This window comes from Nocardia glycosmidis (assembly GCF_052545115.1).
Window position 1 is genome coordinate 171,997 of record NZ_JBQWRH010000002.1, and the last position, 113,270, is coordinate 285,266.

Here is a 113,270-nt window from a genome sequence, read left to right on the forward strand (position 1 = left end):
TTCGGCGAGCACGGACGCGCGGGTGGCCGCGTCGTCCAGGCCGGTGAGGATCTCCACGACGGCGGCATCAGCGCTGCGGCACTCCACGGCCAGCGCGCCCTGGGCGGGTGCGGGCAGCATCTGCACCGGCTCCAGCGCCTCGGTGACCACGTCCAGCCGCTCGATGCGGGCCAGCCCGGCTCTGGCCACCACGACGGCGTCCAGTTCACCCTCGCTGACCTTGCGCAGGCGGGTGTCCAGGTTGCCGCGCAACGGGACGATGTCCAGACCGAGACCGAGCGCCCGCAGCTGCGCGGCGCGGCGCGGCGCGGAGGTGCCGACCTTGGCTCCCGCCGGCAGCTCGCCCAGCACCAGTCCATCGCGCGCGACCAGGGCATCACGCGGATCCTCCCTGGGCGGGATGGCGGCGATGGTGAAGCGCGGGTCCTGCGCGGTCGGCAGATCCTTATAGGAATGCACCGCGATGTCGATCGCGCCTGCGGCCAGTTCGTCGCGCAGCGCGGAGGTGAACACGCCGACGCCGATCTTCTGCACCGGATCGGCGGACAGGTCTCCGGCGGTCTTGATCACAACCAGTTCTGCCGGGTGCCCGGCGGCGATCAGCGCGTCGCGCACCGTGCCCGCCTGGGTGAGCGCGAGCAGGCTCCCCCGGGTGCCGATCCGCCACGGCGCGCGGGTGCCGTCCGTGGTCGAGTTGCCTTGGTGATGCACCATGGTCATGTCGTCTGCCCCTGTTCCTCGCCGCGATGCCCGGCGGTGAAGTCGTCGGCCAGCGCGATCTCTCCGTCGGCCAGTGTGATCTCGCCGCGATCGCCGGCCAGCGCGGTGATCTCCATCGGCGCCGCGACTGCCTGCGCCGCACCCGGCTTCAGTTCGAACAGTTCGCGCAACGCCTCGGCGTAGCTGTCGCCGCCCGGCGTGGATGCCAACTGCTTGACCCGTACGGTCGGTGCGTGCAGCAGCTTGTCGACCACCCGGCGGACGGTGCGCGCGACCTCGTTGCGCTCCGGGTCGGCCAGGCCGGGCAGCCGCGAATCCAGCCGCAGCAGTTCGGCTTCGACCACCTCCGCCGCGCGCTGGCGCAGCGCGGCAACGGTCGGGGTGACTTCGGCCATCCGCTGTCCGGCAAGGTATCTGGCGAGTTCGCCTGCGACGATCGAGCGGGCGGCCGCGGTGTCGGCGGCGGCGGCGCCCGCGGCGGGATCGCGCTGCAACGTCTCGATATCGATGAGCGTGACGCCCGGCAGCCCGGCCACGGCGTGCTCCACATCGCGGGGCAGGCCGAGATCACAGAACACCAGCGGGCGCTCCACCGTCGCGAAGTCCTCGCCGCGCTCGCGGTCGGTCAGTGCGCGGTGCGTGTCGGCGAGCGTCACGACCACGCCGACCGCGCCGGTACAGGTGACCACCACGTCGGCCGCGGCCATCGCCTCGGGAAGCCGGAACAGCTCTTTCGCGTCGGCCACGACACCGTGCGTGCGCGCCGTCTCGGCGAGCCTGCGCGCCCGTCCGATCGTGCGGTTCACCACGATGATCCGGCCGATTCCCGCACGCGAAAGGTGCGCTACCGCGAGACCGCCCATCGCGCCCGCTCCGACGACCGCGGCCGTCCGGCCGGCCAGCGGCCCGAGCACATGCTGGGCACGGTCCAGTGCCACCGACACCACCGACGCGCCCGCGCGGTCGATCCCGGTCTCGGCGTGCACCCGCTTGCCCACCCGCAATGCGTGCTGGGCCAGCTCGTGCAGGGTCCGCCCGACAGCCTGCTGCGCGTCGGCTGAGGCATAGGCTCCGCGAATCTGGCTGAGTACCTGCTGCTCGCCGACCACCATCGAGTCAAGGCCACTGGCCACCGCGAACAAATGCTCGACGGCAGCCTCCGAATAGCGGACGTAGGCATGCTTGGTCAGATCGGGCATCGGCAGACCGGAGTGCTCGGCGAGCAGGTCGCCGATCTCGGCCAGGCCGCCGTGGAAGGCGTCCACCACCGCGTAGACCTCCACGCGGTTGCAGGTGGAGACGATCATCACCTCGGACACGTGGCTGGAGGCGATCAGGCGGGCGATCAGTTTCGGCCGGTCGGCATCGGTGATGGCCACTTTCTCCAGCACCGATACCGGCGCACTGCGATGCGAGATGCCGACGACGAGAACGCTCATGCCGCGACCCTCCAGGCTTGACCGCTCATGCCGTGTCTCATCTGGGCATGAGCGGAGCCCTCCGTGGCCACGCTGCGCTGCCGCCTCCAGGCTTGACCGCTCATGCCCGGGCCTCGCTATTGCTCGGCATCGCCGTGCCGCGCTGATAGATCCGCTCGCTGCGCTCACTCATGGTGTGACCACCGATCCCTTGCTGCTTGGCTCCGTTGCCTTATGCGGGGTTGTCGAGTGCTGAAGGACCGGGTGCGCGGATCCCGCGTGCGGTGTCGGCAGGCGATGGCCGATACGGCCCGACCCGCCGTGCGCGACCTCGGGTAGCGAGGTCTGCTCCGCATTGCGCACCTGTTCGAAGGAAAGCATTTGCATCTCGACGGCCAGATCGACGCGGCGCACCTCGACCGACGCCGGCGCGACCAGCTCGCACGGGGCGAAACTCAGGATCGACGGCAGACCGGCCGCGACGAGCCGGTCACACACGTCTTGGGCCGCGTCATCGGGAACGGTGATGACCGCGATGGTGGGCTCCAGCTCGGCGACCGCTTCGGCCAGTTCGGCGACATCACGCACCACCAGACCGGCGACCGTCATGCCGATCACCTCGGGGTGGCTGTCGAACATGCCGACCACGCTGAAGCCGCGCCGCCGGAAGCCGCCGTACCCGACCAGTGCCCGGCCCAGATTGCCCGCCCCCACCAGCACCACGCGGTGCCCCTTCGACAGGCCGAGCACATCCTCGATCCGGGACCGCAGCTTGGCCACGTCGTACCCGACACCACGAACTCCGTTGGGGCCGAGGAAGGATAGGTCCTTACGTAATTTGGCCGAATTGACACCCGCCGCGACAGCCAGTTCCTCACTCGATACGATGGCCACACTGTCGTCGGCCAATAGGGCGAGGACCCGGAGATAGGTAGCCAGCCGCGCGACAGTGGCCTGCGGGATGTCTTTCTGCAGAGCCCTGCCGGAGACGCCACCTGGCGCCTCATGCTGCTCTGTCACGTCGTCGGCTCCTCGTCCCGGCGCACCTCTGGCACCGGTTCGTCGCTCGACCCGCTGGCCCGGAAACGGTCCGGTGCCATGGTGTCGAAGTTTCGCATTTCGGGGGGGCGGCTCCGCAGCCTCGGCATGCGGGTCGCGTGCCACCACCGTATCTGCTTGTGAAGCCCTGCACAAAGTCGGTGAAATTGGCCTCATTTTCCGCCTCGACCAGCATAACGGCCGAAACGGGCCGGAAATGCCATCGTTCAGCGCGCCAGGTCCGCCCGTAGCCGGTTCTCGTCGACATCGAAATAGCTGTGCTCGCGGCCGTCGAGTAGCACGACGGGAAGCCGGTCACCGTACTCCGCGCGCAGGCCAGGGTCGGTTGCGGCGGCTTCATCGACGTCGATGGTTCGCGGTTCGATACCGAATTCGGCGCAGATCGCACGCAACTGTTCCCACGCCGTCGCACACAGGCCGCAGCCGACTCGGGTAAGCAATGTCACCGAATGTGTGGGATTGGTCATGACGGATATTTAATCGGGGGCCTGCGCGCCCCGCGGGCCCGGTAGGTGCCACTCGTTTGTGTCGCACGCCGCCTTCCGCCGTGACTGTCACCCGCTCCGGTTACTGTTGACATGGTTCGCGCGACGGGCGGAGGTACTGGTGCCGGAACGATCGAAGGTGGCAAGGGCCGGATTCATCGCGGGACGGTTCGGTGAGTTTCCGGCGCGGTGGAGCCAGATGGGCCAGGGGCTGCACGACCAGCTCGCCCGCATCTCGCGCAGCCCCTTCGGACCGAGCGAAGAGGAATTGCGCGCCAACCTGGCCGGTGAGGCGAGCGCGGACGCCGCACTCACGTTGCACGACGCCGAGCTGGCCGCGGGCGAGGCGGAAGCGGCCGGACCGGAGGCGCCGCGGGATCTGACCGCGGCGGCGTTCTTCGATGTCGACAACACGATGGTGCAGGGCGCGTCGATCATCCATTTCGCCCGCGGGCTCGCCGCGCGCAAGTACTTCAAGACCTCCGACCTGGTAGACGTCGCGTGGAAGCAGGTGAAATTCCGGGTCACGGGTAAGGAAAGCAGCACCGATATGGCCAGCGGCAAGGAAAAGGCGCTGGCGTTCATCGCCGGTCGCTCCACCGCCGAACTGGCCGCGCTCGGTGAGGAGATCTACGACGAGATCATCGCCGACAAGATCTGGCCCGGCACCCGCGCGCTCGCGCAGATGCACCTGGACGCGGGCCAGCAGGTGTGGCTGGTGACCGCGACGCCCGTCGAGCTGGCCCAGGTGATCGCGAAACGGCTCGGGCTGACCGGTGCGCTGGGCACCGTCGCCGAAAGCGTGGACGGCACGTTCACCGGACGCCTGGTCGGTGACATCCTGCACGGACTCGGCAAGGCGCACGCGGTGCGCACGCTGGCGATCCGCGAGGGCCTGAATCTCAAGCGGTGTACGGCCTACTCCGACAGCCACAACGACGTGCCGATGCTTTCGCTGGTCGGAACGGCGGTGGCGATCAACCCGGATTCGGATCTGCGCGAGGTGGCCAAGAATCGGGGCTGGGAGATCCGCGATTTCCGGACCGGGCGCAAGGCCGCCAAGATCGGCGTCCCGACCGCGCTCGCCCTCGGCGCCGCCGGCGGCGCCGTCGCCGCGGCGGTGACCCGTCGGCGCGACGGCGGCTAGCCGATTACCCCGTGAACAATTACCCCGTGAAAACGTTGCGGCGCTTGGTGAGCAGCTTGTAGAGCGTCTGCTGGATGGTCTCGCGCACCTGATCGGTGATCTCGAACATGGTCATCGGATCGTCGGCCGCCTCCGGCTCGTAAACGGTGGTCGCGACGGGGGTGCCGAACTCGATGTACCACTTCGATGGCAGCGGCACCGCGCCGAGCACACCCAGGTGCGGGAACAGCGGCGTCACCGGGAAATAGGGCAGCCCGAGCAACCGCGCCAGCGGCTTGAGATCAGCCAGCTTGGGATAGATCTCCTCGGAACCGACGATGGAGCACGGGATGATCGGCACTCCGGTGCGCACCGCCGCGGCGACGAAACCGCCACGGCCGAAACGCTGCAACTTGTAGCGGTCGGTGTACTGCTTGCCGACGCCTTTGAAGCCTTCGGGAAACACGCCGGTCAGTTCGCCGGCGCGCAGCAGGCGCTCGGCGTCCTCGCGGCAGGCGAGCGTGTGCCCGGCCTTGCGAGCCAGGACGCCGAGGACCGGCAGCTCGAAGATCAGGTCGGCGGCCAGCAGGCGCAGCGCACGCTGCTTGGGGTGGCGATCGTGCACGGCCAGCTGCAGCATCAGCCCGTCCAGTGGCACGGTACCGGCGTGGTTGGCCACGATCAGCGCGCCACCGGCCTCGGGGATGTTGTCCATTCCGCTGACCTCCACCCGGAACCACAGATCCGACAGCGGGCGCAGCGCGGGCAGGATCAGCGATTCGAGCAGGTGTTCGTCGAAGCCGAACTCGTCGACCTGATAGTCGCCGGTGAGCCTGCGGCGGGCGAAATCGGCGGTCTTGGCGACCTGTTTGCCGAGCGCGCCGCGCAGCATGTCGGTCACCGACCGCGGCGGGGGCGGTGCCACCGCGGCGCGCCGCTCGATCAGCGACGTCACCGGGCTGGGAGCGGACATACGTCGCGGCGCGAGCCGCTGACGCGCTTCGACCTGGAGGTCGTGCAGTTGGATGACCTTCGCTACGTCACTCATTCGTGTGCTCCCGTACCGGCCCCGAACAGGCCGAGCAGTTTTTGTTCTGCGGCGTCGATCCATGTTGGATCGACCACGGGCCGCAACGCTGCGCCCCCGATGAAGTCGTCGAACGCCTGTACCGTTGTCCAGCGCGGTTCGAACCCGAGTTCGGTGCGCATCCGCGTGGTGTCCAGGCCACAGCCGAAATGGAAATAGTCGAGCTGTTCGGTGGAGAACTCCCGCATCACCGTTCCCATCACCAGGCGCCCCGCGGTGCGGAACACCGTGAACGGCACCGGCAACTCGACCCGGCCCGCCCGCCGAACCGCTTGCGACAGCGACAGCGCACCGTCACCCGCGATGTTGTAGGTGCCGCTCGCCATGGTGCGCGCCGCGAGGGTCAGCGCGGCCACCGCGTCCTCCTCGTGCAACAGCTGCATCCTGGCGTCCCGGCCGAATACGGTGGGCGTCACCGGCGACCGCAGATATTGCACGCCCCGGGCGGCCAGCCGCGGCCCGACAATCGGGGCGAAGCGCAGAATTGATGTGGCGATATCCGGACGTCGACGCGCGAGCCCGCGAACGTAACCCTCGATATCGATCAGATCGCGCGCAAACCCTCCCCTCGGCGGCGTGCGCGCACTCATTTCCTCGCTGAATTTCGCGGGATCTTTCGCGCTGCATCCGTACACCGCCGACGAGGAGCGCAACACCACCCGACGCACCGACGGCGCCTTCTGGCACACCGCAAACAGTTGCATCGCGCCGAGGACGTTCAAATCCTTCATCACCGCGCGACCGCCGCCCGCCGGTGGGCGGGCCAGTACCGCGGCGTGCACCACGGTGTCCACCCGGCCACCATCGATCACCTTACGGATCAAGGGGTTTCGAATGTCGGCGCGCACGAATTCCGCGCGGCCCATGCGCCGCTGCAACTCTCGGCCGGGTGTCATCGTGTCGACGGCGAGAATGCGTTCGATACTGTGATCCTGAGCCAGTCGTGCGACAACAGTGCCGCCGAAGAACCGGCTGGCCCCGGTGACCAGCACGACCTTCGGTGTGTGCCCTTCCCGACCCTCAGAACCCACCGGCACCCGCTTCCCATCGGCCAGCCGCCATGTGATTAATTCCCGGTCCTAGCGTAGCGGGTGGCTACCCGCTCACCGAGAGTATTAACCAGGATCTAACGATGACTTCAGCCACGCGATACAAATGGTGATATTCAAAATTTCAACTTTCAAACGAAAGGCCCGTCACCTATTGGTGACGGGCCCGACGCAGCTACCACACAGCGACGCTTACTTGCCGAGTTTGCGACGCTGAACACGCGTGCGGCGAAGCAGCTTACGGTGCTTCTTCTTCGACATGCGCTTGCGGCGCTTCTTGATCACAGAACCCATAGGGTTGTCCTCGCGTTCTCTCTACTCGGCGCGCACGCTCGCCGTGCGCGATTACCGGACGTCCGTCCGCCGAGCCCCCGGCCGACGAGCCGGGGTCGCTCGGCAAGCTCACGCCCCGTGTTCGCGCCGCCGGAAACCACGAGGCAACCGACATCGATGCCACCGGCGGGCGAACACGAACCGAAGAGCTATCGTACCGGCCCGGCGCGGTGGTCCCGAAACCGCCTCATCCAGCGTCGAAATAGGAGGTTTCCAGATAGTCGTGCACTGCCTTGGCGTGCACTCGGAACGATCTGCCGACGCGCACGGCGGGCAGCTCGCCCGAGTGCACGAGCCGGTACACCGTCATCTTGGACACCCGCATAAGATTCGCCACTTCCGCGACGGTGAGAAACTGGGTGCCGCCACCGAGCACTGATTGCCCCGGTGTCGCGGCGTCACGTTGAGTGTGGGAATTCCCCCGAGCGCCTGCGGGACCGGAGCCGCCGGACGCTCCGGAACTCGCAGACATCTTATTCGAAGACATCATTGCACCATTGACCTCCGGCACGTCCGCGCCGCCGGCTTCCCCACCGGCGGAACAGACACGCACGTGCTCCTTGAAGCTTAGCGGGACCAGTGGTGTTACTGCGACGGGAGTGAGAAATCGGGTTTTCCGATCGGCAACAGACCGGTCAATCCGTTGACGTGCCCTGTTCGACTGACCGTTGTTTGGCCGCGCAGAGCGCCTCCAGGAACGACGAGCGCAGACCGCCGCGCTCCAACTCGCGCATCGCGGCGGCGGTGGTGCCCGCCGGCGAGGTCACCGCGGCACGCAGTTCCGCGGCGGACTGGCCGGATTCATCCAGCAAGGCAGCAGAGCCGACCATGGTCTGCACCACGAGGGCAGTGGCGACGTCCCGGCTCAGTCCGAGCCCCACGCCCGCGTCCACCATGGCCTCGACGACCAGGAAGAAGTAGGCGGGCCCCGAGCCGGACACGGCGGTGACCGCGTCCATCTGGCTCTCCGCGACCGTCACCACCTTGCCGACCGCGGCGAGTATCTCGGTCACCAGCTCCAGATGCTGTTCGCGTGCGTAGCGCCCCGGCGCGATCACGCTCATGCCCTGCCCCACCAGCATCGGCGTATTCGGCATCACCCGCACTACCGGGAATCCGGCAGGCAACTTGCCCTCCAACCGGGCGGTCGGCACACCAGCAGCCAACGAGGCCAGCACCTGATCGCGGTCGCTGCCCAGTTCGGCCTTCCCCAGCGGGGCGAGCACCGCGTCCACATCGCCCGGCTTCACCGCGATCACCAGCAGATCCGCGCCGATGGCCGCATCGGCCACGTCGTCGGTGACCCGGATACCGAGCCGATCGGCGAGCAGATCCGCTCGTTCCCGATGCGTCTCCACCACAACCAAATCCTTGGCCGGTCGCCCGGACTCCAGCAACCCGGCGACCAGCGCCTCTCCGATGCGGCCGCCGCCGATCACCGCAATTCTCGTCATGGGTGTCAAGGCTAGACGGGGCGGACTCGGGCTCAGCGTTGGGGAACGAGCGCCAGCTGACGACTCTGCACGACCACGGCCCCGGTCGAATCGAGCACCAAATGGTCCTCATCGAACAACCGCCCGCCGATCTCGTGTGTGGTCGCGATGATCCGCAACCAGCCCGGCGCGGGCCTGCGGCGCAGGTAGGTGGTCAACTGCACGGTCGGCGCCCAGCCGAAGTGACCGAGGTTCATCGGCACCGGCGGGCTCAGATCGGCGGTCATCATCGCGAAGAACATCGCGATGTCGGGGTCCCGCTCGTCGCCCGGTCGCGGACGTATCCACAGTCGCAGGTGTGGTGGCCCCTGCTCGCCGTCCAGAAAGCGGGCACCGGCACGGTCCAGGTAGATGTCGGCACCCTGGCCGATGTGCACCACCTCGCCCAGCAGGGTGCCGGGCTCGTACCGGATCGCGTCGGCGGGCGGGCGCACCGGCATGTCGGTGTGCTGCCGCACGTAGATCGGGTTCTCGTCGTCCAAGTGACCGAAGGTCAACGCGGTACGCACCAGGACGCGACCGCCCTGCACAAGGTCGGTGCCGGCCAGGCAGATCTGGCGGCCGATCTTGCGGACGCGCACCTCGTACTCGACCTCGCCGGGTTCGGGCGCACCGAGAAAGTCGGAGCTGGCGGCGATCGGCGCCATGCCGACCAGGGCCGGATCGGTCGCACGCAGCCAGTTGGTCGCGGCCGCCGCGCTCGCCGCGACCATCGTCCCGCCGTGCACCTTGGGTCCGATAGTCCAGATGTCATCGATGACGCCCAGGTAGCGGCCGGTATCCGAGGCGGAAGACGGCAGTTCGGTCAGCGCACACACCTGGCTGAACGGCGCGTCGGTCGCGGCGGCCGGGCCGAAATCGGCCGTCAGCTCCGAAGTCATCCTCACTCCTGTCGTCCATCGGCGGCGGACTGTCCCGCAAGCTTCGTACAGCGTAGAACGCAAGGTGCGACAGGGAATTGCGCTATGCCCGAGGTTGGGACGACCGTCACATCGGCGGCTCGGCCGAGGCACGGTGCGCCCCGGTCGGCTCGGGCGCGGCGGCGGCCACGTTCAGGTGCCTGCGCGCGAACGCGAGCGTGCGGTGCAGCATGGCGGCCCGGTCCTGGGTTGTGCGGGCGTTCTGCGTGTTGATCTCGGCTACTACCTGGCCGGTGAAACCGGCGCGGACCAGACTCTCGCACACCTCGGCACACGGCTGGGTGCCCTCGCCGGGAACCAGATGCTCGTCGTGGGCGGCGCCGCGGCCGTCGGCCAGGTGCAGGTGGGCCAGGCCCGGCCCCATGCGGGCGGCCAGTGCCAGCGCGTCGGTGCCCGCGATCGCGGTATGCGACAGGTCGAGGGTGTAGTGCCGGAAACCGGTATCGGTGGGGTCGTACGACGGGCTGAACGCGGTCAGCGCGGGACCCGGGCCACCGCGGCGCTCCAGCCGTCTGACCGCGCCTTCCCGCCGACCGAACAAGGTGTCCGCCCGCATCGGGAACATGTTCTCCACCGCGACGATGACCTGGCTGTTGTCCTCCAGCTCGGCCACCTGCGCGGCGAACCCCGCCGCGTAGCGGCGCTGCCAGCGGAACGGCGGGTGCACCACCACGGTGCGCGCGCCGAGCTCCTCCGCGGTGCGCACACTGCGCTCGAGCTTCGCGATCGGGTCCGAGCCCCACACTCGCTGCGAGATCAGCAGGCAGGGCGCGTGCAGGGCGATCACCGGGACACCGTATCTGCGGGAGTAGGTCTGCACAGTGCTGATGCTCTGACTGGCCGGTTCGGCCCAGACCATCAATTCGACACCGTCATAACCGACTTCGGCCGCGTAGCGGAACGCGTCCTCGGCATTCTGCGGGTACACCGCCGCCGTCGAAAGGCCGACCTGGATAGGCGTGGGTCGCGGCGCGCCGCCGGGCTCATCCGGCGAGACGGCTCCGGTCCACGATCGCGTCCCGGGTGCCTGCCGCACCCCGGTCTCGCCCGCTTGCCCGATATTCCGCACAGCCCGCTCCCTGCTCAGTTCGTATTGAGGAGAAAAGCTAGCGGCCCCAGCGTGACGAAGATGCCCACGACGACGGCGATCACAGTGCTGAGAATATCGTCGGTCCGGCGCAGAATTCGCACGAGGGCCACCAACCCGAGAATCGCGATCATCGCCAAGGCCAGCGCTACCCAGGGCAGCATCTCCCACATGCGCTCGAAACCCTTGAACAGCAACATTCCCGCGATCACCGCGCCGGCACTCTGGCCGCCCAGGATCATCCACTGGCGCCGGTTGGCCTCGTACTCCGAATTCCGGCCGGCCCGCGACCGGCGCGAGATAGCCCTCGGCCGCTCGGCGGCCTCGTCCTCGTCGTCCTCGTCGTCCAGCTCGATCGGCTCGTAGACATCGGTGGCACCGTCCAGCTCGCCGGCATCGACCACGGAACGTTCGCCACCGCGCCTGCCCCGCAGCGCTGCGGCGCGCTCGGCTCGCTCGACGCCATCGCGCAGGAGGTCACCCGCCACCGTCGGCCCGGATACCAGTTGCTGGTCCTGGCTGGCCAGCGACCACGCGGAGGTCGGGATCGCACCGGAGTCCAGGGCCGCGTCGCGCGCCGGGGCCTGACCCTTGTGCCGCCGGGCAGACCAGGCGGGAAGGCCGTTTTCACCGGCGGCGTTGCTCCGGGATCCGTTTCGGTGCGCCTGCGGGTGCGGGTCAGGAAGAGGTGGCCGTCCCGGTTTCGGGCGCGCGTCGGGTGGCGGCTCCGATTCCGCGGCGAAGCCGCCCGTGGCCGGTGACCACGCCGCGGTGGCGGGCCCGAGTTCCTCCGCCGCCTCGGCCGCCTCCGCCGCTCTGCGCCTGGCCGCGCGGCCGCCCTGGACACCGTTGCGCTCCGGGCGCCCGTGCGATCTGCCGGGCTCGGACCGACCGAGTCCGGGCTCATCGAATTCCGTGTGGTGGGTTCGGCCGAGGTCGGCGGCCCGGGAGTCGGGCGGCACCTCCCGGCCCTGCGACTCGTGCCAGCCGCGTTCCTCGGTGGCTTCCTCCTCCGGCTCGTCTTGTCTGCGTCTGCGGCGGGAGCGCGGCGGCGTCTCCGGCACGGCCGCACTGAACTGCGGGTCCGGCGCGGAAGCACCGGGCGCGGCCGAAAACAGTTCGGAGACCGGAGTATCCGAGGAGAGCGGATCGAGGGGCACACCGCGCCGCGTGTCGGAGGGCATCTCCCGACCCGGCATCACCCGGCTCGACCAACCGGGGCCGAGATTATCGACCCGGGGTGGATTGTCGGTCCGTGGCGGTTCGGGCTGGGCGTAACCCGCCAGCGGGTCGTAGATCGAAATCGGGCCCGACATGGGCGAATACACCGAAGGGTCGGGCGCCGGTTGCGGTGCGTAGGAAACCGGCGCCGGCGGATCGAACGAGGACGACGCGGCTGCGGGTTCTTCCGCCTCTGCGGGTTCTTCCGCGCCGGAATCAGGCGCCGCGTGCGCCGAATGTCCGCCGCCCTCCCGGATGACCGGCAGGTCTCCGGTCAGTTCGGCGACGGAGACGCTGCGGCTGCCGCGGCGGCGCCTGCCCCCACCGGACGAGGCGGCTCCCTGCTGGCCGTTGCGTGCCAGCAGTTCCGCGACCGACAGCTGTTTGGAATCCTCGGTCATGACGACACCGTCCCGATCGGTCCCGACAGCGGGGCGCCACCACCCGGCGCCGGCTTACCGTCCGAGGCTGCCGGGCCCGCTGCGTAGGTTGCTTCGAGTCCACCATTCATATCGGTATCCAGTTTGCGCAGGATGAGCCCTTCGCGCAGCGCCCACGGACAAATCTCTAATGTATCCAGCGACAGTGCCCGCATACTCGCCTCCGCGACCAGTGCGCCAGCCACCAATTGCTGTGACCGATCGGAACTTACGCCTTCCAATTCTGCACGGTCCGACGCCGTCATCCGCGAGATGAACGCAATCAGTTGGCGCAGACCCGAGCCGGTCAGTGCACGGCGCACCCGTGGCCCCGCGGTGGAGGGAGCCGCCCCGGTCAGTCTGGCCAGCGATCGAAACGTCTTCGACGTGCCGACGGCCAGGTCGGGTTTGCCCGGCTCGATCAGTTTCTTCGCCGGAACCACCAGTTCGGCGTCGAGCCAGTCCCGCAGCACGGCCACCCGGCGCTTGCCCGGCGGATCCTCGCGCAGCCATTCCCTGGTCAGGCGCCCCGCACCCAGCTGCAGCGATAACGCGACGTCCGGTTCTTCGTCGCCGCCGTTCGTCATCTCCAGCGACCCGCCACCGATGTCCAGATTGAGAATGCGGCCGGCGCTCCAGCCGTACCACCGCCGCACCGCGAGGAAGGTCAGCCGCGCCTCATCGACACCGGACAGCACCCGCAGGTCGACGCCGGTGGATGCGCGCACCTCGGCGAGGACCTCCTCGGAGTTGGTCGCCTCGCGCAGCGCCGAGGTCGCGAACGGCATCAGCTCGACGCATCGGGAGGTCTCGGCGATGCTGGCGAATTCGGCGACGGTGTCGATCAGCCGCCGCGCGCCCGCTTCGGTGATGCGGCCCGCGGCGTCGATGTTCTCCGACAGCCGCAGCGTCGCTTTCGTCGAGCTCATGGGCAGTGGGTGACCGCCACGATGCGCGTCCACCACCAGCAGGTGAACGGTATTGCTTCCGACATCCAGTACCCCAAGCCGCACATGAACACGGTACTGGGTACTGCGGCCCTTCAGCCCAGGCGATCGAGCTGTTAGCGTCTGGATGTGTGACGGTAGGCGCATCCGCGAGCAGCCAGACCCGGCCCCGACCAGCAGGAAAGATCGACCCGACCCCCGAAGTCGATCTCGACTTTCCCCGGGAATGGATCGAGTTCGTTGACCCGGCAAACGACGAGCATCTGATCGTCGCCGATTTGACCTGGCTGTTGTCGAGCTGGACGTGTGTCTTCGGCACACCGGCCTGTCAGGGGATTCTGGCCGATCGGCCGGACGACGGCTGCTGCTCGCACGGCGCCTTCCTCTCCGATGAGGACGACCGCAAACGGCTGCAACGTGCTGTGAAAATGCTCACACCAGAGGATTGGCAGTTGCGGGATGAAGCCGTCAACGCGGAAGGCAAGGTCACCAAGAAGGGCTATCTCGAGCTCGACGAGCTGGACGAGGAGCCCGCGCTGCGCACCCGCCGGTTCGACGGCGCGTGCATTTTCCTCAACCGCCCCGGCTTCGCCGGCGGCGTCGGTTGCGCACTGCACACCATGGCACTGCGCCGCGGCATCGAACCGCTGGAAGTGAAGCCCGACGTGTGCTGGCAGTTGCCCATCCGGCGCACCCAGGACTGGGTGGACCGCCCGGACGGCGTGCAGATCCTTCGAACCATGATCACCGAGTACGACCGCCGCGGTTGGGGCCCGGGCGGAACAGATCTGGACTGGTACTGCTCCGGCTCCCCCGACGCCCACGTCGGCAGCAAGCCGGTCTGGCAGACCTATGCGCCGGAACTGACCGAGTTGATCGGCGCACCCGCCTACGAGGAGCTGGCCAGGCACTGCAAGCGCCGGGAGGGCCTCGGACTGATCGCCGTACACCCGGCCACCGTGCACGCCGAGCGGATGCGCGATTGCGCCCACCCGCCGGCCTGATCGTTTGCGCACCGAGCGCTTGCGCAGCGCCACCGCCTCCGGTGCCGGGTTCACCCCCTCGCCATGCGAGCTTTACCCGAATGGGGTTTGATGTGCCGCTATGTCGAAGAAAGTTCTCACCACGGCGACCATCGCGCTGGGCGCCGTCCTCTCGCTGACCGGAGTAGCCCACGCGGAGCCGAATGGCGACCCGCACAAGTTCTACGACTTCACCTCGGAATTCGTCTCGGCCACCGATCCGGCCGCGGGCAACGCCAAGGCCGCGGGCAAGCTCCTGATCGCGAGCCCATACGGCACCTCGCACACCATCGCCTGCCGCGGCACCAACACCGCTGACCTCTACGACTGCATGCAGGAAGACGCCCTGGGCTGGATCACCCTGCAGAAGACCGAGACCCCGCTCGGCACCACCTGGATCTACTTGCCGTAGCCTTCCCACCTCCCCGTCTTCAGGCCGTACTGGTCGGTTCGGCGCCCCCCGGGGGGGTTCTGGGCGTGCCCGGCGAGTTACCCATGTGCTCACGAGATCAGTTGTGCTGTTTCGTGAGCACATGGGGTGTCGGGTGGGTTTTACGCCTCCAGCTTGTAGCCGAGGCCGCGCACCGTGACCAGGTGCTCCGGCTTGGCCGGATCGGCTTCGATCTTCGAGCGCAACCGTTTGACGTGCACGTCCAGCGTCTTGGTGTCGCCGACGTAGTCCGCGCCCCACACCCGGTCGATCAGCTGCCCGCGGGTGAGTACCCGCCCGGAATTGCGCAGCAGATATTCGAGCAGGTCGAATTCCTTGAGCGGCAACGTGACCTGCTTGCCGTTCACCAGGACGGTGTGCCGGTCGACGTCCATCCGGACCGGACCAGCCTCCAGCACGCCGCTCTCATTGGAACCGTCCAGGTCTTCGCCCGCGCCGCGGCGCAGCACCGCGCGGATGCGCGCGATGAGCTCGCGCGCGGAATACGGCTTGGTGACGTAGTCGTCGGCGCCGAGTTCCAGGCCGACCACCTTGTCGATTTCGCTGTCACGCGCGGTGACCATGATCACCGGGACGCCGCTGCGGATGCGCAACTGCTTGCACACGTCGGTGCCGCTCATGCCGGGCAGCATCAGATCGAGCAGCACGATGTCCGCCCCGGACCGGTCGAATTCGGCGAGCGCGGACGGTCCGTCACCGACCACAGTGACCTCGAAACCCTCCTTGCGCAGCAGGAACGCGAGCGGATCGGCCAGCGACTCCTCATCCTCGACGATCAGAACACTCGTCATCTGCGTGCCTCCACACCATTCGGTCGGCCCGGCCCTGACGGACGCGGGCTTGTTTCTATCGTGCTCACCACAGTGCCGTCGTGATCGTCGTCGGCGCCCGCTTCGTGGTGGGCGGGTATGCGCAAAGTGAACGTCGATCCGGTACCCAACTTGCTCCACAGGGTGATTTCCCCGTTGTGGTTGGCGGCCACGTGTTTGACGATAGCCAGACCGAGCCCGGTACCGCCGGTGGAGCGGGAACGTGCCTTGTCGGATCGGAAGAATCGTTCGAAAACTCGCTCTTGGTCTTCCTTGGCGATGCCGATGCCACGGTCGGTGACCGCCATCGCGACATGATCGCCGCGCAGCGAGCGGCTCACCGACACGTGCGAACCGGGCGGTGAATAGGCGATCGCGTTCTCCACCAGGTTGGACAGGGCGGTGACCAGCAAGGTTTCATCGCCGAGCACCTCCAGGCCGCTCGGCCGGTCGGTGCTGACCGTGATACCGGCGGCCTCGGCGGCGGTACGCGAGCGGTCCACCGCCTGCATCACCACGGTGTCCACGTCCACCACTTCGAGCTCGGGCAACTTCTCCGCACCTTGCAGACGCGAGAGCGCGATGAGTTCGGTCACCATCTTGCCGAGCCGCCGCGATTCGCCGAGCACGCGCTGACCGAAGTGCCGCACGGCCTCCGGGTCCTCCGCCGATTCCAGCAGTGCCTCGGCCAGCAGGCTCATCGCACCGACCGGGGTCTTGAGCTCATGGCTGACGTTGGCGACGAAATCGCGCCGGGTGGCCTCCATCCGCGCCTGCTCGGAATCGTCGTCGGCGAACAGCACGGTGAACGTGGTGTCTTCGCGCGACAGTTGCCTGGCGACGCCACGCACGGCGATGCGGCCGCGGCCGGGGACGGGGTTCTTGGCGGTGAGGTCGAACTCGGCGGACTCGCCGCTGCCGAGCACTTTCTCCACCGCGACCCAGGCGCGCTCGTCGAGCAGGCGGTTGCGCACCAGGCCGAGCTCCTCGGCGCGCGGATTGACCAGCACTACGTCGCGATACTCGTCGACCACCGCGATACCGCTTTCGGAAGCGAGCACGATCAGGTCGAGGACCTGCGACATGGTGAGCCCGGAGTCGGCCTGCCTACGGGCGGCTTGCCTGGCATTCACATACGGGATCAGTAGCCCGCCGACTGCCAGACCGACGACAGCCGCGAGGACTGCCAAGAGCACGGCCTGGGGAACACTCACCCTTGAATCGTACGGTCGCCGACGGATCGGCCAACGGCGGGTGCGCGAAGTTTCGCGCAGGTCATGGCACCTTATGGACACGTTAGCCGCATGTTTACGCGCCGTTCGCCCGTACTCCTCGCCGCTGCGTGTCTTCAGCCCATAGCAGGTTGCGGACGCGGTATTCGCCGTGCTTGTCCCGCGTTGAAAGCCGCTCGGCATCTGGACGTATTCACGCGCACGCACTCAGGTGTCGAAGTCAGTCGTCTCCACATGCAGCGCCTCCACGATGCGCAAAGGTGCACGGTCGGACCGCGCCGATTACCAGCCCGGATTCCCACGGACCGGGACATTGACGAAACTCGGCCGCTCGGGATCCAGTTGGACATGCTGTGGCCGCAGCCCCGTGTCGATGAGCATCGGCAGAATCGGCAGGCCCTTGGGGAAGTTGCCCGCGTAGACGTCGACCCGCAGGCGGTGGCCGGGCTGCAGGATCGCCTCGGTGGCGGGCAGCGCGATGTCCAGCGTGGTCGCCTCACCGGGGACGGTCGGCTGCCGCCGATCCAACGAGGTGAACGGGCGCGGGTCGGTGTAGTCACCATTGGCCGATTTCGTGCTGTTCGCATCGTCGATCGCGCGCAGCGAGGCCATGAGCTGCCCCGACGACAGCACGCCGGATCGGCCGTCCGGCGCGACGTCGTTCACCGTGACCACCCAGTAACCGTCGGCGGCATCCTGAACGGTATTGAGCCGCACCGCGATCCGACCGGAGACGGAGGTCGGCTCGAGGACCGGGGCGCTGGTGAAGGTCAGCCCGTTGCGCTCCTGGATCCTGGCGTCCTTCGCGCAGCCGTCGATCACCGACAGCACGCCCGCGCTGCCCTGCGCGGCATCGTTCGAGCACAGACCGGTCAAGCCGGGCGCGACGGTCAGGCGTGCGGTCTCGCCGGTTGCTTCCGGTGTGAGCGACCCGTCGTAGCGGCTGTTCGCCATGCCACTGGGCGCCGCCGACAGGTACATCCTGCGGTGCACCGGACCAGTTTCGTCGACGGGCGCGGCGAAGGAGTCGGTGCTGATCCAATCGCCGCCCTGCCGGCGCACCGTGACGGGGCCGTACTGCTCGATGCCGTTGTCGATGTCCTTGAGCCACTTGTCGAACCACGCGCGTTGCAGCACGTCCAGCCGCGGTGGCAAGCCCGGCTGACCGTACTCGTTGCCCGAGTTGAGGTGATAGGTATTGCCCACCAGTAGCTGCTTTCGGCCGGGCAGCAGCGGGATCTCGTTGTAGATCTTGGATTCCGAGTAGGTGAACAGATCGTGCCAGCCGCCGGTGACGAAGGTCGGCGCCTGGATCCGGCTCGGATCACCCAGCCAGTCCTGTCGCGACCCGGAGCTGTCGGTCAGCAGTTCCTTCGCGCGTGGGTCGAGATCGTCGATCCGGGCGGTGGTGTACACGTTGAGCAGGACGTCCATGAATGTCCATGGGTCACGGGCGCGGTCGGCCAGCCAGGTGGTGTCGAGCTGCCCGGCGAGCACGGACGCGAGGTCGGGAATCAGCTTCAGTCCATTGATCGCGGTGAGCCACAGCGGGATGAAGGTGAAGCCGAAGCCGCCGCCGGGCGCGAGTACGTCGTTCACCAGGTCGCTGCCCGGCACGACGGGGAAGATCGCCTGGAGGGCAGGTGGATTCCGCTCGGCGGCCTGCAGCTGATTGATCCCCGAGTAGGAGATGCCATTCATGCCGATGCGCCCGTTGGACCACGGCTGTCGCGCCGCCCAGTCGATCACCTCGACGGTGTCGCGCTGCTCGCGACCGCGCAGCATGTCCCAGGTGCCCTGGGAGAAGCCGGTACCTCGCACGTCGACGACCACCTGCGCGTAGCCGCTCTTGATCAGCTGGCGGTCGACGGTGAAATTGCGCAACTCGCCGCCGCCGAACGCCTTGGTCAAGTCGGTGACGCCGGACAACGGAGTGCCGCTCAGATCGATCTGCCGCAGCAGTTGGAGCAGCGCGCCGGACAGGCCGGGAATGGATTGCGCGTGATCGGCCAGATTCGACACCAGTTTGGTGTAGGGCGTCATGTTGACCACCGTCGGCGTCGGGGTGCCGATCGGAAGACCCGAGGCGTCCGCGGGCCGGTAGACATTGCCCTTCAGGACAGTGCCGTCACTCATCGTGATCGGGACGTCCCACTGAATGTGGATGTTCGGGTACCGCTGTGGGCCGTCTTGGGTCGCCGTCCACGCAGCCCCGGCCCGGCCGCCGTCCGGACCGGTCGGTGGCACAGCGGCGGCGCCATCGGCTGGGCACCGGACGAGTGCCGCGACAGCGAGCGCCGCCACTGCGGCCCGCAACACGTGCTTCACCGGACGCGGTCCACCTCTCGGCCAACCGAACGGACGTGATTACATCGACCGGCCTTTGCACTGGTCATGCCGGTCATAGCTCGATCTCGCCAGCAGAATCACGGCTCACCGCAGGAACCGTAGACCCCCCACTGCCAACTGGCGTTTACCCGGGCGGGCGTGTCGCACGACGCCCCAACCGGAAGCGGTCCCGAACGAGCCGTAAGACAACCGCACCGCCACCCATTCGGGTGGCGGCGGGTGGGAAATTCGCGTTCGCGGGTTACTTGGCGCCCTGCCCGGCGACGGCGGCGGCGCCCGCGGCGGCCGCCTCCGGGTCCAGGTACTCATGGGGACGCACCGGGCGCAGGTTCTCGTCGAGCTCGTAACGCAGCGGGATGCCGGTAGGGATGTTCAGGCCCGCGATGTCCTGATCGGAGATCTGGTCGAGGTGCTTGACCAGTGCGCGCAGCGAGTTGCCGTGCGCGGCGACCAGCACGGTCTTGCCGGCGAGCAGGTCCTTGGAGATGGTCGACTCCCAATACGGGACCATCCGGTTCACGACATCGAGTAGGCACTCCGTCTTCGGGACATCGATGCCCGCGTACCGCGGGTCACCTTCCTGGCTGTACTCGTTGGCCGGATCGATCGGCGGCGGAGGTGTGTCGTAGCTGCGGCGCCACAGCATGAACTGCTCGTCGCCGTACTTCTCCCGGACCTGTGCCTTGTTCTTGCCCTGCAGCTCGCCGTAGTGACGCTCGTTGAGCCGCCAGTCGCGGACCACCGGAATCCACTGCCGGTCGGCGGCGTCCAAGGCGATGTTCGCGGTGGAGATCGCGCGGCGCAGCAGCGAGGTGTAGACGATGTCCGGCAGGATGCCGTGCTCGGCCAGCAGCTCCCCGGCGCGCTTGCCCTCGGCGATGCCCTTGTCCGTCAGGTGCACGTCCACCCAGCCGGTGAACAGGTTCAGGGCGTTCCATTCGCTTTCGCCGTGGCGCAGCAGCACGAGGGTGTACGTCATGCCGCCATCCTCCCATGCGCGCTCGGCCGGGTCGCATCGGTTCCGCCACTGGCCCCGACCGGCCGGGCGGGACCAGTGCGAAGTCAGACCGTGTGGTCCGTGGCGAGTACACCCGCGCCCACCAGCGTGGCGCCGTGGGTGATTCGGGACGGCTCCACGCGCAGTTCCCGCAGGAAGTTCAGCCGGGCGTGCTCGCCCACCGCCGCCCGCAGCGGATCCCACAGCGGCGCACCGGATTGCGCGAAGCCGCCGCCGATCACCACCCGGTCGATGTCGAGCAGGGCGGCGGCGGAAGCGATGGCCGTCCCCAGCGCGGTGCCCGCCCGGTGCAGCGCGGCGCGGGCGATTCGGTCGCCCGCGTGCGCGTCCACGGCCAACTGGGCACCGGTGGCGCCGGGCCACCCCTGCTCGCGTGCCCAACGCACCGACGACATGCCACTGGCGACCGCCTCGACGCACCCCACGCCGCCGCACCCGCACGGCGTATCCCAACCCGGCACGACGATGTGCCCGACATGCCCGGCATTGCCGGTGCGCCCGAGCAGCACTGTGCCGCCCGCGATCAGCCCGCCGCCGATCCCAGATGACACGGTCATGGCCAGGGCATCGGACACTCCGCGCAGCGCGCCGACACGGTGCTCGGCCAACGCGAGGCAGGCACCGTCGATAGCGAATCGAATCGTGGCCGAGGCGAACAGCTCCTGCACGGCGGCGACGATCGGAAACCCCGCTTTCCACTCGGGAATGTTCAGCGGCCCGGTGACACCCGTTCGCACATCCACCGGCCCGGCCGAACCGATCCCCACGGCGCTGATCGACTCCGCTCCCGCCACCTCGAGCAGCAGTCCGCGACAGGCATCCCACACGCCCGCCCGCGGCACATCCACTCGGCGCACGTCCCCTACCGCGTAGCCGGGATGTACCACCCCGGCCGCGAACTTCGTCGCGCCGATATCCAGAGCGAGAACCGTCATACCTTTCCCCCTCACCGCCCTTCCCCTGCACCGATCCGAGCAAGCTGAGCTTGTCACCCGGACACTGACCGAAGCGCCGGATTCGCCGGACCGGCCGCTCAGGGCTGGTCGGCCGGGTCGACCAGATGCTCGAAGGCACGCAGATTCTGCACCGACTCGCCCCGCGAGACGCGCCATTGCCATTCCCGCCGAATGGATTCGGCGAATCCGAGTTCCAGCAGCACGTTGAAATCGGCGTCGACGGCCTCGAGCACCTGGCCGAACACCCGATCCAGCTCGTCCGGGGTGACCGCGTGGGTGGCCATCCGGCCGACCAGGTAGATGTCGCCGATCCGGTCCAGGGTGTAGGCCACGGCGTAGAGCCTGCGGTTGCGGCGCAGCAGGAATTTGTAAACGCCCTCGAAGTTCTCGTCCGGCTTGCGGCAGACAAAAGCTTCGACGCGGATCCCGTGCTTGCCCACCGTCAGCATCACGGTGGTCTTCAGCTTGCGCTCGCCGGGCAAGACGACGACGAAGGTCGCCTCGCCAGGGCGGGTGTACTCGATCTCCCGTTCCCGCAGCGTCGCGTCGATGACCTGCGCGGTTGCCTGGACCTCGGTCACCGGTGCACTCCGGCGCGGCGCTGCCACAGCGCCCGCGACCTGGCCTGGCTGTTCTCCCCGAGCAGAGCGGCCGTCCGTTCACCGGCCAGTGGGGTGCGCTCGCCGGAGACGAGGTCGTAGGCGTCGTCGCGCAACACACCGGGTGCGAGACCACCGCCGCCGGGCACGGCGCGGTCGCCGTGGAAACCGGCCAGGGCCGCGGAGTAGCTGGCGAGCAGGCCGTCGGCGGTGTGCGCCCAGGAGAAGTTCGCGGCGTGCGCGACGGCGCCCGCGCTCATCCGACGCAGCCGATCGGGGTCGTCGAGTAGGTGGCGCAGCGCATTCGCCCAGTCCGCGGTGCGGTGTCCCGCGACGAGCAGGCCGGAGACGTCGTGCCGCACAGCCGTGCCGAGACCGCCGACGTCGGCTGCGAGCACCGGGGTGCCGCTGGCCTGCGCCTCGATAGCGACCAGGCCGAAAGATTCGTTGTAGCTCGGCACCGCGACCAGATCGGCGGCGCGGTAGACCAGCACCAGCCGCTCCGGTGGCTGCGGCGGCAGAAAGCTGACCCGCTCGGCGATGCCCAACTCGGCGGCCAGCTCGATCAACGCGTCCGGTCGCTCGAGGCCACTGCCGGACGGCCCGCCGACGATCAGGACGCGCAACGCGCATTCCGGATCGGCGCGCAGCACCTCGGCGGCGGCGCGCACCAGCACGTCGGGCGCCTTCAGCGGCTGGATGCGACCGACGAACGCGACGATCTGCTCGTCCGCGGACAACCCGAGCGCCGCGCGGGCCGCGGCTCGGTCGCCAGGGTGGTAGCAGCTCAGGTCCGCCCCGGGTGGCACGACATCGATCCGCTCGGGGTCGGCGCCGTAGAGCTCGACCAGCTGACGGGCCTCCTCGACGGTGTTGGCGACCAGCCGATCGGACTCCGCGATCACCTGCTTCTCGCCGATCTCGCGGGTAGCCGGTTCGGGGCAGTCACCGTCGGCCAACGCGGCGTTCTTCACCGCCGCGAGCGTGTGCGCGGTGTGCACCAGCGGCACCCGCCACCGATCCCTGGTCAGCCAGCCGACCTGACCGGACAGCCAGTAGTGCGAGTGCACCAGGTCGTAGTAGCCGGGCAGGTTCCTGGCCTCCTGGCGCAGCACCTCCGCGGTGAACGGGCACAGCTGGGTGGGCAGATCGTGCTTGTCCAGTCCCTCGAACGGGCCGGCCACCACATTGCGCACGAGCACGCCGGGCGCGGCCTCCTGGACCGGCGGGACGTTCGACGAGGTGGCCCGGGTGAAAATCTCCACCTCGGTGCCGCGCCGAGCCAGCTCAACGGCGGTTTGCAGCACGTAGACGTTCATACCGCCCGCATCACCGGTTCCTGGCTGGGCGAGTGGTGAGGTATGCACCGATAGCACGGCAATACGGTTCGGCCGTAGGTCCTGGCGCTGACTCACGCTGTCCATACTTGCACGGAGCCTTCTCGCTCCCGGACGCCCGGACCGCTCCGAGTGAGACCTATCACACAGCGGATGCGTAGCTCACCGGCCCGCGACGAACGCGCTCGGCTCGGCGGCGAACCGGGAGCGATCCTCGATGAACAGGCTGTAACCACGTCGCTGATCGGCGACCACGTCCCGAATCGGCACGAGCTCAGGCCGACCCTCCTTCGGGCGACAGCTCGGCTCCGGCAAACACCGCGCACTTAGGATGACAGGCATGAGTACTCGCACCGCCGTCGTCACCGGAGCCAGCTCGGGAATCGGGGAGGCCACTGCCCGGGAGCTGGCGAAACAGGGCTACCACGTCTACGTCGGCGCCCGCAGAATCGACCGGCTGCGCGTACTCGCCGACGAAATCGGCGGCACCGCACTGGAACTCGACGTCACCTCGGAGGAGTCGGTGCGCTCGTTCGCCGACGCGGTCGAGCGGGTCGACGTGCTGGTCAACAACGCGGGCGGCGCCAAAGGCATGGCGTCGGTCGCCGAGGCCGATCTGGATGATTGGCGCTGGATGTGGGAGACGAACGTGCTCGGCACCCTGCGCGTCACGAAAGCCCTGCTGCCCAAGCTGATCGACTCCGGCGATGGATTGATCGTCACCATCACGTCGGTAGCCGCGTTCACCGCCTACGACAACGGCTCCGGCTACACCTCGGCCAAGCACGCGCAGGCCGTGTTGCACCGCACCTTGCGCGGCGAACTCCTCGGACAGCCGGTACGGCTGACCGAAATCGCCCCTGGCGCAGTGGACACCGAGTTCTCGCTCGTGCGCTTCGGTGGCGACGCCGAACGCGCCGCCAAGGTGTACCAGGGCATCGACCCGCTGGTCGCCCAGGACATCGCGGAGATCATCGGCTTCGTGGCGTCGCGGCCCCCGCACGTGAATCTGGATCAAATCATCGTGAAGCCACGCGACCAGGCCGACCCGGCCCGATTCGCCCGGCGCGGTTGAGTTGCTCGTGAGCCGTTAGCATCCGACAGACCGAACACAGGACATCGGATGGGAGTGGTTCGGCTCATGCTCAAAGGCTTCAAAGAGTTCCTGATGCGGGGGAACGTCATCGACCTCGCGGTCGCGGTCGTGATGGGCACCGCGTTCACCGCCGTAGTGACCTCGGTGACGAAAGGGATCGTCAACCCCTTGCTCGCCGTCTTCGGCAGCACCAACGAACTGGGTCTCGGCGTACAGCTGATCGCATCCAAGCCCGCCACGTTCATCGCGATCGGGCCGATCATCACGGCGACCATCGATTTCGTCATGGTCGCGGCCGTGCTGTATTTCGTGCTGATCCTGCCGATGAAGACGATCAAGAACCGCTTCGGCACCACCAAAGCGGCCGAGCCGACCGAGATCGAACTGCTGATCGAGATCCGCGACCTGCTCGCCGAGCGGCACGAGACGGTGCTCGCCGAAAGAACCGCCGACCGCCGAATCGAACAAGAGAGCAGGATATAGGGGCGCCGGAACCCTCGACTGGCCGAGCCGGGCGCTTGGCTACAGCCATGTCTTACGAGCGTGCGCCTGGGCCGCGCTTGCGCGGCCGATAGCACAGCTCAGCGCCGACCGACCGGCTGCGGCGGCACCGGCGTGGCCGACACCACCGCCGACGGTGCGCCCTGGGCCGCCGACATACTCTTCCAAGTGTTCCAGTCGATGGTCCAGTCGTAGAGGTCTCCATCGGCGGCGGAGAGCGGGATAGACGTCCCGGTTACCTCGACCGGATCACCATAGAGCGCGGTGGGGAAATAAGCCTGCGCGTCGCCGGGCGACAGGTTGATACAACCGTTGGTGACGTTCGCCGAGCCCTGCGCGGAAAGCGATGCCGGATTGGCGTGGATGAATTCGCCGTTGTTGGAGATGCGGACCGCCCAACGTTCGCGGACATTGGTGTAATACGGCGGATTCGACATCATGAAGTCGTCATATTTCTCGGTGACCACGTGAATCCCGGACCGTGTGACATTGCGTGGCTCGTTGCCCTCGCCATAGCTGACCGCGAAATCGAACACGGTCTGTCCGTCGCGGACCACCTGCATGCGGTGACTCGGCGCACTCGCCTTGACGATCTGGCTTCGGCCGATGCGGAAGTCCGACGTCAGATCGGAGTAGCCGTAGTTGCCGCCACCCAGGTCGAGTCCGTAGAGCCGCGCCGAGACGTGCACGGTGGTGCCGGGTGTCCAGTAATCCTTCGGCCGCCAGTGCGCCCGTGAACCGCCGTCGTCCGGAAACCAGGCCCACGCGCCCTCGGTGGGCGGGTCGGTGGTGACGGTGAGCGCCTTCTCCACCGCGGCCTTGTTCGACACGGCGGAAGTGAACTGCAGGATGATCGGTGCGGCGATGCCGACCTCCTGGTTGTCGCCGATATTGACGGTCGCGGGCACCGTGCTCTTCGGCGCGAGCGTGCGGAACGATCCCTCGATCGGGATCGGTTTGCCATCGGTCCCGATCGCGGTCCCCGACCAGGTGTAGGTGGCGCCGTAGCCGAGTGGCTCGGTAATGGCGTAGCCGCGCTTGTCCGGCGCGAATTCGCCGCGGACCTGCCTGCCCGCGGCATTTGTCAGCGCGATCTGGTCGATCGTGCCGTCGCTGATCGTCACCGAAACGGGCGCGGTCGGGTTGACGTCGGCGGCGTCGGCGCCGGGAACCAACGTCACCTTGGCGATCGGACCGGGACCTCGTCCGGCCGGTGCGCCGCGGTCCATCGCGCACCCTGCCACGAGCGCGATGACCATCAGCAGCACGGCCGACACCGCGGCCACCGGGCGGCGCATCATCGGACGGTTACTCACTTGTTCGAATTTACGCGGACCTCGCGGCCGGACCTGTCGTCACAGCACGGCGACGGCTTCAAGGCTCGCCGCGACGGCGACGATCACAGCGTGACACCGACGGTGACGGGTTCCGGTTCCAAGCGGATCCCGAAGCGGTCGGCGACGCCGTCGCGCACCGTTCTGGCCAGCGCCACCAGGTCGGCTGCGCTGGCGTTACCGCGATTGGTCAGCGCCAGGGTGTGTTTCGTCGACAGCCGGGCCCGCGCCTCGGCGCCAGGGAATCCTTTCCCGAAACCGGCCTGCTCGATCAGCCAGCCCGCGGAGAACTTGACTCCGCCCGCCGCCGGGTAGGTCGGCACCGTGACATCGCCCACATGCCGGGCGATCGCGGCCTGAACCCGCGCCACCCGAGCGGGGGCGACCACCGGGTTGGTGAAGAACGATCCCGCGCTCCAGGTGTCGTGGTCGGCCGGGTCGAGCACCATGCCCTTGCTCGCGCGCAGCCGTAGCACCGCGCCCCGGACGTCGGCCGCGGGCCGGGACTCGCCGACCTCGGCGCCCAGCGCGGTGGCCAGTTCGCCGTAGCGCAGGGGCACGCTGGAACCGTCGGCGCGGAGTGCGAAGTCGACCGCGAGCACTACGGCGTCATCTCGGTGCTTCAACACGCTCGTGCGGTAGCCGAAGCCCAGCTCGTCGGCTGTCACCCAGCGGATCTCGCCGCTGGCGCGGTCCAGCAGACGCGCCCGGCGTAGCAGGTTGGCCACCTCGGCGCCGTACGCGCCGACGTTCTGCACCGGCGTCGCGCCCGCCGAACCGGGAATACCGGACAGACATTCCAGCCCACCGAAGCCGGCGGCGACCGTGGCGCGTACAACATCCTCCCAGTTCGCGCCCGCTTCCGCGACCACGCCACCGGCACCGATCTCGACACCGGTGGTGGCGACCCGGACCACCACACCATCGAAACCGTCATCGCCGACGAGCAGATTCGAACCACCCGCCAGCAGCAGCAGCGGGACACCGGCGGCGTCCAGCGCGCGCACCGTCGCGACCAGCGCTCGAGTCGTCGCGCACTCGGCGACCAGGGCGGGTCCGCCCACCCGCAGCGTGGTCAGCTCCGCCAGCCGCACGTCGGTGCGCAGCCGCGCACCGGTGTCGGCGAGGAGATCCGACGGCACCACACGTGAAGTTCGCACGCCACACGGTAGCGTGCACTGCGCACTACGAGGAGGCCCGATGCACCGCTCGTATGCTCGGCGCGCCACACGGTAGCGTGTGCACCCATGGCTACACCGCTGGCGTATACGGCCCGCTACTCGCATTCCCCCACCGCCGTGCGCGCGGCCTTCGCGAACGAGTTGTACTGGAAAGACCGCATCACCGAGGTCGGCGGCGCCGGCGCCCGCCTGGAGTCGGTCACCATCAGCAGTGACCACGTGCGCGTCGAAATGGTGCAGGCCATCGCCGCCGACAAATTGCCCGCCGCGATCACCGCAGTGCGCCCGGGTGGCCTGATCATTCCGCGCGTCGAGCACTGGAGCGGCGACACGGCCGGCTTCGAAGCGCGCGTCGAGGGTGCGCCCGCCGAGGTACACGGCACCATCACGCTGTCCGCCGACGGCTCCGGCGCCACCGTAGTGGTCGAGGGCACGATCGAGGTGAAGATCCCACTGTTCGGCGGCAAGATCGAGAACGCGATCGACGAACACCTCACCGAGCTGCTGAAGAACGAGGCGGAGTTCACCGAGGCCTGGATCACGGCACACTGATTCGCGCCGGACAATCCCGCACCGGGTGCAACCGCATGTCCGGCACCAGCGTTTGTGTGGCCTCCGCACACCACCCGCCCGTCGCGGTAGGTGTTACCGGACCCAGTAATCTGTGAGCCCATGGCACGCCGACTCGACTACTCCGCCCGTTATCCGCTGCACACCACAAAAGAGCTGTACGCGGCGCTGTCGAGCCGTGACTTCTGGGAAGCGCGGATCGAGGAGATGCGGAAGTACACCCCCGGCAACGACGTGGCCGAGCTGGCGGCGGGCGACGGCGGCATCGACGTGGAACTGCGCCACGTCCTGCCCCGCGAGATGTTGCCGGAGATCGCGCAGACGGTCATGCGCAAGGACATGGTGATCACCCGCAAGGAGCGCTACGGCCCCTACGCTGCGGACGAGATCACCGGCAAGTACTCGGCGTCCATTCCGGCGGGACCGGGCAGCCTCGGCGGCACCATCCGTATCTTCCCCACCGAAACCGGCTGCACCATGCGCTTTTCCTCGGAGGCGAAGGTCTTCATCCCGATGGTCGGACCGCGCCTGGAGCAGCTGATGCTGGTGAACCTGGTCGACCTGTTCCGCGCCGAGGCCGAGTTCACGGTTCAGTGGTTGGCAGAACACCACCCCAGCCGCTGACCAAACCGGTCGGCACCATCACCCGTGGCACCACCGCCGTCAACCGTCTGCGCCGCAGCGATCGCTGGCTGATCAATGACGAGTTCGTCGCCGCCCGACTACGCGAGACGGCCGATCCGCTCGTGGTCGACCTCGGGTACGGCGCGAGCCCCTGGACCACGTTCGAGCTGGCCGCGCGGCTGCGCGCGGTGCGTGCCGATGTCCGGGTGGTCGGGCTGGAGATCGATCCGCAGCGCGTGGTGCCGGGCCGCGACGGCGTCGTCTTCGCCCGCGGCGGTTTCGAATTGGCGGGGCTGCGACCGGTTCTGGTGCGCGCGTTCAACGTCTTGCGGCAGTATCCGGAATCGGCGGTCCCGCACGCGTGGGCGACCATCCGGTCCGGGCTGGCGCCGGATGGTCTGCTGGTCGATGGCACCTGCGACGAAGTGGGCCGGCGCTGCGCGTGGGTGCTGCTCGACCGCACCGGCCCGCGCTCACTCACGCTGGCCTGGGATCCGTTCACCGTCGAGCGGCCCTCCGATCTCGCCGAGCGGCTGCCGAAATCGTTGATCCACCGGAATATTCCCGGCGAGCCGATCCACACGCTGCTCACCGCCGCGGATCGCGCGTGGGCCCGTGCGGCGCCGCTGGCGCCCTACGGTCCCCGCGTCCGCTGGCGGGCGGCCGCACGGTCGCTGCGCGAGGACGGTTTCCCGATCCGCCACTACCGTCGCCGCCTGCGCGACAACGTGCTCTCGGTGCCGTGGTCGGCTGTGGCGCCGCTCGGCATGCGTTGAAACGAACGCAGCGGTCCGGTCACGCTACGGCGAGCGCGCGGTACACCCTGCTCGCGGCGCGGGGCGACAACCGCGCGCCGGCGTCGGTGATCTCCTCGCCTACGCAGCGGTGGATCGCGACCGCGTCGGCGACCACTTCGTTCAGGGCGGCCTGACCGATACCGGCCTCGGCCAAGTCGAGCACGGTGCGCACCGGTGTCGTCACCAGGAACGGACCGGCTGATTCCACGTCGGCCTCGGTCAGGGAGCGGCGCAGGACCACCAATCCCGGTGGCGCCTGCGGGCTGCCCGCGCGCACCGACAGGTGCAGGAACCGCGGCGACAGCCGGCCGAAGCCGTGCAACTCCGCAGCGCTGTGATGGGAGACGACCGCGGCTCCGTCGAACCAGGCCGACCACATCGCGTATGCGTCGAGTGGCCCCTCCCGCCAGCCGGCCAATCGCAGCAGACCGCTCGTCCCCGTCCTGGTCACCGAACCGTCGCCGAGCCCGTCCCGCACCCGCTCCGCGCACGCGGTGCGCAGCACCTGCCGGGTGGTGAAGAAACCGGCGTGCCGACCGGCTAATCGGCGCAGAACACGCCATCCTTGTTCCGCGGGTCCGATCGTGCCGCGTACCGCATCGCCAGCCATGCGCCTCAGGCTACGCGCGGGATCTATGTCGCATGTCACATTCGATGTCCTCAATGCCGCCACAGAGACCGCACAGAAAGGTCGGGAAGAATCGCCAGCATGAGTACGAACGCTCCGTCCACCTCGAGGATCAACCGGCGTGCCCTGCTGATCGCCCTGACCGTGGTTGCGGTTCTGCTCGCGACAGTCCTGGTCGGCGGCGAGGCCTATGCCAGGCACTCGGTCTCGAGCTGCATCAGCAGTCAGTTCGAGAAGGAGATGGGATCGAAGATCAACGTGAGCTTCGGTCCCAAGCCGATGCTGGTCACCTGGATCGACGGCAAGGTGCCCTCGGTGCGGGTGAACAGCGACGACACCAAATTCGGCCCCGCTGTCGGCATGGTGGTCCATGCGGTCTTCCGCGACGTCGACGTCGCGGATCGCAACGGCAGCACGATCGGCAGTTCCTCCGCCGACGTCACCTGGAGTAACGAAGGTATCCGGGAGACGCTCGGCGGCATGGTCAGCAGCGTGCGCTCCTCGGCCGGCTCGGGCATGCTCACCCTGGCCGTGCTCGGTGGCCTCGCCGAGCTTCAGCTGAAGCCGCAGATCAAGAACGGGACAGTTGAAGTGGAGACGATGTCGGCGCAACTGCTCGGCATCGGCGTGCCCGCCGATCTGGTGCAGAGCATCGTCGACCTGTTCACCCGGAGCCTGCAGAGCTACCCGCTCGGCATGACCGCGACGAACCTGCAGGTCACCGATTCCGGCGTCGCCGTCAAGCTGGCCGGTGGACACACCCAGCTGGAGCCTGCGGGCAACAGCTCCGGGGCCGGCTGCTGAAACTCGGGCAGCCGCAGCGCATTTCGGTCGGCCGCCGACCCGCCCGAGGCCCGAACGCCCGCGCCACGAACAGCTTTCCGGCGGACGCGTCAGGCCGGAAAACCGTCGAGGACGTCGCGGGATTTCGACAGCCCCAGCCGGGTCGCACCCGCCGCGATCATCTCGGCCGCGGCCGCGGCGGTGCGGATCCCACCACTGGCCTTGACACCGAGCCGGCCCCCGACCGTCTCCGCCATCAGCCGCACCGCGTGGGCGCTGGCGCCACCGGAAGGGTGAAAGCCCGTGGAGGTCTTCACGAAATCGGCACCGGCGCGCTCGGCCACCCGGCAGACCTCCACGATCGCTTGATCCGGCAGGGCGGCGGATTCGAGGATCACTTTCAGCAGCGCCCGATCGCCGATCGCCTCGCGCACCGTGATGATGTCGGCGAGCACCGCCGTGTAGTCCCCGGTACGCGCCGCGCCGACGTCGATCACCATATCGATCTCGTCCGCTCCCTGGTCCACCGCAAGCCGCGCCTCGGTCCCCTTCACCAGCGAATGATGTTTCCCCGAAGGGAATCCGGCGACCGTCGCCACCCGGAGCCCGGGCGCGTGCACCGGCAACAGGGATGGCGATACACAGACCGCGAGCACGCCCAACCCGCGCGCGTCCTCGATCAGTGCGGCGACTTCGGCGGGGGTCGCCTCCGGAGCCAGCAGCGTATGGTCGATCATGGCGGCCACTTCGGACCTGGTCAGCGACGCGGAATCTGCCATGGGTCGAAAGTCTGACACACCGAACCCAGACCGCGTTCGCAGGGCGAATTCCGTTGCGCGCCCGCAAGCGCTTCACGCAAACTCGTAGCTGACGGCGCATCGAACAGCGTGCCGCTACGGTCAACTGACTAACGTGTGCGGATGGGCCCCATTTCGTTCGGGAGGAGACGATCGTGCTGATCCGTCGCGAATGCGCCGACGACGCCGCGGCGATCGCTGCGGTGCACCGCAGCGCATTCGCACCGCACTACGCCACCGCCATCGATTCTGCGACCGGCGACCGCGACCGCGCGGATCCGCCCGAAGTGGGTCTTGTCGCCCGGTTGCGCAGCGACGCTGGGTGGATCCCCACGCTCTCCCTGGTGGCGATCGAGCACGACCACGTGGTCGGCCACTTGTGCCTGACCAGGGCCACGGTCGGCCCGTTTCCGGTGCTGGCCCTCGGCCCGGTCGGCGTGCTCGCCGCGCGTCAAGGGGCAGGCGTCGGCTCGGCGCTCATGCACGCGGCCCTCGGCGCCGCCGATGCCCTTGACGAAACGCTGGTCGGCCTGCTCGGCAGCTTGGAGTTCTACCCCCGCTTCGGCTTCGTCCCCGCCGCCCGCATCGGCATCACCCCCGATGATCCCGCCTGGGTCAGTCATTTCCAGGTCCGCTCCCTGTCGGCCTACGACACCCACATAGTCGGCGAATTCCATTACGCCGACCCGTTTTACGATCTCTGATCCGCCTCGGTTTCGGCGCGGCCGTCCTCGACGCCCGGAAACCGTGGCAAATCCGGCGCAACCCATCTGGGAGGATGGCATCATGAGTTCCGTTCCGGACGACCACCGCTACGTGCTGACGCTGGGGTGCCTGGATCGCCCCGGCATCATCGCGGGGATCACCTCGTTCATTGCCGAGTTCGGCGGCTCGATCGTGGAGGCGGGCTACCATTCCGACCTGGAGACCGGCTGGTTCTTCACCCGTCAGGCGATCAAGGCCGCGACGGTGCCGTTCTCGCTCGCCCAATTACGGGACCGGTTCGCCGGGCTGGCGGCCGGTCTGGGTCCGGAAACCGAATGGCAACTGCTGGATTCGCACGAGCGCCGCCGAGCGGTCCTGCTGGTCAGCAAGGACGGTCACTGCCTGCACGACCTGCTCGGACGCGCCGCCAGCGGCGAGCTGCCCGCCACCATCGAGGCGGTGATCGGCAACCATCCGGATCTGGCCGCGATGACCGAGGCGCACGGAGTGACGTTCCATCACGTGCCGTTCCCGAAGGACCCGGCCGAGCGCGGGCCGGCGTTCGAGCAGGTCCGTGCCCTGGTGGACGCGCACAACCCGCACGCGGTGGTGCTCGCGCGGTTCATGCAGGTGTTGCCGACCGAGCTGTGCGAGCACTGGGCGGGCAAGGCCATCAACATTCACCACAGCTTCCTGCCGTCGTTCGTCGGCGCCCGCCCCTACCATCAGGCATTCGCCCGCGGTGTGAAGCTGATCGGGGCGACCTGCCATTACGTCACCGCGGAACTGGACGCGGGCCCGATCATCGAGCAGGACGTCATCCGTATCGACCACGCCGACGAAGTGCGCGACATGGTCCGCCAGGGCCGCGACATCGAACGGGTGGTGCTGGCGCGCGGCCTGCGCTGGCATCTGGAAGGGCGTGTCCTGGTGCACGGCCGCCGCACGGTCGTCTTTACCTGACCGCTCGCGGGAACCTTGGAATTCGCGGGTCAGCCCGCGAGGTCGGCGCGCCCGCGCGCGCATACCTCGGCGAGCACACGCGCGAGCTCCCCGTTGAACCGTTCATAGGCTTCGATATTGCCCAGGTGACCGGTGGGCAGCACGCCGTAGCGCACCAAGCTGCCGGTCTGCCGGAGCATCTGGGCGATCCGCTCGGAATGGACCGGTGGGGTCAGGTCGTCGAATTGCCCTGCGAGCACCGTCGTGGGCACCACCAGATTGCGCACCGACTGCCCGACATCCACTGTGGCGAGCAGAACACCGAACCTGGAACGCACCCACGCCGGACATGAGCGGACTATCGCCATGCTGAACGCCGGTACGTCGCCTTTCGCCGCGGTGCTGAGAACCTGCCGGGTGAACAGCCAGCGCACCGGCGCGATGGGCGGGAAGATCATCGGAGCCCCGAGTCCGAGCCGGCCGAACAGGAACGGCAGCGGCACCTTCAGTTGCAGCAGCCGCAGCGGCCGGTTCAGCAGCGGCACCAGGGTGGTCTCCAGGATCAGCCGGTCCGCGGCGGTGTTGACCAGCAGCGCCGCCAACGCCTGCCGCTGGACCCGCTCCGGGTATCGACCGGCCCATGCCTGCAGGGCCATGCCGCCGAGGCTGTGACCGACCAGCACGGCCCGCTGCCCGGGTGCGAGCGCGGCGTCCAGTACTGCGGCCAGATCGTCGGCCAGCAGGTCGATGCTCAGCTGGCCGGCCCCGTACTCGCTCTCGCCGTGGCCGCGCTGGTCGTAGGCGATCACGCGGTATTCCCCGGCGAAAGCGTTGATCTGCGGATGCCAATACTCCAGGCAGCAGGTCCAGCCATGGATCAGCACGATGACCGGCCGATCGGACGGGCCGTAGGCGTGCACCCGCAGCAGCGCGCCGTCCCGGCCGCGTACCGGGATCATCTCGGGGGCCGTCGTGGGGGGATTGAACGCCGCGGTCCGGTAGGTACGGGAACGCAGCTGCGCGCTGTGCGCGTCGCGCAAGCCCCGCAGCAGGGCCCGGAAACTCGTCAACGAGGTCGGCAACATAGCGCGCATCGAACACTCCTTTGTGTTACTGCTAGATACAGTAACACCGATGCGCGCTGCTTGCCAGAGCAAGCACCCTGAGCCGTCCGAGAAAACTAATCCCTCACCAGCGCGGACCCCGTTGAACCTCGTCCACCTTGGGCCGCACATCGGCGAGGTAGACACCGGTCGCGATGATCGCCGCGAAGGAAAGCAGGCCGAGCCCGGCGGGTGAGAGGAGCAGCGCAAGCACGGCGACCCCGAGGATCGCCAGCCAGATCGGCTTGGTCAATTTGTCGACCGCGGTGAACGCGTCCGAACGCTGACGCACCGCGTGGATCAGCGCGAAGATCGTCGCCCCGAGCGCCGCCAGCCACAGCACCAGCAGGATCATCCCGGTCAGTCCGTGCACCATAGTCACCACACCATGATAAGAGCAATGCCCCCGCGCACCAGAGATGCACGGGGGCTGGACGCGGGTTATCCGCAGGAGATTCAGTCGATCTTCGGGGCCGCCTTCTTGGCGGGGGCCTTCTTCGCCGCGGGGGCGGCCTTCTTGACCGGGGGCTTCGCCGACTCGTCGTTCGCCTCCGGAGCCGGGGTCGACTCGGTGGTCACATCGAGGACCTCGGCCTCGACGACCGAATCCTCGTCGGCCGCGCCCTCGGTCTTGGCCGGGCGGCCGAGCAGCCCGTTGACGCGGTCGAGCACGTCCTCGGCGCGGCTCACCGCATCGCCGTAGAGGTTTTCGACCTTGCCGATCCCCTCCTCGACGCGCTCATTGGTGCGCAGCCGCTCGATGGTCTCCTCCCCGCGGACGGCGAGGTCGGCATAAGCGTCGAGCAGCTGGCGGTAGTACTTCTCGGCCCGCGCCCGCAGCTCCTCGGAGGTGAACTTCTCGCGCAGCTCGGCGAGGTCGTCCGGCAGCTCCGAAGGCAGCCCGGACAGGCGCTCGCGCAACGACTCGAACTGGGTCTGCACGTCGGCGGGCACGTTCGCGAACCGCTCGCGCGCACCCTCCACCCGGGTCTGCACGTCGGTCGCGGCGGCACGCCCGCGAACCTGCGCGACGACGTCGTGGACGGCGGCATAGACGGCGTCGCCGGCACCGACGGTGGCGAATAGGGGTTTGGTTACTGTGGAATTCTTCTCGGTCATGATGTTTCGTTCTCCTGGCGTGGCGGAGTTTCGGTTGTCATGCGCGGAACGTCGCTGTCCCAAACGTTCCCCCCTGCCTCGTTTCCTCCGTTTTCCCGGCGAAACGATTCATAGATGTCCAGCAGCACCTGCTTTTGCCGCTCACTGATCGACGTGTCGGCAAGCAGGGCATCCCGAACCGGACTGTGCGGCCGCTGCTCGAGATAGCCGGCCCGGATGTACAAGACCTCCGAGGAGACCCGCAGCGCCTTGGCGATCTGCGTGAGCACTTCGGCGGACGGATTGCGCAGCCCGCGTTCGATCTGACTGAGATACGGATTGCTCACCCCCGCCAGCTGAGCGAGCTGACGCAGCGAGACTTGCGCGGCTTCTCGCTGTGCCCGGATGAAGCCTCCGATGTCGTGCGCCGCGCTGGCGACGCGACCCCCTCGTTCGCCGACACCGGACGAGGGCTCGTCCGATCTGTCGGTGCACTCGGCGGAAACCTCGGGCTGGTCTGCCATAACTCACCTTCTGGCGGTCGTACGGTTCGATTCTAGAGCAGGGTGCTAGCTATTGCAAGCGATCTGCTAGCAGAGTCGCGGCAACTGGTCCGCGCGCCCGCGGATCAGCCGCCGAACATCAGCTGGGAGATCGTGTAGATCGCCAGTCCGGCGAGCGAACCGACCACCGTGCCATTGATTCGGATGAACTGCAGGTCCCTGCCCACCTGCAATTCGATCTTCTTGCTCGCCTCGTCCGCGTCCCACCTGGCAACCGTGTCGGTGACCAGGGTGCTGATTTCACCGGCGTAGTTTTCCACCAGGTAGCGAGCGCCCCGGTCGATCCAGCCATCCACTTTCGCGCGCATATCGGCCTCGTCGCGCAAACGTTCGCCGAGCTGCTGGACGTTTTCGGCGACCTTGCGCCGCAGGGTGCTGTTCGGGTCGTCGGCGGACTCCAGGATCAGCCGCTTGGCCGCCCGCCACGTGGCCTCGGCCATACCGGTGATCTCTTCACGGCCCATGATCTGCGCTTTGATCCGCTCCGCCTTCTTGATCATGGCGTCGTCGTATTGCAGGTCTTCGGCGAATTCCTCCAGAAACCGATTCGCCGCCAGCCGCACCTCGTGCTCGGGGTTCGAGCGGACCTTCCAGGTGAACTCGACCAGTTCCCGGTAGATCCGTTCGGACAGCAAAATGTTGACGAATTTCGGCGCCCACTGCGGCGCGTCCCGCAGCACGATCCGGTCGATCGTCTCCTGCGAGCCGAGCGCCCATTGGTGGGCACGCTCGGCGAGCAGATCCAGCAGCGCCTGCTGCCGGTTGTCGGCGAGCAATTCCGCCAGCACCCGCCCGATCGGCGGACCCCACAGCGGCTCGGCGATCCGCTTGACGATGGTGTTGTCGATCACCTGCTGCACGTCCTCGTCACGCAGGACCCCGACGACGGCGCGCAGAATCGTCGAACTCTCCTGCGCGACGCGGGCGGCGTGGCCGGGATCGGCCATCCATCGGCCCACCCGCCAGGAGACCCGAGCGGAGTTCACCTTCGCCGAAACCACTTCCGGCGCAAGAAAGTTCGTGCCTACGAAGGTGCCGAGACTGGCACCCAACTGGTCTTTCTTGCGTCGAATGATCGCGGTGTGCGGGATGGGCAGACCGAGCGGATGCCGAAACAGCGCGGTCACCGCGAACCAGTCCGCCAGCGCGCCGACCATACCGGCTTCCGAGGCGGCTCGCAGGTAGCCGACCCAGTCGCCTCCCGCGCCGCGCGACTCGAGCCAGCGGCAGAACAGGTAGATCGCGGTGGCCAGCGCGAGCAGGCCGGTGGCGAGCGCCTTCATCCGCCACAGGTCGCGACGCTTAGCCGCCTCATCGAGCACGGCGGCGAAGCCGAGGCGTGCGGCGGCCGGCGCGGCGGGGGCGTCCAGCACCGCGGAATTGCCGGGAGCGTTCTCCATGCCTCCCATTCTGCTGTGCGGCCGGAACCGGGCGAGCGGGCGAGTGGGTCCCGACCACACCAGGCGCGCCGGAAGCTTCGGTTCCCACCGCATCCGAGCCCAAACCCGCATATCACCGGTATCCGGGACCTAAGCTGGTAGCCACCGAGCAATTCGAACGAGGGAGCCCACGCTGTCCACCGAAGACCTTGCCGACGTCGGCGAGCGGCCGGCGGCGGCGCGCGGCGGCCGGGTGGACGGCCGCAAGCGGCGGTGGCGGCAACACAAGATCGATCGCCGCGAGGAACTGGTCGATGGCACCCTCGCCGCGGTCCGCGCGCGGGGCAGCACTGCGGGCATGGACGAGATCGCCGCGGCGATCGGCGTCTCCAAGACCGTGCTGTACCGCTACTTCTCCGACAAGAACGACCTGGTCCGCGCGGCCATGCAGCGGTACATCGAGACCACCCTGATGCCGCGGGTGTACGGCGCGATCAAGGGGGACGCCGACGAGTACCAACTGATCCGCTCGGCGCTGGCCGAGTACGTCGGCACCGTCGACGAGGACCCGGAGGTCTACCGCTTCATCATGGGCAACGGAGCGGCCGATCAGTCCTCGCTGGCGGAGTTCGAGAACCTCTTCGCCGAACTGGTGTGCACCGTCATCACCGAGCGCGCGCAGCAGCGCGGCGTCCGGACCGAGGGCGCGGCGCTGGCATCGTATGTGCTGGTCGGCGGCATCCAACTGGCGACCCACTGGTGGTCGACGAACAAGTCGCTGTCGCGTGCGGACGTCATCGATTACCTCACCATGCTGGCCTGGAGCGCCATCGAGGGCATGGCCCGCGCGGGCGGTTCGCCCGCGGCGTTCCACGCGCAGCCGCACGTGCTGCCTGTTTCCGAATCGCCCGCGGGAGACTGATCGGGCCGCATGCCGAGAGTGCTAGCTGAACTGCTTGCTGGAGTTCCCCAGCCCAGCGGTGCGTCCCTACTCGCGGTGGACCCGATAGCGGCGAGTTCACCGGATGAAGCAGAATCCGCCGCCGGCGCACCCTTCCTCGCGCCGCGCCGACCTCCTGAGCTCGGCATGCTCGGTCGGCTCTGCCGCACCGCGAATGGCGATCGGTGGCGCCTGGTCACCGAGCTCGGTCGCGCGCGCCGCCCCTGGCTCGTCAACCATTCGCCGGTCGCAGCGCAGCGGCCGCGGGCACGGAAAGATCACCGAGTAGCCGCCGCCCGGCTACCCGACCACAGAACGGGAAAACCATGGCAGACACACGGGAATTCGACCTGGTCCTCTTCGGCGCGACGGGCTTCGTCGGCAAGCTGACCGCGCAGTACCTCGCCGGCGCGGCACCGGAATCCGCGCGCATCGGGCTGGCCGGACGGTCGCTGGACAAGCTCACCGCCGTGCGCGATGGACTCGGGCCGAAAGCCGCCGGTTGGGCCCTGGTGGTCGCCGACTCGACCGACCAGAACACGCTGGACGAGCTGGCCACCCGCACCAAGGTGGTCGTCACCACCGTCGGTCCGTACCTGCGCTACGGAATGCCGCTGGTGGCGGCGTGCGCGAAAGCCGGAACCCACTACGCCGACCTCACCGGTGAGCCGCTGTTCATCCGCGACGCCATCGACGCCTACTCCGACCAAGCCGCCGCGACGGGCGCGAAAATCGTGAATTCCTGCGGCTTCGACTCGATTCCGTCGGATCTGAACGTGTATCAGCTCTATCGCCGCTCGGTCGAGGACAACACCGGCGAGTTGGCCGACACCACGACGGTGGCCTCGCTCCGGGGCGGTTTCAGTGGCGGCACCATCGACACCGCGCGCGCCATGATGGAGGCGATCGCCACCGACCCGGCCAAGGGCTCGGTGCTGTCACATCCGTATTCGCTGAGCCCGGACAAGTCGCGGGACCCTGACGTCGGCCGCCAATCCGATCAGGCGCTGTCCCGGGCGAGCACGATCGACCCGAGCCTGGACGGCTGGGTGAGCACGTTCGTCATGGCCGTGCACAACACGAAGATCGTGCGCCGCACGAACGGGCTGCTCGGCTGGGTGTACGGCAAGAATTTCCGCTACCGCGAGGTGATGAACGCCGGGAAGTCGCGGATGGCGCCGCTGGTCGCGGCGAGCGTGGCGGGTGGCATCGTGGCGGGCGTGGCCGTAGGCGCAGTGCTGTCGCGGTCGTCTGCGGGCCGCAAGATACTGGACCGGGTGTTGCCCGAGCCGGGCACCGGGCCGAGCGAAGCGGCCCGCGCCAGCGGCTGGTTCACCATGAAGACGTTCGCGCACACGTCTTCCGGCACGAAGTACGTGGCGACCTTCGCCGGCACCGGTGACCCCGGATATCAGGCCACCGCGGTGCTGCTCGGCGAAAGCGGTCTGTGCCTGGCATTCGACACCGACAAGCAACCCGACCTCGCAGGCGTCCTCACACCCGCCGCGGCGATGGGCGACACACTCACCGATCGCCTGCGTGCGGCGGGCATCACCATCGAAGTCGATCGCGCCTGAGGCGGATCTCCGGTGCGTTCGTTCGCGAGACGATGAATGTCCCGGTCTTGGCCGCGGTGTACGAACGGGCCGGGCGCCCGCGGTGTGCTGTCTCGCCGACGGACACACGGCCGTCGGCGGACCCGCGCAACGCCGTCGCCGCGCCGCGCCGCGGCGGCGCACGAAAGGTGCTCGACATCGCCTGGGGGCCGGGCGATTTCACCAGGTGGCGATTTCACCGCGGATCGGAGCGCGAGGTACGGCTCGTCCTACCCAGGCCACCCGTCGCCAGAACCAACCGACGCCCCACCACCCCGGCTGGGTACGGAGCAGCCCTGTGCGGACGGGGCGGCGCCGAGATCAACCATGCGCTGGAGAATGGCCGGGGCGAGGGCGAGTTCGAATTCGGTTCCGCTGCTTTCGAAGACGAACGCGAGGTAGTTGTTGCGGCGTAGCGGGGCCAAGCGGACCGAGCAGTGGTCCCCCACGATCATCCAGCCGCCGATGGTCAACTGATCAGACATCGCAACTCCCACCCTTCGACACTTCCGATAAGTGGACTATGCCAGTTGCGGGCGAGCGGTGTCAACGGTGGAAATCGGCCGCTGAGCTGGCGGGATACTCGTGCTGGAAGATCCACTGGCCGCACGGGCGGACTACCGCGCAGAACTCGAGGACGCGGCCGTCCGCGTCGAGACAGAGGCGGTGCACGACCAGCACCACGGCCGGGGCCGGCAATGCCAGCTGCCGGCACTCGCCGGCGGTGGCCAGGCGGGCGCCGACGCGCTCGCGCACAACCGCCGCACCCCGCCCGGTGACGGACTCCAGGTAGCGCAGGGCCCCGCCGGCCAAGCGCTCGACGGCAAGCAGGCGGCTGGCGGATTCGGCGAACTCGCCGGGGTACCAGGACGTCATCAGCGTCCTGGAACCAGCGGAGCCGGCGCTCAACTCTTTTCGCATCACCGCACGTGCACACGGCGAACCGAGCGCCTCCGCGACCTCCGGCGGCGCCGCGACCACCGCCGCTTCGAGCACCGCGACCTCGTCGTCCTCGGCGACCGGCGATCCGTATCGTGGTGCGTTCTCCCGCATCAGGGTGGTGGGCCGATCGGTGACATAGGTACCCGACCCTTGGCGGGACCGGACGAGTCCCTCCTGGCGCAACGTGTTCAGCGCCTTCGCCGCGGTGGGTCGCGCGACCTTCCATCGAGCGGCGAGCTCGCGCTCGGAGGGGACCTCGGCACCGGGAGCCAGCTCGCCGCGCTCGATCAGATCGCGTAGCTGCGCCGAGATCTGCAGGTATTTCGGGAGTACGTTGTGCGGGGGTACGCAGTCGATTTCGGTCATTATTCGCCTCCCCTTGCCCGCGGACCGTCGGCCAGTCTAACAACGGGCTCGCGCACTCTCCGGAGTCCGCACCGAGGCGGTCCGCCCCGCGATATCGAGCGGTAGAGTGCGAGTCCAGCACAGCGCGGTACGGACAGGACCGAGCGGAAGGGAACTTCCTGATGGCAGTACCCGACACCGGACAGGGGATGGCGCGAAAGCTGTACGCGGCGGCCATCGGCGAGGGCGGGAGCGAACCATTCGAGCTGGACACCGCGGTCGCGGAAAATCTTGCCGCGGCATGCGACAAGCTGGTCGACGAGCTACGTCACGCCATGGACGGCGGACAACTCGCGACGGATGTGACGGGCTTCCCGGACCTGCCGACCGGACACGCTCTGACCCGCGGCTTCGCCGATAAGGGCCGGCAATACCTGGACACGCTGGCAGCGTTCCAGGAAACGGCGCTGCTGTTCAAAGCCGCGTATCTGGCGGCGGCCAACCGGCTGGCCGACGCCGAGGCGGCGAATCGGGCGGCGCTGCGGTTGATCACCGAGTACCTGGAACCCCGGTGAGCGCACGCCGGCGCGCCGGGACGGACTGAGGGGACGATCGTGGCAGATCCCGCAGCACGCGCGAGCGCCGACGACATCCGGCAGCAACTGTCCGAGTTCTCCAGCGGAGCAACCGATCCCGTATACGCGCCGGACCGGGAACTGTTCGGCGCCTACACCCACCAGCAGCTCTGGGATCTGGTACACGAGGCGCTCGACCCGGCGGCGCTGGGCCGGACGGCCGCGGCGTGGCAGGCCAACGCCCGAGCGGTAGCCGAGGCGTTCCAAGCCTTTTCCGATGCCACCAACCGGGAGTTCGCGCGCTGGACCGGCCGAACCGCCGCCGCCGCGGTGACCGCGACCAGGCAGTTCGTCGGCGTGGGCGAGGAAGCGCACGAGGTGTGCCGGGCAGTCGCGCACCTGATGGAGTTGAATAGTGACGCCGCGCAAACAGTCCGGGGCGCGATCGCGCCGCCCCTGCGGTACGAGCCGCTGGCGGATCCGGCCGCCGAAGCGGTTTACGGTGGAAAACGTAGGATGGAACACGATAGTGCGGCGGCAGACACCGAAGCGGACGTCCGGGATACGATGACGTACGTCTACACCCCGACGATGCCCGCTACCGGCGATCGCGTTCCGCAATTCCCTCAGCCACAGCAACCCCCGGCGGGCAATGGCCGCCGCGCCGATCCCAGCGCCGCTGGTGAAGGCGGCGTGCCGTGAAATGGGTGCTCAGCCCGGACGAATTCACGCATGTCTGGACAAACGAGACAAACCTGGACCGTAGGCCCTACCCGGTCAACATGGTTCCCGCCGCCACGGTTCGCACCGAATCCGAATATCGCGCATTGCGTTTGCCGCAGCGTTTCGCCCGACAAGCCGATCCCGACCTGGCTGCCGCGCTGATGCTGTGCGCGCGCAACGACGCCACCACCATCACCGTCTCCGGCGAACGCGGCGCCGGTGCGCGCGACGGAAACGCCGGGGAAGCCGAACGGATTCTCGCGTTCGCCGCGGTGGTGCACAACCACGCGGGCATCCTGGTCGCGGGCCCGGACAAGGTGACCGTGCTGATGTGCCATGCCCGCGCCGTGGGCGAGCGTCTGGTGCAGATCATCGGTTCCGCGGGCGCCGGGCGACTCGCCCCGCTGCGCGAACCCCAAGACGCGGTGCTGGGCCCTGATCGCGCGGAGCCATTCGGCACCAACGGTCATCGCGGCGCGGCGCGATTTCGCCAGACGCTGCGCAAACCGGTCGACGGACGCGGCTTCATCACGGTGACGGTGCAGCCCGACAATCCGATGTCTCCGCCGACCCGCCACCGCACCTGGCTGGACATCACCGGCGACGGCCGCTACCTGCTCACCACCGCACACGATCTCATCCTCACCCCGGTGTCGGATGCGGAATTCGCCGCACAATTGCTGCGCCTGGCACACGTCTGAAAGTCGAGGCCGAGCGGACAGCCGGTCCAGTTCTCGCCGGAACGCCCGAGACGGCGTGGTTAGCTGTAGACCATGGCCGAGCAGTGGACGGTGGCGGTTACCGAAGCACTGAAAGCCGATGGATTGCGGATAGCCGACCTCGACACGTCGGCGCGGCCGGGATTCACCGGCGACAAGCAGGCGGGCCTCGAGTTGCTCGCGCAACGAAGCCAGGTGCTGTCGGAGCTCCAGGAGAAGTTGTACGCGAACGGCCGATCCGGCTACCGGCGCAGCGTGCTGCTGGTGTTGCAGGGGATGGATACCGCGGGCAAAGGCGGCATCGTGCGGCACGTGATCGGTTCGGTGGACCCGCAGGGTGTCGACCACGCCGCATTCGGCGTGCCGACCCCGGAGGAGAAGCGTCATCACTTCCTGTGGCGCATCCGCAAAGCGCTGCCGCGTGCGGGTCAGCTCGGCGTGTTCGATCGCTCCCATTACGAGGACGTGCTCGTGGTGCGGGTGCACAATCTGGTGCCGCGTGCGGAATGGGAGCCGCGCTACGACGAGATCAACGCGTTCGAGCGGGAACTCGTGGACGAGGGCACCGTGCTGGTGAAGGTCGCGATGTTCGTGTCGCTGGACGAACAGAAGAGGCGGCTCGCCGAGCGGCTGGAACGCCCGGACAAATACTGGAAATTCAACCCGGCCGACATCGACGAGCGCGCGTTCTGGCCTGCCTATCAGCAGGCATATCAGGCGATGCTGGACCGCACGTCCACCGCGGACGCGCCGTGGTATGTGCTGCCCGCCGATCGCAAATGGTTCTCCCGGCTCGCGGTGACCGAACTGCTCATCGACGCCCTGCAGCGGCTGCAACTCGACTGGCCCGCAGCGCAATTCGACGTCGATGCGCAGAAACGCCGACTCGCGCAGGCGTAGCGCTCGGCCGCGGAACCCCGAGCCGGACCTGCTCGGCCACCAAGCGCTCCGAACGCGACCGGGGCGGGTACGTCGGCGGTGGTCTGCCGACAACGGCGTCCGTATTCCGCCTCGGCCGGTCGGATGCCGGCTTCGGCGACCGCGTGCACGTCATCGCCGACAGCCGCTCCGGGCGCGTGAGCTGCAGTGCGTTCGGTGGCGAGGCGGGCATCGGCGGCTGGGCCGGTGACCCGAGCGGCACGAAACAGGCGCGTTGGCGGCCGTGCCGGGGTGGACGATGCAGTCCCGGTGCGGCAGATATACGGCGCGGGATAAAGGAGAGGCGGATTTTCTGTGATCCCGGGAACCGAAGCGGGCCCGGCTGCGTCAATAACAGTGACGGACCACACGACGATGGCGAGGCAGTCTGCCCGGATCGGGCGGGACTGCTGTGATGTCAGAGGGCGAACAACGGAGGGGCGATGGCGACCGAGGTGCCGCGGCCTGCGTTTACGGCGGAGTTACTCGCCGACCTACACGCCGGGAACCTGAGCCCACAGCAACGTGAGCGGGTGTGGGCCGCGGTCTCGCACGACCCGCAGGCGCTGCGGTTGCTGCGGTCACTCGACGAAGTCAGCGCCGAGCTACGTGCCCTGGGCCGCGACGAGCGCATCGTCCACCCCATGCCCGCCGATGTCTCCGCCCGGCTCGCCCGGTTTCTCGACGAATTGGAGCCCACCCAGGGCACCGCCGCGCAGGACACCACGATCCCGTCCCCCGCGCCGACCGTCGAACCCGAACGCCGACCGGCGGTTTCCGCCACCGCGCCGCCTGCGCCGGTCACGCTCGCCGAGCGCCGCCACCGGCGCGGCCGGGTGCGCTGGGCGGCCGCGGCAGCCGCGGCGATTCTCGCCGTCACCGCCGTCGGCGTGGTTGCCTCGATGACGCGCGGCGGAGACGATCCCGCGCCCATCGCCCACCCCACCACGGGGACCGACCAGCTCGGCGCGGATCTCACCGTCGCCACCGCGCTCTCCGCACTCGGCCGCCGCACCGTCACCGGCGCGCTGGCCGACCCTGCGGCACTGACCAGCTGCGTGCAGGCCAACGGACTCGACCGCACCGTCCTCGGCTCCACCGACATCACCTTCCAGGGCCGCAACGCTGTCCTCATCCTGCTCACCGGCCCCCACCCACCCACCATCACCGCCCTGGTCGTCGGAACCGGCTGCGACACCGGAGATCCACAACGCCGGGCAGTGCGCGACATCGGCTGACCGGTCAGCCGGATAGCCGACTGCGGGTTCAGCGGCGCCGGGGAAGCGGGTCACATTTCGGGAACTCTCAGGTGGACCGACGATGATGGCGGCGGCAACCCGGGCACGCCCAGGCGTGGCCGGCGCATTTACCATCGTGGCGGGCAGGAACCGTCCGGCGAACGAAAGGCGTGGTGAGCGCACGGTGAGCAAAAACCAGGGTGGGAAGTCGAACCCGCTGCTGGCGGCGGAACGCGCCGACCGCAACCGCAAGATCGTGACCCAGGTGGTGGTCGGCGCCGTGCTCGTCGGGCTGATCGCGGCCATCGGCATCGGCATCGCGGTCAAGCAGGCCCGCAAGAACGAACCCGGCCCCAGCCCATCGATCGCCGCGACCGGGAATCCGAACTCCGGCGGCGCTCCCGGCTCGATCACCGACAACGGCGCGGTCCGCATCGGCAAGCCGGACGCGAAGGTCACCGTACGGGTCGTCGCCGACCTACAGTGTCCCGCGTGTAAGGCCTTCGAGGCGGCCAACGGTCAGGTCCTCGAAGACGCGGTGCACGACGGCACCGCGGTCGTCGAGTACAACGTGATCGCGTTCCTGGACAAGGCGTCCACCACGCGGTATTCCTCGCGCGCGGCGAACGCCTCCTACTGCGTCGCCCAGGCCGACCCGACGAAATACCAGGCCTGGCTGAAGACGATGTTCGCGCAGCAGCCACCGGAGGGCGGTGCGGGCCTGACCGACGACCAGCTGATCCAGATCGCCAAGAGCGCGGGCTACACCGACGACGCGACCGCCGAGTGCATCTCCGAGCACACCTACGACAAGTACATCCAGGACCGGACCAAGGACGTACTGAACAGCGGCATCACGGCGACCCCCTCGGTCTTCGTCAACGGCAAGAAGATCGAGTCGGGCCAGGAGCTCGGCACTCCCGGCGGTCTCGCGCCCGCGATCCGCGCCGCCGCGGGCCAATGAGCGCCGCGGGGCCGCGGTCGGCCTGGATCCTGCTGATCGGCGGACTCGCCGGCTGGCTGGCCGCGGTGGCGCTGACCGTGGAACGATTCAAGCTGTTCACCGAGCCCGGCTACACCCCTTCGTGCAGCATCAACCCGATTCTGTCCTGCGGTTCGGTCATGGTGACCGATCAGGCCGCGGTGTTCGGTTTCCCGAACCCACTGATCGGCATCGTCGGCTTCTCCGTTGTGGTCACTCTCGGCGTGCTGTCGGTGGCCGGGGTGGGTTTCCCGCGCTGGATCTGGGGCGGGTTGTGGCTCGGCACCGTGCTGGGCGTCGTTTTCGTCTGCTGGCTGATCTTCGAAAGCCTGTACCGGATCAACGCACTGTGCCCGTACTGCATGGTGGTCTGGGCGGTCATCACACCGTTGCTCGCGGTGAGCACGGACCAGTTGTGGGGGCGCTCCAGCGGGCCGCTCGGCGTGCTCGCCGAGTGGCGCTGGACCCTCGTCGCGGTGTTCTACGCGGTCGTACTGCTGCTGGTGTTCCTGCGTTTCCAGGACTACTGGCTGTCGCTGGTCTGACCCCGCCGGATCAGTTCGGCGGACCCGCGCTCAGCACGACCGGGATCGTGTGCACCCCGTGTGCGCCGCTGACGCCCACTTGGACAGTGTCGTTCGGTTTACGGGTGTTCAGCGCGACGCGCAGGGATTGGACGCTGGTGACGGCGCGATCGTCGACCGAGGTGATCACGTCGCCCGCGCTCAGCCCGGCGGCGTGCGCGGGCATACCGTAGATCGCCACGTCCACGCGAGCGCCCGTGCCGGTGGGTAACGCGTTGGAGATCAGCACACCGAGGGTGGCCGTCGGGCCGATATGCACCGTGTCGGTCGGGGTCCCGGATCGAATCTGCTGGACCACTCGCATCGCCGCGTCGATCGGCACCGCGTACCCGTTCGGCGGGCGGCCCTGGGCGTGCTCCGGGTCGCCCGACGCCGCCGCGATGACCCCGACCACAGACGCGTTCCGATCGACCAGCGCGCCGCCGGACTCTCCGGCGGTAACCTCCGCGGCGACCTCCAGCATGCCGCTGAGCGCTTTGCGGGACAGATCGGCGACGTTGACCGCCACAATATCGCTGTCCAGGTTGGTGAGCGGGCCGTGCACCGCCGTCGGTGTGCCGCCGGTCCCGCCCGCGTTGCCGATCGCCAGGACCGGTTGACGCAGTCGCAAACCGGCCGAACTCCCGATCGCGGCGGTCGGCAGGTCAGCCGCGGGCAGGTCGAGCAGCGCGATGTCGGCACCGGAGTCGTAGCCGAGCACCACGGCGTCGTAGGCCTTCCCGTTGCCGACGTCGGTGACGGTCACACTGTCGGCGCCCATGACCACGTGATGGCTGGTGAGCACTTCGCCATCGGCGGTGAGGACGATGCCGGAGCCTGCCGCGCCGGGTCCGGAGACCTTGGTGGAGGTGTTGATGTTGACCAGTGCCGGTCGCACGGCCGCCGCGACGAACGCGGGGTCCATCGGCTCGAGTGGCGCAGGCCGCACGGAGGCCGCGGTCCCCACGGGATCGGGGTAGTTCCGGGCGGTCAGCTCACCGCGATATCCGAGGAACGCGGCCACGGTGAGCACGAAGGCGACCACCATGACGAGCGCACGCCCGCTCGCCGATCCGCGACGCGCGGTGATCTGCTGTCGTCTGTCGTCCATGGCTCTCCCGCCTCGGCCGAACCGCTGATCGATTCTATTGTCGCCGCAGATCCGGGCAAAGATCACCGAACCGGCACCTCGGCCGGAAAAATGGTTGTGACCAAGTCGTTCACCTGTCACAGTTGGCAACCGCACCCATGCGGCGGTAGGCATGTATCCATGAGTACCGCCGCCGCCTACGCCCTGACCGCCCCTGACGGCGCGTTCGAGAAAGTCACGATCGAGCGCAGAGGACTCGGGCCGCGCGACGTGCTGATCGACATCAAGTACGTGGGCATCTGTCACTCCGACATCCACACCGCGCGCGGGGAGTGGGGCGGAACCCGGTACCCGTGCGTGCCGGGGCACGAGATCGCGGGCACGGTCGCCGCGGTCGGATCAGCGGTGACGAAGCACCGGGTCGGCGACCGGGTAGGCGTCGGCTGCCTGGTCGACTCCTGCGGCGTCTGCGCGCCGTGCCTCGCCGACGAGGAGCAGTACTGCACCGCCGGCGCGACGGGGACCTACAACACCCCGGTCGATGCGGCACTGCAGCCCGGCGGCTACACCCTCGGTGGTTACTCCACCCAGATCGTCGTCACCGAGAACTTCGTGGTGCAGATTCCCGAGGGGATCGGGCTGGATGTCGCCGCGCCACTGCTGTGCGCGGGTATCACGCTGTACTCGCCGCTGCGGCACTGGAATGCCGGGCCGGGCAAGAAAGTCGCGATCATCGGGATGGGCGGGCTCGGGCATGTGGGCGTGAAGATCGCCGCGGCATTGGGCGCCGAGGTCACCGTGCTCAGTCACACGCTGAGTAAGCAGGGCGACGGCAAGCTCTTCGGCGCGAGCGGCTACTACGCGACCAGCGACGAGCAGACCTTCCGCGACCTGCGTGGGCGGTTCGACCTGATCCTCAACACGGTCTCGGCGCAGCTGCCGCTGGACGACTATCTGCGCCTGTTGAACTTGGACGGCACCCTGGTGATCCTGGGTCTGCCGGAGCACCCGTTGCAGGTCAAGCCGTTCACCCTCGCCGGGTACCGGCGCTCGCTGGCCGGCTCGGCGATCGGCGGTATCGCGCAGACCCAGGAGATGCTGAACTTCTGCGCCGAACACGGCATCGGCGCCGAGATCGAGCTGATCTCCGCCGACGAGATCGACGGCGCCTACGACCGCGTGGTGGCCAGCGACGTGCGGTATCGGTTCGTCATCGACGTCGCCACCATGTGACCCGTCTCGCCCCACCGGCGCGGCCAGGCGGTGTGGGGCCGCGAACCGGTCGCGACGTGGGTACGTTGACTATGTGTCTGCGCAGGACAAGGACGAGACAACACAAGCCGCCGAACCCGCCAACGGCGGCACCCGAATGCCGCAGTGGTTGCCGCGCGCGTTCTTGCTCGCCGCGGCGACCATCGCGGGACTGCTGGCAGCGTTCTGGGTGCTGCAGCGCTTGCAGGGCCTGCTGACGGTGCTGCTGGTCTCGCTGTTCCTCGCGTTCGCCATCGAACCCGCGGTGAACTGGCTGGCCCGGCGCGGGATGCGCCGCGGCCCCGCCACCGGACTGGTGTTCCTCGCCTTGACCGCTCTGCTCGTCGCCTTCCTGTGGACCCTCGGCGCGCTGCTGGTGGACCAGGTCACCACGTTGGTGCAGCACGCGCCGGAGTACGCCGACCGGGGGGTGGAATGGATCAACCGCACCTTCCATACCGACCTGTCCGGCACCGACATCCAGAAGTACGCCACCGAATGGAGCTCGAGCCTGGAGGGCTACCTCACCGGGTTGGCGGGCAACGTCTGGGGCATCGGCACCGCGGCGATCGGCGCGATCTTCCAGGTCCTCGGCATCCTGCTGTTCACCTACTACTTCGCCGCCGACGGCCCCCGCATCCGCAATGCGGTCTGCTCGCTGCTGGCACCGCGACATCAGCGACATGTGTTGCGCGCCTGGGACATCGCGGTGGAGAAGACCGGCGGCTACATCTACTCGCGCGGACTGCTCGCGCTCATCTCGACGCTCGCGCACTACGTCATGCTGCGGGTGCTGGACGTTCCGTCGGCGTTCGCTTTGGCGCTGTGGGTGGGCGTCGTCTCCCAGTTCATCCCCACGGTCGGCACGTATCTCGCCGGTGCGTTGCCAGTGATCGTCGGATTGGTGCACGGCCCGACCACGGCGCTGTGGATTCTCGGATTCATCGTGCTCTATCAACAATTCGAGAACTATGTCCTGCAACCGCGCATCACCGCGAGCACGCTGGACATGCACCCCGCCGTCGCGTTCGGCGCGGTGCTGGCGGGCGCGGCGCTGCTCGGCGCGACCGGCGCACTGCTCGCCATCCCCGTCACCGCGACGGTACAGGCATTCTCCAGCGCCTACATCCGTCGCTACGGAGTGGAGACCGCCGACGAAACCGGGCCGGGTCAGCCGGGTCGTCGGCGGCCACCGAAGCGGCGCCGACCGTGGGCCAGGCAGTTGCCCCTGCGCTTCGCACGTGCCGATCCCCCACCCACGGAGTGAACGGGCAGCTGCGGCGCGGTCGGCCGGGGTGAGCGTGGCGCTGCTGCCCGACATTCGCGTCGCCGCGGCGGCCACGACGGAAAAGGGCTCCGTCGCCGATGCCGCCACCGAGTTGCTCGCGACACTCAGCTCGCTGACCGCGGCCGGCGGGTGATCGCACGCAGCATCCGCCGCGACCGGCGCTCGGCGAGTTCGTCCGGCAGCGGCAGATGTATCCGACCTGCTCGCACACGGCCGGAGCGAAAACGCTGATACGCCTGGCTCATTCGGCGGGGTCGGCGGATTCGACCCTTCTGCGCACTCGGTGCGCCGCGGCGACCAGGTTGCGCAGCGACGGCTCTAGCTGCCAATAGTGCCGAGTCTTCAGGCCGCCGTCCGGGTTGGCCCACAATCGGTGCGGCGTCACCGCTTCCGCTGCCGCGGCGAGCAATTCGTCCAGCTCGTCGATGTCCGGAATGCGCGCGGACCGGCTCTCGTACACGCCGGGGCCGACGCCGTGGCTGAGCCCGTACCCGGAAGCGCAGTCCTCCTTCAGCGCCCGCAGCACCCACTCGATGGAGCGGGTCGCCACGATCGCGGTCACGTCGGCGTCGAGTTGCTCGATCGCCTCGACCACCTCGGCGCGGCCGGAATAGCCGATGTGCGTGTGGATCTGGGTCTCAGCCCGCACCCCGGAGGTCGCCAGCCGAAACGCGCCGATTGCCCAGCGCAGGTATTCCGCCCTGCCCTCCGGGCGCAGCGGCAGCATCTCCCGAATCGCGGGCTCGTCGACCTGGATGATCGAGATGCCTGCTTTCTCCAAGTCCACCACCTCGTCGCGAACCGCCAGCGCCACCTGGTCGGCGGTCTCGTGCAGCGGCTGATCCTGCCGGACAAAGGAGCGCGCGATCATGGTGACCGGCCCGGTCACCATGCCCTTGACCGGCTTGTCGGTGAGCGACTGCGCATAGCTGATCCACTCCACCGACATCGGCGCGGGCCGTGACACGTCACCGTAGAGGACCGGCGGCCGCACGCACCGCGATCCGTACACCTGAACCCAGCCGAAATGGGTGGTCGCGAAACCGTCGAGCAACTCGGCGAAGTACTGGACCATGTCATTGCGCTCGTGCTCGCCGTGCACCAGCACATCCAGGCCGATGTCCTCCTGGAACCGGATCGTCGCCTCGATCTCGGCCTCGATCCGCTTGCGGTATTCCTCGTAGGACAACCGGCCGGCACCGAGTTCGTGGCGCGCCTGGCGGATTCCCGTGGTCTGCGGGAAGGAGCCGAGCGTGGTCGTCGGCACCAGCGGCAGGTTCAGCTTCCGCTGCTGCGCTTCCCGGCGCACCGCATAGGGCTCGCGCGAGCGCATGTCCGAAGTGATCGCGTACACCCGCTGCCGCACCGCGTGCTTCTGCTTGAAATGCACCTCGGTCGGCCGCTTGCGCCACTTCTCCGACGCACCCTCGGTGAGCGCCTTGGCGAGCGAAACCACTTCGCCCACCTTCTGTTTCGCGAAGGCGAGCCGGTCGGCCACATGGCCCTCGATGTCATATTCGATGAGCAGGTCGTAGGGCACGTGCAGCAGCGTGGTCCCGGTCGAGACCACCAGGTCCGGGCACACCTGAGCAAGCTCGCCGAGGTATTCCAGCGTCACATAACGGTCGGCTCGCCACACGTTGCGGCCACTGATCACGCCCGCGTACAGGCGCTTGCGCCGCATCCCGGGCACCTTCGCCAGGTCCTCCGGACGAATCCGATGACTCGCCAGATCGAGGCCGATCGCCTCGACGCTGGTACCGGCCAGGATCGTCAACGCCGCACCGAAGTCCCCGTACTGCCCGGTGACCAGGATGCGCGGACGCAGCGGCGCTGTGGACAGCCGCTGATAGGCGGCTTCGAACGCGGCCAGCTCGGCAGGCGTGCGTTCGCTGGTGAACGCGGGCTCATCCAGCTGCACACAGGTGGAGCCACGCTTGGCGAGAATCTCGAAGAGTTCCTCGTAGACGGGCAGCAATTTGTCCAGCAGGCTCAGCGTGTCGAATCCACCCGACTCACCAGGGATGTGCCCGGCCTTGGACAGCAGCAGCAACGACACCGGGCCGATGACTACGGGCCGTAGCTCGATGTCGTACTGCTTCGCCCGGTCGAATTCATCGAGCAGGGCCTGCGGATGCAGCGAGAACTCCGTATCGGCGTCCAGTTCCGGCTGGCGATAGTGGTAGTTCGTATCGAAGAACCGGACCAGCTCCAAGGGCGGCAGATCCGGGCGGCCGCGCGCCATCAAGAAGTAGAAATCCAGCGGGTGCATACCCTCGCGGTACGGTTCGAACCGCTTGGGCACGGCGCCGAACAGCAGTGCGTTGTCCAGCACGTGGTCGTAGAAGGAGAAGGTGTTGCCCGGCACCTGGGTCAGGCCGGTGGCGGCCAGCTCGTTGAACTGGGTCTGCTGGATCTCGCGCCCGACCGCCAGCAGCGCGTCGCGGTCGATCCCGCCGTGCCAGTAGGATTCCAGCGCCCGCTTGAGCTCGCGGTGCGGCCCGATCCTGGGATAGCCCAGGATGCTCGACCCATAGCCGTCGGTCACGTTCACCATGAGCGTGTTCCCTTTCGATCACCTGGGCGGTATGCCCCGGATACCCGGCCGAGCCGTTGCCACGACCCGGCCTTCTCGCAGCTTTTACCGATAGTTGCCACAGGTCGAGCATCACCGGTTTCCGGCTGGTTCAACCGCCCGATCTTCGCCATCCCGGACCCGCCGAGTAGAAGTCATACGAGCACCGTTCGCCCCGCCTCGCACCCGAGCGACCGAAGCACATGCGCCACCCGTCGGGTGCGAGTCTTACGAGCACCCGTTCGCGGCCCGTCTCGAGTCCGAGTGACCGAAGCGCATGCGCCGAAGGCGCGAGTCTCGGTCGCTCGGACGCGAGACTTCCCGGGGCCGCGAACCCGCAGCGCCGCAGGCGCTGCCAAACAAACACAGCAAATCAAGCACGGTATTCGTAGAAGCCCGCTCCGGTCTTCTTGCCCAGCAGCCCGGCCTCGACCATCCGCATGAGCAGCGGCGGTGCCGAGTACAGCGGCTCCTTGAACTCCGCGTACATCGAGTCGGCGATGGACTTGACGGTGTCCAGGCCGACCAGGTCGGTCAGCGCCAGCGGGCCCATCGGATGGGCACAGCCGAGCACCATGGCCTTGTCGACGTCTTCCTTGGTGGCGTAGCCGGATTCGACCATGCGGATGGCCGACAGGAGATACGGCACCAGCAGCGCGTTGACCACGAAGCCGGAACGGTCGGCCGAACGCACCACCTGCTTGCCGAGCACCTCACCGGCGAACGCCTCGGCCCGCGCCGAGACCGACTCGGTGGTCTTGAGCGTGGTGACCAGCTCGACCAGCGGCAGCACCGGGACCGGGTTGAAGAAGTGCATGCCGACCACGCGCTCGGGATTCGCCGTGGCGACCGCGATCTTCATGATCGGGATCGACGAGGTGTTGGAGGCCAGCACCGCGGACGGGTCGGTGACGACCTTGTCGAGTTCGGCGAAGATGCCGGTCTTCACCTTCTCGTCCTCCAGCACCGCCTCGACGACCAGCTGGCGGTCGGCGAAGTCGTCGAGGTCGGAGGTGAAGCGCAGCCGCCACGCGGCCTGTTCGCGTTCGCGCTCGGTGATCTTGCCGCTGCTCACGCCGCGATCCAGGGACCGCAGGATGCGGGCGCGGCCCGCTGCGGCCAGTTCCCGGGTCTGCTCGTACACCAGCACGTCGACGTGCGCACGTGCGCACACCTCCGCGATTCCTGCGCCCATCTGTCCGGCGCCGATGATGCCGACACGTTGTATCTTTTCGCTGCTCACGTCCCGCTCCTGCTGGGTTGTCCGGTTCTGGGGTGGCTGGTCTGCGAAGGTGTCGCTCCGGTGTGAGCGAGCACGCTTCGCGGGGCCGAGGTATAAGGATGCCCTCCCCGCCAGGGCTGTTCAGCGGGGAGGGCGGTAGGTCCCGGCCCGGATCGAGGATGGTCGAGCCTAGTGAAACTGTCCCTCTTCGGTGGAGCCCTTCAGCGCGGCCGTCGAGGTGTTCGGGTCGACAGTGGTCGCGATCAGGTCGAAGTACCCGGCGCCGACCTCACGCTGGTGCTTGGTAGCGGTGTAGCCGCGCGCCTCGGCGGCGAACTCGCGCTCCTGCAGATCGACGTAGGCGGTCATGCCTTCGCGGGCGTAGCCGTAAGCCAGGTCGAACATGCCGTAGTTGAGCGAGTGGAAGCCGGCCAGGGTGATGAACTGGAACTTGAAGCCCATCGCGCCGAGTTCCTTCTGGAATTTCGCGATGGTCGCGTCGTCCAGGTGCGCCTTCCAGTTGAACGACGGCGAGCAGTTGTAGGCGAGCAGCTGGTCCGGGAACTCGCTGCGCACGGCCTCGGAGAATTTCTTGGCCAGCTCGAGGTCGGGGGTGCCGGTCTCCATCCAGATCAGGTCGGCGTACGGCGCGTAGGCCTTGGCGCGCGCGATGCAGGGCTCGATGCCGTTGCGGACGCCGTAGAAGCCCTCGGCGGTGCGGGTGCCGTCCAGGAACGGGCGGTCGCGCTCGTCGACGTCGGAGGTGATCAGGGTGGCGGCCTCGGCATCGGTGCGCGCGATGATCACCGATGGCACGTCGGCGACATCGGAGGCCAGCCGCGCGGAGGTCAGGGTGCGGATGTGCTGCTGGGTCGGGATCAGCACCTTGCCGCCCAGGTGGCCGCACTTCTTCTCGGACGCCAGCTGGTCCTCCCAGTGCACGCCCGCGGCGCCGGCCTGGATCATGGCCTTCTGCAGCTCGTAGGCGTTCAGCGCGCCACCGAAGCCGGCTTCGGCGTCGGCGACGATCGGGGCCAGCCAGTTGGCGACGGCGGTGTCGCCCTCGACCTTGGCGATCTCGTCGGCGCGCAGCAGCGCGTTGTTGATGCGGCGCACCACGGCCGGAACCGAGTTGGCCGGGTACAGCGACTGGTCGGGGTAGGTGTGGCCGGACAGGTTCGCGTCACCGGCGACCTGCCAACCCGACAGGTAGATGGCCTGCAGGCCGGCACGGACCTGCTGGACCGCCATGTTGCCGGTGAGGGCGCCGAGGGAGTTGATGTAGTCCTCGTTGTTGACGAGATCCCACAGGATCTCCGAACCACGGCGAGCGAGGGTGGCCTCCTCGACGACGGTGCCCTGGAGCTTGGACACCTGCTCCGCGGTGTAGTTACGGGTGACGCCCTTCCAGCGCGGGTTGGTGTCCCAATCCTGCTGGATTTCCGCAGCGGTCTTCGGGGTGCCGGCAGTCGACATCTGTGACTCCTCGTTCGGTCGATGCCGCCCGGTCGAGTGAGCACTCGAACTGCTGGAGCGGCAATTTGCAGGCTTGCTAGGGCCTTACTGGTTACCTCCACACGATGACACAGGGAGAAATGGCCGTCTACCTGTTGCTACTGTAAATCTCAGCTAGGTTTACCAAGCACTTTGCTAAGTCTGCAAAATTTGCCACCGAATCGCGAGGCCGCAATCTACCTGCGAGTAGCCCTGACATGGGGTTTTACCGTAACGCTCGTACTGTTAGCGATCGGCGGGCGGACCGGCCCGACCCGCACAGAGATTCCCGATTGTGAGCACCTTCACAAGTCGGCTGTCGCCCGCGCCACCCGAGGATCGGAAGGCCGAATCCTCGGCACCGCACCTGCCGAGCGGCAGCGAAAAACTGGTCGATCGGGTTCCAGGTGGCACGCGAGTGCGATGCCCGGGTGAGGTGGTGCGCCGGCACATCCCGCAGCCCAGTCCGCAGCTGTCCGGAATCCGGGCAGCAACTCGGCGAAGTCCGGGTTGCCTCGCGTGCGCAGTCGAGCGCGCCGAGTAGGGGCAAGAGTGCCGTAAATCGAACACGGCACCTCAGTCATCGAGACCCTTTTCCCGCATCGCGGCCCAGACCCGATCCGCGGTCATCGGCAAGCGGTCGAGACGGACGCCGACCGCGTCGCGGATCGCGTTGGCCAGTGCGGGCGCGACCGGGTTGTACGGGGATTCGCTCATCGATTTGGCGCCCAACGGTCCCAGCGCGTCGTTCGTGTCCGCGAAGTACACCTCGGTGCGTGGCACGTCGGCGAATTGCGGCACGTGATAGTGCCGCAAGGTCCGGGTGAGCACCACACCGTGGTCGCTGCGCATGTCCTCGTAGAGCGCGGTACCGATGGCCTGCGCGACACCGCCTTCCACCTGTCCGCGGCACTGCACCGGATTGAGTACCACGCCCGCGTCGGCGGCCTGGACCGATTGGAGGATGCGGACCGAGCCGGTGCCGGGGTGCACGGCCACACGGAAAGCGTGCACGTTGAAACTCACCGACCTCGGGCTGCCCCCGTGCTCGCCCCGCGCGGTGAGATCGCCGTCGGCCAGTAGTTCGGCCGCGCCGAGTAGCTGTTCGCCGCAGCGCACACCGCCGGAAATCAGCGCGCAGTCGTGCTCCGGAACACCCGACAGCTGCGCCGCCCTGACCAGCAGGATTGCGCGCAACGCGCTCGCGGCGGCGTACACCGCCTTCCCCGCGACCACGATGCCGGTCGAGCCGAACGCACCGGTGTCGTGCTCCACCAGATCGGTGTCGGCATGCCGGATCACGATGCGGGACAGGTCGGCGTCCAGCACGGCGGCGGCGAGCTGCGCGTGTACCGTCGTTGTGCCGTTGCCGAATTCGGCTGTGCCGACGCGGATCTCGTAGCGCCCGTCGGGTAGCAGCGACGCCGTCGCGGTGGATCGGTGCCCGCGCGGCGGGATAGTCGCGATCATCGCGGCGGCCATCCCGGTGCCGACGCGCCACTGCGGGCCGGGCGCGTGCACGTCGTTGCCGCGCAGCAACGCTCGTTCGGCAAGGTCGAGGCACTGGTCGAGGCCATAGCTACCGAACATCAAGTCGCTCGCGTCCACTTCGGACCCGACGAACCGGTCACCGGGCACCACGACGTTGCGGCGCCGGAATTCGAAGGGGTCCATGCCCAGCGCATGCGCGAGATCGTCCAGCGCCGATTCCACCGCGAAGATCACCTGGCCGAGACCGTAACCGCGGAACGCCCCGGACGGAACATTGTTGGTGTACACCGCCTGTGCGTCGACACGTTTGTTGGCGCAGCGGTAGAGCTCCACCGACTCGGCGACCCCGTGGTACATCACGCCACCGCTGTGGTTGCCGTAGGCCCCGGTGTCCGCCAGAACGTCGATGGCCAGTGCGGTCAGCACGCCGCGCACGTCGGCACCCGCCGTCACCGCGACCCGCATCGGGTGCCGGCAGGTCGCGGAGGTGAACTCCTCGGAGCGGGTGAACTCGTACTGCACCGGCCTGCCGGTCCGCAGCACGGCGAGCGCGATCAGGTCCTCGGCCAGCATCTCCTGCTTCGCGCCGAATCCGCCGCCGACCCTGGTCGCGAACACCCGTACCCGCTCGGGCGGCAGTCCGAAAACGCGGCACAGTTCGGCCCGCACCAGGAACGGAACCTGGGTGCTGCATCGGATGACCAGCCGGCCCGCGTCGTCCAGCCAGCCGACCCCGCCGTGTGTCTCCAGGTGCACATGCTGCCCGCGCGGTGAATGCCACACACCCTGGACGACCTGGGCAGCCGCGGCCAGTCCCCATGCAATGTCGCCCACCTCGCCGTGCAGTTCGGCGACCAGATTGCGATCGGGATCGGCGATGCGTGCCGAGCCGAGTTTGTCCCCGTGCAGTTTCGGCGCCTCGGGCCGCAGCGCCTCCTCGGGCTCGAACACCGCGGGCAGCAACTCGTAGTCGACGTGCAGCAGGCGCACCGCGGCGCGGGCGGTCGCAACATTCTCCGCCACCACCGCGGCCACCCGCTGCCCGGCGAAGCGCACGGTCCGGTCGAGCACGTAGGTGTCGTCGGGGTCGTCGGTCCGCAGCTCGTGCCGTGCGGTCGAGAACGCCACGTCCGGCGCGTCGGCGTAGGTGAGCACCGCGTGCACGCCGGGCAGCGCCTCGGCGGCCGCGGTGCGGATCGATCGGATTCGCGCGTGCGGGTACGGACTCGCCAGCACGGCGATCTGCAACGGGTCGGTCGGGGGCACGTCGCTCGTTCGCGTCCGGTCCGCCGCGGCGGAATCGGCGGCGAGCTCGTCCGCCCTGACGGGCGGCAGATCAAAGGTGAAGGGCTCGCTGCCGGTGACGATGCGTGGTCCGGCGAGGGCGCCGACTCCGGCGCCAGCGGCCGACGTCATGCTCTGGTCCGGCGCGATGGCGGCTGGATCGTCCGGCGCGAGCGGCTCACCCAGTGCCGCTCGAATCGCGCGGTACCCCGTGCAGCGGCACAGATTACCTTTCATCAATTCGTCGAGTTCGATGTCGTGTCCGCCCAGCGGTCCCGCCGGGGCGTAGCCCAGTCCCGCGGCGGTGACCACCATGCCCGCGGTGCAGAAACCACATTGGAAGCCCGCGTTGTCGATGAATCTGCGCTGCACGGCGTGCGGGTGCTCCGGCGTCCCGAGCCCGGCCGCCGTCGTGACGGATCGCCCGGCGGCACGGTAGGCGGGAAACACGCAGGAGTGCACCGTCATTCCGTCGACCAGCACCGAGCAGGCACCGCAATCGCCCGCGTCACATCCTTTCTTCACGGCCAGGTGGCCGCTCTCACGCAGGGCGGTGCGCAGACACTGCCCCGGTCGCGTCTCGAACTCGACCGGCTTGCCATCCACCTCGAACCGGATCAGGACACCCACCCCCGTCCTCGTCCGGCGGCCGCGCGATGGCCGCGTACTCGCGGGCACCGGCCCGGTAGCGCCGCGATTCCCACCGACCTGCCGTCCACCCCGGACCGCGTCATGATGCGCTTTCCCGCAGGTCACCGGCGACTTCACCGGCGAGAAGCCCGGCGACATGCCGCCGCCACGGCGGTGATCCGTGCGGATCGTCGAACCAGAGCGTGGGATCGATCGCGCCCAGGGCGTCCCGCAGCTCGACCTCGCTCGGCGGCGCGGCGAAATCCAGGACGACCGGCTTGGTCGTGGCGGCCGTGATGGTGATCGCGCTGTGACCGTCCGTATCCCGCCGGCCCATCACCACGGCGCCGGACCGGCCGAGCGGGGCACCCGCGATCTTCCGAAAGCTGGTGTGCGCCAGCAGCCTCGACCGAGGCAGGTGAATCGAGCGCAGCACCTCACCGGGGCGCAGGGCGCTGTGACCGGGGCCGATGACGAAGTCCCGCAATGGAATACCTCGGTCTACCCCGTCCGGCGCCCACACCAGAGCCGAGCCGTCGAGCGCGACCAGCGCACCGAGCACCGCGCCGGCGGGCAGCGCGAGACAGACGTTGCCGCCGACGGTGGCGGTGCGCCAGATCTTGTGTGACGCCAGCAGGGCCCGGCAGGACGGCGCGAACAGCGCCGTCCCCGGCCAGACGTCGCGCAGGACCGGCGCTCCCAGCTCATGTCCCTGCCCCGCACCCGCGAACTCCGCCAGGGTGCAGGTCGCGGCGATCGTCAACCCGTCGTCCACCACCTCGAACGGAGGCCAGTCCATAGTCGTGATGTCGACCAGACGCACCAGCTGATCCTGCGGTTCGGAGAACAGGAAGGTGCCGCCGGCGAGCACCGCGGTCGACGTGCCGAGCAGCGCCAAGTCCGATCGCTCGCGGGCGATCACTACCTCGCGGATCGTGTCCAGGTCCATGCCTCACCTCGTTCCCGCCGCTCCGTCACGGCCGAACCATTCAGTTGCCGACAAATTGCCCATGTTGTCCGTCAACTTGCGCGGTAACTACCTGGCCGCACAGACACCCGCCCGCAGCCGGTATTCACCACGGGCCGGCGCTTCGCCGGGGCACCGTCCGCCGTCCAGTACCCCGGCTGCATTCGCGGCCCGCGCGAGCCGATACTGCTTCAGTATCCCGCTTCTGACGTGACCAGGCACAACACCTCGCTCAGAGCAGCGATTGCGGCGTCCGGCCGCCCCGCTGATCGACGTCATGATCCGACCGACAGCCCGCTCACCATCCCGCGTGCCCGCCGTCCGGAAGGCGGGTCCATCGAACAGCTTCCTCCGGCTCGGCCTCGAATATCACAGCAATCTTGCAGCGATCAAACCGACCGCGTCGCGGCGGTCTCGCGCATCGACAGCGAGCTCATAGCCCGACTCGCGCCTTACCACTACCGGGCCCCGCTACGGCGAGCAGCGCCGCCCGCGCCCGAGGGTCACGACTTACTCCACGCCAGACCCGCTTCCGGTGCGTCGGCCCGCGCCACGGTGGCGTGGATCAGACCGTAGGGGCGATCGGCGGCGTGATAGACCTCGCCGCGGTTCTCGATGCCGAAACGCGCCAGGTCGTAGTCGAAATGGTGTTTGTTCGGCGCGGCGAGCCGGATCTCGGCCAGCATCGGATACGCCGCCAGCGCCACTTTGCCCATCTCGAACAGCGTCTGCTGGAGCGCTTTCGAGTGCAGCGTCGCGAAAGTCCCGACCAACCGGTCTCGTACTCCCGCGTATACCTCGTCCCAGTCGACGCCGCCGGTGTCGGCGAAGCGCCATTCGGCGACCAGCGCGGTGGCCAGCATCCGGTCGTCAGCCGGCGCGAGCACGGTGAAGTCGTCGGTCAGGAAACCCGTGAACTGCGACCCGGTCGACTTCAGGATGGTCAGGTCCTTCACCCCGCCCACGACCCAAGCCCGCCGGTCGGCGCCCGTTCCGGCCACGGTGACCGCCGCCGTGCGTATCTCCGGACCCTGCCGCACCCAGGTGTGATCGTGTTCCGCGCCGTCGGCGGCCACCCGCTGCCAGGCGTATTCCTCGACCTCGACTCGCGCGCTGGTCACCGGCTCGACCTCGGTGACGAAGTGTTCCGCCAGCGCCAGCGCGTAGTCTTCGATCGTGCGCAGGCCCGGCTGTTTCGCGAAGGCGTAGGCCGTCTGCTTCTGTGTGTCGGTGGGCAGTACCTTCGCCTGGTCGCCCGCGATGTACGCGTCGGCGAAGTCACCACGCAGCACCGTGGAGACGTTCACGTCCCGGATCTCGTGCCGCGCGGTCTCCCGGTAGATCCGGACGATCCGATTCTCCGCCTTGCCATATCGGTGATCCGACAGCACGATCGGCCCGGTCAGTTCCATGCTCGGCTCAGCTCCCTCGATAGGTGGAAAAGGCGAACGGCGACAACAACAACGGGACGTGGTAGTGCCGGTCCTCGGTGACGGCGAACGTCACGACGACCTCGGGATAGAAGGTTTCGACCTGCTGGCGCGCGAAATAGGCGCCGGTGTCGAATACCAGACGATAGCTCCCCGGTTCGAGCGCTTCGGCCAGTGCGCTGATCCGGCCATCGGCATCGGTAAGGCTCGAACAAAGCTGCCGCGCTTGCAGATACAGCGTCACCGAAACGCCCACGGCGGGTGAGCCGCGCATGGTGTCCAGCACATGGGTGCTCAACGCGCTCACGAGTGTTTCCACCGTGGCGCGCGCAGCAGAATCCGGCAGATCTTCGCCAATTCGGACAGAGCGTGGCAGCACGCGAGTCCCGATCGCTGATCCGTCATCCGACCAGCATCGAGCCCGGGCCGCCACGGGAAACGGCATACCTCGCTGTCGGCGTGTCGCGCCTGATCACGGCGCGAGCACCGATCGCACCTCGGGCGACGCAGACCGCCCGGTATTACACTCAGAGCCATGGCTGACCAAGACGGCCCGCCTGCCGACTCCTGCGCGGGTGTCGTTCTCGCCGCCGGCGCGGGGACCCGCTACGGGCGGCCCAAGGTGCTCGCCGAGGGCGGCGCATGGCTGCGCGCGGCGGTGGCCGCGCTGCGCGGGGGCGGCTGCGATCCGGTGATCGTCGTCCTCGGCGCGACCGGTCCGACACCGCAGATCATCGATCTGCCGGCGGGCGTGCACCACGTATGGGCTGCCGACTGGGCCACGGGGGTCAGCGCCGCACTCCGCGCCGGTCTGATCGCCGCGGCCGGCACCCCCGCGCGCTATGTGGCGATCATGCCGGTGGACACCCCCGACGTCGGCGCCGATGTCGTTGCCCGGGTGCTCGCCGCCGCGCTCGCGACGCCCAGCGGCCTCGCACGGGCTGTGTTCCACGACGCACCGGGGCACCCCGTTGTGATCGCGCACAAGCATTGGAATGCGGTGTGCGCAGACGCCGTAGGAGATTCCGGAGCCCGCGCATATTTGACCGGCAGAACCGATATGGTGTGCGTCCCGTGCGATGATCTGGCGACGGGGATGGACCGTGACTTACCGGCCCCGCCCACCGGTGATCGGCACTGATGATGCGGGACACCGTCGACGATCTTTGCGGGTGTGGCATTCCGGCCCGATCGGGGGGTTGGCCACCATAGTGCGCACGGCGGGCGGTTATTCGACATAAACGATCACAGGAGGAAGTGTTCGCGTGCCTGTCCAATACCCACCCGAGCCGCATATGGCCACCGAGGTAGCCACCCAGCCCGACAACTGGGGTTACGCCGAGACCGTCGCCGCCGACCACCGAGCCGCGCTCCCCCGGCCGGGCGAGCGCATCGCCATTATCGGTTGCGGCACATCATTTTTCATGTCACGCGCGATCGCCGCGGTGCGCGAGGAGGCCGGTCACGGCATCACCGACGCGTGGCCCGCGAGCGCGGTTCGCGAGCGCGAGTACGACCGCTACCTGGTGATCTGCCGATCCGGAACCACCACCGAAGTGGTGCGCGCGATGCGGGCCATTCCGGCGCACATCCCGCGGGCGGTGATCTGCTCCACCCCCGGCACACCCGTTCTAGACCTGGGCGATCCGATCCTCATCGAGCCGGTCGACGAGCAGTCGGTGGTCCAGACCCGCTTCGCGACGACTGCCCTCGCCAGCCTGCGCTGGCACCTGGGCCAGGACCTCACGCCGGTGATCGCCCAGGCCCGCGCGGTGCTCGCCGAAGACCCCGCCACCGCCCTGGCCGCGGTGCGGTCCGCCGAACAGATCAGCTTCGTCGGTATGGGATTCGCGTCGGCGATCGCCGACGAGGCGGCGCTCAAACTGCGCGAATCCTGCCAGTCCTGGACCGAGGCGTACTTGGCGACCGAGTATCGCCACGGCCCGATCAGCGTCTCCGCGCCCGGCCGCGCGGTCTGGGCGTTCGGGCCGCTGGAGCCGGACTTCGCCCAGGATGTCGCCGGCACCGGCGTGCACCTGGAACACCGTGATATCGACCCGATGGCGGATCTGGTCCGGGTGCACCGCCTCTGCGTCCTACGTTCCGCTGACCTGGGGCTCGATCCTGACCGCCCGCGCGGCCTGAACCGCTCCGTGGTGCTGAAGTCATGACCGAGGCCGCGTGTGCGGCGGCAGCGGCGCCGGCAACAACTACTGTGCCGAACATGGGAACCGAACAGTCGCCAGGCGCCCGCCGAGCGCGGTACACGGACGGGCCGGCGGGCGCTGGGTTCGCGGGGCAGGAGGGACTGGCATGACCGAGCGCTCTGAGCTGACGATTCGCGGACGCATCGTCTCGGCGAGTGTCGTCCTCGATGACGGTGTGGTGCTCACTTCCAGGGAGCGGATCACCGCGGTGCGGTCCTTCGCGCAGTGGCGGGCCGTGCATCCGGATCTGCCTGAGCCGCCATTCTCCGGGACGCTGCTTCCCGGGCTGGTCGATATTCACAATCATGGCGGCTTCGGGCATCGGTTCGACACAGTGGACGCGGCAGCGGCACGAGCCGCGGCCTCGGCACATCACGCGAGCGGCTCCACCACGGTGGTGGCGAGCGTGGTCACCGGTCCCGCCGCGGAGATGGTGGCGCAGACCGCAGTCTTGCGCGAACTGGCCGAGGAAGGCGTGCTCGGGGGCATCCATGTCGAGGGGCCCTTTTTGTCCGAGTCCCGTTGCGGCGCACAGGACCCGCGTTTTCTGCGCGACCCGGACCTTCACCTGACCGACCAGCTGCTGGCGGCGGGCGGCGCGCGACTGCGGGCGATGACCCTCGCGCCGGAGCGCCCCGGCTACGTGGAGCTCGCCCGGCGATTGGTCGACCACGGCGTGGTGGTCGCGCTCGGCCACAGCGACGCCGACTACCTGACCTTTCGTGACGCCCTGTACCCCAACGGATCGGGCGGCCTGGTCACCCATCTGGCGAACGGGATGCCGCCGCTGCATCATCGCGATGCCGGCCCGGTCGCCGCTGCCCTGGTCGCGGCGGCGGCCGGTGACGTGTTCCTGGAACTGATCGGCGACGGCGTGCACGTCGATCCCGGTTTCGCCGCCCTGGTATTCGCGACGGCGCCGGAGCGGGTCGCGCTGGTCACCGATGCCATGCAAGCGGCGGGTCTCGGCAACGGCGAGTATCGCCTCGGCCCGCAGTCGGTCACGGTGCGCGACGGCGTCGCGCGGGTCGGCAACGGGTCGATCGCGGGTGGGCTCAGCACGTTGTTGCAGTGTGTGGCGCGGGCGGTGCACGAGTCCGGTATTTCCTTGCGGGACGCGGTCCTCGCGGCCACCTGCACTCCGGCTACCGCGCTCGGGCTGCCTGATGTCGGTGACCTGCGGCCGGGCCACTTCGCCGACTTGGTGACAGTCGATGACGATCTCCAGTTGCGCCGGGTCCTCAGACGTGGACAGTGGTTGTCGTGATCCTGACCGTGACAATGAATCCCGCGTACGACATGACCTACCGGGTCGAACGTTTCGAACGTGGGAAGGCCCACCAGGTCCGCTCGGTGGAGCAGCGCATCGGCGGCAAAGGCATCAACGTGACGCGGGTGCTGAATCAGCTCGGGAAATACGCTCGGGCAACCGGTTTCTCCGACCACGCTTTCGCGGCCGCCGCGGAATTGGAGATGCCGGTCGACTTCGTGCACGCACTGCCCTGGGTGCGCCGCACCGTGGCCATCAGCGAATCCGAGGACGGCACGGCCACCGCGCTGTGGGAACCGGGCGCCCGCGTCTCCAATCCGCATGCCGCCGAGCAGTTGGCCGTCCGGGTGGCCGGCCTGCTGCCCGAAATCTCCGGGCTGGTCATCGCCGGCTCGCTGCCGGGCGGCATCGAACCCGCACTTCCCGCCGAGATCGCGCGCACCGCCATCGCGGCCGACGTGCCGACTGTCGTCGACGTCGACGGCGAGGCGTTGCGGCTGGCCGCTCAGGTCCCGGGCATCGTACTGACGCCGAACGTCGCGGAACTGCGTCTGCTCACCGGCGCCGAAACCGACAGCGCCGACCAGATCGTGACCGCCGCCCGCCCGCTCATCGCGCACGGCGTGCGTGCCGTGGTCGCCACCCGCGGGCCGGTTGGCATGGTCGCGGTGACCGCTGACGGCGCCTGGTCGGCCGCGCTGACCCAGCCGCTCGCCGGAAACCCCACCGGTGCCGGGGATTCCGCGGTGGCGGCGGTGATCGCCGGGTTGTCCGGCACCTCCAGCCCGGACTGGACCGCCCTGCTCACCGACGCGGTAGCGACGTCGGCTGCCGCCGTGGTCATCCCGGTCGCCGGTGAGATCGACCGCGGTCTGCGGACTCGGCTCGCCCCGACCGTCCAGGTCGAACAGTTGAATCTACCGAAATCCCACGAAACTTCCTTATGACAATCGCCGACCACACCGAGCGCGACACCAGCGACGACGTCGACTCCCGCGCTATATCCGGAGAACGATTCCACGGAACGTGGCGGTCGAATTGCTCGTCGCTCACCAGGCTTGCGTACCTCTGGAGCGCAGGTGCGGCCGGCGGCGCGAGCGAGGGAGTCGGCGCCGCCGGCCGGCGAGGGTGGTGGGACAGGGCAGTTGTCCACCGGCTGTCGGCGGATTGCTTGCACCGACTGGGGCTACTCTCGCCGTTCCAGCTGAGGGTCGCTGGTGGCCGGGCTGAGAATCAGCTGGGAATAGTGCGACGACTGTCGCGGTCAGCGCTCAGTTGAGCAAGCTCGGCTGACCGGATGGCGGATGTGAAGGCGGACCACTGGGCGGGCGCGAAGGCCAGCACGGGCCGGGCAGCCGGCGATCCCCGAAACTTGCTGTCGCGGACCAGCACCCGATCACCATCGAAGCACACCTCCACGCAGGCGACGCTGTCGTTCGAATGTGATGACTTGAACCAGCCGGTCACGCGCCCCATGCCGTCACGCTACAGCGCACCGAGTCTGCGTTCAATCAGCGCTATCGACTCCTCCCGCGGGAGCGCGTGGTCGGTGAGGGCATTGCCGAACATGGTGGACAGGTGCCGGACAGACGCACCGTCCTCGATGACGGCGAGGTGAACCAGCGTCTCGGTCCATGCCACATCGGGTAGCAGTGCGCTGTCGAACCCGAGCAGATGGAACGACGCACCGGTCAGCAGTGAACCACCCGGCGCGTCGAACGGAATGACCCGGATGTCGACCACGTCGCAACGCTTCTCCACAACCGATATCAAGTGCCGGAGCTGGCCTTTCAACACCTCGACTCCCCCGGTTCGCTGAGTCAGCGCGGCCTCGTTGACGATCGCGGTGAGCCGCACCGGCTCGACTCCCGCGAGTCGCTTCTGTCGCCGCATACGCACCTCGACCCAGCTGTCGATCTCGACCTGGCGAATCCGTGCCCGATCGTTGGCGATCACCGCGCGTGCGTAGTCCTCGGTCTGCAGCAAACCGGGAATCAAAATGCTGGTATAGCTCCGTATGACGTCCGCTCCGTGCTCCAACCCGTAGAAGCGGGCCACATCATCCGGCAGCAGCTCGGCATACTCCGACCACCACCCACGCCGCTTCGCGATTTCGCGTAGCCGCAGCATCTCCTCGCGTTCGTCCGGGTCGAACTCCAGCAGGTTCATCAGCTTTCGCAGCTTGTCCTCGGCCAGGACCCTTTCCTTCTCCACCTTCGACCAGTACGACAGCGTGAAGCCGAGTTCTTTGGCTATTACCGAGCCGGTGACGTCGAACTCGGTGCGGCGGCGCTTGATTCGGAGCATGAGTTCCCAGCGCGCGACTGTGGGCGAGAGTGGTGCCATCGTCCGATGCGTCCTTCCGGCTCCAGCTGTTCGTGCAGAAGACCGTACCCGCATCCACGACACCTCGAATTAGTCATCGTGACAGGTCAACTTGACTTATCGGACGCCCCGCCATAGCCTTTCTGTGTCGCGCACCACAGGCGGGGGCTTCGGGCCGAACCCGCTCGGCGGGGATGGAGGGGGTTCTGAATGTCTGTGCACGTCATCGATCGGGCTTGGATGGTGAGTGATCGGACGCCGCACCAGGCGCGGCGAGTCAGTGAGGATGCGTGGGTGGTGTCGTATCTGCGCGGCCGGATGTTGACGACGGAGCAGGCGACCTCGGCTATCCAAGCGGCGGAAGCTGTTTCGCTGACGGAGGAGTTGGCGAGCCGGCTGGGACTCACCGCGATGGAAGCCTTCGGCTTGGTCGTCATCGAGAAGCCATGGGACGCCCGTGATGGGTATCGGTTGCCGCGCCCGGGCGGGCGGCATCGCCGATGATTCGCGCGTTTCGCGCACTGCCCGGCTACATCAATCGATCCAGGGGGTAATCGCGGTGAAACCGCTGCCGACCAAAGAACTTGTCCTGCATGCCTGCCGCGCCGCGCCTCGGCGCGACCATCCGATTCTGGCGTCCGCGCACCTGCTCGCCGGTTTGCATCAGCGACGATTGCGTGCCGACATCGGCGGGCCGAACCACATCGATCAGCAACGCGCCCAGCTCGTCCTCGCCGTCGACCGGTGGGTCGCCACCGAGATGCCGCTGCCCCACGGCGGCGCTCTGATGCACACCGAAACCGTCGGCATGGTGATCGACCGGCTCGCCCAGTTCTCCACGGCTGCCCACGAAATCCTGCCCGCCGCCACGGAATGGGCTGTGCACGATGCCTGGGAACGCCTTGCCGAACTCGCCCTGGGCTACGAAGACCTCGCCTACGAGGTCGCGGCGGGTCTGCGCCGCCTGCCCTACCTCAGCGGCCCACGCTCGACGCCGTGAAGAACGCGCCGATCAGTTCAGCATCACACCGAGCCCGTCCGCGACGCCCGGCTGGTGCTGAAGTGCTCGAGGTGTTCGCCCGGCGGCTCGCCTCTGCTCAGCCGAGGCGGGTGCAACCGGGAGTCACCGGCCGACCGGCGAAGCGATCGTCGATCCAGGCGTTCGCGCCGGGAATACCGCTGAGCCCGACCAGGAAGTGCTCGCCGATATGCACCTGGAAATCAACCGGCGTCCCGGCACGACACCAGTCCGCGTAGAGATTCTCCGCGCCGGCCAGCGGTACCCACGGATCATGCGAGGCGTGATAAAGGAACACCGGGACCTTCGGAGCGGCCGCGCCCATCCGATTGGCGGCCAGGATCTCTTTGATCACCGTCGAATCGGTCGGCGCGGCCACGTCGGTGAATACCTGCACCGGAATCGGCGCTACGACACCGCCGAATTCCTCCGCGGACATGCACAGGTCCTTGCCGATCTGAGCCAGACGCCAGCCGTTGTCGTTCATCAGCCCGAGCATCTCCGGATACTCTCGCGCCAGCCCGAGTGTCGCGGCGAGGAAGACCCCGGAGGCGAGGTTGCGGCCGTTCATGGTGTCCAGCAGCAGGCCGAAGTCGGCGGGAACGCCGCCGAACGCCGCACCGACGAGATTGAGTTCCGGTGCGTACTCCGGCGCCAACTGGGCGGCCCACCCGCTCGCGATGGCGCCGCCGGAGTATCCCGTGACCACCGTCGGTGTGTCCGGTCGCAATCCGAACTCCGGCGTTCCCACCACGGCCCTGATCGCGTCGAGCACCGCATGTCCGGCCATCACGCCCGCCCCGTAAGCCTGGCGCGGGCCTTGATGGTCGGGCACGAGCACGGCGTAGCCCTTGGACAAGGGAATCTGAGCGGCCCACAGCTTGGCCGACAACGGCCCCCTGAGCTCATAGGACGGCGCGCACCGATGCCCGAGCGAATCGATGGCGGCATTGAACGACACCAGTGGGCGCGGTCCCGGGCCCGGCCACGGCGTTGTCGGCATGAGCAGTGTCGCGACCACCGGGACCGGACGGCCCTTGGCGTCGGTGGATCGCAGCAGCAGTTCGGTCGAGGTCAGCGGATACAGCGTCAGGCCGCCGCTGCTCGGGCGGGACGCGAGAACCGTTCCGGGCGGCCGGCTCTCGAACTCCGGCGGCGGCGTATAGAACGGATCGCCCAGCGGCGTCGGCAGGATTCCGCTGTACTCGCGCGAGGGCGTAAGCGACTGATCGATCGGATTCGCCTGCGCAGGCGTCCCGACCGCGCTCACCGCCACAGCGCCGAGCAGCGCCACCACCAATCGGGCAGACCGCCCGCGCAGCAACCTTCGCATCATCCACCCACCCGCCGATTCCCTGTCCGGAGCACGAACCCGGCCGGACCATTGCGTTATGGCGGCCATCCGGAACCTTGCGCTGCTCATACTGACAGTGCCCCAGCTCGCATCGCACGCCTGACACGCGCCCTCGGCGTATCAAACGTGCTTCACTTCGCGACAACGATCGGGGCAGCAGCGCGCGAACAGCATCGGTAGGGTCGGGTCCTTGTGCAGGCGGTAGCGCACCCAGTTGAACGTCTCCCGGGCCTGGCCACGCGTGCCCGCCGCGGTAGACGACAGAGCAGCCGAGGTCAGCAACCCCGCCGACAGTCCTGCGCCAGGGCGGACACCGACTCGGAGCCCGAGTGCTAATTCTCTCTTTGCACAGATGCGAAACCGCCCATAGGGTGGTCGCATGGCCAAAACCTACGTCGGAGCGCGGCTGCGCCAGCTGCGGACCGAACGCGGGCTGAGCCAGGTCTCGCTGGCACAGCAGCTGGAGATCTCGGCGAGCTACCTCAACCAGCTCGAACACGACGTGCGTCCGCTGACCGTGCCGGTCCTGCTGAAGATCAGCGACGTGTTCGGCGTCGACGCGACCTTCTTCGCCACCCAGGACGACACCAGGCTCATCGCCGAGCTACAAGAGGTCGTCATGGATCAGGAGCTGGGCATCGGGGCGGACGCCCAGGAGATCGCCGACATCGTCTCGGCGCATCCGAGCATGGCCCGCGCACTGGTCAACATGCACAACCGCTACCGCAACACCTCCGCCCAGCTGGCGGCGGCGACCGAGGACCGGTTCGCCGACAGCGCGGGCAGCGGGGCGATCAGCAAGCCGCACGAGGAAGTGCGGGACTACTTCTATCAGCGCCAGAACTACATTCACGAGCTGGACACGGCCGCCGAAGAACTCACCGCCCGGATCCGTTTCCACGGCGGCGATGTGAACAGCGAGGTCATCAGGATGCTGCGGGCGCGCGACGTGTGGATCGTCGAGCGCATCGATCTCGGCGAGGGCGTGCTGCACCGCTACGATCCGCAGACCCGGAATCTGGAGATCGCACCGCATCTGTCCGGCGGGCAGCGCACCTTCAAGCTGGCCGCCGAGCTGGCCTACTTCGAATGCGGCGAGCTGCTGGAAAAGCTGGTCGAAGAGGGCAATTTCGCCTCCGAAGACGCCCGTAAGCTGGCCATGCTCGGCCTGGCCAACTACTTCGCCGCGGCGACGGTGCTGCCGTACACCCACTTCCACGAGGTTGCCGAGGATTTCCGCTACGACATCGAGCGGCTGTCGGCGTTCTTCACCCAGAGCTACGAGACCATCTGTCACCGGCTGTCCACGCTGCAACGACCCTCGCTGCGCGGGGTGCCGTTCTCGTTCGTCCGGGTCGACCGGGCCGGCAACATGTCGAAGCGCCAGTCCGCCACCGGTTTCCACTTCTCCGCCAGCGGCGGGACCTGCCCGCTGTGGAATGTCTACGAGACCTTCGCCTACCCCGGCAAGATCATGACGCAGATCGCCCAGATGCCCGATGGCCGCAAATACCTGTGGGTGGCCCGGACGGTGGAGCGCCGCGCCACCCGCTACGGTCAGCCGAGCAAGACCTTCGCCATCGGCCTCGGCTGCGAGCTACGCCACGCGAGCCGGGTGATCTACGCCGACGGTATGAACCTGGACGAAGTGCAAGCGACGCCGATCGGCGCGGGCTGCCGGGTATGCGAGCGCGCCAACTGCCCGCAGCGCGCATTCCCGCCGCTGGGCAAGGTGCTCGACATCAGCGAACACCGCAGCTCGGTCTCGCCGTACGTATTGAAATAGGGTCACGATGCCGACCCTTGTGCGGAAACGATCGTGCCTGCCACAAATACCGGCCCCGGCCACTCCGCGTCCAGTGTGACGGACAGCGTCGCCCCGAGTAGCGACCGACCTCGACCGTCAAGCTCAGTGCGCGACGGTCGAGGCCCCTGGCGACAAGCTCGGCTGCTCGGCGACGAGACTCAGAACGCCGCCTCGTCCAGCTCCATGATGTCGTTGTCGAGTGCGGCGATGATCCCGTTCACCGCGGTCAGATTCGGCAGCACATTCTTGGCGAAGAAGCGGGCCACAGCCACCTTTCCGGTATAGAACGCGCGGTCCTTCTCCGGTGCCTCCGCGGCCAGGGCGGCGGCCGCGATCTCCGCCTGCACCAGCAGTCGCCAGCCGATGAGCAGGTCGCCGACCGCGAGCAGGAAACGCACCGCACCGAGGCCGATTTTGTACAGCTGCGCGGGCTCCTGCTGTGCGGCCACCAGGAACCCGGTCAGCGTGGCGGCCATCTCCTGCACGTCCGCCACCGCGGTACGCAGCAGCTCCCGCTCCGCGTCGAACCGGCCGGTCTTCGCGTCCAGGAACGCGGTGATCCGCGCGTTGACGTGGCCGAGCGCGACGCCGCGGTCGCGGGCGATCTTGCGGAAGAAGAAGTCCTGCGCCTGGATGGCGGTGGTGCCCTCGTACAGCGAGTCGATCTTCGCGTCCCGGATGTACTGCTCGATCGGGTAGTCCTGCAGATAGCCGGAGCCACCCAGTGTTTGCAGCGACTCGGTCAGGTACTGGTAGGCCCGCTCGGAGCCGACGCCCTTGACGACCGGCAGCAGCAAATCGTCCACGCGATGCGCCAGATCGGGGTCGGCGGCCGAAACCAGCTGCGCCACATCATCATTCTGGTATGCGGCGGTGTACAGGTAGACCGCTCGCAGGCCCTCGGCGTACGCCTTCTGCATGGCCAGCGAGCGCCGCACATCCGGGTGATGGGAGATGGTCACGCGCGGCGCGGCCTTATCGCTCATCTGGGTCAGATCCGCGCCCTGAACCCGCTGCTTGGCGTAGTCCAGCGCGTTCAGGTAACCGGTCGACAAGGTGCCCGCGGACTTCACGCCGACCATCATGCGCGCGTTCTCGATCACCTGGAACATCTGCGCGATGCCGTCGTGCACCTCGCCGACCAGCCAGCCTTTGGCGGGCCCGCCGCTGCCGCCGAAGGTCATCTCACAGGTCGGCGAGGACTTCAGGCCCATCTTGTGCTCGACACCGGTGACGTACACGCCGTTGCGGTCGCCGAGCGCCAGCGTCTCATGGTCGAACAGGAACTTCGGCACATAGAACAGCGATAGGCCCTTGGTGCCCGGCCCGGCGTTCTCCGGCCGGGCCAGCACCAGGTGGAAGACGTTCTCCGCGGTGTCGCCGACCTCGGCGCCGGAGATGAAGCGCTTGACGCCCTCGATGTGCCAGCAGCCGTCTTCCTGCCTGATCGCCTTGGTCCGTCCCGCGCCCACGTCCGAGCCCGCGTCCGGCTCGGTCAGCACCATGGTGCCCTGCCAGCCCTTCTCGAAGCCGAGCGTGGCCCAGTGCTTCTGCTGGTCGGTGCCCACGTTGTACAGCACGGCGGCCATGACCGGGCCCATGTTGAAGAACGACGCCGACGGGTTGGCGCTGGTGATCATCTCGGCGACCGCCCAGACCAACGCCGCGGGAGCCGGCATGCCGCCGACGCCTTCCGGCATACCCAGCCGGCTCCAGCCCGCCTCGCGCACTGCGGCGACGGTCTTACGCAGCGGCTCCGGAACCGAGATCGAGAAGGTGGTCGCGTCATACACCACCGGCTCCCGATCGGCCGCCGCGAACGAGTCCGCCACGGGGCCCTCGGCCAGCCGCGCGACCTCCGACAGGATCTGCCGGGCGAGGTCGGAATCGAGGTCGCCGTAGGCCCCGGTATCGAGGAGCTTGTCCAACTGGAGCACCTCGAAAAGGTTGAACTCGATATCCCGCAGGTTCGCCTTGTAGTGGCCCATCCGGTCCTCCTCGAATCGAGTCCGCGGCGCCCGACCAGCCGGGACAGACGGTTGGTGACCTTGTACGAACCGAAGCGTGCCGCATCGCGAGCACGCTACGCAACCGTAGCCATCTCGGCCGTGGCCAGCAGGTTTGCTCCGGGGATCCGGAAAGTCAGCAGCCCGATTGGAACGGCCAGCACTCCACGGGCCGGTACGGCGGTGGCGAGGGTGTCGGGCTGGTCGTGGTGTCGGTCACCGAGGTCGGTCGCGTGGAGTCGTGGGCCAGCGCGCTGACGATCACACCGAGTACCAGCAGCACGCCGACCGCCGCGACCACGAAGACCGACCAGCCCGCATACGCCTGACTCTTCGTCGCGACGCCGGGCGTCGGCTCGACCCGCGGCTTGGGTGGACGCGCGATGGTTGTGGCCGGTTCCGGAGCGTTCTGCTCGAATCCCGCGTCGATCAGTTCGGCTCGGGACGGCGCGAAGTGCGCGAGACCGAACGCGTCGCACGCGCCGATCACACGATCCACGGTCCAATTGCGTGGTCCCGCAGAGAATCCCTCCAGGTAGATGCGCAACTCGGTCGCGTCCGTGACGTTGCCGACAACGACGTCCAACCCGGGGCGCAGAGTGGTGCGCGCCGGGCGCACAACGGCACCGCGGAACGGAACCAACACGACGGCGCCACTGATATGCCCCGGATCCCGCAACGCGCGCTGGAGCATGTGCTTCACCGCGTAGATTCCGTGCTCCACACGGTCGGCGGGGCTACCGGAATCCGGGTCGTCCAGCTCCACCGGCGTGTCACTGATCGTCCACGGCCCCTCGGCGGGCGTGGTCAAGATGCCGCTCTGCCTGCGCCGGAACCCGTGTACCTCCAGCACGGTCAGCCCGCGCGGTGTCCAGACCACGGCGTCTACGCGCCGGTTGTCCGCCTCCAGGTTGATCACGGCGAGACCGGTCGTCGGATATGACCGCAGGCACGCGACGAATTCTCGCTCGGCACCGGAAAGCTCCGCTCCGGGCCCGACCCTCACCAGCATCTGTTCCCCTGCCGACCTGTTGTCTACACCTGACGCTCTCGAAACCACTACGGCCACGGCGACCCGCACCGGTACTGATGATGACGGGGTACCCGCCCGAAAACCACCGGAAAGCAAAGAATGGCACCGCCATCCCTGGCAGATGCCCCGGGTACGCTTCGATACACGGGCCGGTGCCGAGGCCGGCCACATCAGCACGCGAGGAGGCGCCGAGCATGGTTCCACTGCTGCAACCACGCATCTCTCCCGGACGACTCCGGGAACTCGGTCCGGTCAACTGGGTTGCCTGGCAGGTGCTTTCCCGTGCCGCGGGCACCGGCGACGCACATCTGTTCAGCACACTCGGCCGCACGCGGGGCCTGTTCCGCGGCTGGCTGCACTACTCGGGCAGGCTGATGCCGGGTGGGCGGCTACCACGCCACGAATCCGAGTTGGTCATCATCCGCGTCGCGCATCTGCGCGGGTGCGAGTACGAGATGGACCATCACATCCGGCTCGGCAAGCGGGCGGGCGTGACGGCCGGGATCCTCGATCAGGTGCGCGGCGGCCCCACCGCGACGGGCTGGTCGGCCAAACATCGTGCGCTGCTGACCGCGGTGGATCAATTGGTGGCGAACCGCGATATCGACGATGCCGCCTGGGCCGAGCTGGCCGAGCATTACGACGAGCGCAGCCTGATCGAAATCGTCCTGCTGGTCAACCAATACGAGGGACTGGCCGCCACCATCACCGCGCTGCGCATCCAGCGCGACAACGTCTGACCGGGCGAAGTCCGTCCACCGCCAGCGCACGTGCGCTGGCGAGGCAGTGTACTCAGTAGACATTCAGCGTTCGAAGCCATGGGAGGGCCCCAATGCGAATCACTGCGTCCGCCATCTCGCTCAACGTCCCCGACCCGGGCGTCTCGGCGAAGTTCCTGATCGAGCACCTCGGATTCGAGGAGAAGATGTCGGCCGACGGATTCGTGTCGCTGCAGCGGCCCGATGCCGGAATGAACGTCATCTACCTGCGCACCGGGCTGGCGAGCTTCAAGCCGGCGAGCGCGGCGGGCAGTGCGGGCGAGGGTCTGCTGGTCGTCTTCGTGGTCGATGACATCGATGCCGAGTACGCGCGGCTGCAAGCCGGCGGAGTGCCGATCGTGACGCCCATCGAAACCGAAGAATGGGGCGAACGGTACTTCCAGATGCGCGATCCGAACGGGATCATCATCCAGTTGGTGCAGTGGGTATGAGCTGCGCCTGACGGGCCGCACACTCGGCGCCGCGTAACCGTCCCGATACGGCCGCGTCCGAGTGGCTGCCGTCGGCGACTTCGTCCCCGATGCGGCCACTCGGACGCGAACCAGCCATGCTCCGCTACACGCGGCACTGGGCGGTAGCCGCGGCACCGCTCGGCGGCACCTCGCAACCGCACTGCCGATCACGATTTCATCGTGGCGGCACCGAACGGCCGCATGCGCCGAAGCGCGATCTCAGCTGAGCGCCGCGCGGAAGACGTCGACAGCCGACGCCGCGGGGCGGCCGAGCAGCTTTTCCAGATCACCGGTGCGCACGTCGAGATGGCCGTGCGCGATTCCGGTGTCGACGTCACCTTGCACCGTGGCGAACTCGGCGGGTAGCCCCGCCTGGACCAGCGCGGCGACGTAGTCGTCCGCCGAGAGATTCTCGTAGCGCACCGGCTTGCCCGCTGCCTCCGCAATCGCCTGCGCCAGTTCGGCATAGGTGAGCGATTCGCCGCCGCCGAGTTCGTATACGCGGCCCGCGTGCCCATCAGTGGTGAGCACCTTGGCGGCTGCCTCGGCATAGTCGGCGCGGGCCGCACCGGCCACCCGCCCCACGCCCGCGGCGCCGTGCAGCACACCGGACTGCACCGCCTGCGAGACGCCGCCCAGGTAGTTCTCCCAGTACCAGCTGTTGCGCAGCAGAACGTACGGCACGGTCGATTCGGCGAGCGCCTTCTCGGTCCCCTTGTGCTCCTGAGCGAGGATCAGCGGGTTGTCCGGTGCACCCGGAATGCTGGTGTAGGCGAGCAGTTCGACGCCCGCGCGCTCGGCCGCACGAATAACGTTGGTGTGCTGGGCTACTCGGGAGCCGAATTCGTTGCCGGAGATCAGCAGCACCCGGTCGACGCCGTCCAGTGCCCGCTCCAGCGCCGCCGCGTCGCCGTAGTCGGCCTGTCGAACGTCCACACCCCGGGCGGCCAGATCCGCCACCTTCGCCGGATCACGCACGATCGCGACAACCGGCGCCGACCCCGCACGCAACAACGCCTCCACCACGAGTCGGCCCAGCTGTCCGCTGGCCGCGGTCACCGCAATGGTCATGATTACCTCCAGGTAGTGTACGACTTGACCAGTACTAACTATTCGTAAGTACTATGCATTACGTGGCTACTGCGGTCAAGTTGGGTACCATGACAGTCATGACGACCCAGCGCACCGTCCCGGCCGATGCCGACGACCCCACGCTGGAGGCCGATGTCTTTGCCCGCAACTGCCCGTCCCGGCTTGTTTTGCAGAATGTGGTCAGTCGCTGGGGTGTCCTCGCGCTCGTCGCGCTGCGCGAAGGTCCCTATCGATTCAGCGCCTTGCGCCGCCGGGTGGACGGCGTCAGCGAGCGCATGCTGTCGCAAACCCTGCAGGCGCTCGAGCGCGACGGCATGGTGAACCGGGAGGTGCAGGAGACGATCCCGCCGCGGGTCGAATACACCCTCACCGAACTGGGCGCCGATGTGGCCGCGCATCTGGAAGCGCTCATCCAAGTGGTGGAGACGAACCTGCCGCGTGTCCATGCGGCGCAGGCGGCCTACCACCGCGACTGACTCCGCACCGCCCAGGGAAGACAGCGGCCGGACCATGGGTTACACGAGCATGGAACTCCCCGCCGCGGTCGACTTCGCACGCGATCACCGCAGATCCGTACTCACCACGATCCGCCGCAACGGACGCCCGCAACTGTCCAACGTGCTGCACATCGTCGGCCCCGACGGCCGCCTCCGCATCTCCATCACCGCCGATCGTGCGAAGTACCACAATCTGGTCCGCGAGCCATGGGCGGCGTTACACGTGACCCGCGACGACTTCTTCGCCTACGCCGTACTGGAAGGCACCGTAAAACTCACACCGGTCGCCGCCGCCCCCGACGACCCCACGGTCGACGCGCTCGTGGACTACTACCGCAGCGCCTCCGGCGAACACCCCGACTGGAACGAATACCGCCGGGCGATGGTCGCCGATCGCCGCGCCCTGGCCGTGTTCACACCGACCCACGCTTACGGAATGCTCTGATTCATCCGCCAGTCGGTGACGGCAGAACACCGGCACCGGTCGCGGTCGGGTTCCGACCGTCGAATCCGTGGTTGGTCACCGGGTGTCCGCACGGAGCCGTATTTCTGGACCACGACGGCTCAGCTACCCGACTGGCCCCTGCATGGGCAGTCGGCCCGGTTATCCGTCCTTGCCCATCGCTCAGCGGGACATCAAGTCGGAGACCGTGACGAATTGGTATCCCGCGGAACGCAATTCGGCGATGATGCGCGGAATCGCTGCCAGGGAGGGGTCCGCGTACCGGTGCATGGTGTGCAACAGGATGATCGAGCCTGGGCGGACCTTGCCGATCGTATCGGCCACGATATCGTCCGTGGTGGCGTCAGCCCGGCCGGAATCCGGCTCGATGTCCCACATCACGGTGACGCGGTCCTGTTCGGCGAGGTAGTGCGGCAGCATCCACAGTTTCTTGCCGTAGGGCGGACGGAAAGTGATCGAGCCGACATAACCCGTTTTCATGATCTCGGCGTCTGTGCGCTCCACCTCGTCACGAACGGCGCCGGGAGTCACGAAGACCATCCGCCGATGGGAATAGGCGTGATTGCCGATCTCATGGCCCGCCGCGGCGATTGCCCTGCCGTGCTCCGGGTGCGCGGCGAGATCGCGGCCGTTCAGATAGAAGGTGGCCGGAACCTGAGCGTCGGCCAGAACTTTCAACACTTCCGGCGTGCGATCGGTCGGTCCGTCGTCCAAAGTCAGCGCGACCACCTTCGCGGCGGTGTCCACCCGGCTCACCACATGACCGGCCAGCTGGAACGTGCGAGCGTTCATCAGGTAGTAGGTGCCCATCGCCAGCAGCACCACGACGACGAGCACCGGCACACTCCAGATCAGCCACCTACGAAGCATGCACGCTGTATAGCAGACCGCCCGCTCCGACGCCGTTTACGCGGGCGGTGTCTTGAATTCTGGTTTTCCCTTGACTGGAGTTCTATCTTTTGCTCGTCGCGCCAGCCAATTTCGCGTGTTCGGCCGCATTGCTGCGCCATGTCTCGATGGAAATGGCGGCCCCGGTTCCGCGCTTTGCGGGACCGTTCGCTACGGCGGCGTATCTCGTCCTCTTCGGACATATTCTGTTGTACCCCAACATTTCATGCGATGTCGGCCACTCGGGCTGCACTTTCGAGTCGGTGTAGTCGTCCGTGCGGTCGGTGATGAACGGCGACGAGTTGGACATCATGACCGGCCGCGTGTGGTCGGTCATGCGTGAACCGGAAAAGGCGCCAGCGCCACTGAAGCGAGCGCTCGACTCGTACCCTGATCACTGGTCCAGGGACAAAGCCCTGTTGGCAGGCCGCCTCTCAGCCTTCCGCCGCCCGTATGGTCCTCCAAACCGTTTGCTGCTCAACAGCTACTCTCTCTTGAGCGTCCGCAGGGGAGGCCGGCCAGCTCACAGATTCCGAGGTCTGCGAACAGTGAGTGCTGTAGCAAGTGCACGAAAGGGGTGGTGACCGTTGCCGAGAGGTGGCCCTAAGCGCGGTCAGATGGCTCGTTTTCGAGCCTTCCGTGAGTACGAGGAGCAAAAGGCGGAGGCCAACAACGCGATGATGGCCCTGCTCGCCGGCGCTCAGCTATCGGCACACCTGCTCAAGTTGACCGAGGGGTCGAATCGGTTGCTGCCGGAGGTGTTTCCCGCGGTCGATCACATCCAAAGGTTCAACCTGAAATCGCACGACGCACGCCGGATTCTTCTCAGCGCCGACCCACACCTCGGCAAGATGGCTGTCCCGTACGTCATGGCGTTGCACGAGGATTACATGCGGACATGTGTCGAGCTACTGGCCGACAACGGGAAATGCGCGAGAGGCCTCGTCAAGGGAAACCTAGTTGACCTGCATCCTGCCTTTGAGACCGTGACCGGGCGGACATTCGATACCGACATGATGTCCTACATCACAGTGCTGCGGCTGATGCGAAACGCCGTCATTCACAATGGCAGCGTCGTGAACCAGAATCTCCGCGACGAGCTGGACAAGTGGACCACTCCCCAAGAGGACGGTTGGGTTGATCTAGCGAAGCGCAATCCGCGAGATCTCCACGTCGGTGATCGGATCGACTTCGGTCAGGGTGAGATGATTGTTGCTCTCGCGATCACAAAACGCCTCGACCGTGAGGCTAACCTCGGTCTGCAGACTGCCCTGCCCCGAACATGTTGGGCAGCGTTGGTCATCAACGAGATCGTCGAGGACCACCCGAGGATCCTGCACGACACCAAAGTCGCGTTGAGGCAGGCACGAGGAGTGGCTCGCCACCACTACGGCGTTATCGGCCTGACCGACGCCGAGCTGGAATCTGAGATCGCAGCCAGATAGCAGGATGGGCGGCCCGCTCGGGCCGCCCATCAAGTAACAAAGCGGGGCTCTACATCCTTGAGCTATCGGCGTTAGCCGACCGGGGCGTGACTCCCGGGTCTCCGCGCTTCTGTGGAAACATCCGGTCGCGAACCGAAAGGGGCCTTTACCCGTTTCCTGCACCTTTTGGGTGCGTGTCCACTGTAGCAGACGTTCTTCGAGCGCCCGCGTTGATCCCGCGAACAACCCGCGAGAGCGCTACTGACGCGGAAACCATTGCCTGACAAGCAAAAAGGGGCGTACGCAATATTCGTACGCCCCTCGGTGACAAGGTCAGAAGTTGATCATGTGCCCGGCCAGGCCGTGGAAGGCTTCCTGAAGGGCTTCGCTGAGGGTCGGGTGGGTGTGCACGTTGCGGGTCAGCTCGTTGACGGTCAGATCCCACTTCTGCGCGAGAGTGAGTTCCGGCAGCAGCTCGGAGACATCCGGGCCGATGAGGTGCCCACCGAGCAGCTCACCGTACTTGGCGTCGGCGATGAGCTTGACGAAACCGGTCGGGTCGCCGAGGCCGTGCGCCTTGCCGTTGGCGGTGAACGGAAAGGTCGCCACCTGCACGTCGTAGCCCTCATCACGGGCCTGCTGCTCGGTCAGGCCGAAGCTGGCGACCTGCGGCTGGCAGAACGTGGCGCGCGGCATCATCCGGTAGTCGCCGAGGGTGACGGTCTCCGCGCCGGCGATGGTCTCCGCCGCGACCACGCCCTGCGCCTCCGCGACATGCGCGAGCTGCAACTTCCCGGTGACGTCGCCGATGGCGTAGATGTGCGGCACAGTGGTGCGCATGTAGTCGTCGATCGCGATGGCGCCGCGCTCGAGCTGGACACCGGTGGTCTCCAGGCCGTAGCCCTCGACCCGCGGCGCGAACCCGACGGCCTGCAGCACCTTGTCGACGGTGACGGTCGCGATCGCGCCGGTGTTGTTGTCCTTGATCGAAACGGTGACCTTGGCGCCGTCGTCCTCGATGGACTGCACGGCCGCACCGGTGGTGATGGTGATGCCGAGCTTCTTGTACTGCTTGGTGATCTCCTTGGAGACGTCCGCGTCCTCGTTCGGCAGCGCCCGGTCGAGGAACTCGACGATGCGCACGTCGACGCCGTAGTTCTTCAGGACGTAGCCGAACTCCATGCCGATCGCGCCCGCGCCGACGATGAGGATAGAGCCGGGCAGGTCCCGGGTGAGGATCTGCTCCTCGTAGGTGACCACGTTGGCGCTGAGCTGAGTGCCCGGCAGCAGCTTCGTGACGGTGCCCGCCGCGATGATCGCGTTGTCGAACGTGACCGTCTCGGTGCCGCCCTTGGTGAGCTGCACCGAAAGCGAGTTCGGGCCGGTGAAGGTGCCCTTGCCGTCGAACTCGTCGATCTTGTTCTTCTTCATCAGGAAGTGGACGCCCTTGACCCGGCCGTCGGCGACCTTGCGGCTGCGGTCGAAGGCGACGCCGAAGTCGAAGGTGGCCTCGCCGGAGATACCGAAGGTCTTCGCCTCTTTGGTGAAGATATGGGCGAGCTCCGCGTTACGCAGCAGCGCCTTGGAGGGGATGCAACCGACGTTCAGGCATACACCGCCCCAGTATTTCTGCTCGACGATCGCTGTTCGCAGGCCGAGTTGAGCGGCGCGGATCGCGGCAACGTATCCGCCGGGACCAGCACCGAGAACGACGACATCGTAGTGAGAAGTCACGAAGCGAGCCTAACGCCGCAGCGCGAAGCTCACCCACCCATCCCCCGCAACTGTGCGGTGTAAGCGACACCCAGCCGAAAAATCTGCCCGCGAACTGGGAGAATGGACATATCCGGTCGGTGCGGGTCGTTGTCCCGATCCGCATCCGCGCCGCACTTCGGACGTCACGCACCGCCACCAGATGTCTTGGGTGCTGACGGACACCTACCGGGCGGTCAACCCTGCCGGACTCGGCGCGCGACTCGCCGGAAGTTCTCGCCGAACACCGCGGCGCGGTCCGCCGCGCTGAAACCACGCCCGGCCAGCACCTCGTCCAGGCCGGGCAGGTCGGCGGCGCCGATCAGGTCCTCCGGCGGAACCCACTGCAGCGGACCCCATCGGGTGTACGACTCGGAGAAAGCCTCCGGGTTCTGCCGTAGCTCGGCGTTGAAGTCCTCGGCGTCGAACGAGTAGTCCGACCCGACGCCGACGTGTTCGATACCGACCAGTTCGGCGCCGTACTCGATATGCCGGGCCATCGCCACGATCCGCTCGCCGCGCTCGTCGGCGGCATTGCAGCCCAAAAAGATTCCCACGCCGTTGATCCCGATGACGCCACCGGTCGCCGCGCAGGCTCGGGCCTGCTCGTCGGTGATGTTGCGTGGATGGTCCCACAGCGCGGCGAAATTCGAGTGGCTGTAGATCATCGGAGCGGTACTCGAGTCGGCGATATCGAGTCCGGTAAGCCGCGAGCAGTGCGACCCGTCGGCGAACATCCCGACTTCGTTGAGTGTGCCGATCAAGTCGCGCCCGTAGCGGGTGAGCCCGGTGTCGTCGGCGTCCAGGCAGCCGCAACCGGCGGCGTTGGCGTGGTTGTAGGTGGGCAGCAGCGATCGGACGCCGAGGTCGTAGAAACGCGCGACGTTGCCCAGATCGCCGCCGAGCGGCCCGGCGTCCTCGAGGTCGAACGCCAGCGCGATGGTGTCCGGGCGCCCGATGTCTTCCAGCGTGCCGGCAAGGCGAAAACGACTGTCCGCCAACGCTTCACTGCGAAATCGCCGAAGCAGCGCCAGGCAGTCGGTGGTGGATTGGCGGGAGTATCCGACGTTGACCGACAAGTACGATCCGGCCGGGTAGCGCGCGAGGTCGGCGATCCGCGCCGCGGCCGACAGCGGCAGACAGCAGTGCTGGTCCCAGAGAAACGGCGACAACCTCGAACCTCCTGGTCGGATCGGCCTCGCAGCAGCGATCCTACTGGCCGGGCAGGCCGAGCGGCGTGCGCGGATGCCGAGTCCGGGAAAGATCAGTGCGGCGGCCGACTACCCCAGTTCACCAACACTTTTCGGCATTCTGTGCACGTAACGAGGTGTCCGGGGCGACCGATTCACCCGGTAGTTCATTCCCCGTGCTCCACGAAGGCGGTGCGACCATGCGTCGCTTGATTCTGCTGTTGTTTTCCCTCGTGACGTTCGCCGGTCTCTGGATCGCGCCCAGCCCGGCGTCAGCTGCCCCGGACTGCGCCTCGACGTGGGGTTCGCTACCCGAAACGAGCCGAGCCCGGCCGGTCGCGACGCTCACGGGTGTGCGCGCCGGGCGGCACGACTGCTTCGACCGGCTTGTGTTCGACATCACCGGACCGGTCACCGGCTACCACGTCGGCTACGTCGAGCAGGTCGTCATGGACGGTTCCGGCGCGCTTGTCCCGCTGCGCGGCGCGGCGGCGCTGCAGGTCAGTGTGAACGCCCCCGCGCACGACGACGCGTACAACCCCACCTATCACCCCGGCGACCGCACCGAACTGGCCGACGTGCGGGACTACCGGACCTTCCGCCAGGTGGCCTGGGCCGGCTCCTTCGAGGGGCAGACCACGGTCGGTCTGGGGGTGCGCGCACGACTGCCGTTCCAGGTGTACACCCTCGACGGACCGGGTGGCGGTTCGCGCGTCGTGGTCGACGTAGCACACTCCTGGTGAACCCTTGTTCGCGCCGCTCGGCAACAATATGGCCATGAGCGGCGTTGAGCAGAATGTGACGGACCCTTACCTCTGGCTCGAAGAAGTGACCGCCGAGCGTGCCCTGGACTGGGCTCGCGCGCACAACGCCACCGTGCACGACCGGTTCGCCGACTCGGAGCGCTTCCGCGACCTCGAACGCCGCATCCTGGACATGCTCGACACGGACACCAAGATCGCGTATCCCGGGCGCCGCGGACCTTGGCTGTACAACTTCTGGCGGGATGCCGAGCATCCGCGCGGCCTCTGGCGGCGCACCACCTTCGCCGAGTACACCAAGGACGCGCCGGACTGGGACGTGCTGATCGACCTGGACGCTCTCGCCGCAACCGAGGACGAAAACTGGGTGTGGGGTGGGGCCGCGGTGCTGCGCCCGGAGCAGTCCCGGGCGCTGATCAGCCTGTCCCGTGGCGGGGCCGACGCGAAGGTGGTCCGCGAGTTCGACCTCGAGCTCAGGGTGTTCCTCGCCCCGGAGGACGGCGGCTACTACCTTCCCGAGGCGAAGTCGGAGATCCGGTGGATCGATATCGACTCGGTGTACGTGGGCACCGATTTCGGGGCCGGATCGCTGACCGATTCCGGGTATCCGCGGATAGCGAAACTGTGGCGACGCGGCAGCGCATTGGCGGAGGCGACCACTGTTTTCGAGGGCGAGCCGAGCGATGTCGCGGTCTCGGCGGGCTACGACCGGACACCGGGCTACGAGCGGCACTACATCGGCCGCGCCACCGACTTCTTCAACGAGGAGGTCTATCTGCTCGAAGCGGACGGCACACTGCGGCACCTCGACATCCCCAGCGACGCCAGCGAGTCCTGGTACAAGGATTGGCTGCTGGTCCGGCTGAAGTCGCCGTGGGAGGTGGGCGGGCAGACCTACCCCGCGGGCGCGCTGCTGGCCACCGACTTCGAGAAGTTCCTGTCCGGCACACGCGAATTCGAGGTGATCTTCACCCCGGACGCGCGCACCTCGCTGCACGGCTACGGCTGGACGGAGAATCACCTGCTGCTGGTCACCCTCGAAGATGTGCAAACCAGGCTGTACGTGCTCACCCCGAGCGCGACGGGCTGGCGGCGCGCACCGCTGGCCGACACCCCGCCGATGGCGACCACCAGCATGCTGAACCTCGACCCATTGGAGGGCGGCGACGAGTTCATGCTGACCACCAGCGGATTCACCACGCCGGCTACCTTGCTGGCCAGCGCTGTCGGCGGGCAGACCGAGCAGCTGAAGCAGGAGCCCGGATTCTTCGACGCCGCGGGAGTCGAGACCGAGCAGTTCTTCGCCGAGTCCGCGGACGGGACGCGCGTGCCGTACTTCGTGATCCGGCACCGCGACCGCAGGGACATCCCCGGCCCAACGGTGATGTCCGGCTACGGCGGCTTCGAAGTGTCCCGCACCCCCGCCTACAGCGGTGCGTCGGGTATGGGCTGGCTGGAGCGCGGCGGAACCTGGGTGATGACCAACATCCGCGGCGGCGGCGAGTACGGGCCGCAGTGGCACACCTCGGTGCAGAAGGCCAACCGGCACAAGGTGTACGAGGATTTCTCCGCCATCGCCAAGGACCTGGTCGCGCGCGGCATCACCACTGCCGACCAGCTCGGCGCCGTCGGCGGCAGCAACGGCGGACTGCTCATGGGCGTGATGCTGACCCGCTACCCGGAACTGTTCGGCGCGATCGTCTGCCAGGTGCCGCTGCTGGATATGAAGCGCTACCACCTACTGCTCGCCGGCGCTTCGTGGATGGCCGAGTACGGCGATCCGGACAAGCCGGAAGAATGGGAGTACATCAGCAAGTATTCGCCCTACCAGAACGCGCGCGCCGACCGCGCCTACCCGCCGATCCTGCTCACCACCTCGACCAGGGACGACCGGGTGCACCCCGGCCACGCCAGGAAGATGGCGGCGCTCTTGGAAGCCCAGGGCCACGAATTCTGGTATCACGAGAACATCGAGGGCGGTCACGGCGGCGCCGCGGACAACAAGCAGTCCGCGTTCCAGGCGGCGCTGATCTATGAGTTCTTCACTCAGATGCTGATCGAACGACGCTGATCGAACGACGCTGATCGAACGACGCTGATCGAACGACGCTGATCGAACGACGCTGATCGAACGACGCTGATCGAACGGCTGCCGACCGAACACCGCGGATAGCATCCACCTGGCTATCGGTCGCGCAGCCACTTCTCGATCTGGTCGACCGTGCTGGTGTACTGCTGGATCCAGCCGTTGTGGCCCAGCGCTTCCGGCTGCCGCCAGCGCGTCACCTCCGCGTTCGGCAGTTTGTCCAGTAGGTGCTCCGCGGAGCCGGGCGGGGTGAGTTCGTCACCGGTCATCGTGATCGACAGGACCGGCAGTTTCAGCCGGGCGATGCGCTCCTCGTAATCGATATCCGCGCCGACCGGGACGAACCGGCCGGTGCGCGCCAACCGGGCCCAGTCCGAGATCAGCACCTTGGACTGGCGGCCGAAGCCCATCGAGATGCGATCGCCCGGCCAGAAACCGGCCAGGTTGGCCGTCAGCGAGACCGCCGCGGTGCCGACCAGCATGCCCGGTCCCGAAAGCCCGCGGTAGCGACGGTAATACGGAGTGCCGGAGGCGACCAGGATCAGCCCGCCCAGCCTGCCCCGGATACGCGCGGCGTACATGACGCCGAGCTGACCGCCCATGCTGTGGCCGAGCAAGTACGGCGTGCTGTCCGGGAATCGGTCCCGCACCACCTCGAAGATCGCCGGAAAGTCGACCGAGACCAGCTCGTGGTAACCGAAGGTGCTGGCGGAACTCGGCTTCGGCCTGCTGTCGCCGTTGCCGCGCAGCTCGCCGACCGCCACGTCGAACCCGCGGGCCGCCAGGCCCGCGGCGAACAGTTCGTAGTACCCGGCCGGGACACCGAGGCCGGGCATGATCACCACGACCGGGCGCGGCGCGTCCGGCGTGACCGGGTGCCGGTGCGTACCCTCGGCCGGGATCAACCGCACCGGAACGGTGGTGCCGTCCGGCATCTGGATCGGAACTGTCTGCATGTTCGCACGTTACCGCTACGGTCGCGCCCGCGGCGGGCGCTACGCGCCGACCGCCCCGACGATCACGTTGCTCAGCACCCGGATGATGTCGTCCAGCGGCGGGCGCGGTTGCGCACCGCTCCACGAATCCACCACGTAGTTGACGGCGCCGATGATCGCGAGCACGCGCATCTCGTAGTCGCCGGTGGGGATCTCGCCGTGCAGGGCCGCGTCCTCGGCCGCGTCGGCCAGCAACGAGCCCCACTCCCGGCGCACCGCGAGGCGGAACTTCTCCGCCTTCGGGCCCGCACCGACCACCTCGACGAGCGCGACGCGTGCTTTGCGCGGATCGGATCCGATGGATTCGACATAGGCGCGCACCGCGGCGTCGATGACATCCAGCGCGCTCGCACCGGATTTCGCGTCCAACGCCGTCTTCACAGCGTCCCGCGACTCCCGATCGATCTGCTCGTAGAGCTCTAGCAGCAGGGACTCGCGACCGGTGAACTCCTCGTAGAACTGTCGCGAGGAGAGTCCGGCGTCCTTGCAGATGGCGCCGACCGAACTATTGGCGTAGCCGTCCCGCGCGAAGACCGTCAGGCCTGACTCCAGAAAACGCGCACGCCGCTGACGCTGCCGGTCCTCCACGGGTTGCCCGGCATACATTCGACCCGTATTCGCATCCTGTGACATTGGGCCAGACAATACAGAAAGGGCCCGATCGCATCGTCACCGATCGGGCCCTTCGGGACAACTCTTCGACCAAACGTGCGTTAGCCGAAAGTTGGCGGTACAGTGGCTAGCTCATTATATGGTCGCCGGACCAGAGATCCGGCGACCATAGTAGTTTCCGCAGACGCACGCTCGTTAGCGGATCAGCCATTCAGCAACTCCGATCTGACCGTATGACTTGCCTGTCACTGGCTATTTGCCGACAGGGACGATACCTAGCGCCTCGCGTTTGCGGGGCAGTTTTAGAGGGAAAACGTAGAATTTTTAAATCACACCGATTCGCCGGTTGCGGGTGATTCGCCCGCTGCGCGAAGATCGTCCAGTAAATCGGGTAGCGCGGCAACGGAATCGATAACATGTTCGGGTGAACATTCGGCCGACGCCAACACTGCGGGCCGGAATTTGCCGGTGCGTACCAGCACGCCGGTCAACCCCACATCTTGCGCCGCAAGCACATCCGCGTACAGATCATCGCCGACCATCAACACTTCCGCCGGATCGAGACCCATCAATTGCGCGCAGGTACGGAAGCCGGGCGCGGCGGGTTTTCCGACCACCTCGATTCGCGCGTTGCCCGCGGCTGCCAAGCCGGGCAGGTACGCGCCCGCATCGATGCGCAGTCCCTCGGCCGTCGCCCAGGTGAGCCCGCTGTGCATGGCGACGACGGGCACGCCGTCCAGCATCAGTTCCACCACCCGGCTCAGCGCCGCATGCGTGAATTCCGGTCCGGCTCCGCCGATTACCACCACGTCCGGCTGGTCGCTGTCGAGCGCCACGCCCGTGAGATCCGCTGCGATGTCACCGTGGTTGAGTACCCAGATGGTGGCACCGGGGTAACGGCGGCAGACGAACTCGGCGGTGAGTCGTGCAGCCGTGACGATCTCGGCGGAATCGACCTCGATTCCGGTGTCGCACAGGCGTTCCGCGATCTCGGCACAGGTACGCGAGGTGGTGTTGGTGAGGAACGCGCGACGCAGTCCGCGCTCGCGGATCCGGCGCACCGCGGCCGCGGCGCCCTCGATCTCCTGCCAGGAGGTCACCAGGACACCGTCGATGTCGTACAGCACGCCTCGGATCCGGCCGCGGTCGGACATGGCTTCAGCGTACGACAACGACGCTCGAGTACCCTTGTGCGGCTCCGGGCCGGCACCCGATCCCGCCGCCGAATCGTCGGCGGCGGCGCACAGCCACCCTGACTTAGGGTGAAGCATGCTCACCGCGCTGCTCTACGGACTGGGGACGGCCGTGCCGCTGGTCCTCGGCGCCGCCGCCGGATTGCGCTGGCAGCTACCGAAAGCGGCGCTCGCCTCGCTGATGGCCTTCGGCGCGGGCACCTTGATCGCGGCGGCGTCTGCGGAACTGTTCGAGCCCGCATTCCACCAGGCGGGCGGTGTGATCGCCGGGGTGGCGCTGTGCACCGGCGCGGCCGTGTACGTGGTCGCCAGCCATCTCATCGAGAACAAGCTGGGGCCGCGCGCACTCGGCTGGGCCCTGCTGCTCGGCACGTTGCTCGACGGCATTCCGGAGAACACCGCGCTGGGTGTCTCGCTGACCACGGGCGGCGGCCTGGTCCTGCTGGTGGCGGTGGTGGTCGGCAACGTCCCCGAGGCGATCAGCGGGGCCGCGCTGATGCGGGATCAGCACGACGTCGCACAGCGCCGCACGTTGTGGCTCTGGGTGGCGACCGCAGTGGCGCTCGTGCTGGTCACGGTGCTGGGAAACCTATTGTCGGACAAGCTTTCCGCCACGCACATCAGCGCCGTGCAAGCGTTCGCGGGCGGCGCGACGATCGCGGTGCTCGCCGACTCGCTGTTGCCCGAGGCCTACCGCGAAGGCGGCTGGTGGATCGGAATGGCCACGGCGGCCGGTTTTCTCGTCGCTTTCGTCCTCGGCGGCTGAGTCAGCGCCCGGCACCCGCGACGACCGCGTCCAGGAGCCCAGGGAAGCGCTGATCCAGGTCCGAGCGGCGCAGCTCGATCAAGCGGTTGCGGCCGGAAGCGAACGTCGTGGTCACACCGGCGTCGCGCAGCACCTTCCAGTGGTGCGAGGCGGTCGCGGCGGTGATATCCACGTCGAACTCTTTGACGTTGCAGCTCAACGGTTCTCGCCCGCCCGCGAGCGCGCGCACCAGTTCCAGCCGAACCGGGTCGGCTAGCGCGCTGAGCACCCGGACCAGATCGATGTCGGCGGTACTCGGCTGCGGCAGCTGGCGCATCTCGATTCTCCAATCGTTTGACAACAATCAAAGTATACCGCAGGCTCACGCTATGAGGCTTCGACAATCATCGAACGATTTGTATCGCTCGCTCCTCCCGCTCGCTGTCGGCACCTTCGTGCTCGGCACCGACGGGTTCGTGCTCAGCGGGCTACTACCCCTCATCGCCGCCGACCTGCACGTCTCGGTATCCACCGCCGGGCAGCTGACCACCATGTTCGCCTGGACCTACGCCATCGCATCGCCGTTGATCGCCGCGGCCACCGGATCGTGGGACCGGCGCTGGCTATTGGGCGGCGGCGCAATGCTTTTCGTAATCGGCATGATCGGGCAGGCCGCCGGTGAGAGCTACGCTGTCGTGGCCGTGGCTCGCGTCGTGGCGGCCATCGGGGCGGCGGCCTTCCAGGCCAACGCCTTCGCGGTCGCCGGCGTACTCGCCGACGACGCGCACCGCGGGCGGGCGCTGTCGATCGTGACCGCGGGCATCACCCTGTCCAGCGTCGCGGGCGTGCCGATCGGCGTCTTCGCGGAACGCTGGATTGGGTGGCGCGGTGTGCTGTGGGGGATCGCGCTCGGCGGGGCGGTCGCTGCGGCGCTGATATTGCTGCTACCCCGAGTGACCTTGCCGAGCACGGGACTTCGCGAGCGGATCGGCGTGCTGGTCCGACCGCCGGTGCTGCGAGTGCTGATCGTGACGACAGCGCAGATCACCGCCGTCTACACCACCATCGTCTACCTGCCGGTGGTCGTCGCGGCCGCAGTGCCGCAGGGCATGCTCGCCTGGCTGATGCTGACCATGGGCATCGGCCAGGTGATCGGCAACGCCCAAGCCGGCCGTGCCGTCGACCGCTACGGTTCTCGACGCACGCTGATCGTGGGACTCATCGGCGCTCTGGCGGGCCTGGCACTGCTCGGCGCCGTCGTACACACGGCGTGGGCGGTGTTCGCCGTCTTGGCCGTGACCGGACTCTTCGGCGCGATGATCCTGATACCGCAACAACACCGGCTGTTCGGCATCGCCCACGACGCGCCGACCGTCGCCGTCGGCCTGAACGGCTCGGCCATCTACCTCGGCGCCGGCATCGGGTCACTCGTCGGCGCGGCGGTGCTGGACACCTCGGGCAGCGGATGGTTGCCCTGGACCTCAGCGCTCATCGCAGCACTCGCGCTGGCGCTGGCCGTACCGAAGAGACGCTCTCGCAGCGAGTCGCCGACCACCGTCGCGGCAGCCTGAACGAACGCCCGCCGCCGCTCGCCACGGTTACTCGCTCGTGTGCGCGGCGCCGGGGCGCGGTCAACCGGTCGGCTCGGGGCGGATGGTGTCCAGCCGGTCGGCGCAACGAACCAGCAGGGCGAGCAGGGTCGCCCGCTCGTCCTCGCTGAACTCCTCGGCCAAGGCGCGTTCGACGTGGATGGCGCGGACGTCCGCGTCGCGCATGACCGCCGCGCCCTCGTCGGTCAACGTCGTCTCCAGCACGTTCTTGTGCCACGCGTGCGGACTGCGCGCGATGAGCCCACGATCGCGCAGATTGCTCAGGACGGTGTTCATAGTCGGCGGCGTAACTCCACACAACCGCGCCAGAGCGGCGGCCGAGATGCCGGGATTCTCGGCGAGGAGCAGCAGCGCGGCGTACTGCGCGACGGTGATGCCCACCGGCTTCAACGCGGCGTTCTTGGCCGCGTTCAGGGACTGCTCGGCGCGCTTGAGATACGAGCCGATGCGTTCGGAGGCGGGCATGGACGTCATGAGCGCATCGTATCCGCACGTCTCCACAATAGAGTATTGACGATCATTAGAACTCTAATCTAAATTCGTGCTCGTACTTGAAAGTGAACACGACGGCCGCCATTGACGAAACAGACGACGACGTGCCCGATGCCCTCGTATCGTTGACCGGTATCTGGGAGTCGGGCAGGACCGATACGGCGCAACGCCACGACGATTACATCCGCGAGCGTCTCCGTCAACGGCGTTCCGAATGGGAGTGACAACAGTTCTCGATACCGGCCCTCTTGTCGCGCTGATGGACCGAAGCGACAACCGACACAGAGAATGTGCCGAGTTCTTCGCCACCCTTCGCGGCACACGGCTACTTCCCGCATCTGTGATGATCGAGGTCTGCTAGCTGCTGGAAACGCGTCCCGATATCGAAGCCACCTTCCTCGACCGGGTCCAGCAGGGCGTTTTTCGAACTCGTTTCGCTAACCAAGCCGGATCGCCGAGTTGGTTCGCCAGTACGCGGATCTTCCATTGGGCACGGTCGACGCGTCCGTGGCGGCAATCGCCGAACGATTCGGTGCCGATCGAGTGGCCACCCTGGACCGCGAACACTTCAGCGTGGTACGCCCTGCGCACGTAGGTGCATTCACCTTGCTGCCGTAGCGGGGCACAAGCTGCCGCTTGCCTTGCAGACCATCGGATCAAGCGATGAATTGCGGTGGGCCGTCATCCAACGCCGGAAGCCGGCCCACCCGAAGGCGGACCGGCTTCCGGATCGAACGGTGTTGCCAGGTGGCCGGACTCAGAAGTCCATGCCGCCCATGCCACCGGTCGGGTCGCCGGCGGGAGCGGCGGCCTTCTCCGGCTTGTCGGCGACAACGGCCTCGGTGGTCAGGAACAGGGCCGCGATGGAGGCCGCGTTCTGCAGGGCCGAGCGGGTGACCTTGACCGGGTCGGCGACGCCGGCGGCCAGCAGGTCCTCGTACTCGCCCGAGTCCGCGTTCAGGCCGTGGCCGGCGGGCAGGTTCGAGACCTTCTCCGCGACGACGCCGGGCTCGAGGCCCGCGTTGAACGCGATTTGCTTCAGCGGAGCCGACAGCGCGACCTTCACGATGTTCGCGCCGGTGGCCTCGTCACCGCTGAGCTTCAGCTCGTCCAGCGCCGGCGCCGACTGCAGCAGGGCGACGCCACCACCGGCGACGATGCCCTCCTCGACGGCGGCCTTCGCGTTGCGAACGGCGTCCTCGATGCGGTGCTTGCGCTCCTTGAGCTCGACCTCGGTGGCCGCGCCCGCCTTGATCACCGCGACACCGCCGGCCAGCTTGGCCAGGCGCTCCTGCAGCTTCTCGCGGTCGTAGTCCGAGTCGGAGTTCTCGATCTCGGTGCGGATCTGCTGAACCCGGCCCTTGATGCCCTCCGGGTCGCCCGCGCCCTCGACGATGGTGGTCTCATCCTTGGTGACGACGACCTTGCGCGCCTGACCGAGCAGCTCCACGCCCGCGGCCTCCAGCGACAGGCCGACCTCTTCGCTGATGACCTCGCCACCGGTCAGGATGGCGATGTCGGCCAGCTGGGCCTTGCGGCGATCACCGAAGCCGGGCGCCTTGACCGCGACCGACTTGAAGGTGCCGCGGATCTTGTTGACCACCAGGGTGGACAGGGCCTCGCCCTCGACGTCCTCGGCGATGATCAGCAGCGGCTTGCCGGCCTGGATGACCTTCTCCAGCAGCGGCAGCAGGTCCTTCACCGTGGAGACCTTCGAGCCGACCAGCAGGATGTACGGGTCCTCCAGGACCGCTTCCTGACGCTCCGGGTCGGTGACGAAGTAGCCCGAGATGTAGCCCTTGTCGAAGCGCATGCCCTCGGTGAGCTCCAGCTGGAGACCGAAGGTGTTGCTCTCCTCGACGGTGATGACGCCTTCCTTGCCGACCTTGTCCATGGCCTCGGCGATCAGCTCACCGATGGACGCGTCGCCGGCCGAGATACCGGCGGTGGCGGCGATCTGCTCCTTGGTCTCGACCTCCTTGGCGGTGTCGAGCAGCTTGGCGGTGACGGCCTCGACGGCCTTCTCGATGCCGCGCTTCAGACCCAGCGGGTTCGCGCCGGCCGCGACGTTACGCAGGCCCTCGCGCACCAGCGCCTGGGCGAGCACGGTGGCGGTGGTGGTGCCGTCGCCCGCGACGTCGTCGGTCTTCTTGGCGACTTCCTTGACCAGCTCGGCGCCGATCTTCTCGTACGGGTCCTCCAGCTCGATCTCCTTGGCGATGGACACACCATCGTTGGTGATCGTGGGGGCGCCCCACTTCTTCTCCAGGACAACGTTGCGACCCTTGGGGCCCAGCGTCACCTTGACCGCGTCGGCGAGGCTGTTCAGACCCCGCTCGAGACCCCGGCGGGCCTCTTCGTCGTACGCAATTGTCTTGGCCATTGCGTTGAGATCCTCCACATGTATATGGGGCTGACACACAGAGCGACCGCAGGTTGGATCGCCCCAAGTTGCGCTGGCCAGGTTCGGTGCCCGCGACGGACGACCGAGGGTGTCGATGGAACCCGGTCTCACCGTCCCGACCTGGCACTCACAGGTCGAGAGTGCCAAGAGCCTTTTTAGCACTCAGGGGTGCCGAGTGCAAGGTCATCCGGCGCCGCCGCGCCGGAACCAGTGGGCGCTGTCGGACGTAGTCCGTCTTCAGCCCGCGCATGGCCGCAGCGAAGGCGGAGGTACCGCCTACGGGCGGTCGTCGACGCGCAAGACCAAGGCGACGAAGGCATCGGTGCGGCGTTCCTCCGGCGTGCGGGGCTCGCCGTCTTCGACGGTGACGAGTTCGGCGTCGTGCAGCAGCAGCTCCGCCTCGACCCGCATGATCGCGCGAATGAACGGTGGCGCCACGTCCGGCGGCAGGTCGCCGTTCACCACGTAGCTGCCGTCGGGTTGCGACTCGGTCGACACATAAGAAAGCGCGCGCAGCAAGTCTGCGCGCCGTTCCCCTGCTATTAGGTCGGAATCCGTTTCATCCGCCATTGCTATAGCTTAGCCGTCGCCGGTTCACGTCTCGGGCCGGGCGATCACGCTTCACCCGTCTGCCCAGCAAAGACCAGGTCGAAACACTGCCGCTGGGATAGCCGGAACCCGACACCGCACCTGGGCGTCCCTCGGGGCGTAGATTCCGGATGGACCATGATCAGGCTGATCCCGAAGGGGTATGCGGTGGCCGAGCTCCCGTTCGATTCGCTGTACCGGCACGGGTTCGCCCGGGTGGCGGTGGCCGTGCCCCGGATCAGGGTGGCCGATCCGGCCTACAACGTCGAGCAGACCGTCGAGCTGGCCGGACAGGCCGCGGCGGCCGGTGCGGTGCTGACCGTGTTTCCCGAGCTGGGTTTGTCCTCCTATACCGCCGACGACCTGTTCCACCAGGACGCACTGGACGTCGCGGTCCAGGCGGCGCTCGAGCGGGTCGTCGCGGCGAGCACGGACCTCGACACGGTGCTCGTCGTCGGGGCCCCGGTGCGGGCGCAGGGCAGGCTGTTCAACTGCGCGGTCGCGATCTGCCGTGGTGTGGTGCTCGGCGTGGCGCCGAAGAGCTACCTGCCGAACTACCGCGAGTACTACGAGAAGCGCCAGTTCGCGGCAGCGCGGGAGTCGCTGGAAGACCAGGTCACGATCGCGGGGCACCGCGCGCCGTTCGGGTCCGATCTGCTGTTCCGCGCGAGCAACCTGGAGGATTTCACCTTTCACCTGGAAATCTGCGAGGACGGGTGGGTTCCCCTGCCGCCCAGCGGGTTTGCCGCACTGGCCGGGGCGACGGTTCTGGTCAACCTGTCGGCGAGCAATATCGTGATCGGCAAGGCCGACTACCGGCGCTCGCTGTGCACCTCGCATTCGGCCCGCTACCTCGCGGCGTATCTGTATTCCGCGGCCGGGCACGGCGAGTCGACCACCGATCTCGCCTGGGACGGGCAGGCGCTGATCTGTGAGAACGGCGACCTGCTCGGCGAGGGCGAGCGGTTCTGCGATCATCCCCAGCTGGTCACCGCCGATCTGGATCTGCGCCGCCTCGCCGCGGATCGGTTGCGCACCACCAGCTTCGCCGACAATGTGCACGACCACCGCGACCGGCTGGTCGCGATGCGACGCGTCGAAGTGCGGTTGCCGATCCCCGAAGGACCCGTCGCGTTGCGCCGGGACATCGAGCGCTTCCCGTACGTCCCCGCCGATCCCGCCGTGCGCAACGAGCGCTGCGCCGAGGTGCACCACATCCAGGTCGAGGGTCTGAGCACCCGGCTGCGCGCGACCGGCCTCGAGCACGTGGTGATCGGGGTATCCGGCGGATTGGACTCCACCCAGGCACTGATCGTGGCGGCCAAGACGATGGACCGGCTCGGCCTGCCGCGAGAGAACGTGCTGGCTTACACCATGCCCGGATTCGCGACCAGCACCAGAACCCGGACCGACGCGCACCGCCTGATGGCGGCACTCGGCGTCACGGCGCGCGAGATCGACATCCGCCCTTCGGCCACCCAGATGCTGCGCGACCTCGACCACCCGGCCGCCGACGGCGCGCCCCGCTACGACATCACCTACGAGAACGTGCAGGCGGGCGAGCGGACCTCGCACCTGTTCCGGCTGGCCAATCAGCACGCGGCGCTGGTGGTCGGCACCGGCGACCTGAGCGAGCTCGCGCTCGGCTGGTGCACGTTCGGGGTCGGGGACCACATGGCGCATTACAGTGTCAACGCGTCGGTGCCCAAGACGCTGATCAAATACCTGATCGCCTGGGCGGTGGACACCGAGCAGTTCGGACCGGCCGCGGGCGAGGTGCTGTCGTCGATTCTGCGCACCGAGATCTCGCCCGAGCTGATTCCGCACGCGGATTCCTCGGCGCCCAGCCAGAGTTCGGAGGCCACGGTCGGTCCGTACGAGTTGCAGGACTTTCATCTGTACTACCTGCTGCGATTCGGCTACCGGCCCAGCCGCATCGCCTACCTGGCGCGGCACGCGTGGTCCGATCCCACGGACGGGCGCTGGCCCGACCTCGTACCCACCGACCAGCGTCATGCCTACGACCTCGCGACAATCAAGCATTGGCTGGCCGAGTTCCTGCGCCGTTTCGTGCAGACCAGCCAGTTCAAGCGTTCTACGCTGCCGAACGCGCCGAAGGTCGGCTCCGGCGGATCGCTCTCGCCACGCGGCGATTGGCGCGCACCGAGCGACGCCGCGGCGGCCGCCTGGCTGGACGAGCTCGCCCGCAACGTACCGGACTCCTGACCGCGACTCCTGACCGGACTTCCAGCCGAACACAGCCGCCGACGCCCCGCGTGCGGCCCAGCGACGGCTGCCTATGGTGACGGGGTGAGTGAGAAACCCGGCTGGGATGCCATCGACGGGGCGTTGCGGCCGCTGTACGGCGATATCGAACCCTTTCACTGGGCCCCCGACCACCCCTGGTCCCTCGGCGGACCCGATCCGCTCGACGGGATCAGCGCGTACTCCCGCACCGATCCGGTACCGCACTGGCATTACATCGGCTACGGCCTGACCGAGTTGTACGAGAAGGAGTGGGACAACCCGGCGGAATCCGGCTGGGGCTTCGAGTTCACCTTCCGGCTGGTGCGCAGGCCCGAGGAGACCGAGCCGCCCGCGTGGCCGACGAACTTCATGCAGAACCTGGCGCGCTATGTCTTCCAGTCCGGCAAGTGGTTCGAGCCGGGTCACACCATCAAGGCGAACGGGCCGATCGCGGCCGGCGACGCCGCCTGCACCAGTCATGCCGTCTGCTTCGTGATCGACCCGGAACTGGCCGCCATCGAGAGCCCGCACGGCCGGGTCCGGTTCCTGCAGATGGTCGGCCTCACCATGCCGGAATACCGTGCGGCGCACGGCGGACGCGCCCTCGAACTGCTCGCCCAGCTGGCGCCCCAGCTTCCCCTGTACGTCACCGACATTCATCGCGACCCGCTGGTCTCCGAGCCGAAACCACAGGCCCGCTGGCCGCGGTGGGGCGGCGGGCTGGCCGGGCGGGGGTAGTTCAGGCCGCGCGCATCGGGTGGCGTGGGACCGAAGCGCGTTGCCGCGGCGCGGGTATCCCCGCTCTTCGGGTGCGCAGCGCCCGGCGACGGCGCGACCGTGCGATATTCGCACCACGGAACCCGTTGACGACGTTGCGCATTCGATGACCGAAAGCTGACCGTCGCGCCGCGCCGATCACCAGTACGGACACGGTGAGCATGGTTGCCGCGCGGAGCTTCCCGCCGCCCATTGCCGGCTCAGGACTTACCGGACGTGAACGATGCGAGCAGCTCGGCCAGTTGCGCCTCGGTGCGCGCCTTGTCCATGCCGAGATCGCTGAGCAGTCCGGAACCGTTCTCTTGTTCGAGCAGTGCCAGCAGGATGTGCTCGGTGCCGATGTAGTTGTGCCCCAGCCGAAGCGCCTCACGAAAAGTCAGCTCGAGGACCTTTTTGGCTTCCGCGCTGAAGGGAATCAGCGCGGGGACCTCACCTTCGCTCGGCGGCAGCGACGCGGCGGCGGCGGCGGAAAGCGCTTCCAGCGCAACACCATTCGCGACCAGCGCCTGCACCCCAAGCCCCTCCGATTCGGTGAGCAGCCCGAGCACCAGGTGACCGACAGCGATTTCCGAGTTTCCGGCGCCGCGGGCGACTTCTTGCGCGGCCACCACCACCTGGCGCGCCCGGGGGGTGAACCGGGCGAAGCCCGCGTTCGGGTCCATGGCCGCGGCCGCGGCCGGGTCGGGCGCCTTGGGCACGAACCGCTTCTGCGCGGCCTGCTTGCTGACCCCCATGCTGGCGCCGATGTCGGTCCAGGACGCGCCCGAGCGACGGGCCTGGTCCACGAAGTGGCCGATCAGATGATCGGCCACCTCGTCGAGGTGATTCGCCACGACAACGGCGTCGGACAGCTGCTCGAGCACGTTGTCGGGACGGGCTTTCTTGATGCCCTCGATCAGGTCGTCGAGGCGAAGTGATGAAGTCATACGTCAACCATAAGTTGACGATGCACATTCGTCAACGGTTGGTTGACGATACGAATCAGGGCCGCGCCGACGCCGCCGCGACGCGCACGATGCGCTCCTTCACCCACGCCGCGGTACGCCCGGTCAGCACCGTCCGGGCCGGTGCGTCGTCGGCCCGCACGACCTGAACCACCCCGTCCCTGCGCCCCAGGCTCAGGCACTGGAGCACATACCGGAACCGGAACTCTTGCGACTGGCGGCCGTGCATCCGAGCGAGCACCGCATCAGCCGCGTGCTTACCGGTGGGCAGCGCCGTAGCGCATGCCATGCGCAGCTCACGCCCGCCCGGCCCCGCGACGAGGGCGGCGTCTCCCGCCGCGAAGATATCCGGGTGCGACACCGAACGCAGGGTAGCGTCGGTCAGCACCCGGCCGTCGGAATCCACCGCCAGACCAGCGCGGGCGGCGAGGTCGGGCACGCGAAACCCCGTGGTCCACACCGTCGCCGCAGCCTCGACCAGCGAACCGTCGGCCAACCGAGGGCCCTGCGGCGTCACCTCGAGCACCTTGGCGCCGGACCGAATCTCCACCCCGAGACGCTCCAGTGTCCGCCTGATGTGCGCCTGCGCGCGCACCGACAGCCAGGCGCCCGGATCCTCCAGCCCGAGCAGCAGCACGCGCGCGCCCGGATGCGATTCGGCCAGTTCCGCCGCCAATTCGATGCCGGTCGAACCGGCGCCGACGACCGCCACCAGTCCGTCCCGCATCGGCAGAGCGGACACATCCTCCTGTGTCGCGACCGAATAGGCGTGTTCGGCCACGCCGGGCACGCTCTGCACGTCGGCGCTACTGCCGAGGGCATAGACCAGGGTGTCGTAGTCGAGAGCCCCGCCCGCGTCGAGAATCACCCGTTTCGCGGCCGTATCGATGTCGGTCGCCCGAGCGTTCACGAAGCCGATTCCCTTGCGTTCCAGCAGTTTCCGCAGATCCCACCCGGAAATGCGCTGCCCGGAAGCCTGTTGGTGCAGCCGTATCCGCTCGACGAACGCCGTGTGGGCGTCCACCACGGTGATCCGGGCGTCCCGTGCCGTGCGCGCCAGCCTGCGGGCCGCCGCCAGTCCTGCGTACCCGGCCCCGAGAACGACGATTCGATGCTGTCCGGTCATGATGTGGCTCCTTTCGATCGGCCATCACCCTTCAGACCGGATAGCCCCCCGGTTCCTGACAGACCGACGCCGTGAAGGGCGTCACAGTTGACGCTGCCGTGAAGGCGTCACAGTGAGCGCTACCGGCGGCCCGGAACCGTGCCCACCACGCCGTCCGTCCCGGCGAAATAGGCCAGCTTGTCCGGATTGACGATCAACCGCAACGCGGTGATCGACCCGTCCGCCACATCGACGCCCACCACGAGCAACGGCGCTCCGTCCACCCGCACGACCACGGCGGGCGCGCCGTTGACCTCTTCGATGAGCAACCGCATTCCCGGCACCTCCCGGCGCCACAGGCCCGCCAGGTACCGCGCCACCTGTTTCGCGCCCCGCACCGGGCGGCGCGCCGCCGTGACCTTGCCGCCACCGTCGGCGAACGCGGTCACGTCGGCGGCGAGCATCCGCTCCAGCGACTCGAGGTCGCCGTCGCGCGCCGCCGTCAGGAATCGCTGGATCAGCGCACGGGCGTGCTCGGGCGGAATACCGAAGCGGGCCCGGCCTGCTCGGACACGTTGGCCCGCCCGCCGGAAGATCTGCTGGGAATTCGCCTCGGTGACCTCGAGCATGTCGGCGATCTCGCGATGCGCATAGCCGAATGCCTCGCGCAGCACGAAGACGGCGCGCTCCACCGGGGTCAGCCGCTCCAGCGCGGTCAGCAGCGCGAGCGAGACCAGTTCGCGCTGCTCGATGCTCTCCAGCGGGCCGAGCTCGCCGCTCGCGGTCGGCACCGGCTCCGGCAGCCACGGCCCGACGTACCTCTCCCGCCTGGCCCGCGCCGAAACCAACCAGTTACGGCAGAGATTCACCAGCGCGGTGGTCAACCACGCCTCGGCGCAGCGGATACTGCTGCGGTCGGCGCCGTCCCAGCGCAGATAGGTCTCCTGCACCGCGTCCTCGGCTTCGGTCGCCGAGCCGAGTAGCCGATAGGCGAGCGCGAACAGCCGCGGTCGATGTTGCTCGAACTCCCGCAATCCGGACGGCTCCAAGGTCATCCCCGCCTCTCCGCATAGTCAAGCCATACCAGTCGGTCTCGCGAGATCGCGGGTAGGCCAGTTACCCAGGTGCCCACGAAACCGATTAGCACCCGCCGTTAGTCGGTGCTCGGTGGTGGTTGGCCGTTCTGGCGCTGCTTGCCGCCTGGGCGGCGCAGGCGCAGGCGGGCGGACGAGTCGCGGATCGCCGGGCGACGGATCACGGGCAGGCGTCGGTCCGCACGCCGCTGCGCGCGGCGCTCCGCGGGCTTGTGCTGCCAGGTTTCCGGTCGCGCGGCCACCCAGCGCTGGGAATGCCAGGCGAACGGAATGTGGGCCAGGTACAGCACGACCAGCACCAGCAGCAGCACGATCGGGTAGGTGACCAGCGCGGCCGCGGCTAGCGCGACCAGCACCAGCAGCCCCGCCGCCGCCTGCGGCGCCACCGACACCGACTTCATGGCCAGCGTCGGAATCGTGCTGACGCACAGCGCCGCCGCGCACACCGTCCACGCGGCGACCGCGTAGAAGCCCACCCACCAACCGTGGCCGAACTGCACGAACAGCGCCACCGGTACCATCGCGATGAGCGCACCCGCCGGAGCGGGCACGCCGACGAAGTAATCGCGCGACCAGTCCGGCCGGGTGTCGTCGTCCATCAGGGTGTTGAACCGGGCCAGCCGCAGCACGATGCTGACCGCGAACAGCAACGCGACGATCCAGCCCACACTATTGCTGCTGAGCAGGGTCACGTAGAGCACAAGTGCGGGCGCGACACCGAAGGAGATGGCGTCCGACAGGGAATCCAGCTCGGCGCCCATCTTGGTGGTGGCGTCCAGCATCCTGGCCAGCCTGCCGTCGAGGGTGTCCAGCACCGCCGCCGCGCCGATCATGGCCAGCGCGATGCCGAGCTTGCCGTCGAGGCCGAACTTCACCGCCGACAATCCGGCGCACAGCGCCAGGATCGTGACGATGCTCGGCAGCAGCCGGATGGTCCGCCGCCGCCGCTGAATGGGTACCGCGGCTTCCATCACGCGCCAGCGGTGGAGCCGAGCGCAGCGAGCACGGTCTCGCCGCCGATGGTGCGCTGGCCGGGCTGCACGAGCAGTTGGGTGCCCGGGGGAAAGTACGTGTCGACCCGCGAACCGAAACGGATCAGGCCGTAGGTGTCGCCGATCGTGAGCACGTCGCCGACCTGAGCGTCGCAGACGATCCGGCGGGCGAGCAGGCCGGCGATCTGCACGACGACGACCTGGCCGCCTTCCGGCGTTTCCAGCACCATGCTGTTGCGCTCGTTCACCGAACTGGCCTCGGGCAGGTCGGCCGAACGAAACTGCCCGGGCTGGTGCAGCACGGTACGCACCACGCCGGAGACCGGCGTGCGCTGCACGTGCACATCCAGCACGGACAAGAAGATGCTGACCCGGGGGAGCAGTTGATCGCCGAGACCCAGTTCGGCGGGCGCAGGGGCGGTATCGACCAGGGCGATCTCACCGTCGGCCGGGGCGACCACGACGCCGGGCCGGTTCGGCGGCACCCGGTGCGGATGACGGAAAAACGTCGCGCAAGCCGCCGCGGCGGCCAGCCCCGTCCGGCGCACCCACTTGTGCTTGCCGCCCAGGACCGCGACCGCCAGCGGGGCGGCCACGAACGGGAGCCCGGCGGGATGCAGCGGGGGAATCGCATGACGGACCAGGTCGACGAGGTGGCCGACTCCGGTGCGCTCAGGCGTGCCGGGCGGGGTGGGACGGCGGGCCACAGGCTCCTCTTTCGTGCTCGGTGCAGGCGGATTGCGCCCTTCCACAATAGGACCGGCGCAAGCGTTCACACCTTACGGGAAAGGAGCCGGTAACACGCGGGGTCAGGACCTGAGCCCGGTCACCGCCCGCACCAAGAACAAGAGGATGACCGCACCGCCCAGGCAGGTGAAGAAGCTGAACCAGAGCCCGCCGCCCGCGACATCGACCCCGAGCAACTTCAGCAGGAACCCACCGAGCAGTCCGCCGATCACCCCGACGACGATATTGAGCAGGATGCCCTGCTGGGCGTCCGTCTTCATGAACTTGCTGGCGATCCATCCGGCCAGACCGCCGATGATGATCCATCCGATGATTCCGAGACCGAGCATGGTGTCCTCGCATCAGTAGTTGGGTCACGCCGTCAACAGCAAGCGCGCATCGATGAGATACCCGGTGATTGTCCGAATACGCGCGCTAGCGGAGCAGCCCTCGGGCTAATATGAGGAAGCCTCACGTCTGCACCCATGGACAGTGGCTGATGAGGAACCGATTTCGATGCTTCGGGGAAACCCGGCGGCGCCGCCGCAGGTACATAGGAGACGCAGATGGCTGCTCGTATCGCCCAGACCACCGGCGCAGCGCACACGGCGATCCTCGGGCTCGGCGTTTACCGCCCTGCTCGAGTGGTCACCAACGACGAAGTGGCGGTTCTGATCAACTCGAGCGACGAGTGGATCCGGACCAGGTCGGGGATCAAGACCCGGCGGTTCGCCGACGAATCGGAAACGATTCAGAGCATGAGCGTCGCCGCCGCGCGCGGCGCGATCGAATCCGCGGGCATCGCGGTCGAGCAAGTCGACTGTGTGATCGTTGCCACCTCGACGCACCTGCTCCTCACGCCGGCCGCTGCCCCGCGCATCGCCACCGAACTCGGCATGAACGGCGCCGCCGCCTTCGACGTCTCGGCCGGCTGCGCGGGCTTCTGCCACTCGCTCGCGCTCGCGTCGGACTTGGTCCGGGCCGGGACCGCCGGGCACGTCCTGGTGATCGGCGTGGAGAAACTTACCAACACGGTCAACCCAGCCGATCGCTCCACCGCGTTCCTTTTCGCCGACGGTGCGGGAGCGGTCATCGTCGGCCCGTCCGACGAGCCCGGTATCGGTCCCACGGTGTGGGGCTCGGACGGCACCCAGCACCACGCCATCCGGCAGGACAAGGACTGGATGGAGTACTTCCACGAGATCGATGAGAAGGGCCTGGACGCAGTGCGGCCGTACATGGCCATGGAGGGCACCGCGGTGTTCCGCTGGGCGGCGCACTCGTTGGAGAAGGTGTGTCGCGACGCGATCGACCGCGCCGGCCTGTCCCCCGACGATCTGGACGCGATGATCCCGCACCAGGCCAACGGCCGGATCATCGAGATCATGGCCCGGGTGCTGAAACTGCCCGAGCACTGCGCGCTCGCCAACGACATCGAGGAGACGGGCAACACCTCCGCCGCGTCGATCCCGCTGGCCATGGAGTCGCTGCTGCGCAAGGGCGAGTCGAAGCCGGGCGACACGGCGCTGCTCATCGCGTTCGGCGCGGGGCTGTCGTACGCGGCTCAGGTCGTGACTCTGCCCAACTGGAAGTAGCGCTCGCTTCGGCGAGGTCGGCCGAGGTGTGCTCAGCCGACCTGGCCGCACACCACCGGGCCGGTGCGCTCACCCATGCCGCTCGACCGCGATCTTGATCTTGGCGAGGGTCTCGTTCATGCCGCGCAGCAGCGCCTGCTCGAAGGGGAGCTCGCCACCGAGCGCCGCGTCGATGGCCTTGCGGGATATCCAACTGGTGCCGTTCGGCACGTCCCGGCGTTCGATCAGCCTGGTTCCGGTCTCCGTCGGCTCGAGCGTGTAGCTCCAGACGCTGCGGTTCTCGTTGATCCGGAAGGCGAATGCCTGGTTCGGCTCATACCGCACGATGCGGGCGGTGGTCGGCCAGTACTTCTTACCGTCGTGATTGAAGTTGACCGTCCAGGTGCCTGCCTTGGGCGATCCGAGCGGCACCATGCGCACGCACTGCGGGCTGAACTCCGGCATCCGCTTCAGATCGGACACCACCGCCCACACCTGCTCCGGCGGTGCGGAGATGTCGATGGTGACTTCCAGATTGTTCGGCAATGCTGCCTCCGGGATACATGCGACAGACCGACCGAGATCGTCCGAGCGCGTTTGGAAGCTCCCTGCACATCTTAGCTGGGGAGACGGTTGCGTCACGTTTGCGCCATTTGCGGCGGGCGCTGTAATGACCGGCGGAGAATAACAGATAGATGAAGCATCAGATACTGCCTCCAACTTTCGGCGTTCCAACGTGAGGTGATCGGCCGTGAAACTGCGCTTGCTGCTGCATCGTCGACCCGCGGACCGGGTTCCGCAGCTGCCCGCTAGCGAACCCCGGAACGGGCACAAGAAATCTCCGGACACGCCGGACAGCGCGGTGTCACCACGGGGCGCCCGCGCGGCCACCCAGGAAGAACGGCTGGAACGACTGCTGACTCCCACCGAACTCGATCTCGCCCTGCACCACCGACTCTGAGCTCTCGGCGAACACCACTGCATCCGCCACCGAGAGGATCCATACTCGTCAGGTGATCTCCCCCGCGGCTACGAAACCGGCCATTCTGAGCGTCGACGACGATCCGGGAGTTTCCCGGGCGGTCGTGCGCGATCTGCGCCGCCGCTACGGCGCCGATTACCGGATTCTGCGCGCGGAATCGGGTGCTCAGGCACTCGACGCGCTACGCGAGATGAAGCTGCGCGGTCAACCGGTCGCGGTATTGATCGCCGACTACCGGATGCCGGGAATGGATGGCATCGAATTCCTGGAGCGGGCGATGGACCTGCACCCCTATGCGCGCCGCGTACTGCTGACCGCCTACGCCGACACCAATGCGGCGATCGACGCTATCAACGTCATCGACTTGGATCATTACCTGCTCAAGCCATGGGACCCGCCGGAGGAGAAGCTCTACCCGGTCGTGGACGGCCTGCTGGACACGTGGCGCAGCAGCGAGCACCGACCGGTCACCGAGACCAAGGTGATCGGCAACCGCTGGTCACCGCGTTCGTCGCAGCTGCGTGAATTCCTGGCCCGCAACCAGCTGCCCTATCGGTGGTACCCGGCCGACGAGCCGGAGGGCGCGCGGCTGCTGGCGGCGGCAGGGGCTGCCCCGGAAAGCTGCCCCGTGGTGATCACCTCAGCGGGGGCGGCCCTGGTGCAGCCCTCCGACGGCGAACTGGCCGAGCACGTGGGCCTCACGGTGAATCCGACCGGCGAGTTCTATGACTTGATCGTGGTCGGCGGCGGCCCCGCCGGATTGGGCGCGGCCGTCTACGGTGCGTCCGAGGGTCTGCGCACGGTGCTGGTGGAGCGGACCGCGACCGGCGGACAGGCCGGACAGAGTTCGCGCATCGAGAACTACCTCGGCTTCCCGGACGGTCTGTCCGGCGCACAGCTGGCCGACCGGGCGCGGCGGCAGGCCGCGAAGTTCGGCGCCGAAGTGATCACCACACGGGAGGTGGTCGGGCTGGAGGTGAACGGGTCCGCACGCACCGTGCGGTTCGCCGACGGCGGCAGTCTGTGCGCGCACACCGTGATCATCGCGACCGGCGTCGACTACCGCCGCCACCCGGCACCGGGCGTCGACGACTTCACCGGGCGCGGGGTGTACTACGGCTCGGCCATGACCGAAGCGTCCGAGTGCGCCGATCATGAGGTCTACATCGTGGGCGGCGCGAACTCCGCGGGGCAGGCAGCGGTATTCCTGTCCCGCAACGCCCGCACCGTGCACTTGGTGGTCCGGGCGGATTCGCTGGAGCGATCCATGTCGCACTACCTGATCCAGCAGATCGCGCAGATCCCGAATATCGAGGTGCACACTCGCACCGAAGTCGTCGCCGCCGCAGGCGACGAGCATCTGCGCCAGATCGTCCTGCGCGACAACAGGACCGGGGCGGAAGAGAAGGCCGACGCGGAGCGACTGTTCCTGTTCATCGGCGCCGCGCCGCAAACCGACTGGCTCGACAGCGTGGTCACCCGCGACAAGGCAGGTTACGTGCTCGCGGGACCGGACCTGCTCGTCGACGGCGCGCGTCCCTCGGGCTGGGAACTGCCCCGCCCACCACACCATCTGGAAACCAACGTGCCCGGTGTGTTCGTCGCGGGCGACGTGCACGCCGAGTCGGCCAAGCGCGTCGCGTCCGCGGTCGGCGAGGGCGCGATGGCCGTCATGCTCGTACACCGCTATCTGGCGTGATCAGGAGGCCGGCAATGACTTCGGAACAGACCCCGGATCGCCGCGGCGAGAAGGTGTGCGATCCGGCCGAACTACGCGCCCTGTTCCTGTTCGAGAAGCTGACCGACGAGCAGCTGGAGTGGCTGTGCGCCGACGGCCGGATCGAGACCATCGAACCGGGGCCGGTGTTCCGCGAAGGCGCTGCGGCCACCTGCTTCTACGTGTTGATGGATGGCGAACTGGTGCTCACCAAGCTGTCCGGCGGCGCGGAGATCGAATTGGTCCGCACCGAGCACCGCGGGTCCTACGCGGGCGCCTGGATGTCGTATATCGGCGACAAGGTCGAGCAGACGTACGAAAGCTCGATGTACGCGACCAAGCCGTCCCGGTTCTACGTGCTGGACGCGGACGTTTTCGCCCGGATGATGCACGAGTGGTTCCCGATGGCGGTGCACCTGCTGGAGGGCGTGTTCTTCGGCGGCCGCAACATCAACGCGCGCATCGGCGAGCGCGAGCGGCTGCTCGCCCTCGGTTCGCTGTCGGCGGGTCTCACCCATGAGCTGAACAACCCGGCCGCCGCCGCGGTACGCGCCACCGCGGGCCTGCGCGAGCGAGTCGCGGGCATGCGGCACAAACTCGCGATGATCACCGACGGCAAGTTCGATCCAGCGACACTGGGCCCGCTGGTTCGGCTGCAAGAGGAGGCGGCCGCCCAAGTCGCGAAGGCTCCCGAGCTCACCCCGATGGAGGCCGCCGACCGGGAGGACACCCTCGGCGAATGGCTGCAAGACCACGGAATCGGCGACGGCTGGAATCTGGCGCCGAATTTCGTCCAGGCGGGTTTCGATACCGATTGGCTGGAGCGCGTGTCGGCCACCCTGGAAGACGCGCCGGAGAAGGTGTTCGAAGGCGCCATCCGCTGGCTGAACTACACCATCGAGACCGAGCTGATGCTGAACGAGATCACCGACTCGACAACCCGCATCTCCTCGCTGGTGGACGCCGCCAAGCAGTACTCGCAGATGGACCGCGCGCCGTTCCAGGTGGTCGACATCCACGAACTGCTGGACAGCACGTTGGTGATGCTCAGCCGCAAGATCGGCGACGGTGTGCGCGTGGTGAAACAGTACGACCGGGCCCTGCCGCCGGTGCCCTGCTACGCCGCCGAACTGAACCAGGTGTGGACCAACCTGATCGACAACGCCGTGTACGCGATGGACGGCGACGGCACGTTGAGCATTCGCACCAGGCGGGAAAACGAATGCGTGGTCGTGGAGATCGGCGACACGGGGCCCGGCATCCCGCCCGAGGCGGGCAACCGGATCTTCGAACCGTTCTTCACCACCAAGCCCATGGGCGTCGGCACCGGACTCGGGCTGGACATCTCGTTCCGGATCGTGGTGAACAAGCACAACGGCGATATCCGGGTGGACTCCGAGCCCGGCGACACCACGTTCAGCGTCTGGCTGCCGCTGCACCGTCCTGAAAGCAACCAGATCGACACCGAATCCAACGCGGAAGGGCAGACATGACCGAGCAGGTCGAGGGCATAGATCCCGCGGTGCCGCCCAGCGGTCCGGGGTGCGTGGAATGCGAACAGAACTCTGGTTGGTGGGTCCATCTGCGCCGCTGCGCGCAATGCGGCCACGTCGGCTGCTGCGACACCTCCCCCGCGCAGCATGCCACCGAGCACGCGAAGCAGACCGGCCACCCGTTCATCCAGAGTTTCGAGCCGGGTGAGGACTGGTACTACAACTTCGAGACCCAGGAAATGTACGGCGGTGGGCCGCAATTGGCCCCGCCGCGCAGCCATCCGGCCGATCAAGGCGTGCCGGGTCCGCACGCGCGGGTCCCCGCGGACTGGCAGGCACACATCCACTGACTCGCTCGAGCCGGTACTCTGCACCGAGCATGCCGGAGGCTCCGGCAGATCGACTTACCCGGGAAAGCACGGTATGAAGCGAACTTCCGCGATCGTCCTGGCCATCGGGACGGTGGGTTTCTTGCTGGCGGGCTGCGGCGGAGCGGACGAGTCCAGCGACGCGAACGGACTGCGCAAGGGCGCGTCGAGCACCACCACGCCGACCGCTCCCCTCGCGACGCCGAACACCGGCATCGGCGCACCGGTCACCACGAAAAAGGAAGGCGCCGCCGCGCTCGGGCCCGCGTCGAGCACTACCTGCGGCGAGTTCAAGAAGCTGGATACCGACGGCGAGAAAGCGCTGATCGAGCAGATCCTGGCGGAGAACCCCGGGGGCCGGTTCGAGGGCAGCCCGAACGTCGCACTCGGCACCGCCAAGCTGGTTTGCCTGTCGCCGAGCGTAGGCGACACCGCGGTGGCGGTCGCCGCCGGAATCGTCAAGAAGTAAATAATCGAAAAATCTCCCCGGCGGTAGGCCGCACACCGCCGGAAGGTGGCGCCCGCACCTTGTCCGTGCGCGGCCGGCCCCGGGTGAGCAGCGACGTTTGCCGCCCGCCCTTGGTTACCGACCGCACGCGGTTCGGACCCGCGCGCATATGCCCGAGCACGACCTAGTGACCGACGGTGGGGGCGCGCGGCAGAATGGCACAGTGGCAGAACTGGCTCTCACCGCCCGGCTGAATCCCTCCGCCGCCGATGCCCGGCGCGGGCTGGTCCGGTTGCATCCGGAGGCCCTGACCGCGCTGGGACTGCGGGAATGGGACGGGATCACGCTGGTGGGGTCGCGGCGTACGGCAGCGGTGGTCGGTGTCGCGCGGCCGGGCACGCCCGCGGGAATAGCTTTGCTCGACGATGTCACGCTCTCCAACGCCGGCCTGCGCGAGAACGCGACGGTGGTGGTCTCCGCCGCAACCGTCTACGGCGCGAAACAGATCTCGGTGAGCGGCTCGGTTCACGCTACCCGCACGATTGCGGCCGCGACGCTGCGTCAGGCACTGCTCGGCAAAGTGGTCACGGTCGGCGACGCGGTCTCGCTGCTGCCCCGTGACCTCGGCCCCGACATCGACTCCACCGCGGCCACCCAGGCGCTTTCGCGCACCTTCGGCATCGCGTGGACTACCGAGCTGCTCACCGTCACCATTACCGATCCGCGCGGCCCGGTGAGCGTGCAGCCGAACACCGCGGTGGTCTGGGGCGCCGGAGCGGTCGCCGCGCGGGACGCCGCCGATCTGGCCTCGGCCGGAACCCCTATCCCGGTGGGTGAGGCCTCCCGCGGCGCCACCGAGGCCGCCGCGTTCGGCACGGCCGCGGGCACGAGTGGCGCGGCGGCGGGACGGACCGCGGCGACCAGGGATCGCACCCCGCGCATCTCGATCGAGGAGCTGCCCGGCATCCGCGGCCAGGCCGCCAAACTGGGCGAATGGCTCACCCTCGCGCTGGACGAGCCCGAACTGCTGCGCACGCTCGGCGCGAAACCACATCTCGGCGTGCTGATCACCGGCCCGGCCGGCGTGGGCAAGGCGACACTGGCCCGTGCGGTCGCGGCGCGGCGGCGTGTCGTGGAGCTGGATGGTCCCACCATCGGCGCGGCCGAGAGCGGTGCGCGGCTGCGCGAGGTCGCCCAGGCGGTCGCCGACATCGGCTCCGGCCAAGGCGGCATCCTGCTCGTCACCGATATCGACGCCTTGCTGCCCGCGGATCCCGAGCCGGTCGCCACGCTCATCCTCGACCAGCTGCGCGCGGCCATCGCCGAACCGGGCATCGCACTCCTGGCGACCACGGCACATCCGGCCGGGATCGACCAGCGGCTGCGGGCCCCTGAGCTGTGCGATCGCGAACTCGCCCTGCCCGCGCCCACCGCCGCCGTGCGCCGGGCACTGCTGGAGCAGCTACTGCGCCGGGTGCCGACCGCGGACCTGAAACTCGACGAGATCGCCGCGCGAACTCCAGGATTCGTGGGCTCCGATCTAGCGGCGCTGTGCCGAGAGGCGGCGCTGCGTGCGGCGTCGCGGGCGCGGGAGCAGGGCGAACCGCAGCTCACCCAGTCGGACCTGGTCGGCGCGCTCGAGGTGATCCGGCCGCTGTCGCGGTCGGGCATGGAGGAGCTCGCGATCGGCAGCCTTAGTCTCGATGACGTCGGCGACATGGCGGAAACCAAGCAGGCGCTGACCGAGGCAGTGCTGTGGCCGCTGCGGCACCCGGATTCGTTCGCTCGGCTCGGCATCGATCCACCCCGCGGCGTACTGCTCTATGGCCCGCCCGGCTGCGGCAAGACCTTTCTGGTGCGTGCTCTGGCCGGCAGCGGGCAACTCAGTGTGCACGCGGTCAAGGGCGCCGAATTGCTGGACCGATGGGTCGGCTCGTCCGAGCGCGCGGTGCGCGAATTGTTCCAGCGCGCGCGAGATTCCGCCCCGTCGCTGATCTTCCTGGACGAGGTGGACGCGCTTGCCGCCCGCCGCGGGCACAATGCCGACGCGGGTGTCGGAGACCGAGTGGTCGCGGCGCTGCTCACCGAACTCGACGGTGTGGAGCCATTGCGTGACGTGGTGGTGCTCGGCGCGACCAACCGGCCGGAACTGATCGACCCGGCGCTGCTACGACCGGGCAGGTTGGAACGGCTGGTCTTCGTCCCGCCGCCGGACGCCGCGGCTCGACGAGAGATCCTGCGCACCGCGAGCCGAGCGGTGCCGTTGGCGGACGACGTCGATCTCGACGCTCTCGCGCGCGGCTTGGACGGATACTCCGCGGCCGACTGTGCCGCGGTCCTGCGCGAGGCCGCGCTGGGGGCGATGCGCCGGGATCTGGCGGCGGCCGACGTTACCTCAGCCGATGTGGTGGCCGCTACCGCGGTGGTGCGGCCCTCACTGGACCCGGTGCAGATCGACGCGCTGCGTCGCTACGCGCGCGACCGTGGGCAAGCTCCGGCCGGCGAGGGCCGCTACCTCTGACCGATCTGACACTCCAGCACTCACCTGGTAAATCGATTTCCAGGAGATTTACCTCAAAGACACTCGATAGCAAATTCATAGCAATTCAAAGATCGGGACGGAAGCGGCGGGTAAGTTCGACAACCGTGCGCAGGGTCGGCGAAGTGGTCGACGCGACGACGGCGTTCCTCGGAGCTGTGGTCGCGGGCATCACGCTGTTCCTGCCGATCAGTATCACCACACAGAAGCAGTCGACGCCGTACCGGGTCTCCGGTCTGCTCAACAGTGTGCCGCGCAGCGCGGCGCTCGCGGTGATCGTCGCCGTCACGGTGGCCGTGCTGGTCAACACGACCGCCCGCCCGCTCACCGGTTGGGCGACCGCGACAGCGGGCGCGCTCGGGCAGCTGATCAACCACTTCGCGGCGCACCAGAACTCGACGGCCGAGATGCTGACCACGCAGAACTACATCGACTCGGTGTTCGGCGCCGTGCTGCTCGGCGGGCTGGGCGCCGTGGTGCTGCGCCGGCCGTTACCCGGCGCGGCGTTCGCGGTGGGTGGCGTCGGGTTCTTTGCCTTCGGCGACCTCGCGGAACTGCTGGATATCGGCACGGACCCGTTCGCGGTGCTGGAAACCCCGCCGCGCTGGCTGATCGGCGTGGCGCTGGTCATGCTGGTGATCAGCACGCTGCACAACTGGTCACGCACCGAGGAACCGAAGACGCCGCGCATCGCGGTCGCGCTGCCGATGACACCGATCCTCGCCGCCACCGTGCTCGCGCTGGTGGTCCTGGCCGGCACCGAATGGCTGGGCCGCCAGTACAGCAAGCTGCCCGGGGAAAGTCACGCGATCGAGATCGGGGTCGTGGTGGCCGCCACGATCGTCAGCGCGACGGCCGCGGCCATGCTGCTCCCCGGGCGGGACGGGGCCGGGATATACCTGGCCGTGAGCCTCACCGCGGCGGTCGACGCGGTCGGTTACGCGGTCCGGCCCGGCTGGAGTGCGGCATTGCTGATCCCCCTGACTGCGGCTGGTGTCGTCCTGGGCATCCGGCGGCCCTCGGCCGCCAGCGCCACCCTGCTCATCGCGGGGATCGCGCTGTTCGCGACAGTCACTTCGACCACCGCGAGCACGGTCGGTGTCGCCGCGATCAGTGCCGTCATCGCGCTGACCGCGGGATATTGCTGCGGCACGGCACGTCCGCACTACGCGCCCAGCGGTGTTCTCGCGATCTCCGCGCTCTATCTGCCTTCGGCCGTCTCCGTCATGCCGGACAGAATCAAGGGCTGGAGCGACGGCGCGCCAGTGCATGATGCGACACCGGGCTGCACTGCGCTCGCCATCGTCATCGGCAGCGCGATCGGACTGGCCGCGCTGCAGAAACTCCGCCCACGCGGCAGACCACGGCCGAGAGAGCAACCTGACCGCGAATCATTAGCCGACAGGTAGCGTCGGCCCAGAGGTTCGGCCGACGCGTTATCCATACCCACCGCTCATCGAAGCTCGTTGTCCTGCACTGAAATTGGTGCGGCGTGCGCACCAGCAAGGTGGCGCTTGCCGCCCCAGCCCCGTCGCCGCGCAGCGCTCAGCTCGCGAGGTGCTGAACCTCCCGCTGCGGCTGCGTTTCCCGCACACTCGCGAACCAAGTCGCGTGGAACGCCGCAGCCAGCCCGGCCAGCAGGCCGAGCACCACGGTGCCGGCGAGGATCGGATATTCGGCCATCGGCACCGCCAGGAACCGGTACGACAGCAGCAACGTGG

General features: G+C 68.0%; 111 protein-coding genes (2 of these 111 only partly in view). 48 read left to right on the plus strand and 63 right to left on the minus strand.

Annotated elements, in window-relative coordinates:
• The 4 genes from hemC to ACT86A_RS03260 form a co-directional block, all read right to left on the minus strand.
• On the minus strand, positions 1-720 hold the 5' portion of the coding sequence (gene hemC / locus ACT86A_RS03245) for a hydroxymethylbilane synthase (protein WP_445090462.1). Its footprint begins 336 nt before the window's first position; the window shows 720 of its 1,056 coding nt (coding positions 1-720); it begins with the start codon at positions 718-720; the stop codon falls past the left edge of the window.
• Positions 717-2,159: a glutamyl-tRNA reductase gene (locus tag ACT86A_RS03250; RefSeq protein ID WP_445090463.1), complete on the minus strand. Its 1,443-nt coding sequence runs from the start codon at positions 2,157-2,159 to the stop codon at positions 717-719. The genes hemC and ACT86A_RS03250 overlap by 4 nt, the downstream gene beginning before the upstream one ends.
• Positions 2,160-2,327: 168 nt before the next feature.
• On the minus strand, positions 2,328-3,158 hold the full coding sequence (locus ACT86A_RS03255; protein ID WP_445090464.1) for a redox-sensing transcriptional repressor Rex: 831 nt from the start codon (positions 3,156-3,158) through the stop codon (positions 2,328-2,330).
• A gap of 245 nt (positions 3,159-3,403) precedes the next feature.
• On the minus strand, positions 3,404-3,664 hold the full coding sequence (locus ACT86A_RS03260; RefSeq protein ID WP_445090465.1) for a glutaredoxin family protein: 261 nt from the start codon (positions 3,662-3,664) through the stop codon (positions 3,404-3,406).
• A gap of 217 nt (positions 3,665-3,881) precedes the next feature.
• Here ACT86A_RS03260 and ACT86A_RS03265 point away from each other — a divergent pair, with 217 nt between their 5' ends.
• The gene (locus tag ACT86A_RS03265) at positions 3,882-4,829 is read left to right on the plus strand and encodes an HAD family hydrolase (RefSeq protein ID WP_445090672.1); all 948 of its coding nucleotides are present in this window, start codon (positions 3,882-3,884) and stop codon (positions 4,827-4,829) included.
• A gap of 19 nt (positions 4,830-4,848) precedes the next feature.
• Here the strand turns inward: ACT86A_RS03265 and ACT86A_RS03270 are convergent, their stop codons facing one another.
• The 9 genes from ACT86A_RS03270 to ACT86A_RS03310 form a co-directional block, all read right to left on the minus strand.
• Entirely contained in the window at positions 4,849-5,856 is a 1,008-nt protein-coding gene (locus tag ACT86A_RS03270) for a lysophospholipid acyltransferase family protein (protein WP_445090466.1), read from the minus strand.
• Entirely contained in the window at positions 5,853-6,926 is a 1,074-nt protein-coding gene (locus ACT86A_RS03275; RefSeq protein WP_445090467.1) for an NAD-dependent epimerase/dehydratase family protein, read from the minus strand. The genes ACT86A_RS03270 and ACT86A_RS03275 overlap by 4 nt, the downstream gene beginning before the upstream one ends.
• A 210-nt stretch (positions 6,927-7,136) precedes the next feature.
• A complete protein-coding gene (locus tag ACT86A_RS03280) occupies positions 7,137-7,238 on the minus strand; it encodes a 30S ribosomal protein bS22 (protein WP_003402602.1) in 102 nt (33 codons plus the stop codon).
• A gap of 226 nt (positions 7,239-7,464) precedes the next feature.
• Positions 7,465-7,749: a helix-turn-helix domain-containing protein gene (locus ACT86A_RS03285; RefSeq protein ID WP_445090673.1), complete on the minus strand. Its 285-nt coding sequence runs from the start codon at positions 7,747-7,749 to the stop codon at positions 7,465-7,467.
• A 163-nt stretch (positions 7,750-7,912) separates the two neighbouring features.
• A complete protein-coding gene (gene proC / locus ACT86A_RS03290) occupies positions 7,913-8,731 on the minus strand; it encodes a pyrroline-5-carboxylate reductase (protein ID WP_445090468.1) in 819 nt (272 codons plus the stop codon).
• A 32-nt stretch (positions 8,732-8,763) separates the two neighbouring features.
• Entirely contained in the window at positions 8,764-9,651 is an 888-nt protein-coding gene (locus tag ACT86A_RS03295; protein ID WP_445090469.1) for a thioesterase family protein, read from the minus strand.
• A 106-nt stretch (positions 9,652-9,757) separates the two neighbouring features.
• Positions 9,758-10,645, minus strand: a complete 888-nt coding sequence (locus ACT86A_RS03300) for a sugar phosphate isomerase/epimerase family protein (RefSeq protein ID WP_445090674.1) — start codon at positions 10,643-10,645, stop codon at positions 9,758-9,760.
• 128 nt (positions 10,646-10,773) lie between these two features.
• Positions 10,774-12,399: an Rv0497 family membrane protein gene (locus ACT86A_RS03305; protein WP_445090470.1), complete on the minus strand. Its 1,626-nt coding sequence runs from the start codon at positions 12,397-12,399 to the stop codon at positions 10,774-10,776.
• Positions 12,396-13,430 (minus strand): Ppx/GppA family phosphatase, encoded by a 1,035-nt coding sequence (locus ACT86A_RS03310; protein WP_445090471.1) that lies wholly within the window; start codon positions 13,428-13,430, stop codon positions 12,396-12,398. The genes ACT86A_RS03305 and ACT86A_RS03310 overlap by 4 nt, the downstream gene beginning before the upstream one ends.
• A gap of 65 nt (positions 13,431-13,495) precedes the next feature.
• Here ACT86A_RS03310 and ACT86A_RS03315 point away from each other — a divergent pair, with 65 nt between their 5' ends.
• Together ACT86A_RS03315 and ACT86A_RS03320 are read left to right on the plus strand one after the other, a co-directional pair.
• On the plus strand, positions 13,496-14,368 hold the full coding sequence (locus ACT86A_RS03315) for a DUF3109 family protein (protein ID WP_445090472.1): 873 nt from the start codon (positions 13,496-13,498) through the stop codon (positions 14,366-14,368).
• A 100-nt stretch (positions 14,369-14,468) separates the two neighbouring features.
• Entirely contained in the window at positions 14,469-14,798 is a 330-nt protein-coding gene (locus ACT86A_RS03320; protein WP_445090473.1) for a hypothetical protein, read from the plus strand.
• A 140-nt stretch (positions 14,799-14,938) separates the two neighbouring features.
• Here ACT86A_RS03320 and ACT86A_RS03325 read toward each other — a convergent pair whose 3' ends face one another.
• From ACT86A_RS03325 to mshA, 7 genes are all read right to left on the minus strand, one after another.
• Positions 14,939-15,628, minus strand: coding sequence for a winged helix-turn-helix domain-containing protein (locus ACT86A_RS03325; RefSeq protein WP_445090474.1), 690 nt, complete (start codon positions 15,626-15,628; stop codon positions 14,939-14,941).
• Positions 15,625-16,860 carry a sensor histidine kinase gene (locus ACT86A_RS03330; RefSeq protein WP_445090475.1) on the minus strand — a complete coding sequence of 412 codons (1,236 nt, stop codon included), beginning with the start codon at positions 16,858-16,860 and terminating at the stop codon, positions 15,625-15,627. Before ACT86A_RS03330 ends, ACT86A_RS03325 begins: the two co-directional genes overlap by 4 nt.
• 300 nt (positions 16,861-17,160) lie before the next feature.
• Positions 17,161-19,206, minus strand: a complete 2,046-nt coding sequence (locus ACT86A_RS03335; RefSeq protein WP_445090476.1) for a CocE/NonD family hydrolase — start codon at positions 19,204-19,206, stop codon at positions 17,161-17,163.
• Positions 19,207-19,468: 262 nt separating this feature from the next.
• Positions 19,469-20,206: a phosphoglyceromutase gene (locus tag ACT86A_RS03340; protein WP_445090477.1), complete on the minus strand. Its 738-nt coding sequence runs from the start codon at positions 20,204-20,206 to the stop codon at positions 19,469-19,471.
• An 83-nt stretch (positions 20,207-20,289) separates the two neighbouring features.
• The gene (locus ACT86A_RS03345; RefSeq protein WP_445090478.1) at positions 20,290-21,180 is read right to left on the minus strand and encodes an ROK family protein; all 891 of its coding nucleotides are present in this window, start codon (positions 21,178-21,180) and stop codon (positions 20,290-20,292) included.
• A gap of 98 nt (positions 21,181-21,278) precedes the next feature.
• Complete coding sequence (locus ACT86A_RS03350) at positions 21,279-21,782, minus strand: type III secretion system chaperone family protein (RefSeq protein WP_445090479.1); 504 nt, start codon at positions 21,780-21,782, stop codon at positions 21,279-21,281.
• Positions 21,779-23,224, minus strand: coding sequence for a D-inositol-3-phosphate glycosyltransferase (gene mshA, locus ACT86A_RS03355; protein WP_445090480.1), 1,446 nt, complete (start codon positions 23,222-23,224; stop codon positions 21,779-21,781). Before mshA ends, ACT86A_RS03350 begins: the two co-directional genes overlap by 4 nt.
• A 253-nt stretch (positions 23,225-23,477) precedes the next feature.
• Between mshA and ACT86A_RS03360 the strand changes: the two genes are divergently transcribed.
• A complete protein-coding gene (locus ACT86A_RS03360; RefSeq protein ID WP_445090481.1) occupies positions 23,478-24,212 on the plus strand; it encodes an SDR family NAD(P)-dependent oxidoreductase in 735 nt (244 codons plus the stop codon).
• A 66-nt stretch (positions 24,213-24,278) separates the two neighbouring features.
• A complete protein-coding gene (gene mscL / locus ACT86A_RS03365) occupies positions 24,279-24,716 on the plus strand; it encodes a large conductance mechanosensitive channel protein MscL (protein WP_445090675.1) in 438 nt (145 codons plus the stop codon).
• Positions 24,717-24,814: 98 nt separating this feature from the next.
• Here the strand turns inward: mscL and ACT86A_RS03370 are convergent, their stop codons facing one another.
• Together ACT86A_RS03370 and ACT86A_RS03375 are read right to left on the minus strand one after the other, a co-directional pair.
• Entirely contained in the window at positions 24,815-26,035 is a 1,221-nt protein-coding gene (locus ACT86A_RS03370) for a L,D-transpeptidase (RefSeq protein ID WP_445090676.1), read from the minus strand.
• Between the two features lie 98 nt (positions 26,036-26,133).
• Positions 26,134-27,174 carry a UDP-N-acetylmuramate dehydrogenase gene (locus ACT86A_RS03375; protein WP_445090677.1) on the minus strand — a complete coding sequence of 347 codons (1,041 nt, stop codon included), beginning with the start codon at positions 27,172-27,174 and terminating at the stop codon, positions 26,134-26,136.
• A 141-nt stretch (positions 27,175-27,315) separates the two neighbouring features.
• Here ACT86A_RS03375 and ACT86A_RS03380 point away from each other — a divergent pair, with 141 nt between their 5' ends.
• The 3 genes from ACT86A_RS03380 to ACT86A_RS03390 all read left to right on the plus strand — a co-directional run bounded on the left by ACT86A_RS03380 (position 27,316) and on the right by ACT86A_RS03390 (position 29,219).
• The gene (locus ACT86A_RS03380; protein ID WP_445090482.1) at positions 27,316-27,801 is read left to right on the plus strand and encodes a DUF2505 domain-containing protein; all 486 of its coding nucleotides are present in this window, start codon (positions 27,316-27,318) and stop codon (positions 27,799-27,801) included.
• A gap of 120 nt (positions 27,802-27,921) precedes the next feature.
• Positions 27,922-28,443 carry a DUF2505 domain-containing protein gene (locus ACT86A_RS03385; RefSeq protein WP_445090483.1) on the plus strand — a complete coding sequence of 174 codons (522 nt, stop codon included), beginning with the start codon at positions 27,922-27,924 and terminating at the stop codon, positions 28,441-28,443.
• A complete protein-coding gene (locus tag ACT86A_RS03390; protein ID WP_445090484.1) occupies positions 28,413-29,219 on the plus strand; it encodes a class I SAM-dependent methyltransferase in 807 nt (268 codons plus the stop codon). Before ACT86A_RS03385 ends, ACT86A_RS03390 begins: the two co-directional genes overlap by 31 nt.
• Before the next feature lie 19 nt (positions 29,220-29,238).
• Here ACT86A_RS03390 and ACT86A_RS03395 read toward each other — a convergent pair whose 3' ends face one another.
• On the minus strand, positions 29,239-29,850 hold the full coding sequence (locus ACT86A_RS03395) for a hypothetical protein (RefSeq protein ID WP_445090485.1): 612 nt from the start codon (positions 29,848-29,850) through the stop codon (positions 29,239-29,241).
• Positions 29,851-29,949: 99 nt separating this feature from the next.
• Between ACT86A_RS03395 and ACT86A_RS03400 the strand changes: the two genes are divergently transcribed.
• Positions 29,950-30,672 (plus strand): LmeA family phospholipid-binding protein, encoded by a 723-nt coding sequence (locus ACT86A_RS03400; RefSeq protein ID WP_445090486.1) that lies wholly within the window; start codon positions 29,950-29,952, stop codon positions 30,670-30,672.
• A gap of 89 nt (positions 30,673-30,761) precedes the next feature.
• Here the strand turns inward: ACT86A_RS03400 and deoC are convergent, their stop codons facing one another.
• Positions 30,762-31,430, minus strand: a complete 669-nt coding sequence (gene deoC / locus ACT86A_RS03405; RefSeq protein ID WP_445090487.1) for a deoxyribose-phosphate aldolase — start codon at positions 31,428-31,430, stop codon at positions 30,762-30,764.
• Positions 31,431-31,603: 173 nt separating this feature from the next.
• Here deoC and ACT86A_RS03410 point away from each other — a divergent pair, with 173 nt between their 5' ends.
• Complete coding sequence (locus ACT86A_RS03410) at positions 31,604-32,152, plus strand: GNAT family N-acetyltransferase (protein ID WP_445090488.1); 549 nt, start codon at positions 31,604-31,606, stop codon at positions 32,150-32,152.
• A gap of 82 nt (positions 32,153-32,234) precedes the next feature.
• On the plus strand, positions 32,235-33,116 hold the full coding sequence (gene purU / locus ACT86A_RS03415; RefSeq protein ID WP_445090489.1) for a formyltetrahydrofolate deformylase: 882 nt from the start codon (positions 32,235-32,237) through the stop codon (positions 33,114-33,116).
• A 29-nt stretch (positions 33,117-33,145) separates the two neighbouring features.
• Here purU and ACT86A_RS03420 read toward each other — a convergent pair whose 3' ends face one another.
• From ACT86A_RS03420 to ACT86A_RS03440, 5 genes are all read right to left on the minus strand, one after another.
• Positions 33,146-34,189: an alpha/beta fold hydrolase gene (locus ACT86A_RS03420; RefSeq protein ID WP_445090490.1), complete on the minus strand. Its 1,044-nt coding sequence runs from the start codon at positions 34,187-34,189 to the stop codon at positions 33,146-33,148.
• A 94-nt stretch (positions 34,190-34,283) separates the two neighbouring features.
• Positions 34,284-34,574, minus strand: a complete 291-nt coding sequence (locus ACT86A_RS03425) for a DUF2516 family protein (RefSeq protein ID WP_445090678.1) — start codon at positions 34,572-34,574, stop codon at positions 34,284-34,286.
• Between the two features lie 80 nt (positions 34,575-34,654).
• Complete coding sequence (locus ACT86A_RS03430) at positions 34,655-35,317, minus strand: heparin-binding hemagglutinin (protein WP_445090491.1); 663 nt, start codon at positions 35,315-35,317, stop codon at positions 34,655-34,657.
• A complete protein-coding gene (locus ACT86A_RS03435) occupies positions 35,314-35,820 on the minus strand; it encodes a helix-turn-helix domain-containing protein (RefSeq protein ID WP_445090492.1) in 507 nt (168 codons plus the stop codon). The genes ACT86A_RS03430 and ACT86A_RS03435 overlap by 4 nt, the downstream gene beginning before the upstream one ends.
• A 104-nt stretch (positions 35,821-35,924) precedes the next feature.
• Positions 35,925-37,259, minus strand: a complete 1,335-nt coding sequence (locus ACT86A_RS03440; RefSeq protein ID WP_445090493.1) for a DUF445 domain-containing protein — start codon at positions 37,257-37,259, stop codon at positions 35,925-35,927.
• Positions 37,260-37,491: 232 nt separating this feature from the next.
• Here ACT86A_RS03440 and ACT86A_RS03445 point away from each other — a divergent pair, with 232 nt between their 5' ends.
• Entirely contained in the window at positions 37,492-38,160 is a 669-nt protein-coding gene (locus ACT86A_RS03445; protein WP_445090494.1) for a TetR/AcrR family transcriptional regulator, read from the plus strand.
• 344 nt (positions 38,161-38,504) lie between these two features.
• A complete protein-coding gene (locus tag ACT86A_RS03450) occupies positions 38,505-39,755 on the plus strand; it encodes a saccharopine dehydrogenase family protein (protein WP_445090495.1) in 1,251 nt (416 codons plus the stop codon).
• A 248-nt stretch (positions 39,756-40,003) separates the two neighbouring features.
• Here ACT86A_RS03450 and ACT86A_RS03455 read toward each other — a convergent pair whose 3' ends face one another.
• Together ACT86A_RS03455 and ACT86A_RS03460 are read right to left on the minus strand one after the other, a co-directional pair.
• A complete protein-coding gene (locus ACT86A_RS03455) occupies positions 40,004-40,258 on the minus strand; it encodes a hypothetical protein (protein WP_445090496.1) in 255 nt (84 codons plus the stop codon).
• 61 nt (positions 40,259-40,319) lie between these two features.
• Entirely contained in the window at positions 40,320-41,081 is a 762-nt protein-coding gene (locus ACT86A_RS03460; RefSeq protein ID WP_445090497.1) for a GntR family transcriptional regulator, read from the minus strand.
• 161 nt (positions 41,082-41,242) lie between these two features.
• Here ACT86A_RS03460 and ACT86A_RS03465 point away from each other — a divergent pair, with 161 nt between their 5' ends.
• From ACT86A_RS03465 to ACT86A_RS03495, 7 genes are all read left to right on the plus strand, one after another.
• The gene (locus ACT86A_RS03465; RefSeq protein ID WP_445090498.1) at positions 41,243-41,635 is read left to right on the plus strand and encodes a hypothetical protein; all 393 of its coding nucleotides are present in this window, start codon (positions 41,243-41,245) and stop codon (positions 41,633-41,635) included.
• A gap of 39 nt (positions 41,636-41,674) precedes the next feature.
• On the plus strand, positions 41,675-42,337 hold the full coding sequence (locus ACT86A_RS03470; RefSeq protein WP_445090499.1) for a hypothetical protein: 663 nt from the start codon (positions 41,675-41,677) through the stop codon (positions 42,335-42,337).
• On the plus strand, positions 42,334-43,059 hold the full coding sequence (locus tag ACT86A_RS03475; RefSeq protein ID WP_445090500.1) for an ESX secretion-associated protein EspG: 726 nt from the start codon (positions 42,334-42,336) through the stop codon (positions 43,057-43,059). The genes ACT86A_RS03470 and ACT86A_RS03475 overlap by 4 nt, the downstream gene beginning before the upstream one ends.
• 72 nt (positions 43,060-43,131) lie before the next feature.
• On the plus strand, positions 43,132-43,977 hold the full coding sequence (locus ACT86A_RS03480) for a polyphosphate kinase 2 family protein (protein ID WP_445090501.1): 846 nt from the start codon (positions 43,132-43,134) through the stop codon (positions 43,975-43,977).
• A gap of 461 nt (positions 43,978-44,438) precedes the next feature.
• Positions 44,439-45,233 (plus strand): RsmA family anti-sigma factor, encoded by a 795-nt coding sequence (locus ACT86A_RS03485; RefSeq protein ID WP_445090502.1) that lies wholly within the window; start codon positions 44,439-44,441, stop codon positions 45,231-45,233.
• Positions 45,234-45,417: 184 nt separating this feature from the next.
• The gene (locus ACT86A_RS03490) at positions 45,418-46,197 is read left to right on the plus strand and encodes a DsbA family protein (protein ID WP_445090503.1); all 780 of its coding nucleotides are present in this window, start codon (positions 45,418-45,420) and stop codon (positions 46,195-46,197) included.
• Complete coding sequence (locus ACT86A_RS03495) at positions 46,194-46,760, plus strand: vitamin K epoxide reductase family protein (RefSeq protein ID WP_445090504.1); 567 nt, start codon at positions 46,194-46,196, stop codon at positions 46,758-46,760. Before ACT86A_RS03490 ends, ACT86A_RS03495 begins: the two co-directional genes overlap by 4 nt.
• 10 nt (positions 46,761-46,770) lie before the next feature.
• Here the strand turns inward: ACT86A_RS03495 and ACT86A_RS03500 are convergent, their stop codons facing one another.
• Positions 46,771-47,889: a S1C family serine protease gene (locus tag ACT86A_RS03500; protein ID WP_445090505.1), complete on the minus strand. Its 1,119-nt coding sequence runs from the start codon at positions 47,887-47,889 to the stop codon at positions 46,771-46,773.
• 159 nt (positions 47,890-48,048) lie between these two features.
• Here ACT86A_RS03500 and ACT86A_RS03505 point away from each other — a divergent pair, with 159 nt between their 5' ends.
• Both ACT86A_RS03505 and ACT86A_RS03510 read left to right on the plus strand, forming a co-directional pair.
• Positions 48,049-49,101, plus strand: a complete 1,053-nt coding sequence (locus ACT86A_RS03505) for an NAD(P)-dependent alcohol dehydrogenase (protein WP_445090506.1) — start codon at positions 48,049-48,051, stop codon at positions 49,099-49,101.
• A 73-nt stretch (positions 49,102-49,174) separates the two neighbouring features.
• Entirely contained in the window at positions 49,175-50,386 is a 1,212-nt protein-coding gene (locus tag ACT86A_RS03510) for an AI-2E family transporter (protein WP_445090507.1), read from the plus strand.
• A 262-nt stretch (positions 50,387-50,648) separates the two neighbouring features.
• On the opposite strand, the gene metE is transcribed toward ACT86A_RS03510, so the two are convergent.
• From metE to uraH, 7 genes are all read right to left on the minus strand, one after another.
• Entirely contained in the window at positions 50,649-52,964 is a 2,316-nt protein-coding gene (gene metE / locus ACT86A_RS03515; protein WP_445090508.1) for a 5-methyltetrahydropteroyltriglutamate--homocysteine S-methyltransferase, read from the minus strand.
• 391 nt (positions 52,965-53,355) lie between these two features.
• On the minus strand, positions 53,356-54,225 hold the full coding sequence (locus ACT86A_RS03520) for a 3-hydroxybutyryl-CoA dehydrogenase (protein ID WP_445090509.1): 870 nt from the start codon (positions 54,223-54,225) through the stop codon (positions 53,356-53,358).
• Positions 54,226-54,393: 168 nt separating this feature from the next.
• Entirely contained in the window at positions 54,394-55,680 is a 1,287-nt protein-coding gene (gene aceA / locus ACT86A_RS03525) for an isocitrate lyase (RefSeq protein ID WP_445090510.1), read from the minus strand.
• Positions 55,681-56,274: 594 nt separating this feature from the next.
• A complete protein-coding gene (locus tag ACT86A_RS03530) occupies positions 56,275-59,091 on the minus strand; it encodes a molybdopterin-dependent oxidoreductase (protein WP_445090679.1) in 2,817 nt (938 codons plus the stop codon).
• Between the two features lie 112 nt (positions 59,092-59,203).
• Positions 59,204-60,052: an FAD binding domain-containing protein gene (locus ACT86A_RS03535; protein WP_445090511.1), complete on the minus strand. Its 849-nt coding sequence runs from the start codon at positions 60,050-60,052 to the stop codon at positions 59,204-59,206.
• Between the two features lie 521 nt (positions 60,053-60,573).
• Positions 60,574-61,482, minus strand: a complete 909-nt coding sequence (pucL, locus tag ACT86A_RS03540) for a factor-independent urate hydroxylase (RefSeq protein ID WP_445090512.1) — start codon at positions 61,480-61,482, stop codon at positions 60,574-60,576.
• Between the two features lie 7 nt (positions 61,483-61,489).
• Positions 61,490-61,807 carry a hydroxyisourate hydrolase gene (uraH, locus tag ACT86A_RS03545; RefSeq protein WP_445090513.1) on the minus strand — a complete coding sequence of 106 codons (318 nt, stop codon included), beginning with the start codon at positions 61,805-61,807 and terminating at the stop codon, positions 61,490-61,492.
• 228 nt (positions 61,808-62,035) lie between these two features.
• Here uraH and ACT86A_RS03550 point away from each other — a divergent pair, with 228 nt between their 5' ends.
• From ACT86A_RS03550 to ACT86A_RS03565, 4 genes are all read left to right on the plus strand, one after another.
• Positions 62,036-62,641: a nucleotidyltransferase family protein gene (locus ACT86A_RS03550; protein WP_445090514.1), complete on the plus strand. Its 606-nt coding sequence runs from the start codon at positions 62,036-62,038 to the stop codon at positions 62,639-62,641.
• A 124-nt stretch (positions 62,642-62,765) separates the two neighbouring features.
• Positions 62,766-63,671 carry an SIS domain-containing protein gene (locus tag ACT86A_RS03555; protein ID WP_445090515.1) on the plus strand — a complete coding sequence of 302 codons (906 nt, stop codon included), beginning with the start codon at positions 62,766-62,768 and terminating at the stop codon, positions 63,669-63,671.
• A 142-nt stretch (positions 63,672-63,813) separates the two neighbouring features.
• On the plus strand, positions 63,814-64,974 hold the full coding sequence (locus tag ACT86A_RS03560; RefSeq protein ID WP_445090516.1) for an N-acetylglucosamine-6-phosphate deacetylase: 1,161 nt from the start codon (positions 63,814-63,816) through the stop codon (positions 64,972-64,974).
• Positions 64,962-65,924 carry a hexose kinase gene (locus tag ACT86A_RS03565; RefSeq protein ID WP_445090517.1) on the plus strand — a complete coding sequence of 321 codons (963 nt, stop codon included), beginning with the start codon at positions 64,962-64,964 and terminating at the stop codon, positions 65,922-65,924. The genes ACT86A_RS03560 and ACT86A_RS03565 overlap by 13 nt, the downstream gene beginning before the upstream one ends.
• Before the next feature lie 286 nt (positions 65,925-66,210).
• On the opposite strand, the gene ACT86A_RS03570 is transcribed toward ACT86A_RS03565, so the two are convergent.
• Positions 66,211-66,453, minus strand: coding sequence for a DUF397 domain-containing protein (locus ACT86A_RS03570; protein ID WP_445090518.1), 243 nt, complete (start codon positions 66,451-66,453; stop codon positions 66,211-66,213).
• 9 nt (positions 66,454-66,462) lie between these two features.
• A complete protein-coding gene (locus ACT86A_RS03575) occupies positions 66,463-67,323 on the minus strand; it encodes a Scr1 family TA system antitoxin-like transcriptional regulator (protein WP_445090519.1) in 861 nt (286 codons plus the stop codon).
• Between the two features lie 189 nt (positions 67,324-67,512).
• Here ACT86A_RS03575 and ACT86A_RS03580 point away from each other — a divergent pair, with 189 nt between their 5' ends.
• Positions 67,513-67,806, plus strand: a complete 294-nt coding sequence (locus tag ACT86A_RS03580) for a hypothetical protein (RefSeq protein ID WP_445090520.1) — start codon at positions 67,513-67,515, stop codon at positions 67,804-67,806.
• Positions 67,807-67,861: 55 nt separating this feature from the next.
• The gene (locus ACT86A_RS03585) at positions 67,862-68,302 is read left to right on the plus strand and encodes a DUF4254 domain-containing protein (protein ID WP_445090521.1); all 441 of its coding nucleotides are present in this window, start codon (positions 67,862-67,864) and stop codon (positions 68,300-68,302) included.
• Positions 68,303-68,399: 97 nt separating this feature from the next.
• Here ACT86A_RS03585 and ACT86A_RS03590 read toward each other — a convergent pair whose 3' ends face one another.
• Complete coding sequence (locus ACT86A_RS03590; protein ID WP_445090522.1) at positions 68,400-69,653, minus strand: lipase family protein; 1,254 nt, start codon at positions 69,651-69,653, stop codon at positions 68,400-68,402.
• A gap of 400 nt (positions 69,654-70,053) precedes the next feature.
• On the opposite strand from ACT86A_RS03590, the gene ramB reads away from it, so the two are divergent.
• Complete coding sequence (gene ramB / locus ACT86A_RS03595; protein ID WP_445090523.1) at positions 70,054-71,460, plus strand: acetate metabolism transcriptional regulator RamB; 1,407 nt, start codon at positions 70,054-70,056, stop codon at positions 71,458-71,460.
• Positions 71,461-71,639: 179 nt separating this feature from the next.
• Here the strand turns inward: ramB and ACT86A_RS03600 are convergent, their stop codons facing one another.
• Positions 71,640-73,469 carry an acyl-CoA dehydrogenase gene (locus tag ACT86A_RS03600; RefSeq protein WP_445090524.1) on the minus strand — a complete coding sequence of 610 codons (1,830 nt, stop codon included), beginning with the start codon at positions 73,467-73,469 and terminating at the stop codon, positions 71,640-71,642.
• A 154-nt stretch (positions 73,470-73,623) separates the two neighbouring features.
• On the minus strand, positions 73,624-74,499 hold the full coding sequence (locus ACT86A_RS03605; protein WP_445090525.1) for an NERD domain-containing protein: 876 nt from the start codon (positions 74,497-74,499) through the stop codon (positions 73,624-73,626).
• Positions 74,500-74,714: 215 nt separating this feature from the next.
• On the opposite strand from ACT86A_RS03605, the gene ACT86A_RS03610 reads away from it, so the two are divergent.
• Together ACT86A_RS03610 and ACT86A_RS03615 are read left to right on the plus strand one after the other, a co-directional pair.
• Entirely contained in the window at positions 74,715-75,260 is a 546-nt protein-coding gene (locus ACT86A_RS03610) for a carboxymuconolactone decarboxylase family protein (protein ID WP_445090526.1), read from the plus strand.
• Positions 75,261-75,352: 92 nt separating this feature from the next.
• Entirely contained in the window at positions 75,353-75,730 is a 378-nt protein-coding gene (locus ACT86A_RS03615; protein WP_445090527.1) for a VOC family protein, read from the plus strand.
• Positions 75,731-75,970: 240 nt separating this feature from the next.
• Here ACT86A_RS03615 and ACT86A_RS03620 read toward each other — a convergent pair whose 3' ends face one another.
• Entirely contained in the window at positions 75,971-76,822 is an 852-nt protein-coding gene (locus ACT86A_RS03620; protein WP_445090528.1) for an SDR family oxidoreductase, read from the minus strand.
• A gap of 98 nt (positions 76,823-76,920) precedes the next feature.
• On the opposite strand from ACT86A_RS03620, the gene ACT86A_RS03625 reads away from it, so the two are divergent.
• A complete protein-coding gene (locus tag ACT86A_RS03625; protein ID WP_445090529.1) occupies positions 76,921-77,319 on the plus strand; it encodes a winged helix-turn-helix transcriptional regulator in 399 nt (132 codons plus the stop codon).
• Positions 77,320-77,368: 49 nt separating this feature from the next.
• Positions 77,369-77,785, plus strand: coding sequence for a PPOX class F420-dependent oxidoreductase (locus ACT86A_RS03630; RefSeq protein ID WP_445090680.1), 417 nt, complete (start codon positions 77,369-77,371; stop codon positions 77,783-77,785).
• A gap of 180 nt (positions 77,786-77,965) precedes the next feature.
• Here ACT86A_RS03630 and ACT86A_RS03635 read toward each other — a convergent pair whose 3' ends face one another.
• On the minus strand, positions 77,966-78,673 hold the full coding sequence (locus ACT86A_RS03635; protein WP_445090530.1) for a polysaccharide deacetylase family protein: 708 nt from the start codon (positions 78,671-78,673) through the stop codon (positions 77,966-77,968).
• A 635-nt stretch (positions 78,674-79,308) separates the two neighbouring features.
• Between ACT86A_RS03635 and ACT86A_RS03640 the strand changes: the two genes are divergently transcribed.
• A complete protein-coding gene (locus ACT86A_RS03640; RefSeq protein ID WP_445090531.1) occupies positions 79,309-80,136 on the plus strand; it encodes a hypothetical protein in 828 nt (275 codons plus the stop codon).
• A 312-nt stretch (positions 80,137-80,448) separates the two neighbouring features.
• Here ACT86A_RS03640 and lpdA read toward each other — a convergent pair whose 3' ends face one another.
• Together lpdA and ACT86A_RS03650 are read right to left on the minus strand one after the other, a co-directional pair.
• Positions 80,449-81,849: a dihydrolipoyl dehydrogenase gene (gene lpdA / locus ACT86A_RS03645; RefSeq protein WP_445090532.1), complete on the minus strand. Its 1,401-nt coding sequence runs from the start codon at positions 81,847-81,849 to the stop codon at positions 80,449-80,451.
• A 215-nt stretch (positions 81,850-82,064) separates the two neighbouring features.
• Positions 82,065-83,039, minus strand: a complete 975-nt coding sequence (locus ACT86A_RS03650) for a dipeptidase (protein WP_445090533.1) — start codon at positions 83,037-83,039, stop codon at positions 82,065-82,067.
• 218 nt (positions 83,040-83,257) lie between these two features.
• Here ACT86A_RS03650 and ACT86A_RS03655 point away from each other — a divergent pair, with 218 nt between their 5' ends.
• Both ACT86A_RS03655 and ACT86A_RS03660 read left to right on the plus strand, forming a co-directional pair.
• Positions 83,258-83,800: an AMIN-like domain-containing (lipo)protein gene (locus tag ACT86A_RS03655; RefSeq protein WP_445090534.1), complete on the plus strand. Its 543-nt coding sequence runs from the start codon at positions 83,258-83,260 to the stop codon at positions 83,798-83,800.
• 34 nt (positions 83,801-83,834) lie between these two features.
• Positions 83,835-85,889, plus strand: a complete 2,055-nt coding sequence (locus ACT86A_RS03660) for a prolyl oligopeptidase family serine peptidase (RefSeq protein WP_445090535.1) — start codon at positions 83,835-83,837, stop codon at positions 85,887-85,889.
• A gap of 113 nt (positions 85,890-86,002) precedes the next feature.
• Here the strand turns inward: ACT86A_RS03660 and ACT86A_RS03665 are convergent, their stop codons facing one another.
• The 3 genes from ACT86A_RS03665 to ACT86A_RS03675 all read right to left on the minus strand — a co-directional run bounded on the left by ACT86A_RS03665 (position 86,003) and on the right by ACT86A_RS03675 (position 88,665).
• Positions 86,003-86,860, minus strand: a complete 858-nt coding sequence (locus ACT86A_RS03665; protein WP_445090536.1) for an alpha/beta hydrolase family protein — start codon at positions 86,858-86,860, stop codon at positions 86,003-86,005.
• Positions 86,861-86,899: 39 nt separating this feature from the next.
• Positions 86,900-87,505: a TetR/AcrR family transcriptional regulator gene (locus ACT86A_RS03670; protein ID WP_445090537.1), complete on the minus strand. Its 606-nt coding sequence runs from the start codon at positions 87,503-87,505 to the stop codon at positions 86,900-86,902.
• Between the two features lie 335 nt (positions 87,506-87,840).
• The gene (locus ACT86A_RS03675) at positions 87,841-88,665 is read right to left on the minus strand and encodes an HAD-IIA family hydrolase (RefSeq protein ID WP_445090538.1); all 825 of its coding nucleotides are present in this window, start codon (positions 88,663-88,665) and stop codon (positions 87,841-87,843) included.
• A gap of 115 nt (positions 88,666-88,780) precedes the next feature.
• Here ACT86A_RS03675 and ACT86A_RS03680 point away from each other — a divergent pair, with 115 nt between their 5' ends.
• Complete coding sequence (locus ACT86A_RS03680) at positions 88,781-89,470, plus strand: ZIP family metal transporter (protein ID WP_445090539.1); 690 nt, start codon at positions 88,781-88,783, stop codon at positions 89,468-89,470.
• A gap of 1 nt (position 89,471) precedes the next feature.
• Here the strand turns inward: ACT86A_RS03680 and ACT86A_RS03685 are convergent, their stop codons facing one another.
• Entirely contained in the window at positions 89,472-89,786 is a 315-nt protein-coding gene (locus ACT86A_RS03685; RefSeq protein ID WP_445090540.1) for an ArsR/SmtB family transcription factor, read from the minus strand.
• A gap of 52 nt (positions 89,787-89,838) precedes the next feature.
• Between ACT86A_RS03685 and ACT86A_RS03690 the strand changes: the two genes are divergently transcribed.
• Positions 89,839-91,020: an MFS transporter gene (locus tag ACT86A_RS03690; protein WP_445090541.1), complete on the plus strand. Its 1,182-nt coding sequence runs from the start codon at positions 89,839-89,841 to the stop codon at positions 91,018-91,020.
• Positions 91,021-91,080: 60 nt separating this feature from the next.
• On the opposite strand, the gene ACT86A_RS03695 is transcribed toward ACT86A_RS03690, so the two are convergent.
• The 3 genes from ACT86A_RS03695 to ACT86A_RS03705 form a co-directional block, all read right to left on the minus strand.
• Complete coding sequence (locus tag ACT86A_RS03695) at positions 91,081-91,533, minus strand: MarR family winged helix-turn-helix transcriptional regulator (protein WP_445090542.1); 453 nt, start codon at positions 91,531-91,533, stop codon at positions 91,081-91,083.
• Positions 91,534-92,308: 775 nt separating this feature from the next.
• Positions 92,309-93,934: a chaperonin GroEL gene (gene groL / locus ACT86A_RS03700; RefSeq protein ID WP_445090543.1), complete on the minus strand. Its 1,626-nt coding sequence runs from the start codon at positions 93,932-93,934 to the stop codon at positions 92,309-92,311.
• A 297-nt stretch (positions 93,935-94,231) separates the two neighbouring features.
• Complete coding sequence (locus ACT86A_RS03705) at positions 94,232-94,525, minus strand: hypothetical protein (protein WP_355071706.1); 294 nt, start codon at positions 94,523-94,525, stop codon at positions 94,232-94,234.
• Between the two features lie 156 nt (positions 94,526-94,681).
• On the opposite strand from ACT86A_RS03705, the gene ACT86A_RS03710 reads away from it, so the two are divergent.
• Together ACT86A_RS03710 and ACT86A_RS03715 are read left to right on the plus strand one after the other, a co-directional pair.
• Complete coding sequence (locus ACT86A_RS03710; RefSeq protein ID WP_445090544.1) at positions 94,682-96,769, plus strand: NAD(+) synthase; 2,088 nt, start codon at positions 94,682-94,684, stop codon at positions 96,767-96,769.
• 84 nt (positions 96,770-96,853) lie between these two features.
• Positions 96,854-97,528: a suppressor of fused domain protein gene (locus ACT86A_RS03715; protein WP_445090545.1), complete on the plus strand. Its 675-nt coding sequence runs from the start codon at positions 96,854-96,856 to the stop codon at positions 97,526-97,528.
• A gap of 239 nt (positions 97,529-97,767) precedes the next feature.
• Here ACT86A_RS03715 and ACT86A_RS03720 read toward each other — a convergent pair whose 3' ends face one another.
• The 6 genes from ACT86A_RS03720 to ACT86A_RS03745 form a co-directional block, all read right to left on the minus strand.
• On the minus strand, positions 97,768-98,493 hold the full coding sequence (locus tag ACT86A_RS03720) for a Clp protease N-terminal domain-containing protein (protein WP_445090546.1): 726 nt from the start codon (positions 98,491-98,493) through the stop codon (positions 97,768-97,770).
• Between the two features lie 55 nt (positions 98,494-98,548).
• Positions 98,549-99,637, minus strand: coding sequence for an NAD(P)/FAD-dependent oxidoreductase (locus ACT86A_RS03725; RefSeq protein ID WP_445090547.1), 1,089 nt, complete (start codon positions 99,635-99,637; stop codon positions 98,549-98,551).
• A gap of 119 nt (positions 99,638-99,756) precedes the next feature.
• On the minus strand, positions 99,757-100,671 hold the full coding sequence (locus tag ACT86A_RS03730) for an RNA polymerase sigma-70 factor (RefSeq protein ID WP_445090548.1): 915 nt from the start codon (positions 100,669-100,671) through the stop codon (positions 99,757-99,759).
• 98 nt (positions 100,672-100,769) lie between these two features.
• Positions 100,770-101,681 carry a CDP-alcohol phosphatidyltransferase family protein gene (locus ACT86A_RS03735; RefSeq protein ID WP_445090549.1) on the minus strand — a complete coding sequence of 304 codons (912 nt, stop codon included), beginning with the start codon at positions 101,679-101,681 and terminating at the stop codon, positions 100,770-100,772.
• Positions 101,681-102,409, minus strand: coding sequence for a phosphatidylserine decarboxylase (locus tag ACT86A_RS03740; protein WP_445090550.1), 729 nt, complete (start codon positions 102,407-102,409; stop codon positions 101,681-101,683). Before ACT86A_RS03740 ends, ACT86A_RS03735 begins: the two co-directional genes overlap by 1 nt.
• A 102-nt stretch (positions 102,410-102,511) precedes the next feature.
• A complete protein-coding gene (locus ACT86A_RS03745) occupies positions 102,512-102,778 on the minus strand; it encodes a GlsB/YeaQ/YmgE family stress response membrane protein (protein WP_445090551.1) in 267 nt (88 codons plus the stop codon).
• A gap of 216 nt (positions 102,779-102,994) precedes the next feature.
• On the opposite strand from ACT86A_RS03745, the gene ACT86A_RS03750 reads away from it, so the two are divergent.
• Entirely contained in the window at positions 102,995-104,023 is a 1,029-nt protein-coding gene (locus tag ACT86A_RS03750) for a beta-ketoacyl-ACP synthase III (RefSeq protein ID WP_445090552.1), read from the plus strand.
• Positions 104,024-104,092: 69 nt separating this feature from the next.
• Here the strand turns inward: ACT86A_RS03750 and ACT86A_RS03755 are convergent, their stop codons facing one another.
• On the minus strand, positions 104,093-104,548 hold the full coding sequence (locus ACT86A_RS03755) for an SRPBCC family protein (RefSeq protein ID WP_445090553.1): 456 nt from the start codon (positions 104,546-104,548) through the stop codon (positions 104,093-104,095).
• 205 nt (positions 104,549-104,753) lie between these two features.
• Between ACT86A_RS03755 and ACT86A_RS03760 the strand changes: the two genes are divergently transcribed.
• The 7 genes from ACT86A_RS03760 to ACT86A_RS03790 all read left to right on the plus strand — a co-directional run bounded on the left by ACT86A_RS03760 (position 104,754) and on the right by ACT86A_RS03790 (position 112,958).
• Positions 104,754-104,963, plus strand: coding sequence for a hypothetical protein (locus tag ACT86A_RS03760; protein WP_445090554.1), 210 nt, complete (start codon positions 104,754-104,756; stop codon positions 104,961-104,963).
• 52 nt (positions 104,964-105,015) lie between these two features.
• Positions 105,016-106,683 carry an NAD(P)/FAD-dependent oxidoreductase gene (locus ACT86A_RS03765; RefSeq protein WP_445090555.1) on the plus strand — a complete coding sequence of 556 codons (1,668 nt, stop codon included), beginning with the start codon at positions 105,016-105,018 and terminating at the stop codon, positions 106,681-106,683.
• 14 nt (positions 106,684-106,697) lie between these two features.
• Complete coding sequence (locus tag ACT86A_RS03770; RefSeq protein WP_445090556.1) at positions 106,698-108,194, plus strand: ATP-binding protein; 1,497 nt, start codon at positions 106,698-106,700, stop codon at positions 108,192-108,194.
• A complete protein-coding gene (locus ACT86A_RS03775) occupies positions 108,191-108,544 on the plus strand; it encodes a UBP-type zinc finger domain-containing protein (protein ID WP_445090557.1) in 354 nt (117 codons plus the stop codon). Before ACT86A_RS03770 ends, ACT86A_RS03775 begins: the two co-directional genes overlap by 4 nt.
• Positions 108,545-108,617: 73 nt before the next feature.
• Positions 108,618-109,031 carry a hypothetical protein gene (locus ACT86A_RS03780; RefSeq protein WP_445090558.1) on the plus strand — a complete coding sequence of 138 codons (414 nt, stop codon included), beginning with the start codon at positions 108,618-108,620 and terminating at the stop codon, positions 109,029-109,031.
• Positions 109,032-109,179: 148 nt separating this feature from the next.
• The gene (locus ACT86A_RS03785; protein WP_445090559.1) at positions 109,180-111,531 is read left to right on the plus strand and encodes an AAA family ATPase; all 2,352 of its coding nucleotides are present in this window, start codon (positions 109,180-109,182) and stop codon (positions 111,529-111,531) included.
• Between the two features lie 143 nt (positions 111,532-111,674).
• On the plus strand, positions 111,675-112,958 hold the full coding sequence (locus ACT86A_RS03790) for a hypothetical protein (protein WP_445090560.1): 1,284 nt from the start codon (positions 111,675-111,677) through the stop codon (positions 112,956-112,958).
• A gap of 136 nt (positions 112,959-113,094) precedes the next feature.
• Here the strand turns inward: ACT86A_RS03790 and ACT86A_RS03795 are convergent, their stop codons facing one another.
• Positions 113,095-113,270 carry the 3' portion of a phosphatase PAP2 family protein gene (locus tag ACT86A_RS03795; RefSeq protein ID WP_445090561.1) on the minus strand. 1,189 nt of this gene lie beyond the right edge of the window, so the window shows 176 of its 1,365 coding nt (coding positions 1,190-1,365); its start codon lies off the right edge, out of view — the gene reads right to left on this strand; it ends in the stop codon at positions 113,095-113,097.

Excerpts from the sequence above, each read along its gene's own strand:
- ACT86A_RS03250 (WP_445090463.1), bottom strand. The coding sequence starts at position 2,159 with ATGAGCGTTCTCGTCGTCGGCATCTCGCATCGCAGTGCGCCGGTATCG.
- ACT86A_RS03260 (WP_445090465.1), bottom strand. The coding sequence starts at position 3,664 with ATGACCAATCCCACACATTCGGTGACATTGCTTACCCGAGTCGGCTGC.
- ACT86A_RS03265 (WP_445090672.1), top strand. The coding sequence starts at position 3,882 with ATGGGCCAGGGGCTGCACGACCAGCTCGCCCGCATCTCGCGCAGCCCC.
- ACT86A_RS03270 (WP_445090466.1), bottom strand. The coding sequence starts at position 5,856 with ATGAGTGACGTAGCGAAGGTCATCCAACTGCACGACCTCCAGGTCGAA.
- ACT86A_RS03280 (WP_003402602.1), bottom strand. The coding sequence starts at position 7,238 with ATGGGTTCTGTGATCAAGAAGCGCCGCAAGCGCATGTCGAAGAAGAAG.
- ACT86A_RS03285 (WP_445090673.1), bottom strand. The coding sequence starts at position 7,749 with ATGTCTGCGAGTTCCGGAGCGTCCGGCGGCTCCGGTCCCGCAGGCGCT.
- proC (WP_445090468.1), bottom strand. The coding sequence starts at position 8,731 with ATGACGAGAATTGCGGTGATCGGCGGCGGCCGCATCGGAGAGGCGCTG.
- ACT86A_RS03295 (WP_445090469.1), bottom strand. The coding sequence starts at position 9,651 with ATGACTTCGGAGCTGACGGCCGATTTCGGCCCGGCCGCCGCGACCGAC.
- ACT86A_RS03305 (WP_445090470.1), bottom strand. The coding sequence starts at position 12,399 with ATGACCGAGGATTCCAAACAGCTGTCGGTCGCGGAACTGCTGGCACGC.
- ACT86A_RS03320 (WP_445090473.1), top strand. The coding sequence starts at position 14,469 with ATGTCGAAGAAAGTTCTCACCACGGCGACCATCGCGCTGGGCGCCGTC.
- ACT86A_RS03325 (WP_445090474.1), bottom strand. The coding sequence starts at position 15,628 with ATGACGAGTGTTCTGATCGTCGAGGATGAGGAGTCGCTGGCCGATCCG.
- ACT86A_RS03340 (WP_445090477.1), bottom strand. The coding sequence starts at position 20,206 with ATGACGTACACCCTCGTGCTGCTGCGCCACGGCGAAAGCGAATGGAAC.
- ACT86A_RS03345 (WP_445090478.1), bottom strand. The coding sequence starts at position 21,180 with ATGACGGTTCTCGCTCTGGATATCGGCGCGACGAAGTTCGCGGCCGGG.
- mshA (WP_445090480.1), bottom strand. The coding sequence starts at position 23,224 with ATGGACAGCGTGAGTCAGCGCCAGGACCTACGGCCGAACCGTATTGCC.
- ACT86A_RS03360 (WP_445090481.1), top strand. The coding sequence starts at position 23,478 with ATGAGTACTCGCACCGCCGTCGTCACCGGAGCCAGCTCGGGAATCGGG.
- mscL (WP_445090675.1), top strand. The coding sequence starts at position 24,279 with ATGCTCAAAGGCTTCAAAGAGTTCCTGATGCGGGGGAACGTCATCGAC.
- ACT86A_RS03370 (WP_445090676.1), bottom strand. The coding sequence starts at position 26,035 with ATGATGCGCCGCCCGGTGGCCGCGGTGTCGGCCGTGCTGCTGATGGTC.
- ACT86A_RS03380 (WP_445090482.1), top strand. The coding sequence starts at position 27,316 with ATGGCTACACCGCTGGCGTATACGGCCCGCTACTCGCATTCCCCCACC.
- ACT86A_RS03385 (WP_445090483.1), top strand. The coding sequence starts at position 27,922 with ATGGCACGCCGACTCGACTACTCCGCCCGTTATCCGCTGCACACCACA.
- ACT86A_RS03395 (WP_445090485.1), bottom strand. The coding sequence starts at position 29,850 with ATGGCTGGCGATGCGGTACGCGGCACGATCGGACCCGCGGAACAAGGA.
- ACT86A_RS03400 (WP_445090486.1), top strand. The coding sequence starts at position 29,950 with ATGAGTACGAACGCTCCGTCCACCTCGAGGATCAACCGGCGTGCCCTG.
- deoC (WP_445090487.1), bottom strand. The coding sequence starts at position 31,430 with ATGGCAGATTCCGCGTCGCTGACCAGGTCCGAAGTGGCCGCCATGATC.
- purU (WP_445090489.1), top strand. The coding sequence starts at position 32,235 with ATGAGTTCCGTTCCGGACGACCACCGCTACGTGCTGACGCTGGGGTGC.
- ACT86A_RS03420 (WP_445090490.1), bottom strand. The coding sequence starts at position 34,189 with ATGCGCGCTATGTTGCCGACCTCGTTGACGAGTTTCCGGGCCCTGCTG.
- ACT86A_RS03425 (WP_445090678.1), bottom strand. The coding sequence starts at position 34,574 with ATGGTGCACGGACTGACCGGGATGATCCTGCTGGTGCTGTGGCTGGCG.
- ACT86A_RS03430 (WP_445090491.1), bottom strand. The coding sequence starts at position 35,317 with ATGACCGAGAAGAATTCCACAGTAACCAAACCCCTATTCGCCACCGTC.
- ACT86A_RS03435 (WP_445090492.1), bottom strand. The coding sequence starts at position 35,820 with ATGGCAGACCAGCCCGAGGTTTCCGCCGAGTGCACCGACAGATCGGAC.
- ACT86A_RS03440 (WP_445090493.1), bottom strand. The coding sequence starts at position 37,259 with ATGGAGAACGCTCCCGGCAATTCCGCGGTGCTGGACGCCCCCGCCGCG.
- ACT86A_RS03450 (WP_445090495.1), top strand. The coding sequence starts at position 38,505 with ATGGCAGACACACGGGAATTCGACCTGGTCCTCTTCGGCGCGACGGGC.
- ACT86A_RS03455 (WP_445090496.1), bottom strand. The coding sequence starts at position 40,258 with ATGTCTGATCAGTTGACCATCGGCGGCTGGATGATCGTGGGGGACCAC.
- ACT86A_RS03460 (WP_445090497.1), bottom strand. The coding sequence starts at position 41,081 with ATGACCGAAATCGACTGCGTACCCCCGCACAACGTACTCCCGAAATAC.
- ACT86A_RS03465 (WP_445090498.1), top strand. The coding sequence starts at position 41,243 with ATGGCAGTACCCGACACCGGACAGGGGATGGCGCGAAAGCTGTACGCG.
- ACT86A_RS03480 (WP_445090501.1), top strand. The coding sequence starts at position 43,132 with ATGGCCGAGCAGTGGACGGTGGCGGTTACCGAAGCACTGAAAGCCGAT.
- ACT86A_RS03485 (WP_445090502.1), top strand. The coding sequence starts at position 44,439 with ATGGCGACCGAGGTGCCGCGGCCTGCGTTTACGGCGGAGTTACTCGCC.
- ACT86A_RS03495 (WP_445090504.1), top strand. The coding sequence starts at position 46,194 with ATGAGCGCCGCGGGGCCGCGGTCGGCCTGGATCCTGCTGATCGGCGGA.
- ACT86A_RS03500 (WP_445090505.1), bottom strand. The coding sequence starts at position 47,889 with ATGGACGACAGACGACAGCAGATCACCGCGCGTCGCGGATCGGCGAGC.
- ACT86A_RS03505 (WP_445090506.1), top strand. The coding sequence starts at position 48,049 with ATGAGTACCGCCGCCGCCTACGCCCTGACCGCCCCTGACGGCGCGTTC.
- metE (WP_445090508.1), bottom strand. The coding sequence starts at position 52,964 with ATGGTGAACGTGACCGACGGCTATGGGTCGAGCATCCTGGGCTATCCC.
- aceA (WP_445090510.1), bottom strand. The coding sequence starts at position 55,680 with ATGTCGACTGCCGGCACCCCGAAGACCGCTGCGGAAATCCAGCAGGAT.
- ACT86A_RS03535 (WP_445090511.1), bottom strand. The coding sequence starts at position 60,052 with ATGGACCTGGACACGATCCGCGAGGTAGTGATCGCCCGCGAGCGATCG.
- pucL (WP_445090512.1), bottom strand. The coding sequence starts at position 61,482 with ATGGAACTGACCGGGCCGATCGTGCTGTCGGATCACCGATATGGCAAG.
- ACT86A_RS03550 (WP_445090514.1), top strand. The coding sequence starts at position 62,036 with ATGGCTGACCAAGACGGCCCGCCTGCCGACTCCTGCGCGGGTGTCGTT.
- ACT86A_RS03560 (WP_445090516.1), top strand. The coding sequence starts at position 63,814 with ATGACCGAGCGCTCTGAGCTGACGATTCGCGGACGCATCGTCTCGGCG.
- ACT86A_RS03570 (WP_445090518.1), bottom strand. The coding sequence starts at position 66,453 with ATGGGGCGCGTGACCGGCTGGTTCAAGTCATCACATTCGAACGACAGC.
- ACT86A_RS03575 (WP_445090519.1), bottom strand. The coding sequence starts at position 67,323 with ATGGCACCACTCTCGCCCACAGTCGCGCGCTGGGAACTCATGCTCCGA.
- ACT86A_RS03580 (WP_445090520.1), top strand. The coding sequence starts at position 67,513 with ATGTCTGTGCACGTCATCGATCGGGCTTGGATGGTGAGTGATCGGACG.
- ACT86A_RS03590 (WP_445090522.1), bottom strand. The coding sequence starts at position 69,653 with ATGCGAAGGTTGCTGCGCGGGCGGTCTGCCCGATTGGTGGTGGCGCTG.
- ramB (WP_445090523.1), top strand. The coding sequence starts at position 70,054 with ATGGCCAAAACCTACGTCGGAGCGCGGCTGCGCCAGCTGCGGACCGAA.
- ACT86A_RS03600 (WP_445090524.1), bottom strand. The coding sequence starts at position 73,469 with ATGGGCCACTACAAGGCGAACCTGCGGGATATCGAGTTCAACCTTTTC.
- ACT86A_RS03605 (WP_445090525.1), bottom strand. The coding sequence starts at position 74,499 with ATGCTGGTGAGGGTCGGGCCCGGAGCGGAGCTTTCCGGTGCCGAGCGA.
- ACT86A_RS03610 (WP_445090526.1), top strand. The coding sequence starts at position 74,715 with ATGGTTCCACTGCTGCAACCACGCATCTCTCCCGGACGACTCCGGGAA.
- ACT86A_RS03615 (WP_445090527.1), top strand. The coding sequence starts at position 75,353 with ATGCGAATCACTGCGTCCGCCATCTCGCTCAACGTCCCCGACCCGGGC.
- ACT86A_RS03620 (WP_445090528.1), bottom strand. The coding sequence starts at position 76,822 with ATGACCATTGCGGTGACCGCGGCCAGCGGACAGCTGGGCCGACTCGTG.
- ACT86A_RS03625 (WP_445090529.1), top strand. The coding sequence starts at position 76,921 with ATGACGACCCAGCGCACCGTCCCGGCCGATGCCGACGACCCCACGCTG.
- ACT86A_RS03630 (WP_445090680.1), top strand. The coding sequence starts at position 77,369 with ATGGAACTCCCCGCCGCGGTCGACTTCGCACGCGATCACCGCAGATCC.
- ACT86A_RS03635 (WP_445090530.1), bottom strand. The coding sequence starts at position 78,673 with ATGCTTCGTAGGTGGCTGATCTGGAGTGTGCCGGTGCTCGTCGTCGTG.
- ACT86A_RS03640 (WP_445090531.1), top strand. The coding sequence starts at position 79,309 with ATGGCTCGTTTTCGAGCCTTCCGTGAGTACGAGGAGCAAAAGGCGGAG.
- ACT86A_RS03655 (WP_445090534.1), top strand. The coding sequence starts at position 83,258 with ATGCGTCGCTTGATTCTGCTGTTGTTTTCCCTCGTGACGTTCGCCGGT.
- ACT86A_RS03660 (WP_445090535.1), top strand. The coding sequence starts at position 83,835 with ATGAGCGGCGTTGAGCAGAATGTGACGGACCCTTACCTCTGGCTCGAA.
- ACT86A_RS03665 (WP_445090536.1), bottom strand. The coding sequence starts at position 86,860 with ATGCAGACAGTTCCGATCCAGATGCCGGACGGCACCACCGTTCCGGTG.
- ACT86A_RS03670 (WP_445090537.1), bottom strand. The coding sequence starts at position 87,505 with ATGTATGCCGGGCAACCCGTGGAGGACCGGCAGCGTCAGCGGCGTGCG.
- ACT86A_RS03675 (WP_445090538.1), bottom strand. The coding sequence starts at position 88,665 with ATGTCCGACCGCGGCCGGATCCGAGGCGTGCTGTACGACATCGACGGT.
- ACT86A_RS03680 (WP_445090539.1), top strand. The coding sequence starts at position 88,781 with ATGCTCACCGCGCTGCTCTACGGACTGGGGACGGCCGTGCCGCTGGTC.
- ACT86A_RS03685 (WP_445090540.1), bottom strand. The coding sequence starts at position 89,786 with ATGCGCCAGCTGCCGCAGCCGAGTACCGCCGACATCGATCTGGTCCGG.
- ACT86A_RS03690 (WP_445090541.1), top strand. The coding sequence starts at position 89,839 with ATGAGGCTTCGACAATCATCGAACGATTTGTATCGCTCGCTCCTCCCG.
- ACT86A_RS03695 (WP_445090542.1), bottom strand. The coding sequence starts at position 91,533 with ATGACGTCCATGCCCGCCTCCGAACGCATCGGCTCGTATCTCAAGCGC.
- groL (WP_445090543.1), bottom strand. The coding sequence starts at position 93,934 with ATGGCCAAGACAATTGCGTACGACGAAGAGGCCCGCCGGGGTCTCGAG.
- ACT86A_RS03705 (WP_355071706.1), bottom strand. The coding sequence starts at position 94,525 with ATGGCGGATGAAACGGATTCCGACCTAATAGCAGGGGAACGGCGCGCA.
- ACT86A_RS03710 (WP_445090544.1), top strand. The coding sequence starts at position 94,682 with ATGATCAGGCTGATCCCGAAGGGGTATGCGGTGGCCGAGCTCCCGTTC.
- ACT86A_RS03720 (WP_445090546.1), bottom strand. The coding sequence starts at position 98,493 with ATGACTTCATCACTTCGCCTCGACGACCTGATCGAGGGCATCAAGAAA.
- ACT86A_RS03725 (WP_445090547.1), bottom strand. The coding sequence starts at position 99,637 with ATGACCGGACAGCATCGAATCGTCGTTCTCGGGGCCGGGTACGCAGGA.
- ACT86A_RS03730 (WP_445090548.1), bottom strand. The coding sequence starts at position 100,671 with ATGACCTTGGAGCCGTCCGGATTGCGGGAGTTCGAGCAACATCGACCG.
- ACT86A_RS03735 (WP_445090549.1), bottom strand. The coding sequence starts at position 101,681 with ATGGAAGCCGCGGTACCCATTCAGCGGCGGCGGCGGACCATCCGGCTG.
- ACT86A_RS03745 (WP_445090551.1), bottom strand. The coding sequence starts at position 102,778 with ATGCTCGGTCTCGGAATCATCGGATGGATCATCATCGGCGGTCTGGCC.
- ACT86A_RS03750 (WP_445090552.1), top strand. The coding sequence starts at position 102,995 with ATGGCTGCTCGTATCGCCCAGACCACCGGCGCAGCGCACACGGCGATC.
- ACT86A_RS03770 (WP_445090556.1), top strand. The coding sequence starts at position 106,698 with ATGACTTCGGAACAGACCCCGGATCGCCGCGGCGAGAAGGTGTGCGAT.
- ACT86A_RS03775 (WP_445090557.1), top strand. The coding sequence starts at position 108,191 with ATGACCGAGCAGGTCGAGGGCATAGATCCCGCGGTGCCGCCCAGCGGT.
- ACT86A_RS03780 (WP_445090558.1), top strand. The coding sequence starts at position 108,618 with ATGAAGCGAACTTCCGCGATCGTCCTGGCCATCGGGACGGTGGGTTTC.
- ACT86A_RS03785 (WP_445090559.1), top strand. The coding sequence starts at position 109,180 with ATGCCCGAGCACGACCTAGTGACCGACGGTGGGGGCGCGCGGCAGAAT.